We start from the raw sequence: 111411 nt of genomic DNA, 5'->3' as shown, positions 1-111411 counted from the left end.
GACCAGTCCAGCGCGCCGGTCACCTGCGGGATGTCGTCGACGTCCTCGAGCAGGAAGGATGCGGCGGCCGCGCCGCCGAGGACCACCGCGGACTCGAAGCGCCACAGCTCGTCGTTCTCGACCGCCCTGGTCCACCGAGCGATCAGCGAGATCGGGGCGACATGCGTCTCCGAGGCCCGGTCGATCGTCCGCCGGACGTCGTCGCGCACCTGCTCGGGGGTGCGCGAGGGGAGGCCCTCGGTGCGCACGATCGACAGCGGAAGGCTGTGCAGCGCGCCCAGCGCGTCGCCGATCGAGGTCGCGACACCCTCACCCGGCGGCAGGTGTGCGGCGTCGACCCGGTAGCCGGGGAGGTAGTCGACGACGACGGCGCGGGCGCCGTCGAGGCTCGTCTCGCCGAGCACCTCGGGCGCGCGGAACGGCAGCAGGCCGCGCACGCCGGGAGTCAGCGCGCGCAGCGCGCGCGCCTCAGCCGCGAGGTCGGAGGCGGCGTCCGAGGCGGCGTCGGGCGCCGCGGGGACCCGCACGACGACGCGTCGTCCGTCGTCGAGCTGCACCACTGCCGCGTCGTAGCGGCCGGTGGCCGACTCGGTCAGGTTTCCCGCCCCGACGACGCCGACCCGGGGCAGAGCCGAAGTCACCGACGCGGCTAGAGTGAGGGGTGAGCGTGCCATGTGCCCAGGGTAGGCGCGGCACGCCGGTGCGTCCCCGCGCCACGCCCGGCTTGTCGACAGGCCCGTTCGTCGATCCACGCAGGAAGGCCCCCGCGATGCCCGCATCCGCCGATCGGCCGATCCAGATCGGCCTCGACCGCGCCGCCGACGAGCGCGCGACCCCCGGACTCCTCGACACGCTGCGGCTCGACGCAGCCAGCCGTGTCCTCGTGATCGTGGGTGACAGAGCGCCCGTCTCCGGCGAAGGGCTGCGGTGGGTGGAACCGGCGCAGGCGCCCGCCGACGCGCAGTGGGCCTTCCTCGGGCGCGCCGCAGACGGAGAGGCACTGCTGGCCGCGGTGGTCGCCGCAACCGACGACGTCACCTTCCCCGGGGAGTGGGCGAGCCTGCGCGCGATCGGCGGAACGCTGACCGCGGCGGATGCCGGCGCCTTCGTGGCCGCACTCAGCCTCGGGCGCTGGCTGCTGGACGCGCCGTACTGCTCCGCCTGCGGAACGCTCACCGAGACCACCATGGCCGGCTGGGCCCGCCACTGCCCGGCCTGCGGGCGCGACCACTTCCCGCGCACCGACCCCGCCGTCATCGTGGCGATCACGAGCGCGACGGACCCCGACCGTCTGCTGCTCGGCTCGAACGCGCTCTGGGGCGCCGATCGCTATTCCTGCTTCGCGGGCTTCGTCGAAGCGGGCGAGTCGCTCGAGGAGGCGGTGCGGCGCGAGGTGCACGAGGAAGCGGGCGTCGACGCGCTCGACATCGTCTACCGCGGATCGCAGGCGTGGCCGTACCCGCGATCGCTGATGCTCGGCTTCTGGGCCGCCGCTGCCGACGACGCCGCCGCGGAGGCGGACGGCGAGGAGATCGCCGCGGTGCGCTGGTTCACCCGTGACGAGGTCGGGGCGGGCCTTCGCGGCGAGGGCGAGGTCACCCTCCCGGGAACCGCGTCGATCGCGCACCGGCTGATCACCGACTGGTACGAGGGGCGCGCATGATCGGTCGCGCACTGGAAGGGCTGGACGAGCGCCAGCGCGAGGCGGCATCGGCGCTGCGCGGTCCGGTCGCCGTGCTCGCAGGTGCCGGCACGGGCAAGACCCGCGTGATCACCCACCGGATCGCCCACGGCGTCGACACCGGCGCCTACTCGCCGGGGCGTGTCATGGCGGTGACGTTCACCTCGAAGGCTGCGGGCGAGATGCGCGGTCGCCTCCGCGCGCTCGGTGTCGAGGGTGTCGCCGCGCGCACGTTCCACGCCGCCGCCCTCGCGCAGCTGAACTTCTTCTGGCCCACGCTCGCGGGCGACACCGCACCGTCCATCGTCGACAACAAGGTGCGGCTGCTCGCCCATGCCGCCGACGGCATCGGGCTCGAGCCCGACACGGCCACGCTGCGGGACATCGCGTCGGGCATCGAATGGCGCAAGGTCACGATGCGCAGCATCGAGGACTACGTGGCCGCCCGCCCCGGCGGTGTCGGCCGGTACGACGCGAACCGGGTGGCAGATCTCCACCGTGCCTACGAGAAGCTCAAGGACGAGCGCCGTCAGCTCGACTTCGAGGACGTGCTGCTGGCGTGCGCGGGGATGCTGGAGGCCGAGCCCCACGTCGCGAAGGCGGTCCACGAGCAGTACCGCCACTTCACCGTCGACGAGTTCCAGGACGTCTCTCCGCTGCAGAACCGCCTGCTCGAACTGTGGCTCGGCGACCGCCGCGATCTGTGCGTCGTGGGTGACGCCAGTCAGACCGTGTACTCGTTCGCGGGCGCCGACGCGCGCTTCCTGCTCGAGTTCCCGCACCGGCACGCCGACGCCACCGTGGTGCGGCTGGAGACGAACTACCGGTCGGATGCGTCGATCCTCGCCGTCGCGAACGCGCTCATGCGCAACCGGCCGGGTGCCCTCGAGCTGACCGCGGCGCCCGCGCCGTCCGCGAACACGCACCGCTCAGGCGACGGCGAGCTGCCGACGGTCAGCGCCTACGACGACGACCTGGACGAGGCGCGCGGCGTCGCCGCGCACATCGCGGCGCGCATCGCGGCCGGCACCGATCCGCAGCGGATCGCCGTGCTCTACCGCGCGCACGCGCAGTCGGCCGAGCTGACCACGGCGCTGGCGGGCAAGGGCGTGGCGACCACCGTGCTCGGCGGCCGACGGTTCTTCGATGTGCCGGAGGTGCGCCAGGCGGTGCTCGCGCTGCGCGGCGCCGCGGTCGCCCCGACCGAGCGCGGTTTCCTCGACGCGGTCCGCGATGTCCTGCGCTCCCTCGGCTACACGGACGAGGCGCCGCAGGCGGGCGGCGCGCTGCGCGACGCCTGGGAGGCCCGCGCGGCCCTGCTGCGGCTGGCCGAGGAGGCGCCGGACGGCACCACGCTGCGCACCTTCGCCGACGAGCTGCTCACGCGCGCCAAGTCGCAGGACGAGCCGACGCTGCGCACCGTGACGCTGGCGACGCTCCACGCCGCAAAGGGCCTGGAGTGGGATCACGTCTACCTCGTGGGGGTCGCGGAGGGCCAGCTGCCGATCGGCTACGCGACGACGTTCGAGCACGTCGACGAGGAGCGCCGGCTCGCCTACGTCGGCATCACGCGGGCGGGCCGGACGCTGCACCTGTCGTGGGCGCGCGGCCACCGTGATCGGCAGCGCTCCCGCTTCCTCCAGGAGATCGGCACAGACACCCTTCGTGCGGCTGGTGGCGCAGGTGCGTCCGCTGCAGGGAGCCGGCGTGCAGCACCACCGAGATCGAGTCAGCGCCCGCCCGCACCGCGCTGAGCAGCCTGCCCGCGGTGAGGCCCGCATCCCAGAGCGTCGCGTCGTCGACGTCGAGCGGCGCGCGCCCGACCAGCTGGGCGGCGACGAGGGGCCATGCCGGGTCGCGGTCGCGCTGAGCGGCGGCCTGGCACGCCAGACACGCCGTCCGGCCAGGGACGACGAGCGGGCCGACCACCGTGCGGGCTCCCTCGAACACGACGGGAAGATGCGCGATGTCACGCGCCATCAGATCGGCGGCGGCCCGCGGCACCACGAGGTGGTGCGCGAGCAGCACGACAGTCCGGTGCGGGACGGCCGTGGCCGGACGGCCGGCGCGCCGCACCCGCACCTCGCAGTGCGTCGCCGACAGGGCGCGCTCGAACACCGAGGCCTGTGCGCGCGGGAATCCGTCGGGCACCCGGAGCTCGGCGACCGGCGGGCGGGGGACCGGCCCGACGAGGGCCGGTCTCAGCATCCGCACCAGCTCCGCCGCGGCACCGGTCGGGGCGCCGAGCAGCTCGGCGATCTGGTCGAGGGCGCCCTCGGGCACGCCGCGCGCGAGTTCGTGGACGAGCCGCTCCTGCCAGGGCTCCGGAGCCTCGACGACGGCGACGGGGTCGAGTCCGAACTGCAGCGAGGTCGCCGTCCGCCACAGCGGAGGGTGACCTGGATCGAGTCGGAGCATGCCCCGATCATCGTCCGGGAGCGCACGCCCCGCCGAGCCTGTCCACAGAACCGCGGCCGGCGCATCGCCCACGCGGGCTGGGGAGGAGCGGATTACACCGGGCGCGGCTGGTCGGTGCCCTCGTCGCCGCTCTCGTCGCCGGCCTCGTCTCCGGTCTCGTCTCCGGTCACGTCTGCCGCACCGGTCTCTTCGCCGGCCCGGGGCTCCTCGCCCGCGAGCAGACGCGCGAGCGCGTCGTCCATCTCGTCGGGGGCCGGCTCCTCGCCGCGCGCCCTGGCCTCCAGCCGCGCGACGAGCGCGGCGGGATCGTCGATGTCCTCGGCGGTCGGCATGAGGTCGGGGTAGTCCCACAGCGCGTCGCGCGCGCCGACGCCGACCGCGTCCGTCACCGCCTGCCACATCGCGGCAGCCTCCCGCATCCGCCGCGGTCGCAGGGTGAGGCCGACGAGCGAGGCCAGCGCCTGCTCGGCGGGACCGCCGACCGCACGGCGTCGGCGGACGGCCTCCGCGATCCGGTCGGCCATCGGCAGCCGGCCGGTGGCCTGCGCGGTGACCACGTCGACCCAGCCCTCGATGGTCGCGAGCAGGTTCTCCAGCCGGACGAGCGCGGTCTCCTGCTCATCGGTGCGGGCGGGCAGCAGAGCGCCGCTCTCCAGCGCCCGGCGCAGCTCCTCCGGCTCGCTGGGGTCGAACCTGCTGGCGAGCTCCTCGAGGGCGCTCGTGTCGACGCGGATGCCGCGCGCGAAGTCCGTCACCTGCGAGATGACGTGCAGGCGCAGCCAGCGAGCGTGCCGGAACAGGCGGGCGTGCGCCAGCTCGCGCGTCGCGATGTACAGCGCCAGCTGATCGTCGGGGATCTCGAGGTCGCGTCCGAAGTCGGCGAAGTTCTGCGGCAGGATGGCCGCCTCGCCGTCGGGCATCAGCGGGATGCCGACGTCGCCGCCGGAGACGACCTCCTTCGACAGGTTGCCCACGACGTGACCGAGCTGGGTGGCGAACAGGGACCCGCCGACGGTGCGCATGAAGCGCCGCGCGCCCTGGACGAGCCCCTGCATCTCCTCGGGCGCCTGCTCGCTGAGGGCACCCGTGAGGGCGTCGGCGATGCTCGTGGCCACGGGTTCGGCGAGCTGCTGCCAGACCGGCAGCGTCGCCTCGACCCAGGCGCCGCGGGTCATGGCGCGCGGGGCGGTCGCCAGCTCCGAGATCGTCGTGGCCTCGCTGAGCCACAGCGTCGCGAGCGAGAACGCCTGCTCGAGGTCGGTGCGCTGGCCGTCGGTGATGCCGAGGCCGTCCTGGTTCGCGATGTGCAGCGCCTGGCGCTGCGCCAGGTCCCAGGAGATGCCGCCCTCGTCGCCGCCCGACGCGAAGGCGCCCTGCAGCTGCCGCATGAGCGCCTGCATCATCGCGGGATCGATGTTCATGCCCGCCAGCTGTGAGAGCTGCTCGGGGTCGAGCTGTCCGCCCTCACCGCCGAAAAGCTGCCGGATGAGCTCCTGGAATTCGTCTTCGGGGCTCCGGTCGTCGTCTGCCACTTCAGTCGCCTCTCAGCCGGGTCGGGACCAGTGGTCCTACGCTAGTCGCACGGATCATCGCACCTCCCCGGCCCGGCCCCGATAGCCTTACGCCGGTCGCGAACGACCAGGCTCAGAAAGGCTCCCGTGGCGCTGTTCGACGACAACGTGACCATCGCGCCCGCCCCCCGGCGGCGTCCCTCCCGCAGCACGACTGTCGGCATCTGGGCCCTGGTGGTCGCCCTGGTGGTGCTCCTGGTGCTCACGTTCCTGCCGACGTCCTACGTGATCCAGCAGCCCGGGCCGGTGTACAACACCCTCGGTTCGGTCGAGAACGCGGACGGCGAGGACGTCCCGCTGATCTCGGTCGAGGGCGCGGACACGTACGAGACGGCGGGCGCACTGGACCTGCTCACCGTGCAGGTCGTCGGCAACCGCGAGCGCACCCCCTCGTGGTTCGAGCTCGCCCTCGCCTGGTTCGACCAGAGTAAGGCCGTGCTGCCGATCGATTCCGTGTTCCCGGAGGGGCAGACCACGGAGGAGCGCAACGAGGAGAGCGCGGCGCTGATGGTCGACTCGCAGAAGGAGGCGACCGCGGCCGCCCTCAGCGAGCTCGGCTACGACGTGAACGCGATGCTGACGGTCTACTCGGTCGTCGAGGACTCCGCCGCGGAGGGTCAGCTCGAAGAGGGCGACATCATCCTGGCGGCGAACGGGACTCCGGCGACGGATGCCGGTGCGCTCCGCGACATCGTCAACGAGGGCGACGGCGCGGCGGTCGAGCTCAGCATCGTGCGCGACGGTGAGGACCAGACGATCTCGATCGTGCCGAAGGAGACCGAGGTCGACGGCGAGAAGACGTGGCTGCTCGGAGTCACGCTGATGAGCGACTTCGACTTCCCGATCGACGTGACGATCCAGTTGAACAACGTCGGCGGACCGAGCGCCGGGATGATGTTCGCCCTCGGCATCATCGACGTGCTCACCCCCGGCGAGCTCAATGCGGGGGAGACCGTCGCCGGCACCGGCACGATCACCGCGGACGGCACCGTCGGCCCGATCGGCGGCATCCAGCAGAAGCTGTGGGGCGCGAAGGACGCCGGCGCGAGCTGGTTCCTCGCGCCGGAGTCGAACTGCGACGAGGTCGTCGGGCACGTGCCGGACGGACTGCGCGTGTTCTCGGTCGAGACCCTCGACGATTCGCTGGCCGCACTGGAGGCCATCCGGGAGGACGGCGATCTCGACGCGCTGCCGACCTGCGGCTCGTGAGCGGGCCGGGCGGCTGATCGGCCGCCTAGGATGAGAACGTGACCACGACCTCTGCGCCGACACAGGCCACACCGCCTCGCTCCCGCCGCGTCATCGCCATCTCCCTGGCGATCATCGCCGCCCTCGTCGTGGCGTTCTTCGCCTTCGTGGGCCTCTACGCCGACTGGCTGTGGTTCGAGCAGCTCGGGTTCGACTCGGTGCTGCTGACCCAATGGACGGCGCGCGTCGTCATGTTCGTGGTCGGCTTCCTCGGCATGGCGGTGCCGGTGTGGCTGACCATCCAGCTCGCGTACCGCCTGCGACCCGTCTATGCACGGCTGAGCTCGCAGCTCGACCGGTACCAGGAGGTCGTCGAGCCGCTCCGCCGTCTGGCGATGTGGGGCATCCCCGTCTTCTTCGGGTTCTTCGCCGGCTTCGCCGCGTCCGCGCAGTGGCAGACCACCTGGCTGTGGTTCAACGGCGTCGCGACCGACACCGTCGATCCCGAGTTCGGGCTCGACACCGGCTTCTATCTCTTCGCGCTGCCGTTCTACAGCACCCTGCTCGGCTTCGTCTCGGCCGTGCTGCTCATCTGCATCCTGGTGACCGCCGTCGTGTCGTACCTGTACGGATCGGTGCGGGTCGGTGAGCGCGAGCTGCGGATCTCCAAGTCCGCCCGGATCCAGCTCGCCGTCCTCGCCGGCCTCTACCTCGCCGTTCAGGGTGTGAGCCTCTGGCTCGACCGCTACAAGACGCTGAACCAGCCGGAGGACCGCATCACCGGCGCCGGCTACACGACCGTCCACGCCGTGATCCCCGGCCTGACGATCCTCGCGATCGCCGCCGCCATCGTGGCCGTCCTGTTCTTCGTCACCGCCATCATCGGCCGGTGGCGGTACCCGCTCATCGCCACGGCGGTGCTGGTGGTCTCCTCGATCGTGCTCGGCGTCGGCTACCCGTGGGTGGTGAACACCTTCCAGGTGCAGCCGAACCGCTTCTCCCTGGAGGAGGAGTACTACCAGCGCAACGTCGACATGACCCAGGTCGCGTACGGCATCGACGGGCTCGAGAAGAGCAACTTCGCCGCCGAGACCGCTGCGGAGGCCGGTCAGCTGCGCTCTGACGCCGACACCACCGCGCAGATCCGCATCATGGACCCGGCGATCATCTCGCCGACCGTGCGTCAGCTCGAGCAGTACCGCTCGTACTACCAGTTCCAGGACCCGCTCGACGTCGACCGGTACCAGATCGACGGCGAATCGCAGGACACCCTCGTCTCGGTGCGCGAGCTCAACCTCGAGCAGCTCGGGCAGGCCGCCGACTGGCAGAACTCGGCGCTCGTCTACACCCACGGCTACGGCATCGTCGCGGCGAAGGGCAACGATCGCACGAGCGACGGCGACCCCGTCTTCCTCGAGCAGGGCATCCCCGCATCCGGCTTCCTCTCCGATCGCGAGAACTTCGAGCCGCGGGTGTACTTCGGCGAGTACTCGCCGCCGTATTCCATCGTCGGCGCACCCGAGGGCGCGAGCGACATCGAGCTGGACTACCCGACCGGACCGGACGGCGCGAACGAGACGAAGACCACCTTCACGGGTGACGGCGGGCCGAGCGTCGGCGGCGTCTTCAACCGTCTCGTCTACGCCCTGAAGTTCCAGTCGGAGCAGATCCTGTTCTCGGACTACCTCAACGAGGACTCGCAGATCCTCTACGACCGCAACCCCAAGGACCGTGTCCAGAAGGTCGCGCCGTACCTGACGCTGGACAGCGACCCGTACCCGAGCGTGGTGGACGGACGGATCGTCTGGATCGTCGACGGCTACACCCTGAGCGCGAACTACCCGTACTCGAGCACGGTCAGCCTGCAGACGGCGATCTCGGACTCGAGCACGACGCCGCAGCGGTTCGCGCTGGATGACATCAACTACATCCGCAACTCGGTCAAGGCCACCGTCGACGCGTACGACGGCTCCGTCACGCTCTACGCCTGGGACGAGGAGGACCCGATCCTCCAGGCCTGGCAGAAGGTCTACCCGTCCACGGTCGAGCCGATCAGCGAGATGTCCGGCGACCTGATCAGCCACGTGCGCTACCCGACAGACCTGTTCAAGGTGCAGCGCGCGATGCTCGGCGTGTACCACGTCGACGATGCGCAGTCGTTCTACCAGCGCGACAACGCGTGGACGACCCCGAACGACCCGCAGGACGAGTCGAACCTGCAGCCGCCCTACTACCTGACGATGAAGATGCCCGGACAGGACGAAGCGTCGTACTCGATGTTCACGTCCTTCATCCCGTCGTCGCTCGGCGCCAATGCGCGCAACGTGCTGATGGGCTACCTGGCTGTCGACTCGGATGCGGGGGCCGCGAGCGGCAAGAAGGCCGCGGACTACGGCAAGCTCCGGATGCTGGTGATCGACGCCGACACGACGGTGCCCGGTCCCGGGCAGGTGCAGAACACCTTCGACGCCGACCCGCAGGTCTCCGCGTTCATCAACATCCTCAAGCAGGGGCAATCGGATGTGCTCAACGGCAACCTCCTGACGCTGCCCGTCGGCGGTGGACTGCTCTACGTGCAGCCGGTCTTCGTGCAGTCCTCGGGCGCCACCAAGCTCCCGACCCTGCAGAAGGTGCTGGTCTCGTTCGGAAACGACGTCGCCTTCGAGGACACGCTGAGCGAGGCGCTCGACACGCTGTTCGGCGGCGACGCCGGTGCCACCGGCGGCGACGCGGATGTGACACCGTCGCCCGTGCCGACCGCGCCCACGCCGGCTCCCTCCGAGACGACCGAGCCGACGCCGGCGCCGAACGACGACGACTACCAGGAGGCGCTGGCCGAGGCGCAGGACGCCATGCTGGACCGCGAGGCGGCGCTGCAGGACGGCGACTGGGCAGCGTACGGCGAGGCCGACAAGAGGCTGACCGCGGCGGTCAACCGGCTGATCGAGCTGGACGGCCAGTAGGCCCGACAGCCCCCGGGCTGATCAGCCGGGGGCTGTTCAGTCCGATGGCTGTTCAGCCCGGTGGCTGTTCAGCCGGGGATGCGGATCACGCCGTCGCGATCGCGTACCAGATCAGCAGCACCGTCACGGCAAAGCCGGCGATCTGGTTGATCCAGAGGAAGCGACCCCAGCCTGCTGTCGCTCGCGTCGCCGTCGCGTCGTCGACATCCCGGTACGGCCACACGTTGCCGATGTACAGCAGGGCGACGAGGGCCGCGAGCGGGCCAGGCCAGGTCGTGAAGAGCATCGCGAGCCCGGCCGCGGCGTAGCAGCCGAGGGCGAACCACACCGTCCAGCGCGCGCCGCGCGCCGTCGCGATGGAGGCGATGCCGGCCGCACGGTCGGCAGCCACGTCCTGCACCGCCCCGAAGGCGTGCGAGGCGATGCCCCAGAGCGCGAACGCGCCGACGATCGCCGCGAGCTGCCAGGTCCATGTCGCGCCCGCCAGCACGAGGCCGTAGACGGCCGGCGAGAAGAAGTGGATGCTGCTGGTCGCCGAATCGGCGAACGGCACCTCCTTGAGCCGCAGGGGCGGCGCCGAGTAGGCGACGACGAAGAAGAGGCTGAGGGCAAGGACGAGCCAGGAGACCGGCGTCCCCACCAGCACCAGGTACGCGACGAACGGCAGGCTCAGCAGCCCTGCCGCCCAGAAAGTGGTGGGGTGCAGGGCGGGCTCGAGGACGGCGCCGTGCGCACCGCCCTTGCGGGGGTTGCGGATGTCGGACTCGTAGTCGAACACGTCGTTGATGCCGTACATCGCGAGGTTGTAGGGGACCAGGAAGAAGAGGGTGCCGACGATCAGGGTCAGGTCGACCTGGCGGGTGGTGAGGAGGTAGGCGGCGGCGAACGGGTAGGCGGTGTTGATCCAGCTCACCGGCCGCGAGGCGATGAGGAGGGAGCGTGCGACGCGCTGGACGCGGGCGGCCCTCAGGGCGCGGGGGGTCATGCGCGCTTCCGCTCGGTCAGCGTCCAGACGGCCGGCACGAGGAAGGCCGCGCAGAGGGGGTACGCGAAGTCCTCGAGCGGAGCCGCTCCCACGCGGAGCCCGGACAGGTGCTCCGCAGGGTACGAGTACAGGTCGGCGGCGATCATCAGGTTGTCGAACACGGCGGTGAGGAGCATCAGTGCGATGGCCGCGAGCGCGGACGAGATCATCCGCTGCCCGAACCGGGGACGCCGTGCCGTGGCGACCGTGGCCGCCAGCGTCAGCGCGAGGAAGGGGAGGACGAGCAGGGGATAGCTCACGGCGCAGTCTCCTCTCGGACGGCGACCTGCTTCTCCCGGCGGGCGCGGAGGCGCTCCGCCCCCGCCCACAGCACCAGCGCCAGGTAGCAGAGGAACGCCAGGAACACCGGCTCCTCCAGCGGAAGGTGCGGGGCGAGGTCCACGCCGACGAACAGCGGGCTGTCGCCGCGCACGAAGATGCCCGCGGCGATGCCGGTCAGGTCCCACACGAGCAGGACGAGCGTGCCGACGGCGACGGCGACGGCGGTGCGGGCGGGGGAGCGGCGGGCGATGAGGTCGAGCCGAAGGTCGAGCACCAGCATCCCCGCGAAGGAGAGCAGGATCGCGATGAGGTAGGCGCCCGCCATGTCAGGCGCTCACCGCCGCGGGTGCGGGCAGCGGCCCGGGCGTGCGGTCGCCGCGGAGACGCTTGAGCACGAGCTCGGCGGAGATCAGGCACATCGGCAGGCCGATGCCGGGCAGTGCGGACCCGCCGGCATAGAGCAGGGAACGGACCCGCCGGGAAGCGTTGCGCGGACGGAACATGGCGCTCTGCCCAAGGGTGTGCGCGAGGCCGAGCGAGCTGCCGCGCCAGGAATGGAGATCGGCTTCGAAGTCGGCGGGCGCGATCGTGCGGCGCACCACGATGCGGTCGGCGAGGTCGGGGATGCCGCACCAGTCCGCGATCTGCGTGATCGCGCGGTCGGCCGCGGCCTCGATGCGCGGGTCGCCGGCGCCGTCTGTGCCGCCGTGCCCGAGCTGCGGGTCGGCCGGGATCGGCACGAGCACGAACAGGTTCTGGTGCCCGGGCGGGGCGACCGTGGCGTCGGTCGCGCTCGGGCGGCAGACGTACAGCGACGCCGGATCGGGGATCCGGGAGTCGCGGCCGAAGATGTCGTCGAAGTTGCGCTTCCAGTCCGTGGAGAACACGAGCGTGTGGTGGGAGAGCGCGGGCAGCTCGCCCTCGACGCCGAGCAGGAGGAGCAGCGCGCCCGGCGAGGGCGTGCGCCGACGCCACCAGCGCTCGGGGAGGCTGCGGTGCTGCTTCGGGAGCAGAGCGGTCTCGGTGTGGTGCAGGTCGGCGGTGGAGACCACCACATCGGCGGAGAGGACCTCTCCCGAGGCCAGCCGCACGCCGGTCGCCGTCGCGGGGCTGCCCGCGACGAGGATCTCCGCCACCGGGGCGTCGGTGCGCACGACCGCGCCGGTGCGCTCGGCCAGGCGGGCGATCGCCTGGATCAGCGCGGTGAAGCCTCCGCGCGGGTAGAGCACGCCCTGCTCCAGGTCGAGGTGGCTCATCAGGTGATAGAGCGCGGGCACCCGATCGGGCGATCCGCCGAGGAAGACCGCGGGGTAGCCGAGCAGCTGCCGCAGCACCGGATCGCGGAACCGGGCCGACACATGCCGCTCGAGCGATCGCGTGAGCAGCGGTGCGAGGGTCGGCAGGTGTCGCAGCAGCGCGGGATCGCGCAGTCCGGCGCTGGTCTCGTAGGTGTCGTAGAGGAACCGGTTCACAGCCAGTGTGTACGCCTCCCGAGCCGAGTCGAGATAGCGGGCGAGGCGGGTGCCCGCGCCTGCCTCCCTGCTCTCGAAGAGGGCGGTGGCGGCATCCCTCGACGCGTGGACGTCGACGGGATCGGCGGTGCCTTCCGCGTACACCCGGTAGGCCGGGTCGAGTGGTGCGAGGTCGAGCTCGGCGGCCGCGGTGGTGCCGAACATCGCGAAGAAGTGGTCGAACACCTCGGGCATCAGGTACCAGCTGGGGCCGGTGTCGAAGCGGAAGCCGTCCCGCTCCCAGCTGCCCGCGCGCCCGCCGATGCTCTCGCGCGCTTCCAGCACCGTCACCGACCAGCCGTCGCGGGCGAGGAGCGCCGCGGTCGCGAGTCCGGAGATGCCCGCGCCGATGACGAGGGCCGTGCGCTGCTCGCTCATGCCCTGGCGCTCCGCGGCGCGAACCCCAGCCAGGCGCGCACCGCGAGCCGGACCTTCACCGCGTCGGGGACCCGCACACGCCCCGACGGCGCGTTCTGGCGGCGCAGCCGACCGGACAGCTCGGCGAACAGGTCGTGCGCGGCCGTCACGGCGCGGCGGCAGTCGTCCGGCAGATCCGCGACGGTCGCGGCGGCGGCGGCGAGGTCGGCGTCGATGCGGTCGAGGACGGCCTCGCGCGACGCGGCGCCCTCGCCCACCCGCAGGTAGTCGCGGCCGAGCTCGGTGCTGTCGTGGTCGAGGTCGCGGAGGAAGTTGACGTCCTGGAACGCCCGCCCGAGACGCCGCGCGCCGTCGACGAGGTGCGGCGCCGGCTCGACCGGATGCTGCGCCCCCGCGTTGGTGAACGCCTGCAGGCACATGAGGCCGACGACCTCGGCCGAGCCGTACACGTACGCGTCGTGCGAGGTCGCGTCGTGCGCGGTGACGGTGAGATCGGTGCGCATGGCCGCGAAGAACGGCGCGACCAGCTCGCGGCCGATGCCGCACTCGCGTGCGGTGAGGGCGAAGGCATGGACGATGAGGTTCGCGCTGAAGCCGCGGCGGACCGCTGCGAGGGTCTCCGCCTCGAGCTCGTCGAGCACGATGCGCTCGGCGTCGGGGCTGAGGCCGGCCGCGAGCGCGGGCCCGTCGACGATCTCGTCGGCGACCCGCACGAGCGCATAGATCGCCCGCACGTGCGGGCGCACGCGCGGCCCGAGCAGGCGGCAGGCGAGCGCGAACGACGTCGAGTACGCCTCGATGACGACGGCGGCGGCGTCGCGCGCGGTGCGGTCGTAGAGGGCCAGTCCGTGCGCGGAGCCGGTCTGCTGATCGGTCACGGCATGCGCTCCTCGATGCCGGCGGCGAGTCGGCGGATCAGGTCGCCTGCGGCAGGGGGCAGGGCGGCATCCCCCACAGCATCGTCCACAGTGCTCTGGATGCGGTCGAGCGCCGCGCGCACGAGGCTGACGACCCCGGAGCGGGCGCCGCTGCTCTCGAGGGTGCGCTGCGCTTCGCGAACCGCGACGGGTCCGGTGCTCGCGAGGCCGATGGCCGCGGTCACGCGCGGCCACTCCGCGGAGTCGCGGGCCAGAGCGACGAGCGGTGTGCGCTTGGCCTCACGGAGGTCGCCGCCCGGCTCGCGTCCGGTGTGCTCGGCCGCGCCGAATGCCCCGAGCAGGTCGTCGACGAGCTGGAACGCGAGGCCGAGGTCGGCGCCGATGCCGCCCAGCACAGCCAGGGCGGAGGCGTCCGCGCCGGCGAGCAGGGCGCCGGCGCACAGGGGAGCGGTGAACGAGTACACGGCCGTCTTGTCGTGCGCGACCGTGAGGGTGCGGTCGGTGTCGGGGACGTCCGCGCCGACGGCGTTCTCGACATCGCCGAGCTCGCCGGCGGCGGAGAACAGCACGGCATCGTCGATCAGATCGTGGAGCGCCGCCCGCACGGCGGGCCGGACGTCGATGAGCGCGACGGTGCGCAGTGCCTCGTGGATGAGGAGGTCGCCGGCCAGGATCGCCGCGGCGTCGCCGAGGAGCGCGGCGCCGGCGCTGTCCGCACCGTGCACGACCGCGCGCTGCCGGAACGTCCCCGCGACGTTCGGCTGCCCGCGACGCACCACGTCGTGGTCGATCACGTCGTCGTGCACGACGAAGGCGGTGTGCAGCAGCTCGAACGCCGCCGCCACCGCGATGCAGGAGTCGAGCTGGTCGGCGGGGCCGTCGAAGGCGCGGAAGGCGCCGAGCACGATCGCAGGTCGCAGCCGCTTGCCTCCGTCCGCAGCGCGGCCGGCGGCGGCGACGAGCGCGGGCAGCGAGCCGCCCACGTGCACGGCCCGATCACCGAGCCTGCGCAGCGCGTGGTCGATGGCCTCGTCGATCGCTGCTGTGTCGGAGGTGCGGGTGAGGGTCTGCGTCATGGCGCGGTCGTCCCGCCGTCCGTTCCGGTGTCGGCACCGGTGTCCACCCCGTTGTCCACCCCGGTGTCCGCTGCGCCGAAGAGTCGGAGCTGGTTGGCCTGCAGCACCAGCCACGGACTGAACGCCCACGGCGTCGCCTGAAGTGATGCGGCCAGGTCCTCCGGGGCGACCCAGCGGGACTCGGCCACCTCGAGCGGGTTGAGCACGGGCTGCGCGCGCGTGCGCGCGATGTACACGGGGCAGATCTCGTGCTCCACGATCCCGCTGGCGTCGGTGGCCCGGTACCGGAAGAGGGGGAGGGCGAGCTCGATGTCGTCGAGCTCGAGCCCGAGCTCGTATTCGGCCCGTCGGCGCACCGCCTGGATCAGGGGCTCGGCCGGACGCGGGTGCCCGCAGAACGAGTTGCTCCACACGCCCGGCCATGTCGTCTTGCCGAGCGCGCGGCGGGTCACGAGCACACGGCCCTGATCGTCGAGGACGTGGCAGGAGAACGCGAGATGCAGGGCCGTCTCGGTGCCGTGGATGCTCGCCTTCGGCGCTGAGCCGATCTCACGGCCCTCGTCGTCGAGCAGAACGACCTGGTCGGTGTCGAGCAGGGGGGTGGTCATGATCCTCCAATATCGCTAGTTTATCTAGCAATCTGATTATCGGCGATGATACAGAGGACTGAAGGGAGTGTCTACGTGGCGGAACGCTGGTCACCGCAGACGCCGCACGAGGTCGCGGTGATGGATGTGCTGCGGGCCGTGCGCGCCTTCAGCGACGCCATGGAGCGCATGCACAGCGGCATGAAGGGCGACATGGACATGAATGCGACGGATGTCGCGGCGCTGCGGATGCTGATCATGCGCGAGAACAGGGGCGAGTCCGTCAGTCCCCACGAGGTGGCCCGCCACCTGCGGATCTCGACGGCGTCGACGACGAAGCTGCTCGACCGGCTGACCCAATCCGGGCATCTCGAGCGCCGCCCGCATCCCATCGACCGGCGGGCGCGGATCGTCGTGCTGACCGACACGTCCAGGGAGGCGTTCTATCGCCATTTCGGCGAGCGCCTGAAGGGGATGCGCGCGATGACGATGCCCTACAGCGAGGACGAGCTGCGGGTGATCTCACGCTTCCTCGGCGAGATGAGCGAGGTCATGGACGAGGACTGAGCCGCGGAGAACGGGTCACGCGACAACAGAAGAAGGCGCCCCCCGGAGGGGACGCCTTCTTCGTTTCTGTTGCGGGGACAGGATTTGAACCTGCGACCTCTGGGTTATGAGCCCAGCGAGCTACCGAGCTGCTCCACCCCGCGGCACAAGAGTCAACTCTAGCATGGCTTCGGAGCAGGTCGGACCACCGGGGCGCGCTTGCCGTGAGCGCGCCGCTGACGCGAGGATGAGGGCATGGCCCCCGCTCCCGACACGCACCCGCTGGACGACTTCGCGGATGGCCGGGACGAGACCCCCGCGGAGCGCGCAGACCGCAACTGGAACGAGGTGCTGCAAGAGCTGCGGGTCCTGCAGACCGGCACGCAGATCCTCACCGGCTTCCTCCTCGCCCTGGCATTCCAGCCGGCGTTCGCAGACCTGAACGGGGGCCAGCGCACGTTGTACCTGACCCTCGTGACTATCGCCGCCCTCAGCACGATCGTCGCCCTGGCGCCGGTGGCCCTGCACCGGGCGCTGTTCCGGCAGCGCCTGAAGCCCCGCGTCGTCTCCTATGGGCACGCGGCACTCGTGACCGCGCTCGCGACCGTCGCCGCGCTGGTGGTGGGCGTCGTCGCCTTCGTGTTCGACGTGGTGCTCGATGCGGGCGCCGCGTGGATCGTGGTCATCGCACTCGCCCTCGTGCTGGTGACGCTCTGGCTGATCGTGCCGCTCGTGATCCGCTCCCAGCGGGAGGAGGGAGGCCGATGAGCACCGCACTGGCCGTCGCCCAGTTCGCACCAGCCGCCGACACGGCGGCGAACCTCGCCGTCATCGGCGACCTGGTGGCCACCGCATCCGATCGTGGCGCGAAGGTCGTGGTCCTGCCCGAATACGCGAGCTACTTCATCGACCCCTTCGACGCCAGCCTGGCGGAGCACGCCCAGCCGCTGGACGGCGCGTTCACCGCGGCGCTCACCGGCCTCGCGGCCGCGCACGGCGTCGTGATCGTCGCGGGCCTCCTGGAGGGAGGCGAGGGTCGCCGCGTGCGCAACACGGTCGTCGCGGTGAGCGCGGACGGCATCGTCGCCTCGTACCGCAAGCTGCACCTGTACGACGCCTTCGGCCAGCGGGAGTCGGACTGGGTGGAGCCGGGCGAGATCGGTCCGCCGGAGACGTTCACGGTGGACGGCATCAGGTTCGCGGTGATGACCTGCTACGACCTGCGCTTCCCCGAGGTGGCCCGCGTCCTCGCGGACGCCGGCGCCGATGTCATCCTCGTCCCGGCCGAGTGGGTGCGCGGACCCCTGAAGGAGGGGCAGTGGCGCACGCTGCTGCATGCGCGCGCCATCGAGAACACGGTCTACGTGGCCGCCGCCGACCATCCGCCGCCGCTGGGGGTGGGCGCTTCGATGATCGTCGACCCGCAGGGCGTCGAGATCGCCGGAGTCGGCACCGCCACCGATGTGGCGGTCGCGCACGTCGACCGCGCCACCGTCGAGCGCGTCCGGCGGGTGAACCCGTCTCTGCTGCTGCGCCGGTTCCGCGTCGTGCCGCGCGAGGACCTTCAGGCCGAATAGCCCGCGAGGCGCCTGGCGGCCTCCTCGAGCACCTCGGTGCGCTTGCACGCGGCGAAGCGCACCAGGCCGGCGTACTCGCTGCGACGGCCGGCCGTGGTGAAGGCCGTGAGCGGGATGCCGACGACCCCGGCGCGATGGGGCAGCTCGCGGCAGAAGGCCGCGGCATCCTCGGCGCCGAGCGGTGCCGCATCCGCCACCGTGAAGTACGACCCTCCGGCGACCGACACGGGCATGCCCGCCCCGGTGAGCCCGGCGATGAGCAGATCGCGCTTGTCGCGAAGGGTGGTGGCGATCCTGTGGAAGAAGGAGTCTGGGAGGCCGAGTCCCACGGCGATCGCCGGCTGGAACGGCGCACCGTTGACGTAGGTGAGGAACTGCTTGACCACCAGGACGGCCTCCACGAGCGCCGAGGGTCCGGTGATCCACCCGATCTTCCAACCGGTGGTCGAGAACGTCTTGCCCCCGGACGAGATCGTGAGGGTGCGCTCCGCAGCGCCGGGGAGCGTGGCGATCGGCACGTGCGGCGCGTCGAAGACCAGATGCTCGTAGACCTCGTCCGTCACGATCACGGCGCCGTGCTGTTCGGCGAGTCGCACGATCTCCGCGCGGGTCTCTTCCGTGAACACCGCGCCGGTCGGGTTGTGCGGGTCGTTGACGAGGATGACCCTCGTGCGATCGGTGACCGCAGCGCGGAGGTCGTCGAGATCCGGCTGGAAATCCGGCCACCGCAGCGGCACCGGCACGAGCCGGGCGCCGGAGAGCGCGATCACGGCGGCATAGGCGTCGTAGAACGGTTCGAAGACGACGACCTCGTCGTCGGGTCCGTCGGTCAGGGCGAGGAGCGCGGCGGCCAATGCCTCGGTCGCCCCGGCGGTGACGAGCACCTCCCGCGCGGGATCGAGCTCGATCCCGTAGAAGCGGCGCTGATGGACGGCGATCGCGTCGAGCAGGACGGGGAGGCCCCGGCCGGGCGGGTACTGGTTCACCCCGGCGGAGATCGCCTGTCGCGCCGCCTCGAGCACCTCGGCGGGGCCGTCCTCATCCGGGAACCCCTGGCCGAGATTCAGTGCGCCGGTCTGCGCCGCGAGGGCGGACATCTCCGCGAAGATGGTGGGGCGGGTGTCGCCGTCGACGCCGAGCAGGCCGGCTCCTGCCGCGGTGCGGCGCCACGCGCCGGGAATCTCGTGCACGGGCCTCACGCTACTGGACGCGCACCGAGCACTCGCATAGACGTATCCCACCCGCACCATAAGAAACACACAGCATCGCCGGGCAATGTGGGTCTTGCTTTTGGAAGAAGGAGCAGCGATGAGCGACAACCAGGACGAGCGTCCCGCAGACCCCACCCCCGCGCCCCCGGCGCACACCCCGCCGGCTGCGGCCGAGGCGGCCCCCGCCGCCGCGCAGCCCGTTCCTCCGCGTCCGCCGCTGCCCGCCCAGCCGGCACAGCCCGCCCAGCCCGCCCAGCCGTACGGTGCGCAGCCGACCGCCCCCTACGGCGCGCAGCCGACGTCGCCCTACGGTGCGCAGCCCACCGCCCCGTACGGCGCGGCCCGCCCGCAGGGCTACGCCGGCCAGCCGCCGTACCCGGCCGCCCACCAGACGCAGCCCACCCTTCCGCTCGGCGCCTTCGGGCAGCCCGCGGCCGGCGCGGGCGCCACGGCGACGAGCTCGGCTCCGACCGCTGCGGCGAGCACGACCAAGAAGTCGGGCGCGGGCAGGGTCGTCGGCCTCCTCGTCGCCGCGGCCCTCGTCGGCGGCGCCGCGGGCATCGGCGGCGCCTACGCCGGCGTCAGCATGTTCGCGCAGCCCGCCGCCTCGACCGCGACGAGCCCCACGACCGTCACCGTCAACGACACCGACTCGGTCAACCAGACCACGGCGATCGCCGCCAAGGTGGTCCCGAGCGTCGTGACCATCTCGGCCTCGTCCGGCAGCAGCGGGGGCACCGGCTCCGGCGTCGTGCTCTCCGAGGACGGCTACGTCCTCACCAACACCCACGTCGTCACCCTCGACGGCGCCACCGGCGACGCGAAGATCTCGGTCACCACGTCCGACGGCAAGGTGTACGACGCGACCGTCGTCGGCACCGACCCGACCTACGACCTCGCGGTCATCAAGCTCGAGGACGCCAGCGGTCTCACGCCGATCGAGTTCGGCGACTCGTCCGACCTCAACGTCGGCGACACCACTGTGGCCGTCGGCGCTCCGCTCGGGCTCGCGAACACCGTCACCACCGGCATCGTCAGCGCGCTGAACCGCTCGATCGAGATCGCCTCGTCCGCCGCCCCCGACTCGGGCGACGCCGACGAGGACGGCGGTCAGGGCCAGGAGGGCGACTCGCCGTTCTTCTTCGATTTCGGCCAGGGGCAGACTCAGCAGTCCGCCGCCGAGACGATCAAGATCGCGGTCATCCAGACCGACGCCGCCATCAACCCGGGCAACTCCGGCGGCGCGCTGGTCGACAACGCGGGCAAGCTGATCGGCATCAACGTCGCGATCGCGTCGGCGAGCGATTCGTCCGGCCAGAGCGGCTCGATCGGCGTCGGCTTCTCGATCCCGTCCGACATCGCCAAGCGTGTGAGCGACGAGATCATCGAGAACGGCGAGGCGACCCACGGTCTGCTCGGCGCGAACGTCCTCTCGGCAGCATCCGTCGAGGGTTCCGACATCACGGGCGCGTACATCCAGGAGGCTGTCGCGGGCGGGGCAGCCGCCGAGGCCGGCCTCACCGAGGGCGACATCATCACCGGGTTCAACGGCGTGCCGATCACCGACTCGGTCGACCTGACCGCGCAGGTGCGCGCTGCCGCTGCCGGCAGCGAGGCGACCGTCACGTACGTCCGCGACGGCGAGACGCACACCACCGACGTGACGCTCGGCACGCTCGAGCAGTAGGCCCCGAGACGGCAGTCAGGACGCCACCCCGCGATAGGCTCGCGGGGTGGCGTCCTTCTCGTTCGGCGCGGGCAACGCGAGGAAGCTCGCCAGCATCCCGCTCTACGCCCTCGGCCGCCTCGCCACCCTGCTGATCCCTCGCTCGCGAGACACGTGGGTGTTCGGCTGCGGTGCCGGCATCGGCGACGGCGCGCTGGCGCTGTGGCGTCAGGCGGCACCGGCCGGGCACGAGATGGTCTGGCTGACGGGCTCCGCCCGGGACGCGCGGGATGCTGCCGCCCTCGGCATCGCCACGATCCCCAAGTCCTCGCTCCGCGGCTTCTGGCGCACCGCCCGGGCAGAGGTCGTCGTCGTGACCCACGGCTTCGGCGACGTGAACCGCTACGCCGTGTCGGGTGCATTCGTCGCCCAGCTGTGGCACGGCATCCCGCTCAAGCGCATCGGGCTCGACTCTCCCGAGACGGTGCGCAGCCGCATCCTGCCGCGCTCGCTCGCCCTCCGGCGCCTGCTGGCCGCCCTGTACCGAGGAGCCGCACAGCGCATCAGGGTGCTGCCCGCCGCGTCGCACCCGGTGCGCGCGCGTCTCGAATCCGCCTTCGGACTCACCGACGACCGGGTGCCGGTGACGGGCGAACCCCGCGTCGACGTGCTCTCGCAGGGCACGGAGCTGGAGCGGCGGCTGCACGCCCGCTCCGCGATCGACATCGCGAGCGGGCCCATCGACCCTGCGGCGCGGCTGGTGCTGTACGCGCCCACGTGGCGAGACGGCGACCCGGACCCCGCCGTTCCCACCGCGGCCCAGTGGGAGCGCATCGAGGGCGTGCTGCGCCGACGGGGCGCGGTCCTGCTGGTGCGATCGCATCCGCTCGGCGCGGGGGAGTACTCGCCGCCGTTCCCGACAGAGCGGGTGCGCTCGCTCGGCAGCGATCGGGTCAGCGACGTCACGCCGCTGCTCCCCGGCCTGGACGTGCTCCTCACGGACTACTCGTCGCTCGCCTTCGATGCGGCGCTCGTGCCGTTGCCGGTCGTGTACCTCGCCCCCGACGTCGAGGCCTACGGAGCACGGCGGGGCTTCTACGGCGCCTACGCGGATGTCGCCGGCGACGACTGGGCGCGGGACTGGGATCAGGCCGCCGACCGGCTCGACAGCGTGCTCGGCGACCCGGCCGCCTGGGAGGCCGGCGTGGATCGCTCCCGACAGCTCAGCGAGCGGGTGCACGCCTTCGATGACGGGCGCAACACCGAGCGGGTGTACCGTGCGATCCTGCGTGGAATCGACCGGTCGACGAAGGGAGTGCGATGACGCACGCGCGCTTCAGCACGGACGGCGCAGCGCTGGTCCTCGTCGGCACAGGAGCCGTGCCGCGCAGGGTGGCGCTCATCGGCCCGCGCGCGCAGGTCGATGCGGCCGCCGTCGCCGGCGACGACGGCTGGACCGCCACCCTTCCGCTCCGGGCGTCGCGATGGGGCGGACCCGAGCTGCCCCTCTCCTCCGGCGTCTACGCCGTGCAGGCGGACGGCGCAGACGTCGAAGACCTCCCCGAGCTCCCGCTCGTGCAGTTCGGGATGCTGCGCGCCGCCCTCGTCGCGGACGCCCTCCACATCGGGGCACCCGTCGACCCTGCGTACGACTCGGGTGAGGCGCAGGAGGCACTCGAGCGCCGCTATGCCACGGGCACGGGCGGACCCGAGAACGCCGTGTTCTTCGAGAGCTTCTACGGCCGCAACGCGAGCTGCAATCCGCTCGCGATCGACCGCGAACTTGCCCTGCGGGCGCCCGGAGTCACCCGCTACTGGAGTGTCGTCGACCTCTCGGTGGTCGTGCCGGAGGGCGCCGTCCCGGTCGTCGAAGGCAGCCCGGAGTGGTGGCGTGCCCGTGGCGCGGCCCGTCTCCTCGTGGTGAACGACTGGCTGCGCCGTCGGTTCGTGCGTCGCCCCGGGCAGGTCGTCCTGCAGACGTGGCACGGCACCCCGCTGAAGCGTCTCGCCCTGCACCGGCCGGGCTTCGCCCCCCGGCGCGCCGGGGCCGTGCTGAAGGAGTCGCGCCGCTGGAACATCCTCCTCGCGCAGAACCCGTACGCCGCCCGCATCCTCGGCAAGGCCTACGCGTTCCTGCGCCGGCCGATCTGGGTCGAGGGCTACCCGCGCAACGACGTGCTCGTCGGCGGCGACGGCGCACCGGCCAGGGCGGCGCTGGGGATCGCCGCGGACGAGCGGGTGCTGCTCTACGCGCCCACGTGGCGCGACGACCGCCGCGAGATCGTCGACTTCGTCGACCCCGTCGCGCTCGCGGCCGCCGCCGACGCGACCGTGCTGGTGCGCGGGCACTCCCGCACCATCGGGCCGGGCCACGACGCGCAGGGGTCGCGGGTCATCGACGTCACCGGCTACCCCGACACCGCTCAGCTGCTGCTCGTCGCTGACGCGCTCATCACGGACTACTCCTCGGTGATGTTCGACTTCAGCGTCACCGGCAAGCCGATGTTCTTCCTGGTGCCGGACCTCGAGCACTACCGGGGCGAGCTGCGCGGGTTCTACTTCGACCTGGAGCAGCACGCGCCGGGCCCCGTCGTGCGCTCGCAGGACGACCTGGTGGCGGCGATCGCCGCGCACGAACCCGCCGTCCACGCCGCGCGGTACGCGCAGTGGCGCGAGAAGTTCAACGCGCGAGACGACGGCCGTGCCGCGGAGCGGGTGGTCAGCCGCATCCTCGATCAGCGACTCGTCGATCGCGACTGAGCGGAACCCTCAGGGCAGCGGCGTGTTCCGCGCCAGCCGCGAGGTGTCGACCGTGTCCCGCGCACCGCGCAGCGTGCCGCGGATGAACCCCGACCCCCAGGCAAGATGCATCGTGGGCAGCACGGCCAGCGTCCACAGGCGGTCGCGCCAGCCGCTGCCGCCGCCGCGCCCGAGGGCGACCGCGATGATCAGCGCCACGTAGGCGATCACCGGCAGGAAGACGACGGATGCGGCGACCGCCCACCCGCCGCGCAGCACACCCGTCGCGCGGAGCAGCCAGACCACGAGACTCAGCGCGAGCGACAGCACCAGCGCGGGCGGGGCGAAGAAGCGGACCGAGTTGCGGCGCCCGAAACGTCGCACCAGCTCGCCCCGCCACTGGCCGGTCGCGACGAACTGCCTGGCCAGCTGAGGCCAGCTCTCGCGGGGCCAGTACGTGACGGCGAGCGAGGGGTCGAACCAGACGCGGTAGCCGGCCGCGCGGATGCGCAGGTTCAGCTCCCAGTCCTCGCCGCGGCGGATCGTCTCGTCGAACAGACCGACCTCGTCCAGCACGGCGCGCCGGAACACCCCGAGGTAGGCGGACTCCGCCTCGCCCGCGTGGGTGGCGCCGTGATAGGCGCCGCCGCCGAGACCGATGCGGGAGTTGTACGCTCGCGCGACGGCTCGCTGGAACGGCGTGCGACCGTCGGCGCGCATCACTCCGCCGACGTTGGCCGCGCGCTCGCGGGCGAGGGTCGCGAGCGCGGTGCGCGTGTACTCGGGGTCGAGCTCGCTGTGGGCGTCGACGCGGACGATGGTCGGGAAGGACGACGCGCGGATGGCGAGGTTGAGCCCGATCGGGATGTCCGCGGCCGGGTTGTCGACGAGCCGGATCCGGTCGTCGCCGTCGGCGAGCGTTCGCGCGAGCTCGGTGGTGCCGTCGGTGGACGGGCCGAGGGCGAGGATGAGCTCCCGCGGACCGTCGAAGCGCTGCGCGAGCACGGTCTCCACCGCCCGCTGGAGGTATGCGCGCTCGTTCAGCACCGGCATGACGAAGCTCACGCCCGCGGTGTCGGAGACGACCGGCGCGTCTCGGCTCCCGGGCTCGACCTGCACCCGTCGATCATGCCATGGCGCACCCTCGGTAGGCTGAGGTGGTGGATGCGATAGGTGACGCGAAGAAGGCAGCGGCTCTGCTGCGCAAGGCGCTCGCCACTCGGTCGGCGGTCGCCGGCGTGCGTCGCACGGTCGCCTCGACGCCCCCGCATCCGGCCGGGCACTTCCGGGTCGCGGTGTACTTCGCCGACGGCGAGGTGAACATGTACCAGATGCGCCAGTGGTACAAGCCGCTCGCCGAGCTCGCGAAGACCTGGCCCGTCGTGATCCTCAGCCGTGCCGCCACCGGCGCACGGTCGCTGCTGCGCGAGTCCGGTCTGCCCGTCGCCTTCGTCCCCACCGTCCGGGACCTCGAGGACTACATCGCCACGCAGGACATCCGGGTCGTCCTGTACGTGAATCAGAACACGCGCAACTTCCAGATGTTCCGCTACGGACGCCGCTGGCACGTGTTCATCAACCACGGCGAGTCCGACAAGATGTACATGACCACCAACCAGTACAAGGCGTACGACTACGCGTTCATCGCCGGCGACGCCGCCCGCGAGCGCCTGCAGCGGGTGCTGTGGGACTACGACCTCGACCGTCGCACGCTCCAGATCGGCCGCCCCCAGGCCGACCACTACTCGGGCACGCTTCCCTACACTCCCGACGCCCGCACCGTCGTCCTGTACGCGCCGACCTGGGAGGGCGACCGGCCTTCCGCGCACTACGGCTCGATCCTCACCCACGGCGAGGCGCTGGTCGCGGCGCTGCTCGCCACCGGGGAGCACCGGGTGATCTACCGGCCGCACCCGCGATCCGGGGTCGTCAACGCCGAGTACGGGGCCGCCAACGCCCGCATCATCGCGGCGCTCGCCGCCGCGAACACGGCCGATCCCGCCGCCCACCACGTGTTCGACGACGGCCCGGAGCTCGGCTGGCAGCTCGCGGCGGCTGACCTCGCGGTCGTCGACATCTCCGCGATGGTCTACGACCGCCTGGCCGCCGACAAGCCGCTTCTCGTGACCCGCCCCGCCGATCCCGAGGCGATCGTCGACACGCACGGCTACCTGTCCGCCTGCGAGTGGCTGGACGCCGCGGCGGCCGGACAGATCGTGGCGGAGGGGCATCGAGTGCTCGACGACCCCGACGCCGTCGCGCGTCTCGAGCAGTGGGTCCAGCACTACTTCGGCGACACCGCACCCGGTGCGGCGACGGCGCGCTTCCACGCCGCGATCGGCGAGCTCATGACGCGCTGGGAGCACTGGCATGCCGAGTCGGCCGACGACGACCTCGACATCCCCGAGCCGGAAGAGGCGGAGCTCGACGACTGAGGCCGGCCGCGGTCACGCCGGGTGGGTGGCCGCGAGGCGTCCGATCGCCCGCAGCGGGATCGTGACCCACGTGGGCCGGTTGCGCGCTTCGTAGATCGCCTCGTACACGGCCTTGTCGAGCTCCAGAGCCGCCAGCAGCGGGTCGTCGGCATCGAGCGGGTCGCCGGTGGCTTCGGCATAGCCCGCGAGGAAGGCGGCCCGCGCCGCGTCGACCCAGGCACGCACTGCGGCGGCCGGTCTCGCGGGGTCGTCGAGCCGGATCGAGCCGGCGACGTAATCGAACGAGCGCAGCATCCCGGCGACGTCGCGGAGCGCGGCATCGGGGCGCACCCGCTCGCGGATCGGCCGCATCGGCTCGCCCTCGAAGTCGAGGAGCACCCAGCCGTTCTCGGTGTGCAGCACCTGGCCGAGGTGGTAGTCGCCGTGGATGCGCTGCAGCGTCGGCCGGGCGGAGGATGCGCGCGCGTACACCGCCTCGATCGCGGTGCGCCGCTCGGCGATCGCGGGGACCTCGGCGAGGGCGATGGAGAGCCGGCGGCGCCAGGTCTCGGCGAACCCGTCGACGTCGCGGGGCTCGGCGGGCCGGGTGGGGAACAGGTGCGCGAGCGAGAGATGCACGTCCGCGGTTGCGCGTCCCAGGGCGTGGGCCTCCCGGTCGAACGGCGTCCCGTCCGCCGCAGCGCGGAGGGCTACCCGCCACGCATCCTCGACTCCCGAGAAGAACCGCTGCGCGAACGCCAGTGACCCGCCGACCGTCTGCTGCGCGGCACCGGGGTCGAGCCACGTCCCCTCGACCCAGCCGACCGCCGGCGCGATGTGCGGAGAACCCGCACCCGCGAGTGCCGTCTGCAGCTCGATGTCCGGGTTGCGGCCCTGATTCACCTGGCGGAAGATCTTGCAGATCACGGCGGGGCGCGACGCGGTGGCCGGTGCGATGAGCGAGGTGTTCGACTGCTCGCCGTTCAGGACGTGGGCCGAGACCGGCCCCTCGTCGTCGTCGGCGGCGACGAGGGGATGCCCGGTTGCGGTGGCATGCGGGCCGGACACCGTCCCTCCTCCGAGGACGAGGCCCATCAGGGCGCCCACATAGGCCGGGTCGTGCGGGCCGTCGATGAAGGTGGTGCCCGGCTCCGGGCTGCCGATGACGTGGGCGCCGGATGCGGTGACGGTCGTGGTCGGACGTGCCACCACGGGAACCTGGTACAGCACGACCGGGAGTGCGCCCTCATCGGCGACGAGATACGTGCGCACGCGGGCGTCCTGGTCGTCGGCGGGGAAGTCCCACCAGGAGATCAGCCGCAGGCTGGGCGGACGCCCCTTGGCCGCGTACCACCGTTGCCGGGGCATCCATGCCGCCAGGCACGCGAGCGTGCTGTCCATGCTCCGAGCGTAGGGCTCCCGGGGTGCGGCGTGCTATTCGCCGGGCGCGCCGCCGTCACCCTCGCCGGCATCACCGTCGGAGGCCTCTGCAGAGGGTGGGTTCGCCGGCGCGGGCAGCGGGATCGAGATCGACTGGACGGCATCGCCGGTGACGAGCCCCAGGGCATCGTCATCGGGTGCCTCCGGCAGCTGATCGGCGAGCGATCTCGGCCGCAGCGGCTCCGAGGGCAGGCCGGCCCATTCGGTCGGCTCCTCCGGCCGCTGTGTGAACAGTCCCATCCCTATCGGCCTCCGACCTTCTTCGCGGCGCCGCCGATCGCGGCAGTGCCGCGGGTGACGCCGCCCGCGATCGCCCCTCCGATGCGCCGCACGCGCCAGAGCGCGACGCGCTCCACGGGTGCGGCTCCCGGACGAGGCTCGAGATCGACCGGCAGGGCGAGCGGCGGCACCCCGAACGCGCGACGGGAGTTGACGAGCACACGACGGCCGAGGATGTTGTTGCCGGCACCGCCGACGGCCGCTCCCACACCGAACGGCAGTGCCTTGCCGAGGAAGGACGCACCGCCCTTGGCCGCGAACTGCCGAACGAACGACGACTTGAGCTGGTCGACGAGCGGACCGACGGCAGCGCGGGGGAGTGTCTTGGTGACCAGCTCGCCCCAGTACCTGTCGCGCCCCGGTCCCGTTCCGCTGGCCTGCCGGCCGAGCTGGGCGACGAGGTCGACGCCCTCCCTGCCCAGCATCAGCGTCATCACGAGCGCACGCGCGCGATCGGGGTCGCCGACCGCGATCCCGTGCACCTCCGCGACCGACTGCGCGAACAGCGTGGTGGACTCGAGGAACGCGAGCGTCTCGACACCGCTGAGCGCCAGCGTCACGCCGGTGCCGATCCCCGGCACGACGGCGGTGGCACCCACGGCCGCGCCACCCGTCGTCACGGCGGTCAGGTAGCGACGCTCGAGGATGCGGATGATCTCCGCGCTGGAGGCCTGCGGATGGCGCAGACGGATGCTGCGCAGGTGCGCCACGACGACCGGACGCTGGATGGCCAGCACCCTGTCGAGCGCGCGCACGGTGAGGGGATGCTCGTCGGACCCGACCGGCGGCAGCCCGCCCGCCCAGGGCGAGTCGCCCGGGAGGGAGTGGATGCTGTGCACCTTCTCGCTCATCACGCCGATCCTATGCGTGAGAACCCGGAGACCAGCTGGGGGTTGACTCGGATCAGACGAAGAGGTTCGCGCGCTCGAGATCCTCGGCGAAGTCGACCTCGACGGCGTACAGGTCCGAGATGTCGAGGGGCTCGAGCACGATGCCGTCCTCGGCGATCGCCAGCTCCAGCCCGCGCTCGAAGTAGTCCTGGTCGTCGACGCGGCTGAGCTGGCGCACGAACGCGCGCTTGTCGGCCGAAGAGATGTAGTTGATGCCGACGGCCTCGCCGATGCCGCCCTTCACGGTCTTCGAGAGGGCGTTGATGAAGCCCTCGGCGTCGACGGTGTACTTGACCTCTTCGTCGCTGACCTTCGAGGTGTTGACGGTGACGAACGACTGGTCGCGCTCGATCAGCTCGATCGCCCGACCGAGCACGCGCGGGTCGAAGACGACGTCGCCGTTCATCCACAGGACGCCGGACTTGCCGGTCTTCGTCAGCGCGCGGAGCAGGCTCTTGGACGTGTTGGTCTGGTCGTACCGGTCGTTGTAGACGTACTGGACGGCGGGGAAGGCTTCCACGATCGTCTCTGCGCGGTAGCCGACGACCGTCGTGATCTTCGCCTCCGTGCCGAAGGCCGCCCGGATGTTGTCGTGCTGCTGCTGCATGATGCTGCGGCCGTCGCCGAGTTCGGTCAGGGGCTTCGGCAGGCTGCGTCCGAGACGTGAGCCCATGCCTGCGGCGAGGATGACGGTCTGAATGGTCAAGTATCTGCTCCTGGAGTGTGAGAAAGTCGCGGTGCGTTCACCGGCAGGACACTCCCTTGTGCCGGGTCCATGCTAGCGAGCGCACCTGGGAACGCCCAGAATCGCCCTCCGACGTTGCCTTTTCGTGACAAAAGTCTCACGTCTACGCCGACGCACCCCTCAGTCTGGCCTGGTTCGCGAGCGGCTTGATACTTTGGATCGATGACTTCTCTCCCGGTGCCGAACGAGCCCGTCCAGGACGACCCGGACGGTCTGGTGGAGCGCGTCGGGGAGAACCGCGGGGAGGACCGGGGGGAGACTCTGGGCGAGGCGCCGATCGTGACGCTCCCGCCCGCGCCGAAGGCGCCCGCCGCGAAGCGGCGCGCCCCGAGGAAACCAGCCGCCAAGACGACGCCCAAGCCCGCAGTCACGGGCAAGCCCACGCCCAAGCCGGCAGCCAAGCCGGCAGCGAAGCCGCCGGCGGCCAAGCGTCCCCCCGCCGCATCTGCACCGGCCTCCGGCATCGCACAGCCGCTGCCGTCGGTCTCCACCGCCGATATCGCCATCCCGCCGATGCCGCCGCCTCCGATCCCGCCACGCCCTCCGCTGCCGGAGTCACCCGCGCTGCCTGAGCCCGAGCCGGAGCCCGAGCAGACTCCTGAGCCCGCGCCTGAGCCGGAGCCCGAGCCCGAGCCTGAGCCCGACTCGGAGCCGGAGCCCGAGCTGTCGACGGAGCACGAGCCGGACGCCCCGGACACGCTCGCCGACGTCCTCAGCGCGCCGGCGCCCGAGCACGGCGAACCTGCGCTGACGCTCCGCGGCATCACGAAGGTGTTCGGGGAGACACGGGCGGTCGACGGCATCGACCTCACGGTGCCCGCCGGCACCTTCTACGGTCTGGTCGGGCCGAACGGCGCAGGCAAGACCACGACGCTGTCGATGATCGCGGGACTGCTCCGCCCCGATCGCGGGACGATCACCGTCAACGGTGTCGACGCAGCATCCGGATCCGCGCGGGCGAAGCGCATGATGGGCGTGCTGCCCGATCGGCTGCGCACCTTCGACCGGCTCACCGGCCGCCAGCTGCTCTACTACTACGGCGTGCTGCGCGGGCTGCGTCCTGCCGTGGTCGAGAGCCGCACGACCGACCTGGCGCGGGCGTTCGACTTCGCCGATGCGCTGGGCCGCGTCGTGTCGGACTACTCGGCGGGCATGCTGAAGAAGATCATGCTGGCCGGGGCGCTGATCCACTCGCCGCGCGTGCTCGTGCTCGACGAGCCCTTCGAGGCGGTCGACCCGGTGTCGAGCCAGATCATCCTCGACATCCTCTCCACGTACGTCGCGCACGGCGGGACCGTGATCCTCTCCAGCCACGGCATGGACCTGGTCGAGCGGGTGTGCAGCCGGGTCGCCGTGATCGTCGCGGGCCAGGTGCTCGCCGAGGGCACGATCGAGGAGGTCCGCGGCGAGCTGACCCTCGAGCAGCGCTTCGTCGAACTGGCCGGCGGGCTCAGCGACGTGGAGGGCCTCGAGTGGCTGCACACGTTCTCCGGCTGAGACTCGCGCTGCTGGTCGGCGCGCTGCGCGGCGACCGCAGGCACGTCGTCCGCACCGTCGTCGGGCTGCTCCTGCTGATCGCGGCAACCGCGGCAGGCTGCTGGGCGGTCGTCACGCTCGGTGACTCGGACGCCGATGTCATGCAGGCGGTGACCGTGCTCGGCGGCTCCGCGCTCACGCTCGGCTTCGCGCTCGCCCCCCTGGTCGCCGGCGTCGAGGATCCGCTCGATCCCCGCAGATTCGCGGTGCTCGGCGCCTCCCCGACGCCGCTCGCCGGCATCCTCGCCCTCGCCGGCTTCGTGAGCGTGCCTGTGCTCGCCGTCGCCGCACTCGGGATCACGGTCGCCGTGGTGTGGGGAGAGCACGGCGTCGCCGGCGCTGTCGGCGGCATCAGCATCCTGCTCGCCCTGGCGACCTGCGTGCTGCTGGCCAGGGTCTGCATGGCCCTCACCTCGCTGTTCCTGCGCGAGCGCCGCTCCCGCGAGCTGTCCGGACTGTTCGCCCTGACGATCCTGGTCGTGGTGGTGCCGGTGGGCGTGTTCCTCGCCTCGCTCGATTGGCGGGGCTCGGTCCCGACGCAGCTCTCCGCCGCGGTGGACGTGCTCGCCCTGACCCCCGTGGGCGCCGCCTGGGCGATCCCGGGTGCCGTCGCCACGGCGGGTGATGTGGCTCTGCCCGTCCTGGTCGCGATCGCCTCGCTGATCGGGCTCGGGATGCTGTGGCTCCTCCTCGTCCGCGTCCTGCTCACCACGACCGAGCGGCCCCGCACCAGCCGCGAGCGCGGCGGGCTCGGCTGGTTCACGGTCGCACCGGGCACGCCGGGCGGCGCCATCGCCGCTCGCAGCCTGATGTACTGGCTGCGCGACCGCCGGTACCTCGTGAACGTCGTGGTCGTGCCGATCACCGCGGCGCTGACGATCGTGCCCCTGCTCATCGTCGGCGTCCCCGTGCAGACGGTCGCGCTCATCCCGGTGCCGTTCATGGCGCTGTTCCTCGGCTGGCTGCCCCACAACGACCTCGCCTACGACTCCACGGCCGTCTGGATGCACGTGTCGGCCGGCGTGCGCGGCTTCGCCGATCGGATCGGCCGGCTGGTCCCGATCCTGCTGATCGGGGTGCCGGTCCTCGCGATCGCCATCCCGGTGGCGATGTCGATCCACGGGCGCTGGGCGCTGCTCCCCGCCATGGTCGGCGTGTGCGCCGCGCTGTTCGGGACGGCGCTCGGGCTCTCGTCGATCTCGTCGGTCGTGGCGCCGTACGCCGTCTCACCTCCGGGGGAGAGCCCGTTCCAGCAGCCGCAGCGCTACGGCTCGTCCGGCGCGTCTGCGCAGGCGCTCGTGATGCTCGGCTCGGTCGTCCTGTGCGCGCCCGTCCTGTGGTGGGCGTGGCTCGGGCTCGGCGGCGACGCGGAGGCCGCCGATCTGGCGTTCTGGGCGGGCATCGGCACCGGCGCCGGCGTGCTGATCGTGGGCATCACGATCGGCGCGCTGGTGTTCTCCCGCAGCGGCGGTCGCATCATGGAGTTCGCCGAATCGGTGTGACCTCGGGCTGTGGAGACCGCCCCGCCGTCCAGGGCGGCGGCTACACTGGCTGACCATGAGCACCCCCCTCGACAGCCCCGACCAGGGCGGCATCGCGACCCTCGACCGCGAGCTCGAAGAGCTCCTGCAGGAAGAGAACATCGAGCCGGGTGACCATGAGCGATTCGCTCATTACGTGAAGAAGGAGAAGATCCTCGAGTCCGCGATCACCGGCAAGCCGGTGCGGGCGCTGTGCGGCAAGAAGTGGACCCCCGGGCGCGACCCGGAGAAGTTCCCCGTCTGCCCCACCTGCAAGGAGATCTACGACTCGATGGTCGGCTGAGCTCACCGCTCCGGCCACCGCTTCGCGAGGACTTCCGGCGTTCCGAGGACTCTCCGCGAGCGGATTCTCCTCCGTTCGCCGATCGTCCTCTCGAGCGGATGCTGCGCGTCACTGCTCCACGTAGACCGTGGGGATGGCGGGGTCCGACCGGCTGAGCGCGAGCGCCGTGACCGGGAGCTCCTCGCGCACGCGGGCGTGGTGGGCCCGCGCGGCGTCGACTCCGACGGTGCCGACGAAAGCCGGGTCCACCTCGCCGTCGACCACGAGCGGCACGTGCAGCGCCCGCGCATCGGGGTGCGAGAGCGCTGTCTCGAGCTGCTCGAACCCGTCGGCGACGGAGATCAGCTCGCTCGTGGCAGTGCCCGCGTCGAGGGTGCGGAACGCCGCCTTGCGTCCGCCCTTCGAGTTCTTGTCCACTGACGCCTTCGCCACGCCGACCCAGCCGCCCGCAGCATCCTGTCGTGCGACGAGCTTGTAGACCATGCCCGCGGTGGGTGTGCCGGAGCCGGTGACGACCGACGTGCCGACGCCGTACGCGTCGACGGGGGATGCGGCCAATGCCGCGATCGCGAACTCGTCCAGGTCGCTGGTGACGGTGATCTTCGTCCCGGTCGCGCCCAGTGCGTCCAGCTGCTCGCGCACCTGAGCCGCGACGGTGGGCAGGTCGCCCGAGTCGATCCGTACGCCGCCGAGTCCGGTGCCGGCGACCCGGATCGCGGTCTCGACGCCCTGCGCGATGTCGTACGTGTCCACCAGGAGGGTCGTGCCGACGCCGAGCGCCTCGACCTGCGAGCGGAACGCGTCCTCCTCGGTGTCGTGCAGGAGCGTCCAGGCGTGCGCCGCGGTGCCCATCGTCGGCACGCCCCAGCGCCGGCCGGCCTCGAGGTTGCTGGTCGCCCCGAATCCGGCGATGTAGCAGGCACGCGCCGCGGCCACCGCGGAGTCCTCGCCCGCGCGGCGCGACCCCATCTCAGCGAGCGGTCGGTCGCCGGCGGCGATGCTCATCCGGGCGGCGGCGGTCGCGACGGCGGAGTCGTGGTTCAGGATGCTGAGGGCGATCGTCTCCAGGATCACCGCCTCGGCGAACGTCCCCTCGACGGTGAGGATCGGCGAGCCGGGGAAGTACAGCTCGCCCTCGCGGTAGCCGGTCATCGAGCCGGTGAAGCGGTACCCCTCCAGGAAGGCCAGGGTCGCCGCGTCCACGACCTTCTCGTCGCGGAGGTAGCGCAGCTCGGCATCGCCGAACCGGAAGTCGGCCAGCAGTCCGAGGAGCCGGCCCGTCCCGGCGACCACCCCGAACCGGCGGGCGCCGGGCAGACGCCGCCCGAACAGCTCGAAGACGCAGCGGCGCTCGGCGGTCCCGTCGCGCAGGGCGGCGTCGAGCATGGTGAGCTCGTAGCGGTCGGTCAGCAGGGCGGTGCTGCGCGCAGTCATGGCGTCAGCCTAGCCAGGGCGCTGCGCCGGGTAGGCTGGCTGATCGTGGACGACGCGCCGATCGGCATCTTCGACTCCGGGGTCGGTGGGCTCACCGTCGCCCGGGCGATCTCTGCGCAGCTGCCGCGCGAGTCGATGCTCTACATCGGCGACACCGCCCACTCGCCGTACGGGCCCAAGCCCATCGCCGATGTGCGCCGGTACGCTCTCGAGGTGCTCGACACCCTGGTCGACCAGGGTGTGAAGATGCTCGTCATCGCGTGCAACACCGCGTCGGCGGCGATGCTGCGCGACGCGCGTGAGCGCTACGACGTCCCGGTGGTCGAAGTGATCGGCCCCGCCGTCCGCACCGCGATGTCGACGACCCGCAACGGGCGCATCGGCGTCATCGGCACCGCCGGCACGATCGGCTCGCGCGCCTACCAGGACATGCTCGAAGTCAACGAGCGGCTGACCGTCTTCGCACAGGCGTGCCCGCGCTTCGTCGAGTTCGTCGAGGCGGGCATCACCGATTCGGCCGAAGTCCTCGCGGTGGCCGAGGAGTACCTCGCGCCACTGCGCGACGCCCGGGTCGACACCCTCGTCCTCGGCTGCACCCACTACCCGTTCCTCGAGGGCGCGATCAGCTACGTGATGGGGCCGGACGTCTCGCTCGTCTCGAGCGACACCGAGACCGCGAAGGACGTGTACCGTCAGCTCGTCTCGCGTGACCTGCTCGCCGGGCCCGATGCGTCCGCCACGCACGTCTACGAGGCCACCGGCGACTCCGCCGACGAGTTCCTGCGCCTCGCGCATCGCCTGATGGGCCGCGAGGTCAGCACCGTCCGACTCGTCCAGACCGGCGCGATCGACCTGCCCCACCGCTGACACGAACACTGCCCACCACGCTGACCACCACCGCCAGGAGAGACATGTCAGACACCACCCGCGCCGACGGCCGCACGCCCGACCAGCTGCGAGAGATCACGATCGAGCGCGGCTGGAGTGCGCATGCCGAGGGATCCGCGCTGATCTCGTTCGGCGGCACCAAGGTGCTGTGCACCGCGTCCTTCACGAACGGCGTGCCTCGCTGGCTGACCGGCAAGGGCAAGGGGTGGGTCACCGCCGAGTACGCGATGCTGCCGCGCGCCACGAACAGCCGCAACGACCGTGAGGCCGTGAAGGGCAAGATCGGTGGACGCACGCACGAGATCTCGCGTCTGATCGGCCGCGCCCTGCGCGCGGTCGTCGACACCAAGGCGCTCGGCGAGAACACGATCGTCATCGACTGCGACGTGCTGCAGGCCGACGGCGGCACCCGCACAGCGGCCATCACGGGCGCGTACGTGGCTCTGGCCGACGCGATCGAGTGGGGCAGGCAGAAGAAGTTCATCGGTCAGAAGGCGACACCGCTCGTCGACTCGGTCGCCGCTGTGTCGGTCGGCATCATCGACGGCGAGCCCATGCTCGACCTGGCCTACGTCGAGGACGTCCGCGCCGAGACCGACATGAACGTGGTCGTCACCGGTCGTGGCCTGTTCGTCGAGGTGCAGGGCACCGCCGAGGGCGCGCCGTTCGACAAGCGCGAGCTCGACGCGCTGCTCGACCTCGGCGTCGCCGGCTGCGCCGACCTGCGCACGCACCAGCTCGCCGCCCTGGCCGCGGAGTGACGGCCGTGCCCGGCCGCATCGTCCTCGCCACCCACAACCCGCACAAGGTCGAGGAGTTCGCCGCGATCGTCGCGGCCTACCGGCCCGACGTCGAGGTCGTCGGCTACGACGGGCCCGAGCCGGTCGAGAGCGGCACCACGTTCGCCGACAACGCGCTGATCAAGGCTCGCATGGCGTGCGCGCACACCGGTCTGCCGGCCCTCGCCGACGACAGCGGCATCTGCGTGGACGTGCTCGGCGGGGCGCCCGGGGTGTTCTCGGCCTACTGGGCAGGGCATAAGAAGGATGCGGTGGCCAACCTCGAGCTGCTGCTCGACCAGCTCAGCGACATCGACGACTCGCACCGGACCGCGAAGTTCGTCTCCACCATCGCCCTCGTGCTCCCGAGCGGCAAGGGCCACGTGGTCGAGGGGCACTGGCCCGGTCGCCTCGCGACCCAGCCGGGCGGCGACGGCGGGTTCGGGTACGACCCGATCTTCATCCCCGACGGCCAGCCGGCCGGCGAAGAGCGCACGGTGGCGGAGTACTCCGCGGAGGAGAAGAACGCGCAGTCGCACAGGGCTCGCGCGTTCGCAGCGCTCGCCCCGCTGCTCGCCGAGCTCTGAGACGCGACTGAGACTCATTCCCGACAGGGCGGCAACCGCTCTCCGGGGGCCGGCGCGCCGTAGCCTGGAGCCATGCACGATCACGCGCCCGCGGGCATCCGCGGCGCCGGCAGCCGGCGTCTGCTGACGATCTCACTGGCCCTCACCGGGGCGGTGATGGTCGTGCAGATCGTCGGGTCGGCGCTGTCCGGTTCGCTCGCGCTTCTCGCCGACGCGGCGCACATGTTCACGGACGCCGCCGCGCTCGTCATCGCGCTGATCGCGAGCATCGTGGCCGCCCGGCCTGCGGACGACCGCTCCACCTTCGGCTATCAGCGTGCCGAGGTGCTCGGAGCCCTCGTGAACGGGATCATCCTGCTCGTCCTGGCCGCGTGGATCGCGGTCGAGGCGGTGCTGCGTCTCCTCGCCCCGTCCGGCACCGAGGTCGCGGGCGGACTGATGCTCGTGGTCGCGATCGTCGGACTCGTCGCGAACGCGGCGTCGATGTGGCTGCTCAGCTCCGCGCAGCGTCACAGCATCAACGTGCGCGGGGCATACCTCGAAGTCCTGGGCGATCTGCTCGGCTCGGCGGCGGTCATCGTCGCCGCGATCGTCATCGTGCTCGCCGGGTGGGTGCAGGCTGACGCCGTGGTGTCGCTCGTGATCGCCGCGATGATCGTGCCGCGGGCTATCAGCCTGCTGCGCGAGGTCGCCTCCGTGCTGTCGGAGGGAGTGCCGAAGGGCATGCAGGTCGCGCAGATCCGCGCCCACATCCTCGAGGCGCCCGGAGTCGTCGACGTGCACGACGTCCACGTCTGGCAGCTCACCCGCGGTGCGCCCGTGTTCATGGCGCACGTCGTGGTGGACGACGGCCACTTCGACGGCGGCGGCGCACAGGCGCTGCTCACCCGCCTGCAGGGGTGCCTGGCCGATCACTTCGACGTCGAGCACTCGACCTTCCAGCTGGAGCACGTCGGCCACGTCGACCACGACGCGCACGCGTGACGGGTCTCAGACCTCGGGAACCACGTCGCCGGGTGCCTTGTCGGGGCGGAGGCCGCGCCAGCGCGAGTGGCGCAGGATGCCCGCGGGGGTGAGCTCGCCGTACTCGACCTCGCCGACGAGCTCGGGCCGCACCCACAGGGCGTCCGAGGCGTCGGCCTTCGGGACCCCCACGAACGGGTTCTCGTCCGTGCGGAGAGGCGTCAGCATCCCCTCCAGTCGGCTCAGCGCCGCCTCGCTGAACCCCGTGCCGACCCGACCGGCGTAGCGCAGTCCGTCCGGCCCGGGGATGCCGACGAGCAGCGATCCGATCGCGCCCGTCCGGCCGCCCTTGCCTGGTCGGATGGCGCCGATCACCACCTCCTGCGTGTGGGTCAGCTTCACCTTCAGCCAGTCGTCCGACCGTGAGCCGCGCCGATACCGCGAGTCGGGATTCTTCACGACGATGCCCTCCAGGCCGAACGTCCGGCTCGCCGCGAGCGCGTCGTCGACGTCGTCGAACACGGGCGGCACGACGATCGGCGCGATCGCAGCGGCGGAGAGGGATTCGAGGATGCTGCGGCGCTCCCGGAGGGGGAGGGGGGCGGCATCCGTCCCGCCGTGTGCGAGCAGGTCGAAGAGCGCGTACCGGATCGGCGTGCGCACGGTCTCCCGCTCGATCTCGCGCGGCTTGGTCAGGTGCATGCGGTTCTGCAGCCGCGTGAAGCTCGGCATGCCCTGGCCGTCGAAGGCCACGATCTCGCCGTCGATGACCGCCCGCTCCGGGCCGAGGCCGGCGTCGACGCGCGTCAGCTCGGGGTACCGGGCGGTGATGTCGGTGCCGCTGCGGGCGAACAGGCGCAGCCGCTCGCCGTCCCAGACGCCGAGCGCTCGGATGCCGTCCCACTTCACCTCGGCCCACTCGCCCCAGCGCTGTGCGGCGTCGCGGGCGAGAGCGGGGGTCGCGGTGGTGGCGAGCATGGGAGCGACATCGGCGCGGGCGATGGAGGCCGCGGGGGCCGCAGGCGGGGCTTCGATGGTCACCGCGGGAGCCGCGGGCGCCGCCGGCGGGGTCGCGGGGAGGTGCGGGTCGGCCGCGACCACGGGGGCGCCCGGCTTCTGGGGGCGACCGTCCGCATCGGTCTTCATGCGGTGCAGCAGCCACTGCGACTTCTCACCCTCGCCGCCGGTGCGGATGAGGGCGAGCCGCACTGATCCGAGCGGGCCGCCCGGTGCGCTGTGCACGGTGATGATGACCTCGTCGTCGCGCCACTTCTCCAGGTCGTAGGTCCCGGAGTCCCAGACGGTGACCGTGCCGGCGCCGTACTCGCCCCTCGGGATCGTCCCCTCGAAGGTGCCGTAGTCCAGGGGATGGTCCTCGGTCATGACCGCGAGGTGGTTGCGGCCGGTGTCGGCGGGGACGCCCTTCGGCACCGCCCAGCTCACTAGGACGCCGTCGCGCTCGAGACGGAAGTCCCAGTGCAGCCGCGACGCGTGGTGCTCCTGGATGACGAATCGTGCCGGCTCGCCCGGCGCCGTCGGCTCGACGTGCGGGCTCTCGGGCACCGGCTCCGGGGTCTTCGACGCGGAGCGCTTGGCGATGTAGGTGGACAGCGGTGCGGGGGAGGCGGATGCTGCCGGCCGCAGCATCTGCACGAGATCGCCGAACTCCTCGGCCCGCGCGAGCACCTCGTCGATGAGGAGGTGCCGCAGGTCGGGGTCGTCGAGCTCGTCCCACGTGCGAGGTGCGGCGACGGTCGGCCGTTCGCGTCCGCGGAGGGAGTACGGCGAGATCGTGGTCTTCGACCCGTTGTTCTGGCTCCAGTCGATGAACACCTTGCCCGCGCGCTGCACCTTCGCCATCTGGCTCACGGCCAGGTCGGGGTGATCGGCCTCGATGGCCCGCGCGAGCGCGTGCGCGACCGCGGTGACCTGCTCGCTCGTCTGGGTGCCCGGCAGCGTGGCGTACAGGTGGATGCCCTTGCTGCCGCTGGTCACCGGCACCGGATCGAGCCCCATGCCGGTGAGGATGTCGCGGGCCCACCGTGCCACCTGGGCGCACTCGGCGAGCCCGGTCCCCGGCCCGGGGTCGAGGTCGAGGACGATGCGGTCCGGGTTGCCCCGCTCGCGCCGCTGGTCGAAGCGCCACTGCGGCACGTGCAGCTCGAGGCTCGCGACCTGCGCGAGGTAGACCAGGGTGGGCAGGCCCGTCACGAGCGGGTAGTCCTTAGCGCCGCTCGAGTGGTCGATGGGCACGCGGGGCACCCAGTCCGGCGCGCCGCGCTCCAGGTCCTTCGCGAAGAACGACGGATGGTCCACGCCCTCCGGCCAGCGGATCCGGGTCACGGGGCGGTCGGCGAGGTGGGGCAGCAGCATCCCCGCGATCCGGGAGTAATAGTCGATGACCTCGCCCTTGGTGGTGCCGGTGGCGGGGTAGAGCACCTTCTCGAGGTTGGTCAGCCGCACGCGGCGCCCCTCGATGCGCACCACCTGCTCGCCGGCCATGAGCCCATCCTGCCGCGCGGACGCGGGAAACGCCGTCAGAGGTCGACCGGCACTCCGTCGGGCAGCCAGCGGACGCGCTCGCGCACAGCCTGGGGCGCCGCGCGAACGGCGGCGCGCACGCCCTCCTCGCCATCGCGGAAGTGCGACCAGCCGTCGTAGTGCGCGGCGACAGCGACGCGCGGCGCGAGCACGTCGAGGAGCGACACCGCCTCGGCGCCCGTCATCGTGAAGCGCACCGGACCGGTGAGGCCGAATCGGACCCCGCCGGCGTTCACGATCGCGACATCGACGTCCATCTCGGCCGCCGCCGTCCTCAGCGCGGGGTGGGGCACGGTGTCGCCGGACACCCAGAGAGCGACCCGGCTCTCGCCGGCCCGGCGTACGGCGAAGCCGATCACGTCGCCCACGATCGGCTTGAGGAGGGTCGGGCCATGCCGGGCAGGCGTCGCCGTGATCTCGAGCGCCGGCCGGTCATCCGCCTCCAGCCGCACGGTCTGCCCGATGTCGAGGCCGTGCGTGTGGGGCAGTGCGAGACGGCGCGCGCCGCTCGTCGTGGTCACGACGTGCCCGGCGGACGGCAGCATCGCACGGCCCGCGTCGTCGAGGTTGTCGGCATGGTGGTCGTGGCTCACGAGCATCACGTCGATCGGCCCGAGCTCGTCCGCGGGAATCGCAGGGCCGAGGGTCTTGACGCTCGACGTGCTGGCCGCGAACGCGTACCGGCGGCCGGGCGGGTCGAAGGTCGGATCGATCAGCACGCGCCAGCCGTCGAACTCGGCGAGCACGGTCGGGCCGCCGATCCTCGTCAGGCGCATGCTCGTCCCGTTCCGGAGAGGGTCATGTCCAGACTCTAGCCGTGGCGGGTGTGACTGGTGTGTACTGATGGGATGAGGTCGATCTGGAAGGGCGCGCTCACCTTCGGTCTGGTGAATGTGCCGGTCAAGGTGTACTCGGCGACCGAGGATCACGACGTGCCGCTGCACCAGGTGCACAACGAGGACGGCGGCCGTATCCGCTACCAGCGCAAGTGCGAGGTGTGCGGCAAGGTCGTCGCCTATCAGGACATCGACAAGGCCTACGACGACGGGGACCGCACCGTGGTGCTGACGCCGGAGGATCTCGCGTCGCTGCCCGCCGAGCGCAGCCGCGAGATCGAGGTCGTCGAGTTCGTGCCGAGCGATCAGGTGGATCTGCTGACGCTCGACAAGGCCTACTACCTCGAGCCCGACTCCTCCTCGCCGAAGGCGTACGTGCTGCTGCGCAGGACGCTCGAGCAGACCGACCGCACCGCGATCGTGCGGTTCTCGCTGCGGCAGAAGACGCGCCTGGCCGCCCTGCGCGTGCGCGACGACGTGCTCGTGCTGCAGACGCTGCTGTGGGCCGACGAGGTGCGGGAGGCGGCGTTCGCGTCGCTCGACGAGCCGGTCAAGATCTCGGCGAAGGAGCTGGAGCTGTCCGCCTCGCTCGTGGACAGCTTCTCGGGCGACTTCGATCCGTCCCAGTTCGGCGACGCGTATCAGCAGGAGCTGCGCACCCTCATCGAGGCGAAGCTCGAGAAGGGCGATGCGCTCGACACCGCCGAGACTTTCGGCGAGAAGGAGGAGGCCGAGTCGGGCGGCGAGGTCATCGACCTGATGGAGGCTCTGCGCGCGAGTGTGGAGCGCTCCCGCGCCGCACGCGGCGGCTCGACGGACAAGGCCGACGCGTCAGCATCCTCCGGCAAGAAGAAGGCCGCGGCGAAGAAGCCCGCAGCCAAGAAGAAGTCGGCCTAGCGCCGAGGGGCGTCGCCGTCGCCGAGCTCGGGTCCGCGGTCGAACACCTCGGGGTCGAGCACGAGCGCCTCTGCCTCCGCCTCGTCGGTCACGACGTCTTCGCCCGCAGCGGCGGCCTTCTTGGCCGTGTGGCGCTCGGAGAAGTAGTGCCACAGCGTCACGAGGGCGGTGCCGCCGACGGCGGCGAGCAGGATGAGGTCGATGTAGTTCTCGACGAAATCGGCGACCGGCGGGATGAAGCCGATGAGGTAGCCGAACATCGTGAGCCCGAAGCCCCAGAGGATCGCGCCGATGAGGTTGTAGAGCGTGTACATCCACTTGTTCATGTGGCCGACGCCCGCGGCGACGGGCGCGAAGGTGCGCACGATCGGCACGAAGCGCGCCATGATCACGGTGAGCCCGCCGTACCGCTCGAAGAAGGCGTTTGTGCGCTCGACGTTCTTGACGCTGAAGAGGCCGGATTCCTTGCGCTCGAACACGGCGGGGCCGCCCTTGTGGCCGATGTAGTACCCGACTTCTCCGCCGATGAAGGCGGAGAGCCCGATGAACAGGGCCACCCACCACACGCTCATGCCGAACACGCCGTTGGGCGCGTAGTCCTGGGGGTGCGACAGCAGCCCGGAGATCACCAGGAGCGTGTCGCCGGGGAGCAGGAAGCCGATCAGCAGACCCGTCTCGGCGAACACGATGAAGCAGACCACGACGAGCGCCCACGGGCCGGCCCATTCGATGATGGCGGCCGGATCCAGCCAGGGGATCAGAGCGGAGGGAACTGCGTGCACGATGGGTTTCCCGTCGTCAGTCGGCGGAGGGTGCGAGAGATCGCGTGCGGAAGGGGGGACTTGAACCCCCACGCCCGAAGGCACAGGAACCTAAATCCTGCGTGTCTGCCAATTCCACCACTCCCGCGGGTGGATCAAGTCTACTGAGCGCGCTGGACATCACCTGTGGGGGACAGCCCCCGTTTCGCACGTGGGTTTCCTGTGGATAACTTCGGCGGCCCGCGCAGGTCCTTGTCAGGATGGCGCGGTGAGCTTCGCCCCCTCCGTGTCATCTGCCGCAGGCGCTGTCGCGCCCGCCGCGGCAGTGGCCGAGCGCGTGCGCGACCGGCTCCGCGACGAGCGCATCGACCCAGCCCGCGAGCCGGAGCGCGCGGCGCAGCTGGCACGGGCCGAGGTGCGCCGCCACAACGATTTCGCCCTCGCTCGCGGGCTCGCCGTCGTCGAGGACGAGGCGGCGTGCGTGCGCGACGTGCTGGCCACCGTGTCGGGGTACGGGCCGCTGCAGCGGTACATCGACGACCCGACCGTCGAAGAACTGTGGATCAACGCGCCCGATCGCATCTTCATCGCCCGCGACGGCATCGCCGAGCGCCTGCCGCTGAGCCTCAGCGAGTCGGCGGTGCGTGACCTCGTCGAGCGGATGCTGCACGCCACCGGCCGGCGGGTCGACCTCAGCCAGCCGTTCGTGGACGCGTCGCTGCCCGACGGCTCCCGGCTCCACGTGGTCATCCCGGACATCACCCGCCGGCACTGGTCCGTGAACCTCCGGAAGTTCCTCCCCGCCTACCGCGACCTCGACCGACTCGTCGCAGCCGAGGCGATCACGCCGTCGGGCGCGCGGATGCTGCGCGGGGCGATGGCGCGGGGCAGCAGCATCCTCGTGTCCGGAGCGACGCACGCGGGCAAGACGACGCTGCTCGGCGCGCTGATCGCGGCCTGCCCGCCGGAGCATCGCATCGTGACCGTGGAGGAGACCTTCGAGCTCTCCGTCGACCGTCCCGACATCGCCGCGCTGCAGGGGCGTCAGCCGAGCCTCGAGGGCACGGGGGAGGTGTCGCTGCGGCGCCTGGTGAAGGAGGCGCTGCGCATGCGGCCCGACCGGCTGGTGATCGGCGAGGTGCGCGACGCCGAGGCGCTCGACCTCCTGCTGGCGCTCAACACCGGTGTGCCCGGTGCGGCGACGATCCACGCGAACTCCGCCCGCGAGGCGCTGGCGAAGCTCGCCGCGCTGCCGCTGCTGGCGGGGCGCAACATCGACGGCGCCTTCGTGCTGCCGACGGTGGCATCGTGCGTCGACCTCGTCGTGCACTGCGAGAAGGACGAGTCGGGACGGCGGAGGGTGGCGGAGATCGTCGAGCCGACCGGCGTGGAGGGCGGGGCCGTCGTCGCGCGGACGGTGTACCGGTCGGAACCCCGATGACGTTCCTCTGGGGTGCGATGCTGGCGGCCGGTGTGCTGCTGACCATCTCGCCCTGGGTCTGGCCGAAGCGACGGCGTGCTCGCACGGTGACGGTCGGGCGGACCGCTCGACTGCTTGACGGTGCGGGCTTCGCGCGCACGTCGCCGTTCGTCGTCGTGGCGGCGTGCGCGGGCTGCGCGGTCCTCTCGGCGGCCGTGGCATGGATCGTCGCACCGGTGCCGATCCTCGCGGCACTGGCGGCGCTCGCGGGCGGCTCGTCGCCGGTCGTCTGGCTGCGTGCCCGCCGTGCCCGCCTGCGTCGCACCCGGCGCGGGCTGTGGCCCGATGTGTGCGACCTCCTCATCGCGTCGGTGCGGGCGGGGCTCGCGCTTCCCGACGCCGTCGCGAGCCTGTCGACCTCGGCACCTGAGCCGCTGCGGCCGGCCTTCGCCGCGTTCGCGCGCGATCTGGCGGCGTCCGGGCACTTCGACTCCAGCGTGTTGCGTCTGAAGGCGGCTCTCTCCGACCCCGTCGGCGACCGGATCATCGAGACCCTGCGGATGGCGCGTCAGGTCGGCGGCACCGAGCTCACGCCCGTGCTGCGCGCACTCGCGGCGTCGGTGCGGGCGGATGCGACCCTGCGGGCGGAGGTCGAGTCGCGGCAGTCCTGGATCAGGGGCGCGGCAGTGCTCGGTGTCGCGGCGCCGTGGGGGATCCTCGCTCTGCTCGCACTCCGTCCGGAAGGCGCTCGTGCGTACGGAAGTCCGGAGGGCGTCGTCCTCATCGTGGCGAGCGCGCTCGTGTCGGTCCTCGCATACCGGCTGATGATCCGGATCGGACGCCTCTCCGAACCGCGGAGGTGGTTCGGGTGACGCCGCTGGCGCTGGCGATCGTGCTGGGCGGCGCGCTCGGGCTCGGCACGTGCCTGCTCGTCTCGCTCGCGCCGCGCTGGGGCGCCGTCTCGCTCGCCCGGCGGATAGCGCCGTACATCCGCGATGTCACCGACCCGCGCGGCACGACGCTCGAGGTCGCCGTTCCCGCCGTCGACGTCGGCTCGCTCTGGCATGATGCGCAGCGTCGCCTCGCCGGGTCTGGTTCCGACGGTGTGCAGCGCCGGCTCCGCCAGGCAGGTTGGCGGATGGATGCTGCCGCCTTCCGCGGCCGTCAGCTCGCGTGGGCGTTGATCGGCGTGGCCGCAGGGGGAGTCCTGATGGTGGTGCTCGCCCTCGCCGGCACGCTGAGTCCCGCCGGCGCGGTGATCCCTGTGGTGCTCGGGGCGATCGGGGCGCTCGGCTGCGACGTCCGGCTGACCGCGGCCGCGCGGGGACGCGTGACACGGGTTTCGGAGGAGCTGCCGACCGTGCTCGAGTTCCTCTCGCTCTGCCTGGCGGCCGGCGAGGGCATCCTCGACTCGCTGCGTCGGGTAGGCGAGGTCGGTGCGGGGGAGCTGACGGCCGGGATCCGGGTGCTGGTCCTGTCGGTCGGCACCGGCTCGTCGCTTCCGGATGCGCTGGGCGAGCTGTCCGGGCGCCTGCAGATCCCTGCGCTGACCCGCAGCGTCGACCAACTCGTCGCCGCGATCGACCGGGGCGCGCCGCTCGCGCAGGTGCTGCAGGCCCAGGCGCAGGACGCCCGAGAGGACGCGAAGCGCACCCTCATCGAGCAGGCGGGACGCAAGGAGATCTACATGCTGTTCCCGCTCGTCTTCCTCATCCTCCCGCTCAGCGTGCTCATCGCGGTGTTCCCGGGAGTCTTCATGCTGCGTCTCGGGATCGGCTGACCGATCCGGTCGGAAGGAGAATCACCATGTTCCACATGCATCTGGAGCGGCTGCGCCACCGCGCCCGCTTCGCTCTGCGCGACGCCGTCGAGGATGAACGCGGCGACGTCCCCGGCTGGGTGCTGATCACCCTCATGACCGCAGGGCTCGTCGTGCTGATCTGGGCGCTCGCCGGACCCGCGCTGGCGGGGCTGTTCGAGCAGGCGATCGAGCGGGTCTCGGGGCTGTAGCGCGTGGCCGCGCGGCGATCGGTCGCGGCGCCCGCCGACGATCGCGGTTCCAGCCCCGTCGAGTTCGTGCTCGTCGGAGCACTCCTGACCGTGCTGACCCTCGCCGTGCTGCAGTTCGGGCTCGCCGTCTACATCCGCAACGTGGTGCACGACGCCGCGGTCGAGGGCGCGTACCACGCCGCCCTCGCCGATACGAGCCTCGCGGAGGGCGCTGCCCGCACCACCCGGATCATCGCGCGCACGGTCGGCGACGAGTACGCGACGGCGGTGTCCGTGCGGGAGCGCGACCTCGGCGGGCCCGCGGTGGAGGTCACCGTCCGGGCCACGCTCCCGCTGGTCGGCCTGCTCGGCGCCGCCGGGATGCTGGAGGTGAGCGCGCATGCACCGCTCGAGTCGCTGGACTGAACCGCCGGCCGCCGCTGCGGGCGATGCCGGGTCCGCCGCGCTCGAGTTCATCCTCGTCGGCCTGGTGCTGCTGGTGCCACTGGTCTACCTGGTCGTGGCACTCGGCCAGATCCAGGGCCAGTCGATGGGCGCCGGTGCCGCCGCGCGCCACATCGCTCGGGCGGTCGCGACCTCCGCCGATGAGGGCGAGGCAGCGGAACGCGCCGACCGCGTGCTCGGCGCGATCGTCGACGGCTACGGCATCGACCCCGACGAGGTGGAGGTCTCCCTGCGCTGTCGACCGGCAGCCGGCGGGTGCCCGCAGGCGGGCGCGACGCTCATCGTGACGGTGGCGACCCGGGTGCGCCTGCCGCTCGCGCCCGAGTTCCTCGGCCTGGAGCGGCTCGCCAGCATCCCGATCGAGGCGACCTCGGCGCAGAAGATCTCACGCCTGTGGGGCACCGCACCATGAGACGCGACGACGACGGCAGCATCCTGCCCCTGACGCTCGCGTACGGCATCCTGGCGCTGGTGACGGTGCTGATCTGCGTCGACGCGACGAGCCTCTACCTCGCGCAGAAGCGACTGGACGGACTCGCGGATGCGGCCGCCCTCGCGGGTGCGGACGGCTTCACCCTCGTCGTGGAGGACGGCGAGGCGCGGGCGGCGCTCACCGACGCGGACGTCGCGGACGAGGCCGCCGCGCTGCTGGGCGCGGTGGCGGTCGATGTCGCGGTGGTCGCCGCATCCGCTCCGGACGGCCTGTCGGCACGGGTGACGGTCGCGACGCGCTGGACGCCGCCGATCCTCACACTGTTCGTGCCGGACGGCGTCGCGCTGGAGGCGACCGCCACCAGTCGCACGGCCCTGCGGTGACCTGGGTGGCGGGTGGCGCTCAGCGCGGAGCGCGCGGTGCGGCGTAGCGCGGCACGTAGCGGATGAACGCGCCGGCGCCGAGCAGGCCGATCACGCCCATCAGCCCGGTCGCGATCGACAGGGAGAACGCGGCGGCGATGCCCGCGACCAGCAGCGGGGCCACCGCGCCGCCGGCGTCGGTGAGGGTGCGCCAGGACCCGAGGAACGCCGCGGGCTCCGACTTCGGTGCGACATCCGCGCCGAGGGTGAGCAGGATGCCGCTCGAGAGCCCGTTGCCGACGCCGAGCACAGCGGCGAACATCGCGAACCAGAGCTCGTTGGTGGCGAGATCGTGCGTGAAGGCGAGAGCTATAAAGCCACCGCCCATCAGCAGCATCGCCGGGAGGGCGGCCCACAGGCGCCCGAACCGGTCCATGACCTGGCCGCTGGCGTAGAAGAGGGCGAAGTCGATGGCGCCCGAGATGCCCACGACGAGGGCGATGGTCTGGGCGTCGAGGCCGATCGACACGCCCCACAGGGGCAGCACCGCCTGGCGCGCCGAGCGGACGGCCGACAGGGTCGCGGCGGCGAGGCCGAGCCGTGCGAGCACGCTCCGGTAGCGCCACATCGTCACGAACACCCCGACGCGCTCCGACGTCGGGATCGACCCCGTGACCGCCTCGCCGGTGTCCTCCGCGATGGACGAGTCGCCCCGAGATCGCGTGATCTCGGCACCGGCCAGTTCGACTTCCGGGTCGGGGCCGAGGAGCACCAGCAGCACGGTGGCCACCAGGCAGACGCCGAAGAACCAGATGGCGGCGTGCTCGTCGCCGAAGATCGCGAGCAGCGCCGCCGCCACGAACGGGCCGACGAACATGCCGAGGCGGAAGCTGCCGCCCAGCAGCGACAGCGCCCGCGCGCGGAACGCCAGCGGCATCCGCGTGGTCATGAAGGAGTGCCGGGCGAGTCCGAACGCCGCGGCGCAGAACCCGATCAGGAACACGGACGCGGCGAACACCCCCAGCACGGGGGCCAGCGCCATCGCGACCACACCCACCAGGGACAGGCCACCCGCGAACGTCATCGTGAGCCGCTCGCCGATCCGCGCGACGGCCCAGCCGGCGGGGATGTTGCCGCACAGCTGCCCGACCACGAGAGCGGCGGCGACGAGCGCCGCGGCAGGCACATCGGCGCCCAGCTCGGCGGCGATCACCGGGATCAGCGGCACGATCGCGCCCTCGCCGAGCGCGAAGAGCACGGTCGGCCCGTAGATCATCGGCCCGAAGCGCACCAGCACCGTGCGGACGCTGAGCGGCTCCTCACGGTTGGTCACCGCATCCACGTTAGTCTGGAGTGTCATGCTCGAACTCGATCTCTCCGCCGACATCCAGGCCCTGCGCTCCACCTTCGCCGATATCCAGGCCGTGGTCGACGTCAGTGCACTCCAGAGCGAGATCGCGCGCCTGTCCGAAGAGGCCGGCGCCCCCGACCTGTGGGACGACGTCGAGAAGGCGCAGAAGGTGACGAGCGCGCTCAGCCACCGCCAGGCCGACCTCAAGCGCGTCACCGACATCGAGCGCCGCCTCGACGATCTCGAGGTGCTCGTCGAGCTCGCGAACGAGATGGAGGACGACGACTCGGCCGAAGAGGCCAAGCGCGAACTCGCCGCCCTCGAGACCGCGATCGGCCAGCTCGAGGTGCAGACGCTGCTCGACGGCGAGTACGACGAGCGCGCCGCCGTCGTCACGATCCGCTCCGGTGCGGGCGGCGACGACGCCACCGACTTCGCCGAGATGCTCATGCGCATGTACCTGCGCTGGGCAGAGCGTCACAAGTACCCCGTCAAGGTCATGGACACGTCCTACGCCGAGGGCGCGGGCATCAAGTCGGCGACCTTCGAGATCGACGCGCCGTACGCCTACGGCACGCTGTCCGTCGAGGCCGGCACCCACCGCCTGGCCCGCATCAGCCCGTTCGGCTCCGCCGACAAGCGCCAGACCAGCTTCGCTGCCGTCGAGGTCATCCCGGTGATGGAGGAGGCGCAGGAGGTCGAGGTGCCCGAGGGCGACATCCGCGTCGACGTCTTCCGCTCGTCCGGCCCCGGCGGCCAGTCGGTCAACACCACCGATTCCGCCGTGCGCATCACGCACCTCCCCACCGGCATCGTCGTGTCGATGCAGAACGAGAAGTCGCAGATCCAGAACCGCGCCGCCGCCATGCGCGTGCTGCAGACGCGCCTGATGCTGCTCCAGAAGGAGCAGGAGGCGGCCACCAAGAAAGAGCTCGCCGGCGTCATCACGGCGAGCTGGGGCGACCAGATGCGCTCCTACTTCCTGTACGGCCAGCAGCTCGTCAAGGATCTGCGCACCGGCTACGAGGTCGGCAACCCCTCCTCGGTGTTCGACGGCGACCTCGACGGCCTCATCTCGGCGGGCATCCGCTGGCGCAAGCGCAAGATCGAGGACTGACCCGCGACCGGATGCTGTCGCACCGGGGGTGTCGCACCGCACCGTGAGCGCGGTCGCGCTTAGGCTCGTCAGGCCATGATCCGCTTCGAGAACGTCACGAAGAACTTCCGCGGCACCGCCAAACCCGCCCTCGACAAGGTGGATTTCGAAGTGCTCCGCGGCGAATTCGTCTTCCTGGTCGGCGCGTCCGGGTCCGGCAAGTCGTCCTGTCTGCGCCTGATCCTGCGTGAGGAGCGGCCGACCGACGGCCGCGTCGTCGTGCTCGGCCGCGACCTGCGGACGCTCTCGAACCGCAAGGTGCCGTACTTCCGCCGCCACGTCGGCGCGGTGTTCCAGGACTTCCGGCTCCTGCCGGGCAAGACCGTCTTCCAGAACGTCGCCTTCACGCTCCAGGTGATCGGCTCGTCCCGCGCCTTCATCCAGCAGGCGGTGCCGGAGGTGCTGGCCCTCGTCGGCCTCGACGGCAAGGGCAAGCGCTTCCCGCACGAACTGTCCGGCGGCGAGCAGCAGCGGGTCGCGATCGCCCGCGCGCTGGTCAACCGTCCGCAGGTCCTGCTGGCCGATGAGCCCACCGGAAACCTCGACCCGGCGACCTCGGTCGACATCATGCAGCTGCTGGCGCGCATCAACGCCGGCGGCACGACGGTCGTGATGGCCACGCACGAAGCCGGATTCGTCGACCAGATGCAGCGCCGCGTCATCGAGCTGCGCGACGGCCAGATGGTGCGCGACGAGCGGCACGGCGGGTACGGCGACATCTCCGCGATCCCGTCGCTCGCCCCCGAGCCGGTCCGCGGCGCCGCAGCCGTCGCCGCGCTCACCGCGGTGCTCGAGGTGCAGCGCGAGGTCGCCCTCGCCGATGCCGCCCCGCTCGCCGAGGCGCCGGATGCGGCTCCGGCCGCGCCGGCGGCTCCCTCCGGCCCGGCAGTGGGCCCCGCCCCCGCGGTGATCCCGGCCAAGCCCGACATCCCCGCCGAAGAGGCGGCGGCAGCATCCGCTCCCCGGCAGACCTCGCCCATCCCGATCATCGACATCGCGGAGGTGGACGTCGACGAGCTGGGGCTCGCAGATCGGCTGGGCCTCGGCGAAGAGGATCCGGACGACCGCGTGGGGCCCACCTCATGAGGGCCGGGCTCGTCCTCTCGGAGGCCTTCACCGGACTGCGCCGCAACGCGTCCATGGTGATCTCGGTGGTGCTCGTCACCTTCGTCTCGCTGACGTTCGTCGGCGCCGCCATCCTGATGCAGATGCAGATCGGGCAGATGCGCGACTTCTGGACCGATCGCGCCCAGGTCGAGGTGTACATGTGCACCTCGGTGTCGCAGGTCGACACGTGCACGGGCGGCGTGGCCACGGACGAGCAGGTCGCGCAGGTGCAGGCGGAGCTCGACGGACCGGCGCTCGCGCCGCTCATCCGCGACTACGAGTTCCTGACGAACGAGCAGGCCTACGACGAGGCGCTCGAGCTGCTCGGCGAGGACTACAAGGACTTCATCACCCCCGACCAGATCAGCGCGACGTTCCGGATCAACCTGGTCGACCAGACGCAGTCCGACGTGTTCCGCGAGGCGTTCGGCGGCATGGAGGGCGTCGAGGAGGTGCAGGACCAGCTCGCCTACCTCGAGCCGATGTTCAACGCGCTGACCATCGCGACGTACGTCGCCGTCGGGATCGCCGGTCTCATGCTCATCGCCGCCGTCCTGCTCATCGCGACGACGATCCGCCTGTCGGCGTACGCGCGGCGTCGCGAGCTCGGCATCATGCGCCTGGTCGGGGCGTCCAACCGGTTCATCCAGACCCCGTTCATCCTCGAGGGCGTGTTCGCCGCGCTCATCGGGTCTGCCCTGGCGAGCGTCGCGATGTGGGCGCTGGTCGAATTCGGCGTCAACGGCTACCTGCGCGAGAGCGTCGGATTCATCGCGACGTGGGTGGGCACGGACGATCTGGTGATCGTGATCCCGGTCATCGTGGGCATCGGCGTGGTGCTCGCCGCCCTGTCGGCGAGCTTCGCGATCCGGCGGTGGCTGCGCGCCTGAGCCGGGCGCGCGTGAAGTAGGCTGGTGGGCTGTACATCAGCCAGGAGGAGTTCGTCATGCCCAGGGAACGCGGGGAGAAGGTCGTCGCGACCAATCGTCGCGCGCGCCATGAGTACAACATCGAGAAGACGTACGAGGCGGGCATCGTGCTCACCGGCACGGAGGTGAAGTCGCTGCGGGAAGGCCGCGCGAACATCTCCGACGGCTACGCGTACGTCAAGGGCGGCGAGGCGTTCCTCGACGCCGTGCACATCCCGGAGTACTCGCAGGGCACCTGGAACAACCACTCGTCCAAGCGCATCCGCAAGCTGCTGCTGCACAAGGACGAGATCGTGAAGCTCTCGCACGCCGTCTCGGCGGGCGGCTACACCCTCGTCCCGCTGAAGCTGTACTTCTCCGACGGGCGGGCCAAGGTCGAGATCGCGGTCGCCAAGGGCAAGCACGAGTGGGACAAGCGCCAGACGCTGCGCGAGCGGCAGGACAAGCGCGAGGCCGAGCGGGCCATGCGCAGCCGCAACCGCCTCGGCGACTAGAAGCGGTCAGCGCGCGCGGAAGCGCGCCTCGACAGCCGCGGTGACCTCGATGTCCTCCGGCTGGAACTCCATCACCGGTGCTCCGCCCGCCATCGCGTCAGCGGCGAACGCCTTCGCCATCCGCATCTCCGGAGCGGCCGCATCCGCGCGGGAGAGCAGACCCAGGTCGGCGATCTCGGTCGGCTCGACAGCCGCCAGGCCGATCGCCCCGGCGAAGGCGGTCGCCCGCGCGACGGCCACCTGCACGGCCTGCGCGGCGACCTCCGCCTCGATCCGCGCGGCGGTGTCGGGCGTGAGCCGCCAGAGCACGCCGTCGATCTGCACGCCCTCGCGCTCGGCCACATCGCTCAGCCACCACGACAGGGCGGCGAAGTCCGTGAAGGTCGCCGACACCTCGACGGAGGCGTAGTGGACCGGTGCCAGCCGCTTCCCGTCCTGGTTCCACGGGCGGTCGGCCCAGACCGAGACCCGCTGGCTCGACCAGTCCGCGAGCGCGCCCGCCTCCTCGCGGGCGGTGAGGTCTTCGCGCAGCGGCAGCGCGAGCACGGCGATCCGCTCCACGACGTCGCCGCGGTCGGGTCCCTCCGCGCGCACCGACAGGTGTGCGACGGCCTCCTCGGGGGCGACGAAGGCGCGGTGCTCGCCGCGGACGGTGATGGTCACTTCGCTCATCGGCACTCCCTCGCGTTCGACTGCGTCCCCGCCGCGACTCTAGCGAACAGGCTCGGCGGTGACGACGGCGCGGTCGGTGAACGCCTGCTTCGGCACGAACAGCAGCAGCACGGCGGCGACGAGCGCCGTCACCCCGCAGACCACCCAGACCGTGAGATAGCCGGTGAACGATCCGGCGGTGCCCCCTTCGGCCACGCCGACGCCCGTGGCGCCGTGGAAGAGCGCGATTCCGAACACGCACGAGGCGATCGCGCCGCCGACGGTCTTCACCGAGTTGGTGAGGCCCGTCGCGACGCCGGTCTGCGAGGGCGGGGCGGCGGATGCTGCGGCCGCCGGCAGGGCGGCGACCAGGGCGCCGGAGCCCAGCCCCACGATCACCATGTTGGAGATCACCTGGCCGTATGCGGCATGGAACGGGAGGAACAGCAGGAAGCCCACGCCGACGAGGACCGCGGCGCCGATGAGCGTGATCCGCGGCGTGAGCAGCCGGGCCAGCAGGGGGAACAGCAGCGCGCCCGCGATCATCGCGATGAGGTACACCCCGATGATCAGCGACGTCGCGAACCCGCTCGTGCCGAGGCCGTAGCCGTAGACCTCCGGATCGGTTCGGGCGAAGGTCGACAGGGGCGCCTGGGCGCCGAGGACGCTGACGCCGAAGAGGCCGGCGGTGAGGAAGACCGGGCCGAGGGCGGGGGAGCGGAACATCCGCACGTCGATGAGGGGGTCGTCGTGGCGCAGCTCCCAGAGCGCGAACGGCACGAGCAGGCCGACGCCGAGGGCGACGACCGCCCACGCCCATACGTCGCCGGGGCCGCTCAGGCGCAGCAGGCTCAGCCCGCCGGTGAAGGCGATCAGCGCGACCGAGAGGATGCTGAGGCCGACCAGGTCGAGCCGGCCGCCGGTGGATTCCGGCGACTCGGTCACGCCGAACAGGATGACGAAGAAGCACACGACCACCAGGAGCGCGGGCACGAGCAGCACAATCGTGAGCGGAAGGGTGTCGACCAGTGCGCCGCCGACGAGGGCGCCGGTGATCGCACCGGCCTCGAGCGCGGCGACGAGGAAGCCCGCTGCGCGTGCGGTGATCGTGGCGCGGCCGTCCATCCGCCGGGCGCGCGACCAGATCAGTGCGATCTCCAGCGGGAGCCAGACGACGTAGAACCCCTGGATCGCCCACGCGACCAGGAACAGCGCGAACGAGTCGGTGAAGGGCAGCGCGAGGGAGGCCAGGGCGGTCACGGCCGTCGAGATCACCAGCATCCGCTTGTGCCCGAACATGTCGCCGAGCTTGGCGAACGCGGGCACGACCAGTGCCGACAGCATGAGCTGCGTGCCCTCGAGCCAGTTGACGTCCGCGTCGTGGATGCCCAGATGCCGGGCGATGTCGGTGAGCATGGGCGTGTAGTAGCCCTGGATGACGCCGCTGGTGAACTCGACGAAAGCCAGGAACCCTACGACGCCTGCGAGCGTGCCGATGGAGACGCGCTGCGTCATCCGTGCTCCTTCGGGGGATGGGGGTCGGGTGCGATCACTGTAGCCGCTGCAGCAGCGACCGGTGGAACCGCTCGCCGCGCTCGAGCGCGGCGACCTCGACGCGCTCGTCGACGCCGTGGATCGACGCCCGCTGCGCCGCGCTCATCTCGAGCGGTGCGAAGCGGTAGACCGCCGGCGCGAAGCGGTGGAAGTGACGCGAATCGGTGGCCGCCATCATGACGTAGGGGATCGCGGCGGCGTCGGGGTGCGAGTCGGCGAGGGCCGCGGCCAGCAGGGCGAACTGCGGCGCGTCGACGGGCGACTCGGGGGAGGGCTCGTCACCCTCGAGCACCTCCACCTGGACGAGCGGATCGCCGATGCGGCGCGTCACCCTGCGGACCGTCCCAGCGATCGTCTCGCCGAGCGCGATCCGCAGGTTGATGGTGGCCGAGGCCTGCGACGGCAGCACGTTCGCGGCCGTGCCCCCCGACAGCATCGTGGCCGCCACCGTGGTCCTGACCAGTGCCGCGGGCTCGCCGCCCATGATCGCGAAGACCCGCCCGGTCAGGAACGGTGTGGCCGCCAGGATCCGGTACAGGAGTCTCGGTGCGCCGGAGGAGCGGCCGGCCAGCAGGCCGAGCATGCGTGAGATCGCCGCCGGCACGCGGGGACCGAAGGTCGTGGGGGTCAGGCGGTCGACGGCGCGCGCGACGCGTCCGACCGCGGTGGTCGCCGGCGGAGCCGACGCGTGGCCCCCGTCGCCTCGGGCGCTGAGCCGGAGGGTCAGGATGCCCTTCTCGCCCACGCCGATCATCGCCGCAGGACCGGTCACGAACGGGAGCGGAGCGTCGACCACCGCGCCGCCCTCGTCCACCACGACCCACGGCACGACCCCGCGGTCCCGCAGTGCGGTCGCGGTCGCCTGTGCGCTCGATCCGAACACCTCCTCGTCGCCGCCGAAGGACAGGTAGACGTCCTGGGCGGGAGCGAAGCCGGCGGCCAGCAGGTTCTCGACGGCCTCGAGCACGACGACCAGCGGTCCCTTGTCGTCGAGGGCGCCGCGGCCGTAGACCCAGCCGCCCGCGATCGTGCCGGCGAACGGCGGGTGCGTCCACGCGTCGCTCTCGTCGACCGGAACCACGTCGAAGTGCGCCATCAGCACCACCGGACGATCGGATGCTGCGCCCCGCCAGTGGTACAGCAGCCCGGCGGAGCCGTGCGTCTCGCGCGTCAGCTGCGCGTGGACCAGCGGGTACAGCTCGGGGAGCAGCGCCAGAAGCGCGTCGAACGGCTCGTCGCCGCGGATGTCGCGCTCAGCGGAGACCGTGGGCTGCTGGATGAGGCGCGAGAGCCTGTCCGCGATCCCGGGGCGTGCATCGGGCGCGGCAGCGGAAGGGAGGTCGGAGGGAACGGTCATGCGGCCATCTACTCGGCGGACGGCGACTGGATGTACGCGAGCAGCTCCTCGCTCGGCGCCCAGCGCACGTCGTACTGGGTGAACAGGTAGGCATCGCCGTCGGGGCCTGCGCTGGAGTCGTCGGAATAGACGTAGAGCACGCCCGCGCCTCCGTCGATGTGCTGATACCCGGCGTCCGCGAGCTCGGCGGCGGCCGCGTCGATCTGGTCGGTCGTGAACGGAGCCCAGGCGAGGTCGATGATGTTGTCGGTGGCCGCGTCGGGGTCGGCGCCCCACCGGCACGCGATCCAGCCATCGGGGGAGCCGCCGGGGAAGATCGCGAAGGGCTTCGGCCCGGATTCCTCGCCGGCGGTGTCCTTCACCGACCAGTCCTGATCGGCCATCATCGCGAGGAACTCGTCGGTCACGGTGTTCTGGCAGGTGCCCGCGATCTGCGGTTCCGGGCTCTCGGACTCCGAGGGGCTCGGCGACGCCGCCGGGGTGTCGCTCGGCGTGGGGCTCGGCGACGCGCTCTGAGAGCCGCTCGGCGATGGCGCGGCATCGGGTGTATCGGGGGCGGTGGCGACCACCGCGATCACGATGGCGATGACGAGTGCAGCGGCGGCACCGGCGATGATCCAGAGGGTCTTCGTACTCACTCCTCGACCCTAGTCATCCGGGGGCGCTCTGCCCGGCGAGGAATGGCCGGTGTCGGCAATCCGTTGTACTCTGGAATGCTCCGGAGGCGACAGCATCCGGATTTGGAAACTCCACAGTGTGACAACGGCCCTCTGCGAAGAGGACTCACGGGGATGATCGGTTTCGACATCGCCTGCGAATCTGCGAGAAGCGGGCCGAGGATGCAGGGTTATCTCGTAAACGACCTCTGCAAAAACATAATTGCCGATGCAAATCGCAATGAGTTCGCCCTCGCTGCATAAGCGAGCCTGAACTCCGTGAGACCGTAGGCGTTCCCGCTACGGACCCTCGCGTCATCTAGGGGACTTGCTGTGTGACGGCGTCTGGACGTCACATGGGACTCTTCCCAGGCTGGGCTCGTCGACTTAGGTGTCTGTGACAAAGGTCGGAGCCGAGTAGAACGTCTGCACAGACTGCGCCCGGAGAAGACGCAGTATCTCAGCGATGGACGGGGGTTCGATTCCCCCCATCTCCACAGCCGTTGTCACAGATGGAGAGCCCGGCTCCCGCGTCATCGCGCGGAAGCCGGGCTTTTTCCGTTAATGCCCGGATCAGGTCCAGAGCCGGTCGATCGCGATGGCGCGGCCGCGCACCCGCTCGGCCGCACGGTGACCCGACAGCATCGCCGCGGGCACGGTCGCCGGGTCGTCCGTCCAGGTCGCCTCGCCCGCGAGGTGCAGCACGCCGCCGAGGGGCGTGGCGAGGACGTCGTGGTCGTCGGTCGTCGAGCCCACGGTCATGTACGCGTACGAGCCATGGGCGTACGGGTCGTCCTGCCAGTGCGTGATCGTGACGTGCGTCGGCTGCTCGACCCGGTCGCCGTAGAGCCGGCGCAGCTGCCCGAGGACGGAGTCGACGACCGCCGCATCGTCCCAGTCCCTGATCGCCCTCGCCGCAGGCCCCGCCGCGAACGTGAGGAGCGTGGGCGTGCCGTGCAGGGCGGTGAGGTCGTACCAGGAGTGCCACCACACGCCTTCGGGGCCCAGCTGACGGATCGCGTAGACCCCGTCGTCCCAGAACTTCGTCGCGAACCGCAGGAACACCTTCTCGAACGCGTTCATGGTCAATCGACCGAGCGCCGTCGCCACAGGATCGGGCAGCGGCGGATCGATGACGAACGCGTCGGACTGGAGCACGCCGACGGGCACGGTGACGATGGCGTGATCGCCCGTGAACGCGCCGCGGTCGGTGGTGACCGTCACCCCGGCCGCGCCCCATGCGACGCGCGCGACCACGTGCTCGAGCCGGACGTCGAGGCCGTCGGACAGTCGTGCCGGCAGGCAGTCGTACCCCTCGGGGAAGACGACCTCATCGCCGTCGATCGAGTCGTCGTCGAGTCCGTGCGCGGCGAGGTCATCGATCCACGCGCCGTACTGCTCCTCCGAGCGATGCTGCATGTACTCGCGGACGCGCTCGGCCCGCGCCGCGTCCCACCCCTGCCGGTCGACGGCGTCGTCTGTGACATCGCGGTACGACGCGTCCGGAGCGGACTCCGCGACCACCCCGAGCAGGGTCGCGTCGACCGCGTGGATGTCGGCCACGAACGCCTGGGCATCAGCGTCGGAGAGGCGCCCGCCATCGAGCCCGTAGTAGGCGATCGGGCGGCTGTCGGGCTGGTAGCCGCCCACGGTGAACTCGACCGTGGGCATGCCGAAGGCCTGTGCGGCCGCGAAGACGGGGGAGTCGGTGATGCCGTGGATCCACGAGGCGCCCAGGTCGGTCACGAGCCCGTCTGCACGGTCGCTCCAGACGCGACCGCCCACGCGGTCGCGGGCTTCGAGCACGACGACCGTACGCCCCTCGCGCGCGAGGAGGCGCGCTGCCGTGAGCCCCGCCACCCCTGCGCCGACGACGATCGTGTCGAAGTCGCCCATCGCCGATCCTTTCCCGCGGGACGTGCCGCCCCATCCCTGATCCGACGCTATCGATCCTGTCGGCGCGCCGCGAGAGGATGGTCTTCCACGCCCGCGCCGTGTGGGCCGGCCGATGAGGGAGTCATCGCATGACGAAGTACCTGATCTCATTCCCGAGTGAAGCGATGGTGCTCGCGCCGGAGGACTTCGACGACGTCGTGCGCGAGTCGCACGCGGTGATCGAGGAGGCGAAGGCCGCGGGCGTCTATGTGTTCGGCGGCGGGATCAACGAGGACGTCCTCCCTGTCGTCGTCGCTGCCGACGGCACGGTCGCCGACGGCACCACCTACCCCGATGTGGCTGTGCCGAACGGCGGCTACACCGTCCTCGACCTGCCCTCGCGCGACGCGGCCGTGGAGTGGGCGGCGAAGATCGCCTCCGCCTGCCGGTGCGCCCAGGAGCTGCGGGAGTTCCAGTACGACCCGGAGTCCTGAGAACGAGCCCTGGGCGGGTCGGCGAACCTCCCCGACTCGCGATGAACTGAACACGTTCAAAAACGACTAGGCTCGGTCCCATGATCACGGATCGCCGACCTGTCGTCGTCCTCGCCGGCGCGAGCGGCTTCATCGGGGCGCACGTCGCCGAGGCGTTCGCCTCCGACGGCTGGGAGGTCGTGCGGATCGGACGCGAAGGGGCGGTCAGCTGGGGCGATCCCGCAGCGATCGCCGCCGTGGTCGACGGCGCCGACATCGTCGTCAACCTCGCGGGCAGATCGGTGAACTGCCGCTACACGGACCTCAACCGCGCTGAGATCCTCCGGTCGCGCGTCGCGACGACGCGCGCGCTGCACGAGGCGGTGGCGCGCGCTGCGCATCCGCCGCGCCTCTGGCTGAACGCCTCGACGGCGACGATCTACCGGCACGCGATGGACGGGCCGAACACCGAGACGGCCGGCGTGATCGGCGAGGGCTTCTCCGTCGATGTCGCGAAGGCCTGGGAGCGCGGGTTCTTCGCCGGTCACCTGCCCCGCACCCGGCGTGTGGCGCTGCGGATGGCGATCGTGCTCGGCGACGGACCGGCCACGCGACTGCTGTTCACCCTCGCCCGGACGGGGCTCGGCGGCCCGCAGATCGACGGGTGGGCGCCCGCGCACCGCCGCTACCGGGGCATCGGTCCCGACGCGTCGGGCAGCGAGCGCAGCCGCTGGTACCCGACGCGCGGCCGTCAGCGGTTCAGCTGGGTGCACATCGACGATGTCATCGGAGCGATCCGGTTCATCCGCGATCACCCCGAGATCTCCGGCCCGGTCAACGTCGCGAGCCCCCATCCGAGCGACAACCGCACGCTCATGCGCACGCTCCGCGACGTGGTCGGCGTGCCCATCGGCCTGTCGTCGTTCCGGTGGATGCTGGAGCCCGCCATGTGGGCGCTGCGCACCGAGCCCGAGCTCGTCCTGAAGAGCCGGTGGGTGCTCCCCGGCGTGCTGTCGGAGGCGGGCTTCGCGTTCGAGCGTCCCGACCTCCGGGAGGCTCTGGAAGACCTCACGCGGCGCGATCGCCGCGAGTCGGTCGCCCGCTGAGCCGCTTCGGGCCCACTCAGGCCTGTGGCCACTCCACGAGCAGGATGCTCTGCTTGGTGTCCGCGAACTTCACCCAGCCGTCGCCGAACAGGTACGTCCAGCCATAGCCCTCGTCGTCGGTGTAGATCGCCGTGTCGGCGCTCTCGGTGACGTAGATGCCCTCAGGGCTCTCCTCGCGCATCCAGCCGTCTGCGACGAGCTGCTCCTCGGCGGCGATCGCCTGATCCGGGGTGACCGGCGCCCATCCGAACATCTGGATGTGGTCGGTCGCGGCCTCGAGTTCGCCCCACTTGCACTGGATCCCGCCCTCGAGCTCGGTTCCGCCGAGGATGAACGGCTCGACCTGCGAGGTCCAGCCGAGCTCCTCGAAGTCTGCGACGGTCTCCGCGGGGATGATCGTCTCGCAGGTGGCGTCGTCGGCGGGCGGTGCCGCCTCCGACGAGGTCGGCGTCGGCGAGGGGGCGGGCGAGGTCGCGTTGCCCGATGGGACCGTCGACTCGGTCGGCGCGGCTTCGGTGGGCGATGCGGGGCTGCAGGCCGTTGTGGCGAGCGCTGCCGTCGCGGCGAGGACGAGTGCGATGCCGAGACGGGAGAGAGGGCGGGTCATTCAGCGTGCTCCGGGGGAGTCGTGGTCGAGGGGGGAGGGTGGAGCAGGTCGAGGAAGTCCTGGTGCAGCAGCCCATTCGTCGCCAGCGACGAGCGGTCCGAGATCGAGTCCTCGCCGTCGAACGACGTGAACCGGCCACCGGCTTCATGCAGGATCGGCACGAGCGCCGCGATGTCGTACTCCTTGACGCCGAACTCGGCGACGAACTCGAGACGCCCTTCGGCCAGCAGCATGTACGGCCAGGTGTCGCCATAGCCGCGGTCGCGCCAGACGGCATCGGTCAGGCGCAGCAGATGGTCGGTGTGGCCCGTCTCGCGCCACTGGCTCACGCTCTGGAAGCTCGCGCTGGCGTCGGCGACAGCATCCACCGTCGACACCTGCAGGCGACGCGGCGGGCCGGTCGGCGTGTTCGTCCATGAGCCGAGCGCGGACGCGCCCCACCAGCGCCGTCCGATGGCGGGCTGGCTCGCGACGCCGACGCGCGGCACGCCGTCGATCGCGAGGGCGATCAGGGTCGTCCACATCGGGATGCCCTTGAGATAGTTCGCGGTGCCGTCGATCGGATCGATGATCCACTGCCGGTGCGTCGAGCCCTGGGCGCCGAACTCCTCGCCGAACACGCCGTCGTCCGGGCGCTCGGTCTCGAGGATCGCCCTGATCGCGCGCTCCGTGGCCAGGTCGGCCTCGGTGACGTGCGTGGCATCCGCTTTCAGCTGGACGTCGAGGTCGGCGGCGTCGAACCGCGTCATCGACACCTCGTCGGCGGCGTCCGCCAGTCGGAGGGCCAGTTCGAGGTCGTCGGTGAGGTCTCCGTCGAACGGCGCATCGAAGCGTCGGGGCGGCGGGGGGAGGCTCACGAGACCAATCTAGATGGCGGAACTCGACCTCGATTTCCGAGTGACGCAATCGTGATGGTAATGTTGACCCTCGGTTCGCCTCGGCGGATCGGAACGCACCTCTAGCTCAATCGGCAGAGCAACTGACTCTTAATCAGTGGGTTCTGGGTTCAAGTCCCAGGGGGTGCACGGACAGCCCCGTGATCTCTCGCCAGATCGCGGGGCTTTCTGCTTTTCCGCGAGCGAGAGCGCGCTGCAGCGAGCGGGCAGAGGTTGGCCCGTCCAGTGCGTGATCCCCCCGGAATGCGCTGGACGGGCCCTGGGTCGACACCAGGTGTCCCGTGCAATCCCCCTGCACGGGCAAGAAGCTGGCGAGCGGACTCGCCTGTCACCCCCAAGTGGCGAGGTGTCCGTATCCGGTTGCCGGGCGGTGCACCTGCCGGGGTCAGGATACGCCGCTCACCGCCGGCTTGTCACCAATGGTTGCAATCGCATACATCTGCGCGGGATCGCGTCAGGCCGCGTCGCCGACCAGTACGGCGGCGGCCTCGTCCGCCGGCTGAAGCTCACGCGCGTCGACCGGTGCCAGCACCCTGCGGCCGAGCGCGATGATCACCGTGGCGATCAGCACGGATGCGGCGGCGCACAAATACGGGACGGCTGCACCGTACAGGTGCCAGAGGAGCGCGGCGAGCGGGGGAGCGGCGGCGCCGCCGAGGAACCGCACGGCCGAGTAAGACGACGACGCGACCGAGCGCGGCAGGTCGGTGGCCTCCATGACAGATTCGGTCAGCACCGTGTTGACGATGCCGAGCAGCATCCCGCCGATGACGATGCAGACGACGAGCCCGGCGGGACTGTCGACCATGAGCGCAGCGGCGAGCAGGTCGACGGCGAGCAGCGGCAGGATGAGCATCAGGACCGCGGTGCGGGGCATCCTGCGCGTCAGGATCGGCGCCACCCACACGCTGGTGATCGCCAGTGCGACGCCCCAGCCGAAGAACGTGAAGCCGATCCCCATCGCCCCGAAGCCCAGCGGGAAGGGCGAGAACGCGAGCAGCACGAAGAAGCCGATGTTGTAGAAGAGCGCGGCGGCGGCGAGCACGGCGAGCGCCGGACGTCCGAGTGCGCGGAAGGGCGCGGACAGGCGCACGGGCTCGCGCTTCTCGCCGGGGGTGCGCAAGAGCACCGCGATGGCGATGAAGGCGACCGCCATCAGGACCGCGACGCCGAAGAACGGACCCCGCCAGCTCACTTCGCCCAGCAGTCCGCCCAGGAGCGGTCCCACCGCGATGCCGATGCCGAGCGCCGCCTCGTAGAGGATGATCGCCGCTCCGCTGCCGCCCGACGCTGCGCCGACGATGGTCGCGAGGGCGGTGGAGATGAACAGGGCGTTGCCGAGGCCCCAGCCTGCCCGGAAGCCGATGACCGCGTCGACGCTGCCGCTGAGCGCGCAGGCCAGGGAGAACGCGATGATCAGGGTGAGGCCGATCAGAAGGGTCGCCTTCGCGCCGATGCGGCTGGAGATGTAGCTCGTGATGAGCATCGCGAGTCCGGTGACCAGCAGGTAGCTGGTGAACAGCAGCTCGGTCTCGACGGGGCTCGCCTGGAGCGACTCGGCGATGGCCGGGAGGATCGGGTCGACGAGCCCGATGCCCATGAAGGCGACGACGCAGGCGAACGCGACAGCCCACACCTGCATCGGCTGGCGCCAGATCGATGCGGTCGCAGCCCCGCTCATCGGGCCGCGCCCACGGGAACGGCCGTGCGTGCGGCGAGAAGCTCGGCGACGCGGGCGATGGCCGTCCAGTCGGACTCGTCGATGTCGGCGAGTCGTGCGCTCACCGTCTGGCCCAGCTGTGTGCGCCACTGCGTCAAGGCATCCGCGCCCTGGTCGGTGATCGAGACCACGGTAGCCCGGGAGTCCGCAGGATCGCCGGTGCGCTCGACCAGGCCGTTCTCGGTCAGACGCGTCACCAGCCTCGTCATGCCCGGCTGGGTCACGCGGCTCGCCGCAGCCAGCTCGCCCACGCGCAGCGGACCGTCGTGGCGGAGCAGGCTGAGCACCCGCCACTGGGCGGCGGGGGCGTCATTCCCGGTCTCGTGTGCCGCGATGCGGGTGAGCGCGTGCGCGGCGACGATGAGCTCCTCGATGCTTTCCGATCGATTCATGCCCCAAGCATATACCCGAGGCATGCATACCGGGTCAGCGGCTCGATGCGATGCGGGTCGTGAGCTGGTGGGCGTGAGCGAGCAGGATGCGTCCGAGCTCGGCGATGCGGTCGGGACCGAACCGGAACTGGACGCCGGTCAGGCTGAGCGCCCACTGCGGATGTCCCTCGCGCGTGAACACCGCGGCGCCGAGTCCGAAGCTGCCCTCGACGATCAGCCCGGGGTTGAGCGCGTAGCCGCGGCTCTGCGTGTCGCGCAGTCGCGACCTGAGCCTCTTCTCGCCGTGGGCGGGGCCCCAGGCGTCCGCGAGGTCGGGATGCCGCTCGAAGTAGGCGTCCACATCGTGAGGGGGCAGGAACGCGAGGATGGCGAGCCCGGCCGAGGCGACGCCGAGGGGGAAGCGCACGCCCTCCGAGAGCACGAACGAACGGATCGGGAAGCTGCCCTCTTCGCGCAGCAGGCAGACGGTCTCGTCGCCCCGGCGCACCGAGAGGAACGCGCTCTCCTCGGTGCGCACGGCCAGCGAGCGGACGATGTCGCGGGCGATGCCGGTGATGTCGTAACGGGATGCGGCAACCGTTCCCATGAGGTAGAGCTCGGGGCCGGGCATCCAGCGGCCGGTCTGCTCATCCTGGTCCACGAGTCCCTCGTGCCGGAGCGCGCTGAGGAGCCGATGCGCCGTGGGTCGGGTGAGCTCGGCGCGTCGGGCGAGATCGGCGACCGCGAGCCCTTCCGCGCCCGCCGAGGTGACCAGGCGGAGGAGCTGGGCGGCGCGCGCGACCGACTGCGTGCCGGGGATGTTCGACCGGGTGTCCACAATATGGACACTAGGGCTCTCGGTATCCACATGGCAATCGCCGGCATGCGGGCGTCCCGTCCGAGCCACGAGCATGGGATGACCGAGCGAAGGAGCACGTGTGATCGACAAGACCTGGGCATCGGCGGCCGAGGCCGTCGCCGACATCCCCGATGGCGCCTCCCTCGCGGTCGGGGGATTCGGACTCTCCGGAAACCCGATCGCGCTGATCGAGGCGCTGCTGGCGCAGGGCACGACGGATCTCAGCGTCGTGAGCAACAACTGCGGGGTGGATGACTGGGGCCTCGGCGTCCTGCTGAACGCGCACCGCATCCGCAAGATGACGTCCTCCTACGTAGGCGAGAACAAGGAGTTCGAACGCCAGTTCCTCTCCGGCGAGCTCGAGCTCGAGCTGACGCCGCAGGGGACCCTCGCCGAGAAGCTCCGCGCCGGCGGCTCGGGCATCGCCGCGTTCTACACGCAGACCGGTGTGGGCACCCAGGTCGCCGAAGGCGGGCTGCCCCGACGCTACGACGGCACCGGTGCGATCGCCGTCGCCTCGCCCGCCAAGGACGTCCGCACCTTCGACGTCGCCGGCGCCGCGCGCGAGTACGTGCTGGAGGAGGCGATCGTGACCGACTTCGCGCTCGTGCACGCGCTGCGCGCCGATCGCCACGGCAACCTCGTGTTCAACAAGGCGGCCCGCAACTTCAACCCGCTCGCGGCGATGGCCGGCCGGGTGTGCATCGTCCAGGTCGAGGAGCTGGTGGAGCCCGGCGAGCTCGACCCCGACACCATCCACCTGCCGGGCATCTACGTGCACCGGATCGTCGAGGTCGGCACCGCGATAGAGAAGCGGATCGAACGGCGCACCCTTCGACAGGCTCAGGGTGCGGACGTCGCCGACGCCGCGAGCCGCGACATCCCCGAAGGAGCATGACCATGACCCTGACCCGCAGCGAGATGGCCGCGCGCGCGGCGCTCGAACTCGCCGACGGCGCGTACGTGAACCTCGGCATCGGTCTGCCCACGCTCGTGCCGAACCACGTCCCCGACGGTGTGACGGTCGTGCTGCAGTCGGAGAACGGCATCCTCGGCGTCGGGCCGTACCCCACCGAGGAGAACGTCGATCCCGATCTCATCAACGCCGGGAAGGAGACCGTCACCGTGCTGCCGGGCGCGGCGTACTTCGATTCGGCCACCAGCTTCGGGATGATCCGCGGCGGCAAGATCGACGCGGCGATCCTCGGTGCCATGCAGGTGTCGGCGACCGGCGACCTGGCGAACTGGATGATCCCCGGGAAGATGGTCAAGGGACCGGGCGGAGCCATGGACCTCGTCCACGGCGCGGCGAAGGTCATCGTGCTGATGGAGCACGTAGCCCGCGACGGCTCGGCCAAGATCGTGAACGACTGCTCGCTGCCCCTGACCGGACGGGGCGTGGTCGACCGGATCATCACCGACCTGGCCGTCATCGACGTCACCGAGGACGGGCTCGTCCTCGTCGAGACGGCGCCAGGGGTGACCGTCGAGGAGGTCGTCGCGGCGACGGAGCCCCCGCTGCGCGTGGAGACAGGGAGAATCGGATCATGAACCACGACGACGTCGTCATCGTCGCTGCCGCGCGCACGCCGCAGGGGCGACTCAAGGGACAGCTCGCCGCTCTGCCGGCAACGGCACTCGGCTCGATCGCGATCCGCGGAGCGCTGGAGAAGGCCGGGATCCCCGCATCCGCCGTCGATGCAGTGCTCGTCGGGCAGGTGCTTCCGGCCGGCGCTGGTCAGAACCCCGCTCGCCAGGCCGCGATCGGCGCGGGAATCGGCTGGGACGTGCACGCCGGCTCGGTCAACAAGGTGTGCCTGTCCGGCCTCACCGCCATCATCGACGGGGCGAGGATGCTGCGCCTCGGCGACGCGACGGTGGTCGTGGCAGCGGGCATGGAGTCGATGACCCGGTCGCCGCACCTGCTGACGGGTTCGCGCGACGGATGGGCCTACGGCTCAGTCGAGGTGCTCGATCACATGGCCTACGACGGCCTCACCGATGCATTCGACCGCGAGAGCATGGGCGCGTCGACAGAGCGCCTCAACGCGAGCTACGAGGTGACGAGGGAGGCGCAGGATGCTGTCGCCGCCCGCTCTCACCAGCGGGCCGCCGCGGCGCAGGCGGACGGCGTCTTCGACGCCGAGATCGTGCCCGTCGAGATCCCCCAGCGGAAGGGCCCCGCGGTCGTCGTGACCGCAGACGAGGGGATCCGCCCCGGCACCACCGCGGAGACGCTCGCCGGGCTCCGGCCCGCGTTCGCCGAGGGCGGCACGATCACGGCGGGCAACTCGTCACAGATCTCCGACGGCGCCTCGGCGGTGGTGCTGACCACGCGCGCGCATGCCGACGAGGCGGGCTGGCCCGTGCTCGCTGTCGTGGGCGCCTCCGGCCAGGTCGCCGGGCCGGACAACTCGCTGCACGCGCAGCCGGCGCGCGCGATCGAGAAGGCTCTCGGGAAGCAGGGCATCACCGCATCCGATCTCGATCTCGTCGAGATCAACGAGGCGTTCGGCGCGGTCGTGGCGCGCTCTCAGGCCGAGCTCGGACTGGGCGACGACGTCGTCAACATCCACGGCGGCGGCATCGCGATCGGCCACCCGATCGGCGCCTCCGGCAACCGGCTCGTCGTGCACGCCGTGCACGAACTGGTGCGCCGGGGCGGGGGGACCGCCGCAGTGGCGCTGTGCGGCGGAGGCGGTCAAGGCGACGCCCTCATCCTGACCCGCTGAGGGGTAGCGTGAGCGCGTGACGACCATCGACGCTCTCGCCGCAGCCGACCGGGACGAGTGGCTGCCCCTCTGGCACGCGTACATCCGGTTCTACGAATCGACCGTGGCCGACGAGGTCACCGACTCCACATTCCGGCGCCTCGTGGCGGGCGACGGGCTGCACGGCGCGATCGCCCGCGACGAGACGGGTGCGGCGATCGGATTCGTGAACTGGCTCACCCACACGGCCACGTGGACGACGACGACGTACTGCTACCTCGAGGACCTCTTCGTCGCCCCGGAGGCCCGCGGGTCGGGGACGGGCCGCGCGCTCATCTCGCACGTGGAGCGGTGGGCGCGCGAGCAGGGCTGCGCGAAGGTGTACTGGCTGACCGCCGAGACCAACACCACGGCCCGCGCGCTCTACGACCGGGTGGCTGAGCGCACCGGCTTCATCCACTACGAGATCGGGCTCTAGCGGCGCAGGCGCTTCTTCAGCAGCTTCTGCTCCCTGCCGGAGACGGGGGAGTCGCCCGACACGATCCGGCCGCGCTTCGCATCGCGCGTGTCGATGACCGCGCCGACGACGAGCGCGACCGTGATGCCCCAGCTCACCCACGCGAGAACCGTCCGCCAGGTGAACGGCTCCTGCGCGCGCAGGGAGCGCAACAGGGTCATGCCGCTGGTGGCCGCGCCGATCAGGCCGGTGCCGAAGACGTATTCGCGCATAAGACAACGCTATCGGCTCAGGGATAGCCTGGGAGGTCACATCCGAAACCGGGAGCATCGTGTCCACAGCTGAGTTCGTCGTCGTCGCCAACCGCCTCCCCGTGGATCGCGGTGCGGACGGGGAGTGGAACCGTTCGCCCGGTGGACTCGTGGCCGCGCTCGAGCCCGTCATGCAACGTGCCGACGGCGCATGGGTCGGCTGGGCGGGCCAGCCCGACCTCGACATCGAGCCGTTCGAGTTCGACGGGATGCTGCTGGTCCCCGTCCCGCTGAGCGCCGAGGACATCGAGCTCTACTACGAGGGCATGTCCAACGACACGTTCTGGCCGCTGTACCACGACGTGATCTCGCCGCCGCGGTATCGGCGAGTGTGGTGGGAGGCGTACGTCGCCGTCAACCGCCGTTTCGCCGAGGCCGCGGCCACCGCCGTCTCCGACGGGGGGACGGTCTGGGTGCAGGACTACCAGCTGCAGCTCGTCCCGCAGATGCTCCGAGAGCTGCGTCCCGATCTCACGATCGGATACTTCCACCACATTCCCTTCCCGGCATACGGGCTGTACTCGCAGCTCCCGTGGCGCCGGCAGGTGCTGGAGGGCCTGATGGGCGCCGACGTCATCGGCTTCCAGCGCGTCGCCGACGCCGGCAACTTCACGCGGTCGATCCGGCGCCTGTTCCACTACGAGACCAGAGCCTCCGGCATCTCGGTGCCGCAGGCCGACGGCACCACCCGCGTCGCCCTCGCCAAGGCCTTCCCGATCTCGATCGACGCCGACGCGTACATCGAGCTGGCGCAGCGTCCCGATGTGCAGGCGAGGGCGCTCGAGATCCGCGAGAGCCTCGGCAACCCGAAGAAGATCCTGCTCGGCGTCGACCGGCTCGACTACACGAAGGGCATCCGCCATCGTATGAAGGCGTTCGGCGAGCTTCTGCAGGACGGTCGCATCAACGTCGAGGACGTCACCCTCGTGCAGGTCGCGAGCCCGAGCCGTGAGCGGGTCGACGCGTACATGCAGCTGCGCGACGAGATCGAGCTGACGGTGGGCCGCATCAACGGCGACTACGACACCATGGGGCACACCGCGATCCGCTACCTGCACCAGGGGTACCCCCGCGAGGAGATGGTGGCGCTGTACCTCGCTGCCGACGTCATGCTCGTCACCGCCCTGCGCGACGGCATGAACCTCGTCGCCAAGGAGTACGTCGCCGCGCGCATCGACAACCGCGGGACCCTGGTGCTGAGCGAGTTCGCCGGCGCGGCCGACGAACTCGGCATGGCGCTGCGCATCAACCCGCACGACATCGGCGCGCTCAAGAACACGATCATGCGGGCGATCGAGATGCCGGGCGCCGAGCAGGGTCGCCGGATGCGGGCGCTGCGCAGGAAGGTCATCGAGAACGACGTCGACGCGTGGTCGCGGTCGTTCCTGTCCGCCCTCGCCTCCGTGCGCAGCAGGCGGACCGACGCGAAGGGCACGACGAAGGGATCCGCATGACGATCGACGCCGCGCAGCAGCCCGACGAGGCCGAGGCCGAGCTCCGCCGGATCGCCGCGGCAGAACGGCTGCTGGTGGCCCTCGACTTCGACGGCACGCTGTCACCCCTCGTGGACGATCCGATGCAGGCGCGCATGGCGCCGGAGGCGCGGGCCGCCCTGGACGCGCTCATCGCGGCGCCCGCGACGACCGTCGCGCTCGTCTCCGGCCGGAGCCTGCACGACCTGCGTGAGATCGCGGAGCACGCCGACGACTCCCCGCTGCTGCTCGCCGGCTCCCATGGGGCGGAGTACTGGACCCCGGGCGCGGGCGCCATCGAGCCGGATGACGACGCCGACGAGCGCGAGCTGCGCGACACCCTTCGCGCCCATGCCGAACAGACGGCGGCGGCGTTCGACGGTGTGTGGATCGAGCCGAAGACCTTCGGGTTCGGCGTGCACACGCGACTGTCGAGCCCCGAGGACGCCGCGGCGGCGCGGGAGGCGATCGACGGGCTCGTCGCCGCGGAGGCCGCGGGCTGGCGGCGGCGCACCGGGCACAACATCGTCGAGTACGCCTTCCGCCAAGAGGGCAAGGACACCGCCGTCGCCGCGCTGCGCGAACGCACAGAGGCGACCGCCGTGCTGTTCGCCGGCGACGACGTCACCGACGAGGACGCGATCGCCGGGCTCGACGCCGACGACCTCGGGGTGCGGGTCGGGGCCGGCGACACGTCGGCCGCCATCCGCGTCACCGACATCTCCGCATTCGCGGCGCTGCTCGAGCGGCTCGCGGAACTGCGGGGTGCCGCGCGGGAATAGACTGCGAGAATGCCTGAAGCCGCAGCATCCACCCCGTCTTCGATCGACATCAAGCCCCGCAGCCGCGTCGTCACGGACGGCATCGAGGCCACCACGTCACGCGGAATGCTCCGCGCGGTCGGTATGGGCGACGAGGATTGGGACAAGCCCCAGATCGGCATCGCGTCGAGCTGGAACGAGATCACGCCGTGCAACCTGAGCCTCGACCGGCTCGCCCAGGGAGCCAAGGAGGGCGTCCACGCCGGCGGCGGCTACCCGCTGCAGTTCGGCACCATCTCGGTGTCGGACGGCATCTCGATGGGCCACGAGGGCATGCACTTCTCACTGGTCTCGCGCGAGGTCATCGCCGACTCGGTCGAGACGGTCATGATGGCCGAGCGCCTCGACGGCTCGGTACTGCTCGCGGGCTGCGACAAGTCGATCCCCGGGATGCTGATGGCCTCGGCCCGACTCGACCTCTCGAGCGTGTTCCTGTACGCGGGCTCCATCGCGCCCGGCTGGGTCAAGCTCAGCGACGGCACGGAGAAGGACGTCACGATCATCGACTCGTTCGAGGCCGTCGGCGCATGCCTCGCGGGCAAGATGAGCGAAGCCGACCTCAAGCGCATCGAGTGCGCCATCGCGCCCGGTGAGGGCGCCTGCGGCGGCATGTACACCGCCAACACGATGGCCTCGGTGGCCGAGGCGCTCGGGCTCAGCCTGCCCGGCTCCGCCGCGCCGCCCTCGGCGGACCGGCGCCGCGACTACTACGCGCACCGGTCGGGCGAAGCCGTCGTCAACCTTCTGAAGCAGGGCATCACCACGCGCGACATCCTCACGCCCGAGGCGTTCGAGAACGCGATCGCCCTCGCGATGGCCCTCGGCGGCTCGACCAACGTCGTCCTGCACCTGCTGGCGATCGCGAACGAGGCCGAAGTCGAGCTCAACCTGCACGACTTCAACCGCATCGGCGACAAGGTGCCGCACGTGGCCGACATGAAGCCGTTCGGCAAGTACGTCATGAACGACGTCGACCGCCACGGCGGCATCCCCGTCATCATGAAGGCCATGCTCGACGAGGGCCTGCTGCACGGCGACGCGCTCACCGTGACCGGCAAGACGCTCGCCGAGAACCTGCGCGACCTGAACCCCGACCCGGTCGACGGCGACGTCATCCACCGCTTCGACGACCCGATCCACGCGACCGGCGGCATCACGATCCTGCACGGTTCGATCGCCCCGGAGGGCGCGGTCGTGAAGTCGGCGGGCTTCGACGGGAACGTGTTCGAGGGTCCCGCCCGTGTCTTCGAGCGCGAGCGTGGCGCGATGGACGCCCTCGAGGCCGGGCAGATCAACGCCGGCGACGTCGTGGTGATCCGCTACGAAGGCCCCAAGGGCGGCCCCGGAATGCGTGAGATGCTCGCGATCACCGCCGCCATCAAGGGCGCGGGCCTCGGAAAAGATGTACTACTCTTGACGGACGGCAGATTCTCAGGCGGCACAACCGGCCTGTGCATCGGCCACATAGCACCCGAAGCAGCGGACGCAGGTCCGATTGCATTCGTGCGCGATGGTGATCTCATACGGGTCGATATCGCGGCTCGCACTCTCGACCTACTCGTCGACGACGCTGAGCTTGTCTCCCGCCGTGAAGGCTGGGAGCCGCTTCCCCCGCGCTATACCCGTGGCGTCCTGGCCAAATACTCGAAGCTCGTGCGCTCCGCTGCGGAGGGCGCGGTCACCGGGTAGAAGGCTCGACATCTTCTCGACTGATCTGTGAGGAGCATCACCATGCCCGCCGAATCCGCGACGGCCGTTCCACGGCCTCCCGCCCGCACCGCCGCAGCGCCCGTGCTCACGGGTGCGCAGGCGGTCGTCCGCTCGCTCGAGCTGCTCGGCGTCACCGACGTCTTCGGGCTGCCGGGCGGCGCCATCCTGCCGGTGTACGACCCGCTGATGGACAGCACCGACCTGCGTCACATCCTGGTGCGCCACGAACAGGGCGCCGGCCACGCCGCGGAGGGCTACGCGTCCGCGTCGAACAAGATCGGGGTCGCCATCGCGACCTCCGGCCCCGGGGCGACCAACCTCGTGACCGCGATCGCCGACGCCTACATGGACTCGGTGCCGATCGTCTGCATCACCGGCCAGGTGTTCTCGAACCTGATGGGCACCGACGCGTTCCAGGAGGCCGACATCGTCGGCATCACGATGCCGATCACGAAGCACTCGTTCCTGGTGAAGCGCGCCGAGGACATCCCCGGCGCCATCGCCGCGGCCTTCGAGATCGCGGGCACCGGCCGACCGGGCCCCGTGCTCGTGGACATCACGAAGGACGCCCAGCAGGCCGAGGCCGCGTTCGTCTGGCCGCCCAAGATCGACCTGCCCGGCTACCGCCCCGTCACGAAGGCGCACGGCAAGCAGATCCAGGCGGCGGCCCAGCTGCTCGCCGAGTCGGCGAAGCCGGTGCTGTACGTCGGCGGCGGCGTGATCCGCGCGCAGGCGTCGGCCGAGCTTCTCGCGCTGGCCGAGGCGACCGGCGCACCGGTCGTCACGACGCTGATGGCCCGCGGCGCGTTCCCCGACTCGCACCAGCAGCACCTCGGCATGCCGGGCATGCACGGCACCGTCCCCGCGGTGCTCGCGCTGCAGGAGGCCGACCTGCTGATCTCGCTCGGCGCCCGTTTCGACGACCGCGTCACGGGCAAGGCCGCGTTGTTCGCGCCGAACGCCAAGGTCGTGCACGTCGACATCGACCCGGCCGAGATCTCCAAGATCCGCACGGCCGACGTGCCCATCGTGGGCGACCTGAAGGACGTCCTCGTCGACCTCGCCGGCGCCTACCACTCTGCGGTCGAGTCGGTGAAGCCCGACATCGCCGAGTGGTGGTCGTTCCTCGACGGACTCCGCGACGAGTTCCCGCTCGGCTACACCCAGCCCACAGACGGGCTGATGTCGCCGCAGTACGTGATCCAGCGCATCGGCGAGCTCACCGGTCCCGAGGGCATCTACGCCGCGGGTGTCGGCCAGCACCAGATGTGGGCCGCGCAGTTCATCAAGTACGAGCGTCCCAACGCCTGGCTGAACTCCGGCGGCGCCGGAACCATGGGGTACTCGGTGCCCGCCGCGATGGGCGCGAAGGTGGCGGAGCCTGACCGGCACGTGTGGGCGATCGACGGCGACGGCTGCTTCCAGATGACCAATCAGGAGCTCGCCACCTGCGCGATCAACAACATCCCGATCAAGGTCGCGATCATCAACAACTCGTCGCTGGGCATGGTGCGGCAGTGGCAGACGCTGTTCTACGACGGCCGCTACTCGCACACCAACCTCAACACCGGTCACGGCACCGTCCGCATCCCCGACTTCGTGAAGCTCGCCGAGGCGTACGGCTGCCTCGCGATCCGCGTGGAGAAGGAGGAGGACGTGGATGCGGCGATCCAGACCGCACTCGAGACCAACGACCGGCCCGTGGTGATCGACTTCGTCGTGAGCGCCGACGCGATGGTGTGGCCGATGGTGCCGCAGGGCGTCAGCAACAGCTATGTCCAGTACGCGCGCGATCACGCGCCGACGTTCGACGAGGAGGCCTGACCATGTCCACTCACGTGCTGAGCCTCCTCGTGGAGGACAAGCCCGGTCTGCTCACCCGCGTCGCGGGGCTGTTCGCCCGCCGCGGCTTCAACATCAACTCCCTCGCCGTGGGCGTGACCGAGGTGCCGGGGCTCTCGCGCATCACTGTCGTCGTCGACGTCGAGGAGCTGCCGCTCGAGCAGGTGACGAAGCAGCTGAACAAGCTCGTCAACGTCATCAAGATCGTCGAGCTCGACCCGGTCGCCTCGGTGCAGCGCGAGCACATGCTCGTGAAGGTGCGCGCCGACAACGCCACCCGCTCGAACGTGCTGGAGGTCGTGAACCTCTTCCGCGGTTCGATCGTCGACTACGCGCCTGACGCGCTCGTCGTCGAGGTGACCGGAGACCAGGGCAAGGCCGAGGCGTTCCTGCGGGCGCTCGAGCCGTTCGGCATCAAGGAGCTCGCCCAGTCGGGCCTGCTCGCCATCGGCCGCGGCGGCAAGTCCATCACCGAGCGCGTCCTGCGCGGCTGACCCAAGAACCACAAACAAGGAGAAACACGAAGTGGCTGAAATCTTCTACGACAGCGACGCTGACCTGTCGATCGTCCAGGGCAAGAAGGTCGCGATCGTCGGCTACGGCTCGCAGGGGCACGCGCACGCGCAGAACCTCCGCGACTCGGGTGTCGAGGTCGTCATCGCGCTGAAGGACGGCTCGAAGTCCGCGCCCAAGGCCGAGGAGGAGGGCTTCGCGGTCAAGTCGGTCGCCGACGCGACCGCCTGGGCCGACCTCATCATGATCCTCGCGCCCGACCAGCACCAGCGCTCGATCTACAGCGAGTCGATCCTGCCGAACCTGTCGGCCGGCAAGACCCTGGCGTTCGCGCACGGCTTCAACATCCGCTTCGGCTACATCGACGCCCCCGAAGGCGTCGACGTGATCCTGATCGCCCCGAAGGCGCCCGGTCACACGGTGCGCCGCGAGTTCGTCGCCGGCCGCGGCATCCCCGACATCATCGCCGTCGAGCGCGACGCCTCCGGCAGCGCATGGGCGACGGCGCTGTCGTACGCGAAGGCGATCGGCGGCACCCGCGCCGGCGTCATCAAGACGACGTTCACCGAGGAGACCGAGACCGACCTGTTCGGCGAGCAGGCCGTGCTCTGCGGTGGTGTCTCGCAGCTCGTCCAGTACGGCTTCGAGACGCTGACCGAGGCCGGCTACCAGCCGCAGATCGCGTACTTCGAGGTGCTGCACGAGCTCAAGCTCATCGTCGACCTGATGTGGGAGGGCGGCATCGCCAAGCAGCGCTGGTCGGTCTCCGACACGGCGGAGTACGGCGACTACGTCTCCGGTCCCCGGGTCATCGACCCGCGCGTCAAGGAGAACATGCAGGCCGTCCTCGGCGACATCCAGTCGGGTGCCTTCGCCGAGCGCTTCATCGGCGACCAGGACGCCGGTGCGCCGGAGTTCTACGCCCTGCGTGAGAAGGCCGCACAGCACCCGATCGAAGAGGTCGGCCGCGAGCTGCGTGCCCTGTTCGCCTGGAAGCAGCAGGACGCCGACTACACCGAGGGTTCGGCAGCGCGCTGACCTGACAAGCCGCCGTCCGATCCGGCACGGCTCCCGCCCGCCCGTCGTCGCCCCCACCCGGGGTGCCGGCGGGCGGGTCTGTCATGTGCCGGGACAGATCGGATGCTGCGGCCCGAGGTCGCTGAGGTAGGTCTGCCACTCGTCGGCGGTGAGGTCGCGACCGGCGAGCCGGCAGGCCGCCTCTGCGTGCTCCTGCGGGTCGAGCGTCCACAGCACGACCCCGGAGGGTCCTGGTACCGCGAACACCGAGCCGTCTGCCGCGAGCACGGCTCGCCCCGGTCCCGCGTTGGGGAGCGGGTCGCCGAGCGGCAGGTTGTCGTCGAGGTCGACGAGCGCGACGTTCGTGTCGGACTGTCCCTGCGCGAGCAGGATGTCGGCGTCCGCGCTCACGTCCATCTGCCAGATCCATGCCAGCTCGACGGGCAGCGTGGAGATGCGGCTGAGGTCGTCGCCGCTGTAGCGGGCGATCGACGACTCGTCGGCGCCGAGGATCTGACCGTCCGGGAGCACACGGGTGACGTCCACCGTCGGCAGACCGCTCGCCAGCACCTCACCGGTCTCGGTGTCGAGGATGTCCGTCTGCCAGCGATCAGGCCCGGAGTCATAGATCGTGCGGACGAGGCGGGTGCCGTCAGCGGTGTCGCTGATGTGATCGTCCCTCGTGGTGATCGGCACGGAGGTCCCGGCAACGGCCAGGGTGGCGGAGTCGATCGCCTCGGCGCGCAGCGTGTCCTCGGTCGCCACCAGAACGCGGTCGGGCACGTTCGAGTCGAAGACCTCCCACGTGTCGTCGGGGATCGCCGAGTCGATGAACCGACCGGTGGTCAGGTCGATCACGCGGGCCGAGTACTGCTCCGTCCCATCGTCGTCGACGGTGACCTCCCACGTGAGGAGCGTCTGCTCGTCCAGCCAGCGTCCGCCGCCGAGGAAGCCGTCATAGCTGTCCGTGACGTCCTCGGGGACGCGGAAGGTCGGCCGGTCGGATGCGACGTCCCACACCGCGAACGTCGGCGCGTCGGCTGCCTCGCTGTAGTTGCCCATGTTCTCGACGAAGATCTGGCTCCCGTCGGGGGAGAAGCCGCCGTCGGGCGTCCAGCCCGCGGCTATCCGTTCGCTGGCAGGGCCGGCCCCGTCGACCCTGACGACGCCCACCGCCGGTGCGGTGGCGCTCATCAGGAGGACCTGACGGCCGTCCTCGGTCATGGCGAGATCGCCCCCGGCGCCGAGCTGGTAATTCATGTCGGGGATGAGTGTCTCGCCCGAGGTGAGGCTGCGCACGCGCACCGCCCCGGTCTCGTCTCCGCAGACCGCGACCTGCGATGCGGACGACGCCGTGATGCGGCTGCATTCGCCGTCCCGTTCGAACACGTGCCGCCAGAGCTCGCGACCGTCGCGGTCGAACGCGAGGATGCCGAGATCCCCGAGTGCGAAGACCGTGCCGTCGGCCGTCGCGACCAGCGCCCACTGCACATAGCCCGCGGGGAGCTTCACGTGTGCGTCCGCGCGCAGCGTGACCGGGTCCAGTGTCCACACGTCACCGTCGGCGTTGCCGAAGAGCAGGGAATCATCTGCCGTGAAGGTCGATGTGGCGTGCGCCCCGAGCGCGCTGCGCTCCGGGGCGAACGCATCCGTCGAGCGGACGATCCCGGTGTCACGTTCCACGACCACCACGGTGCCGGGGAACGCCCACGTGGCGAACCGGCCGTCGCTGCTCAGCGCGAACGTCTCGGCGCCGACGGCGACATCGACGGGGGAGCCGATGAGCCCGCCACTGGACGCGTCGAAGAAGTAGACCTTCTCACGGTCGTCCTCGATCGCCGTGCCTTCGCCCCAGAAGTGCTGGAGAACGGCGATCGTGCTCCCGTCGGCGCTCACGCGCACCCATGGGCGGAAGAGCTGGTCGCTCGGCGCCATGCTCGTCTCGAGGACGCGCAGCACCTCCCCGGTGCGCAGATCGTTGATGCGCACCGTGGTCCCCCTCGCGGCGACGACCTCGTCCGTGCCGGGAATCGGGTACATGCCGCTGCGCCACTCCGCATCGTCGAGATACGTCACGGCTTCGACGCCTCCGGCGGCGGTCATCGTGGACATCAGTGCCGCCTGGGTGCGCGGGTCGTCCGGCCAGCGGCGATACGCCTCCGCCGCGAGCAGCGCTCCGACGTCGCGTGCGGTGTCCTGCAGCGCCCGCGATTTCGCGGTCACCGCTTCGATGAGGGAGTCTTCGGCCGCCGCAGCGGCCACGCGACCCTGGACGGCTGCCACGCCCCCGGAGACGAGTGCCACGACGAGCAGGACCGCGGCCACCGCGAGCGCCCAGCGCAGTCGGCGGTTCTGTGTGCGCTGCGCGGCCGCCCGCAGTTCCAGCTCACGCACGTCATCCTGCTCCCGCGTGGCTGAGGCGGCGAGGTACGCGGTCTCAGCCTCGGTGAGGTCGGGGGAGGCGGCGTCCCGCCACTCCATCGTCGCGTGCAGCCGCGCGCCGCGCAGCAGCCCGTCATCCGGTCGCCCGTCCGCCTCCCATGTCTGGACTGCGGACTCGAGCGCGCGCAGGAGGCGTCCTCCCTCTGCGTCGTCGGCGAGCCAGCCGTCCAGCCGCGGCCACGCCGTGGCGACCGCCTCATGTGCGATGACGATGGCATCTCCGTCTGCCGCGATGAGCCGTGCATCCACGAGTCGCTCGATGATCCGCCGTCGGTCCGGATCCGCCACGAGCGGAGCCGCGGCCACGCGTCGGCGCAGGGCCGCCCCGCCGGGCTCTCGTTCGACCAGCCTCATCATGAGGGCTCGGCACAGTTCCTGATCTGCGGCATCGAGGGAGCGGTAGAGGGTGTCGGCGGACTGGGCGATCGCCCCTGCGATGCCGCCGGCGGTCTCGTATCCGTCGACGGTGAGTGTCGAGCCCTCGCGCCGCGACCACGTCTCCCGCAGCGCGTGGGAGACGTGCGGGAGGGTGGTGGCGCGATCAGCCGCGTCGCGCAGCACCAGCTCGACCAGGCCGGGCTCCAGACGCAGTCTCGCGCGCCTGGCCGGTCCCTCTACGGCCTCGCGCAGGGCGTCGGCGGTGAGGGGCGCGAGGGCGTAGACGCCTCGGCCGAGCGCCACACCGACACCGGGGAGTCCGGTCGCGCGATCCAGGAAGTCGGAGCGCACGGTGACGATCACCGCGCCCCCCTCCTCGAGGAACGCTGCCACGCGTGCGCAGAATTCGGCGATCTCGTCCGCGGGAGCGTGCACCAGCTCCTCCGCCTGGTCGATGACGAGCACCGTCGCACCGTGCGCGGCCGCGTCGCGGACCGCCGCGGCGCCGCCACCGCTCGGATGGATGATCCGGATGGTGCGCTGCGGCGCCTCGAGCCGCGGGACGACCCCGGCGAGCACGAGCGACGACTTGCCGGACCCCGACGGTCCGGAGACGGTGACGATCGCGCCGGGGCGCACACGCTCGATGATCGCCTCGATGTCGGGCTCGCGTCCGAAGAAGAGGTCGGCGTCGTCGGGGCCGAACGCGGCGAGGCCCGGGTAAGGGCAGTCCGGGCTCGTCGACAGCAGCTCCTGCGCGGGCAGCAGCGCGGGGTCCTGCCGCAGCATCCCCGTCTCGAGGTCGCGCAGGCGCGCACCCGGCTCGATGCCGAGCTCGTCGAGCAGACGCTCCCGCGCCGCACGCACCGTCGCGAGAGCCTCGGCCTGGCGGCCGGCGCGGTAGTTGGCCAGGGCGAGGATCGCCCAGCGGTCCTCACGAAGCGGGTTCTCGCGGACGAGGCGCTCCGCGGTCGGAATGACGGCGCGCTGCTCGCCGGAGCGCAGCCGGGCGTCGAGGAGCTCCTCTTCGACGCTGTCGCGGATGTCGGCCAGTCGCAGCGCCTCGACGACGCCCGGTTCCCATGACGCCACATCCGGATAGGGCGACCCGCGCCACAGGCCGAGCGCGCGCTGATAGGCATCGACGGCACGATCGACGTCGCCGTGCAGCGCGTGCTGCCGAGCCGTGGACACGAGGCGCTCGAACCGCACGGCGTCGATGGCCTCCGGGTCGATCCCGGCGGCGTACTCCGATCCTCTGGTCTGCACGGCCTCGTGGCCGAGCCGTGCGCGAATCGTCGAGATCGACTTCTTGACCTGCTGCGGCCAGGTCGCCGGCACGTCCGCGCCCCAGCAGGCGTCAGCGAGCTCATCGGGTGCGACGGACGAGCCGAGCCGGACGAGGAGGGCGCTGAGGATCGTGCGCTCGCGCGGGCTGAGCTGCGGTGCGCCGGTGTCGAGCGGCCCCAGGACCCTGACGGTCATGGGGTCAGTGTGGAGCCGCCGTCCGCGCGCGTCAACGCATGGCGGGTGCGATGGGTACCGGATGGGTACCGGTCGGGCAGGGGACGGGTACCGCCGAGCGGGACCGTGGACTCAGCGTCATCATCGACGACCACACGTCAGGAGACAGGACATGGATTCATACATGAGCTCCGTCGCGTACGCGCAGGCGGAGCGCCGCACACTCGACCTCGTCCGTGATCGAGCGCGGCAGCGCAGCCAGGCGGAGCGAGGGGTCACGATCGCGCCTGACCCGCCGCGGGTGTCTGCGCGGGTGCGCTTCGGCACCTGGCTGCGCGTGCACGCGCACCGGCGGGCGACGCCGGTTCCCGTGCTCCCGCGGGGCTGACCGATGGGCACGCGTTCATCGCTGCGGCGAGTGGCGCTCGGCCTCGTGCTGGCGCTGCCCGCCGTGGCGGGCGTGGCGGTGCCGGCATCGCTGTCGGATGGGCAGCCGGGGCCCGCGCCGCACCCCGCCGCCACGCGAGCGCCGGTGTGGCGCTCCGCGCCGAACTGGCCGCAGCTGCGGCTGTGCGCAGAGGATCGCGTCGCGCGAGCGGAGGCGGACTCCTTCGAGCGGGCGTGGGCCCGGTGCGTCGCGCTGATGTCGATCGCCGAGCGGGCCGGCGGCCGCTGAACGCACAGTCCTCGGGGCGGGCTAGCCTGGGTGGATGGCCCGCCCCGATGACGACGCTCTCAGCTGGGACGGCGACGACGATCCGACGCTCGACGTCGGAGCAGCGCCCGCCGCGCCCCGCAGCGACCTGCCGAGCGGCTACACCGCGGTCGGCAAGGGGGCTGAGTCGGTCGCAGCGGCGGGTGCGGCCTCCTCATCCGGCGTCGGCGCGGCACCCGTCGTCGCCCCGGCGGCCGGCCCCATGGGCAACGCCACGCTGATCACGATCGGCGTGCTCGGCGGCGTCTACGCGCTCTTCACGATCGGGTGGCTGCTCGGTGCGGGCCGGCTGCAGCTGATCGCCGACCTCTTCCTCGATCCGGTGGCATTCCAGGTGACGCGGTGGCTGGCCGTGCTGGCCGCGCCGCTGTGGTTCGGCACGGTGCTGCTCCTCACCCGCGAGAAGCCCGCGTGGATGCGCCTCGTGCTGCTCGCCGCAGGAGCCGTGCTGCTCGTGCCGTGGCCGTTCGTCCTCGCGGGGGCGGCGCTGTGAGCGGCATGAGCGGCGCTGCGAACGGCACTGCCGGCACCCACGGGCCCTCCGCCGGTGCCCGGCCCGCTCCCGCGCTGCCGGTGTGGCTGATCGCCGCGATCGCCGGGGTGTTCGCCCTCCTGTACGCGTTCGTGGTGTGGACCGCCCTCGGGTTCCTCCTCCAGCAGGCCGGCGGTGCGCAGGGACTCACCGGCTACGGATGGTTCGTGCTCGCCCTCCCGATCGCCTTCCCGGTCGTCGTGTTCGCGCTGGCCTTCGCCATCGCCTGGCGCCGCAGCATCCTGCCGTTCACGCTCGTGATGCTCACGGGACTCGCGCTGATCGCGGCGTTCTGGCTCGACGTCCTCGCCTACGCCGCGGCCTCGCCCTCGCTGTATCTGAGCTGACCGCGCGCCGTCACACGCGCAGGTGACCGGCGTCCGAGCGGCTAGAGTGTGACCTGAAAGCGCCCCGATGGCGTGCGGCGCACTCTCCAGTTCTCCCGGCCGCTGCGCGCGCGCCCTCGCTTCAAAGGATCCGCCTTCGTGCCAAAGCCTGTCGTCCTGATCGCCGAAGAGCTCTCTCCCGCCACGATCGACGCACTCGGTCCCGACTTCGAGATCCGCCACGTCGACGGCGCCGACCGGTCCGTGCTGCTCCCGGCTCTCGCCGAGGCGCACGCCGTGCTGATCCGCTCCGCCACCAGGATGGACGCCGAGGCGATCGCCGCCGCGCCCGTGCTGAAGGTGATCGCGCGCGCCGGTGTCGGGCTCGACAACGTCGACATCAAGGCCGCGACCACCGCGGGCGTCATGGTCGTCAACGCGCCGACGTCCAACATCATCTCGGCTGCCGAGCTGACCATCGGCCACATCCTGAGCCTGGCCCGCCGCATCCCGGCCGCGCACGCCTCGCTCGCCGACGGCCAGTGGAAGCGCAGCGCCTACACCGGCACCGAGCTGTTCGAGAAGACCGTGGGCATCATCGGCCTCGGCCGTATCGGTGCGCTCATCGCGGCCCGCCTGCAGGCGTTCGACATGCGCGTCGTCGCGTACGACCCCTACGTCACGAGCGCCAGGGCGCAGCAGCTCGGCGTGCAGCTGCTGACCCTCGACGAGCTGCTCGAGCAGAGCGACTTCGTCACGATCCACATGCCGAAGACGCCCGAGACCACCGGGATGATCAGCACCGAGCAGTTCTCGCTGATGAAGCCCACCGCGTTCGTCGTGAACGTGGCACGGGGCGGGCTCATCGACGAGGAGGCGCTGCACGCCGCCCTCACATCGGGCGAGATCGCCGGCGCCGGCCTCGACGTGTTCACGAGCGAGCCCCCGAAGGCCGACGGCACCGCGTTCGCGCTGCTCGGACTGCCCAACGTGGTCGTCACGCCCCACCTCGGCGCCTCGACGGATGAGGCGCAGGAGAAGGCGGGCGTCTCGGTCGCGAACTCGGTGCGGCTCGCCCTCGGCGGCGACCTCGTCCCCGACGCGGTCAACGTCGCCGGCGGCGTCATCGACCCGTACGTGCGGCCGGGCATCCCGCTCGTCGAGAAGCTCGGGCAGATCTTCGCGTCGCTCGCGCACTCGCCGCTCACCTCCCTCGACGTCGAGGTGCACGGCGAGCTCAACGACTACGACGTGAGTGTGCTCAAGCTCGCCGCGCTCAAGGGGCTGTTCACCAACATCGTGAGCGAGACCGTCTCGTACGTGAACGCGCCCCTGCTGGCCGAGCAGCGCGGCGTCGAGGTGCGCCTGATCACCGACGACGTCAGCGACGAGTACCGCAACGTCATCACGCTGCGCGGCGCCCTCTCGGACGGCTCGCAGCTGGCTGTCTCGGGCACGCTCACCGGCACCAAGCAGATCGAGAAGCTCGTCGGCATCAACGACTACGCGGTCGAGCTGCCGATCGAGCGCAACCACATCGTGATGCTCTACACCGACCGCCCGGGCATCGTCGCCGTCTACGGCCAGAAGTTCGGCGAGGCGGGCATCAACATCGCCGGGATGCAGATCGCCCGCCGCGCCGCCGGCGGTCAGGCCCTCTCGGTGCTGACGGTCGACTCGCCGGTCTCGGATGAACTGCTCGACGAGGTGCGCTCGGCCATCCAGGCCGATCTGTTCCGCCAGATCGAGATCACCGAGCCGTAGGTGGCAGATGCCCCGATGCCCGCGATCGAGCTGACCGGGCTGACCAAGCGCTTCGGCGAGAAGGTGGCCGTCGACGACCTGCACCTCACGGTGCCGGCCGGCTCGTTCTACGGTCTCGTCGGCCCGAACGGCGCGGGCAAGACCACCACGCTCTCGATGGCGACGGGGCTGCTGCGGCCCGATGCCGGCAGGGCGACGATCCTCGGCGTCGACATGTGGGCCGACCCGCTGCGCGCGAAGGGCCTCATCGGGAACCTCGCCGACGGCGTGAAGCTCTTCGACCGGCTCACCGGCGAGCAGCTGATCACCTACAACGGGATGCTGTTCGGTCTCGACCGTGAGATGGTCGCGCAGCGCACGGCCGACCTCCTGCGGCTGCTGGACCTCGAGAGCGCCGCGGGCACGCTGGTGGTCGACTACTCCGCGGGCATGACCAAGAAGGTCGCGCTCGCGTGCGCGCTCGTGCACGCGCCCCGCATCCTCGTCCTCGACGAGCCGTTCGAATCGGTGGATCCGGTGTCGGCGGCGAACATCCGGGACATCCTCACCGGCTTCGTGCGCGGCGGCGGAACCGTCGTGGTCTCCAGCCATGTGATGGATCTGGTGCAGCGCATGTGCGACCACGTCGCCGTCGTCTCGGCGGGGCGGGTCCTCGCGGCCGGAACCGTCGACGAGGTGCGCGGCGGGGGCTCCCTGGAGGACCGCTTCGTCGAGCTCGTCGGAGGACGCCACCACGCCGAAGGGCCGGAATGGTTGCGACGCTCGTAAGGCTGCGGCTGCTCGTCCTGGCGAATTCGCTGCGACGCAGCACCTGGCAGCTGGTCGCCACGGTCGTCGGGGGCCTCTACGCGCTCGGGCTCCTCGCCCTGGCCGTGGTCGGCCTGATCGCGCTGGGCGCGTTCGGGTCGCGCGCGCTGACCTCGACGATCATCGTGCTGGCGGGAACCGCTGTGACGGCCGGATGGGTGGTCTTCCCTCTCCTGCTGTCGGGCATCGACCAGACTCTCGAACCGGCGCGGCTCGCGCAGTTCCCGCTGCGGATGCGGACGCTGCTGATCGCCCTCACCCTCGCCGGACTGGTCGGCATCCCCGGCATCGTGACCTCGCTCGCGGGTCTGTCGACCGCGCTGGCCTGGGTGCGCATGCCCGCAGCGGCCGCGGCGGCCGTGGTGTGCGCAGCGATCGGGGTGGTCACGGCGGTGGTGGCCTCGCGCACCGTGACCGCGGCGACGGCGGGACTGCAGTCGAGTCGTCGTGTCCGCGAGCTCGGCGGTGTGCTCATCCTCATCCCGCTGTTCCTGCTCGGGCCGATCCTGATCGGGCTGATCGAGGGGATCGAGAACTCGGCGGAGGCCCTGCCCGCGGTCGCCACCGCGCTGGGCTGGACGCCCGTCGGCGCGGCCTGGGCGGTGCCTGGTGCGATCGCCGCCGGAGACGTCGGGGGAGCGGTCCTGCGCCTGCTGATCGCCGTCGCGACGCTCGTCGTGCTCGTCGCGGTCTGGCGGGCGGGACTGGCCAGGGCGATGGTGTCGCGCAGCGACGCGAGCGCGCGCCCGGTCTCGCGCGGCGCCCTGGGCGTCTTCGGCCGCGTGCCGCAGACGCCGGCCGGCGCGGTGATGGCCCGCTGCCTCACGTACTGGCGTCGCGACCCGCGCTACGCCCGTCAGCTGATCGTGGTGCCGCTGGTGCCGCTGCTGCTGTGGTTCTACGCGGTGCTCACCGAGACCGCCGACCTCGTGATGTGGAGCGGGCCGCTGATCGGCTTCACGCTCGCACTCACGCTCGCGACCGACATCTCGTACGACGGCACCGCCTTCGCGACCCACGTGATCGACGGTGTGCGCGGGCGCGACGATCGCGCAGGGCGGGTGGCCGCCCTCGCGGTCTTCGCGATCCCCTTCACGATCGTGCTCGCGGTGGTCGGCGTCGCCCTCGGCGGGGCGTGGGCGCATCTTCCGGCCCTGATGGGACTCTCGCTGGGATCGCTGCTGACCGGCTTCGGGGTCGTCAGCGTCTCGTCCGCCCGATTCGTCATGGCGGTGCCCGAGGCCGGCGGCAACCCGTTCCGCTCCGCGCCTGGCGCGAGCCTGACGACGGGACTGCAGATCTTCGTCGTGTGGGGCATCGTGCTCGCGCTGCTCGTCCCCACCATCGCGCTCGTCGTCGCCGACCTCTTCATCGGCGGGGCGCTGTACGGCTGGGCGGCGCTGGGCTGCGGCGTGGTGACGGGTGCGCTCGTGATGGTCGGCGGCATCCGCGCCGGCGGCGCGCTGCTCGATCGCACGGCGCCGAGCCTCCTTGTGCAGCTGCGGCGACTGCGCGGCGCCTGATCGCGTCAGTCGCGCGCAGCCCGCTCGACGAGGGCGATCAGGTCGTCCATCCCCGCGCCCGTGGGCACGGGCCCGGGGATGGCGCCGCCCTGCAGCGCATTGTTGAAGTAGAGCCCGTCGCTGACCAGCATCACGAGGTCGAGGGCCGCCGCATCCTTCGCGTGGGGTCGGAGCGCGTCCTCCCAGCGCCGGCGGATGTCGCGGAGCGTCTCGCCCGCAGCGGCGCTGCCGCCCTGCGCGAGCCGCGACACCGCGATGATCGCGCGATCGAGGGCGTCGTCCTCCATCGCCGACGACCGCAGGAAGTACGCGATCGGCCCCTCGTCGGCAGCCGAGATCTCCTCGATGTCCTCGTCGACGAGTGCGCGGAGTCGGTCGATCAGTGCCGTCTCGAGCGCGTCCTTGGAGCCGAAGTGATAGAGCAGGCCGCCCTTGGAGACGCCGGCCGCGCGCGCGGTGGCGTCCATGGTCGCGGCGCGCTCGCCCTCATCGACGAGGAGCGCCTCGAACGCATCGAGGACGCTCTCGCGGGCACGCGGCGGTCTGCTCATCTCGACACCATCCTGGCAGGGGACATCCTGGGCTGTTACTATACCGGCTGGACGGTACATAAACATGATGACTCTCACGCAGGAACTCACGATCGCCGACGCGCAGGGCCGACGCGTCGGCTGGCGCGGCTGGGCGGCGCTCGTGGTGCTCATGCTGCCCGTGCTGCTGGTGTCGGTCGACAACACCGTGCTCAGCTTCGCGCTGCCCGACATCGCGCTGGACCTGCAGCCGACCAGCGCTCAGCAGCTGTGGATCATCGACGCCTATCCGCTCGTGCTCGCCGGTCTCCTCGTCACGATGGGGACGCTCGGCGACCGCTTCGGACGACGACGGATGCTGCTCATCGGTGCGACCGGCTTCGCCGCCGTCTCGGTGCTCGCCGCGTTCGCGCCGACCGCTGCGCTGCTCATCGCCGCCCGCGCAGCAATGGGCGTCTTCGGCGCCATGCTGATGCCCTCGACGCTGTCGCTGCTCAGGAGCATCTTCACCGATCGGGATCAGCGACGTCTGGCCATCGCCGTGTGGGCGGCGATGTTCTCGGCCGGTGCGGCGCTCGGTCCGATCGTGGGGGGACTGCTGCTCGAGCACTTCTCCTGGGGATCGGTGTTCCTGATGTCGGTGCCGGTCCTCGTGCCGCTGCTCGTGCTGGCGCCGATCCTCGTGCCGGAGAGTCGCGATCCGCACCCTGGTCGCATCGACCCGATCAGCATCGCGCTGTCGCTGGCGACCATGATCCCGATCGTCTATGCGATCAAGGAGGTCGCCGTCCACGGCCTGGCGAGCCCTGCGCCGCTGCTGTTCCTGGTGGGTGCGGGCTTCGGGGTGCTCTTCGTGCGTCGTCAGCTGCGCGCCGAGACGCCGATGCTCGACATGCGGCTGTTCCGCCGCGGCAGCTTCAGCGGCGCGCTGCTGGTCAACCTGCTCAGCGTGGTCGCACTGGTCGGCTTCCTGTTCTACGTCGCCCAGCACCTGCAGCTGGTCATCGGACTGAACCCGATGAACGCCGGCTTCGCCCTCGTACCCGGCCTCGTGGCCATGATCGTCTCCGGGCTGATCGTCGTGCCGATCGCCCAGCGGGTCTCCGCACGGGTCGTCGTCCCCGTCGCCCTGGCCTTCTCGGTGCTGGGCTACGTGCTGGTCGCGCGGTCGACCGACCCGGGCGACGTCGGCCTGCTCATCGTCGCCTTCGTCGCGCTCGGGATCGGCATCGGCGCCGCCGAGACCGTCTCGAACGAGCTCATCCTCGCCAGCGCGCCACCGGACAAGGCCGGCGCCGCCAGCGCCGTCTCCGAGACCGCGTACGAACTCGGCGCCGTCCTCGGCACCGCCGTGCTGGGCGGCATCCTCACCGCTCTGTACCGTGCGAACGTCGTGGTGCCCGCCGGCATCCCCTCCGACGCCGCCGACGCCGCGCGCGAGACCCTCGCCGGCGCGATGGCCATCTCGCACGGCCTGGACACCGCGCTCGGGCAGACGCTGCGCGACGCCGCGGCCCACGCGTTCGACGCGGGGGCCTCGGTGACCGCGTACATCGGCGCGGGTCTCATCGTGCTCGCCGCGGTGATCGCGGCCATTACCCTGGGAGGAACCCGTCGGATCGAGCCCTCCCAGGAGTAGTTGAGCAATGTCGCGTGTCGTGAAGCTGGCCGTCATCCCGGGTGACGGCATCGGACCAGAGGTCGTCGCAGAGGCCGAGAAGGTGCTCGACGCCGCGACCGCGGGATCCGCAGTCCAGTTCGACAAGACCCGCTTCTCGCTCGGCGCGGCGCGCTACCTCGAGACCGGCGACACGCTCACCGACGACGACCTGGCAGCCATCGGAGGGCACGACGCGATCCTGCTCGGCGCGGTCGGCGGCGTGCCGGGCGACCCGCGCCTGAAGGACGCGAACATCGAGCGCGGTCTGCTGTTGAAGCTCCGCTTCGAGCTCGACCACTACGTCAACCTGCGCCCGTCGAAGCTGTACCCCGGGGTGCCCGGACCCCTCGCCGAGCCGGGCGACATCGACTTCGTCGTCGTTCGCGAGGGCACCGAGGGGCCGTACGTGGGCAACGGCGGCGCGATCCGCAAGGGCACGCCTCAGGAGGTCGCGAACGAGACGAGCGTGAACACCGCCTTCGGCGTCGAGCGGGTCGTCCGCTACGCGTTCGACCTCGCCGAGCGACGTCGGCAGAAGGTCACGCTGGTGCACAAGACGAACGTCCTCGTGCACGCCGGCGGCATCTGGCAGCGCCTCGTGACCGAGGTGGCGCAGGAGCACCCCGGCGTGGCCGTAGACTATCTGCACGTCGACGCGGCGACGATCTTCCTGGTCACGAACCCGGGCCGCTTCGATGTGATCGTCACCGACAACCTCTTCGGAGACATCCTCACGGACCTGGCCGGCGCCGTCACCGGTGGCATCGGCCTCGCCGCCTCGGGCAACATCAACCCCGACGGCGCGTTCCCCTCGATGTTCGAGCCCGTGCACGGTTCGGCGCCCGACATCGCGGGACAGCAGAAGGCCGACCCCACGGCCGCGATCCTCTCCACCGCCCTGCTGCTCGATCACCTCGGGCTCACGGACGAAGCACAGCGCGTCACCCGCGCCGTCGAGGACGACATCGCGGCGCGGGGCGACAGCATCCGAACCACATCGCAGATCGGCGACGCCATCGCCGCACTGCTGCAGCGATAGGCCGCACCCGCCCAGGCGTACCCTGAGGGGGACGCCGTCGCTCGCTCGAGACATCCAGGACGTGACATGACCCTCATCGACCCCGCACTCGCTCCGCTCGAGTTCGCCGTGACCCGCAACCTCGCCGCGAAGAGCCCCGCTCAGCGCGACGAGATCCTGCAGAACCCCGGCTTCGGCACCAGCTTCACCGACCACATGGTCGACATCTGCTGGTCGGTCCGGGGCGGCTGGCACCGCCCGCGCGTGCAGCCCTACGGTCCGATCACGCTCGACCCGGCGGCCGCGGTGCTGCACTACGGGCAGGAGATCTTCGAGGGCATCAAGGCCTACCGTCACGCCGACGGCTCGGTGCACACCTTCCGCCCGGATCAGAACGCCCGTCGTCTGCAGCGCAGCGCGCGCCGTCTGGCCCTGCCCGAGCTGCCGGAGGAGTACTTCCTGCAGTCGCTGCGGGAGCTGATCGCCGTCGACGGCGAGTGGGTGCCCTCCGGCGACGACCAGAGCCTCTACCTGCGCCCGTTCATGTTCGCCAAGGAGGCCTTCCTCGGTGTGCGGCCCGCTCAGAAGGTCGCGTACTACCTGATCGCGTCTCCGGCGGGCGCCTACTTCAAGGGCGGCGTGCAGCCGGTGTCGATCTGGCTCTCCGAGGACTACGCCCGCGCGGGCAAGGGCGGCACAGGCGCGGCGAAGACGGGCGGCAACTACGCGGCCAGCCTGCTTCCCCAGGCCGAGGCCTACGAGCAGGGCTGCGACCAGGTCGTCTTCCTCGACCAGGACGGCAACGTCGAGGAGCTCGGCGGCATGAACGTCATCTTCGTGTACAAGGACGGCACGCTGGTCACCCCGCAGTCGCCCTCGATCCTCGAGGGCATCACGCGCGAGTCGATCCTCCAGCTCGCACGCGACCGCGGCCACAAGGTCGAGGGTCGCCACGTGTCGCTCGCGGAGTGGCGCGACGGAGTCGCCTCCGGTGACATCGTCGAGGTGTTCGCGTGCGGCACGGCGGCGGTGGTCACTCCGATCGGCACGCTCAAGGGCAAGGACTTCATCGACGAGCAGCCGTCCGGCACGCTTGCGCTGTCGCTGCGCGAGGAGCTCACCGACATCCAGTACGGCCGTCGCGACGACCGGCACGGCTGGCTGGTGCGGCTCGACGCCTGACCGGCCCCTCCCCGGGCGCCGTTGCGGGCGATAGCATCGCCGCAGGCATCGAGCACCAGGGGAGTGGTCGCATGGGGGGAACGGATGCGGTCGCGCGGCGTCGGCGCAGCATGGTGCCGGCCGTGGTGGCCGGCGTCGTGGTGACGACGCTCCTGGTGCTGCCTCAGGTGGTGCCGCTGACGGCGTCCGCTGCGGAGAGGCCGGTGTTCCCGCGGACGGTAGCCGCATACTCGTGGTGGACGACGCCGCTCGCACCGGGGGATCTCGAGCGCGCGACCCTGATCTACCAGAACGGAGTAGGGGTCGAGTTCCTCGACGCCCCGCAGGCGATCGTGCTGGGCGACGACGGCAGCACCTATCGCCGGCTCACCGTCGCCGAGACCCGTTCCACTCCCACGGATCAGGGCGACCCCGCGCGCTCCGTGCTCGCGCCCGATGGGACGTTCGCCGTGGTGGCGAGCGGCACCGCGACCGGCGTGGTCACCGTCGTCGACGTCGGCGACGGGACGACGCGCGACCTCTCGATCGGGGCGGGGCGCACCGCCGTTCCCCAGAGCATCACGGCCGACGGCGGCACCGTGCTGCTGCTCGTCAGCGATGCGGAGCTGAGCCGGTACGCCAGCTTCGACTTCCGACTGTCGGCGTCGGTCGCGACCCTCGACCTCGCGAGCGGGGCGGTGCGTGAGCATCCGTCCGTCGACGGCGTGAACGCCGCATCCATCTCACCGGACGGCCGTCTCATCCTCGCCGACACGTCAGCCGGCTTCTTCCTGATCGACGTCGCGACCGGCGACGCTCGGCCCGTCGATGACCTCGGCTCCGGCTCGTCCGTCGGCGGTGCCGCCTTCTCGCCCTCCGGCGCGCGCATCGCCACGACGAGCATCACGGGGCTGCAGGTCGACGACCTCGCCCAGGGAGATTCCCGCTCGTGGCAGCTCGACGGACTCGACGTCGCCGTGGTGCTCGGCTGGCGTGACGACGACACCGTGCTCGTGCAGGGCCTGACCGGCGGCGACGCGAACACATCCGCGCTGGCCTGGATCGACGCGACGACCGGAGAAGCGGAGGTGTTCAGCACCTACACGCCCGACCTCACCGGCGCCGCCATGTGGATCTCGTCGGCGGCCACCGGACTCATCCCGGAGTGGACCGTCGCCGACACCCGGAACGACCGCGGCATCCTGCCGATCGTGCTCGCCCTCGGTGCGGGGCTCGTCGCCGGGCTGTTCGCGTGGCTGCTCACCCCGCGCCGGCGTGCGGCCGTGACCACCGAGGCGCCGCAGGCGGCCGAGAGTGTGCAGCGACAGGCGGAGCGGGCTTCCGCCGGCTGACCCCGCCCGGTCGCGGCCGCCTGAGTAGGCTGAGCGGGTGAGAATCGCGCGCTTCAGCCACAATGACGCCATCAAGTTCGGGATCGTCGACGAGGGCGAGTTGGTCGTCCTGGCGGGCGACCCCATGTTCGCCGGATTCGACACGACGGGCGAGCGCGTGCCGCTGGCCGACGTCGCCCTGCTCGCGCCGGTGATCCCCCGCTCGAAGGTGGTGTGCGTGGGCCGCAACTACCGCGACCACGCCGCCGAGCTCGGCAACGACGTGCCGGCGGCCCCGATGCTGTTCTTCAAGCCGAACACCTCGGTCGTCGGCCCCGGCGACGCCGTCGTCCTGCCGGCCGGCTCGGACTTCGTCAGTTTCGAAGGGGAGCTCGCCGCGGTCATCGGGCGGATCGCGAAGAACGTGCCGGCCGAGAACGCGCTCGACTACGTGTTCGGCTATGCGATCGCGAACGACCTGACCGCGCGCGACTGGCAGAAGTCCGACGGGCAGTGGGCCAGGGCGAAGGGATTCGACACCTCCTGCCCGCTGGGCCCGGCGATCGAGACCGAGTTCGACGTGGACGGACCCGCCGTCATCACGACCCGACTGAACGGCGAGGTCCGCCAGCAGGGTCCCATCAGCGACATGATCTTCTCGCTCGCCGACGTCATCGCCCACGCCTCGGCGGCCTTCACGCTGCTGCCGGGCGACGTGATCCTCACCGGAACGCCCGCCGGGGTCGGTCAGATCGTCGCGGGCGACACGGTCGAGGTCGAGATCACCGGTCTCGGCATCCTCCGCAACACCGCCCGTGGCGCCTAGCGACGCAGGTCGCGACGCACGCGCCGACAGCCTCACGCCGGTGGCGGTGGCCGGCGTGCAGCGTCGCACCGTCGCCGTCCTCTCGGTGGGACAGATCCTCGGCGGTCTCGCCTTCGGGGCGACGATCTCGCTGGGCGCCGTGCTGGCCGCGGAGATCTCGGGCGATGAGGCGTACTCCGGACTCGCCGCCGCGGCCGTGACGCTCGGCACCGCCGCCGTGGCGGTGCCGCTGGCGACACTCGCGCGCCGGCGCGGTCGACGTCTCTCGCTCGCCGTCGGCATGACGGTCGCACTCGTCGGCGTCGTGCTCGTCGTCCTGGCTGCCGGCCTCGCCTCGTTCCCCCTGCTGCTGGCGGCCTTCGGCCTCGTCGGCGCCGGCCAGGCGGCGAACCTGCAGTCGCGGTTCGCCGCCGCCGATCTCGCGACCGACGCGACCCGCGGGCGAGACCTGTCGATCGTCGTCTGGGCGACGACGATCGGCGCCGTGCTCGGGCCGAACCTCACCGGCCCCGGCGAGGCGCTGGGCGACGCCGTCGGCATGCCCCCGCTGACGGGTCCGTATCTGTTCACCGTGATCGCGCAGGTCTTCGCCATCGCCGTCTACCTGCTCGCGCTCCGCCCCGATCCGCTGCTGCTCGCGCACGAGGTCGTCGCGGCGTCCGACGCGTCGGCCCGCACGGCGATCGCGAAGCCCGACCAGCCGGCCGTCGCCCGCTACGCGATCTTCGCGGTGGCAGCCGCGCACGGTGTGATGGTGTCCGTGATGGCGATGACCCCGGTGCACCTCCTGCATCACGGCGCATCGCTGTCGATCATCGGACTGACGATCAGCCTGCACATCGCCGGCATGTACGCGCTGGCGCCGGTGTTCGGCCTCCTGGCGGACCGACTGGGACGCATCCCGACCATCGTCGTGGGGCAGGTCATCCTGGCCGCCGCGCTCGTGACGGCATCGTTCGGGCAGGAGTCCACCGGCGCCGTGACGATCGCGCTGGTGCTGCTCGGCCTGGGCTGGAGCGCGACCACGGTGGCCGGTGCAGCGCTCCTCACCGAGGCATCGTCCGAGGCGCGGCGGACACGCCGCCAAGGCCTGAGCGACCTCACGATGAGCCTCGTCGGCGCGATCGGAGCGATCGCCGCGGGCCTCGTGCTCGCGTGGATCGGATACGGCGGTCTCGCGCTCGTCGTCGGCGTCGCCGTGATCGCCACGGTGCTGCTCGCACCGTTGGGGCGCACTCAGCGGGTTGCCGCCGACGCGCGACGCGTGTGACGCAGGTCAGCGTCCGATCGCCGCCGCCGCCCGTGCGACGTCCGCGAGGTCATTGAACACGTGGAACGCGACACGGGCTCGGCCCGCGCGCCCCGACGCCGTGATCCCCGCTGCGGTGAGGCGCGCGAGGTCGTCGCCCGTCGGATCCGGCCAGGTGACGATCGCGCTCTTCCGCATCGGCGCGGCCACGCCGATGCGGTCGAGGAACGCCCCGGCGAGGCCGGTCGTGTGACGGTGGAGCGCGTCCTGGTCGGCCGCGGCGAACAGGGCGAGCGCCGGCTCAGCCCCGACGAAGGCCTGCCAGGCCGGCGACACGTCGAAGCGGGTGGCATCGGGGGCCAGCTCGACGCCGCCCCCGTAGCATGAGGCCCACGGGTCGCTGCCGGCATACCAGCCGGCGAACAGTGCGGGCATGTCCCGCTCGAGCTCCGGCGAGACGGTGAGGAACGAGACACCGCGCGGTGCGCAGAGCCACTTGTACGCGTGGCAGATGACCGCGTCGAACCGTGCGGCGCTCACCGGCAGCCAGCCGATCGCCTGCGTCGCATCGCACAGCGTCCGCGCTCCATGGGTGGCGGCCGCGGCGATGATCGCGTCGGCGTCGGCGACCTCGCCGGTCGCCGACTGGACGAGCGAGAACACCACGAGCGCTGTGCCTGGGCGGATCTCGTCGGCGAGCGCGGTGAGGGGTGCGGTGCGCACCCGCAGGCTTCGGTCGGCGTGCACGAACGGGAGGACGATCGACGAGAAGTCCCCTGCGGCGATCAGCACCTCGGCACCGGGGGCGAGCGAGGCGGCCACGAGCGCGGCGGCGACGGAGCTCTGCGATCCGATCGCGACGCGGTCAGGCCCGACGCCCGTGAGTGCGGCGAAATGACCCCGCGACCGCTCGACCGCGGCGGTGTAGGCAAGGGGATCGGGGCGGCCGTGGGCCGCCGCATCCAGATCAGCGATGACGGCCGCCCTCGTCGCGCGGGTCGGCAGACCCACCGTGCAGGCAGCCAGGTAGCCGCTGCCGCCGTCGAACGCGGCGCGTGCCGCGTCGATCGTCAGAGGAGCGGGGGACTGCATGCTCCCAGCCTCACCCGATGCCACACATTCGTCTACCCGAGGTATTGCATCACATTCATAGGCATGCGTTATGGCAGCGGATAGGATACGGCCATGCCCGATCTCAGCGATCCCGACATCGATCCGCGCGCGCTCCGCGTCATCAAGGCGGTCGCCGATCAGGGCTCGATCACGGGAGCCGCCGCCCTGCTCGGGTACAGTCAGCCGGCCGTCAGCCAGCAGCTCAAGCGCATCGAGCAGCAGCTCCAGGTCCCGATCATCGAGCGGGTGGGTCGCGGTGTCCGCCTGACGGAGGCGGGACGCGTGCTCGCGCGGCATGCGGGGGCGGTGACCAGCGCGCTGGAGGCTGCAGCGGGCGAGCTCGCCGAGCTCCGCGGGCTGCGGGCAGGGCGGGTCAGGCTCGCCGGCTTCCCGTCCGCCTCGGCGACGATCATTCCGCGACTGCTCGCCCGGCTCGAGGCCGAGCACCGTGGCGTCGCGGTCACCTATCTCGAGGCGGAGCCGCCCGAGGCCGTCGAGGCGGTGCGTGAGGACCGCGCCGACATCGCCCTCACCTTCAGCTATCCGGGGGATCGCGACGATCCGCACGGTCCGAGCGCGCGGGGCCTGTCCGTGCGGGCGGTCGGACGCGACGACCTGCTCGCGGTCCTGCCGTCGGGGCATCCGGCGGCCGACGGCGAGGCGGTCGACGTCGCCGCGCTGGCCGGTGAGAGCTGGATCGCCGGGTGCCCGCGCTGTCGGGGGCATCTTCTCGAGTCCTGCGCGCGGGCGGGGTTCGTGCCGCGGATCGCGTTCGAGACCGACAACTTCGTCGCCGTGGAGGGTCTGGTGGCCCAGGGCATCGGCGTCGCGACGCTGCCGCGCATGGCCGTCGAGTCGTTCCCGCAGCTACCAGGCGTCGTCACGCTTCCGCTGCCGCCGGAGGAGGCCCGCACGATCCATGTCGTGACGGCGCACGGCGCAGATCGAGTGCCGGCGATCCGCACCACCCTCGCCGCGATCGAACGGCTGGTCGCGCGCCACTGAGGGCAGCGCTGAGGGCACCCGGAGCGCAGCGCGTCGCCCAACTAGACTGGGCGGCGATGTCTTCTTCACCGGATCCCCGCACCACCACCGCGACCGGCGCCGATGTGCGCGTGCGCTTCTGCCCCTCGCCGACCGGCCTGCCGCACGTCGGCATGATCCGCACCGCCCTGTACAACTGGGCGTACGCGCGGCACACCGGGGGCAAGCTCATCTTCCGCGTGGAGGACACCGACGCGGCTCGCGACAGCGAGGAGAGCTACCGCCAGCTCGTCGACGCGCTGACCTGGCTCAAGATCGACTGGGACGAGGGCGTGGAGGTCGGCGGACCGCACGCGCCGTACCGCCAGTCCGAGCGCCGGGAGATCTACGCCGGTGTGCTCGAGCAGCTGATCGCCGCCGGCGCGGTCTACGAGTCGTACTCGACGGCGGAGGAGATCGACGCCCGCAACGAGGCAGCCGGACGCGCGAAGCAGCTCGGCTACGACAACTACGACCGCACGCTCACCGATGAGCAGCGTGCCGCCTTCCGCGCGGACGGTCGTGAACCGGCGTGGCGGCTGCGGGTGCCCGATCACGATCTGACCTACGTCGACCTCATCCGCGGGTCGGTGACCTTCCCGGCCGGATCGTTCCCCGATTTCGTCGTGGTGCGCGCCGGTGGACAGCCGCTCTACACGTTCACGAACCCCGTCGACGACGCTCTCATGGGCATCACCCACGTGATCCGCGGCGAAGACCTCATGCCCTCGACCGCGCGCCAGCTCGCGCTGTACTCCGCGCTGATCGACGCCGGTGTCACCCCCTTCGTGCCCCGGTTCGGCCATATGCCGCTCGTGCTCGGTGAGACGGGCACGAAGAAGCTCTCCAAGCGCGACCCGCAGGCCGATCTCTTCCTCCACCGGGAGCGCGGCTTCATCCACGAGGGTCTGCTCAACTACCTCGCCCTGCTCGGCTGGTCGATCGGCCCCGACCGCGACGTATTCAGCCTCGACGAGTTCACCGCGGCGTTCGACATCGCCGACGTGAATCCCAACCCGGCCCGCTTCGATCAGAAGAAGGCGGAGTCGATCAACGGCGATCACATCAGGATGCTGGCGCCCGAGGACTTCGCGGCGCGGATCGTCCCGTACCTCGCCGCCGCTGGCGTCGTGGGGGAGGAGCCCACCCCGCAGGAGTCGGCGATGATCGCCGCCGCGGCTCCGCTCGTGCAGGAGCGCGTGCAGGTCCTCGGCGAGGTCCCCGGCCTGCTCGGATTCCTCTTCACGAACGACGTCGACTACGCGGACGACGCCCTCGGCAGCCTGCCCGCGAATGCGGCAGAGGTGCTGGTCGCCTCGGTCGCCGCGCTCGAGCTGGTGCCGGCGGATGAGTTCACGGCCGCGGCCGTGCAGGAGGCGCTCAGTGGAGCGCTGATCGACGGCCTCGGACTGAAGCCGCGGGTCGCGTACGGCCCGCTGCGCGTCGCGCTCAGCGGCCGGCGCATCTCGCCGCCGCTGTTCGAGTCGATGGAGCTGCTTGGCAAGTCCGAATCGATCCGGCGCCTCGGCGCACTCGTCGAGGCGCGACCCGCCGAAGGGTGAGTCTCAGTTTGGCCGAGGCCGTCTGATCGCGTAGACTCGATCTTCGGCACGACCTCGGTCGAACGCCTTGGGGTATGGTGTAATTGGCAACACGGCGGTTTCTGGTACCGTTGTTCTTGGTTCGAGTCCAGGTACCCCAGCCACAGAAAAACCCCCGCTCAGGCGGGGGTTTTCTGTTTGGCTGCCCGGCTTCCCGGGCCCGGCCGTGCGGCCGGACCCGAGACCGCGGTCAGGCCGTGGCGAGCTCGCCGCGAGTGCGGAACCGCACGCGGTGCACCGCCCAGAGGGCGATTGCGATCGCACCGGCAGCGGCGATGATCAGCATCCAGGGCAGGATCATCGGCACAGCGCCCGAGGCGCCCGCCGACAGCTGGTCCGAGCCGTCTGCGATCTGGCCGTTGCCATCGCTCAGCGTGGCTGCGCCGGCCGACAGCTCGGCCGAGCCGTCGGCGAGCTGCACGGAGCCGTCCGCCAGGGTGACGGTGCCGGCGGCGAGGGTCGCGAGACCCGCGTCGAGGTCGCTGGCGCCGTCCGACAGCTTCGCGGTGCCCTCGGCGAGCGAGCCGGCACCCGTCGACAGCGAACCAGCGCCGGTGGCGAGGTTCTGGGCGCCCGACATGAGCCGGAGCGAGCCGTCGCTGAGGCGGAGCGTGCCGCCCGCGATCGTGCCGACGCCTGCAGCGAGCTCGCCCGACTTCGTCGAGAGGCGGTCGCCGCCGGCGACCAGTTCGCCCGCCTTGAGCCTCAGCGTGGAGAGGCCGCCGCTGACGGTGGCCGCACCGGCATCCAGCTTCACCAGACCGTCGGCGAGGGACTCGCTGCCGACGGCGAGGCCGGCCGTGCCGGCGGCGAGGTCGGTCGACCCGGTCTTCAGCTGGCCCGACGCGGCGGCGAGCTGGTTCGTGCCGCTCGCGAGGGTGGCCGCACCCGTGACGAGCTGGGCGAGCCCCCCATCGATGGACGCCGCGCCCGTGGCGAGCTGAGTGAGACCACCCTCGAGCTCGCCTGTCTTGGTCGCGATCTGCGCGGCACCGCCGGAGACCGACTGCAGGCCCGCGTGCAGGGTGGCGACGCCATCGCGTGCGGCCGCGGCGCCGTCGCTGACGTCGACCGCCCCCGTGTGCAAGGTGCCCGCGCTCGTGGCGAGTGCGCGCAGCTGGGCAGCGGTGACGGCAGGGCCGCCGTTCTCGAGGCTGGTCGCGAGAGCGGCGAGGGTGGACTGCAGGTTGCCGAGCCCGCCCGAGACCTGTGCCGCGCCTCCTGCGAGCGTCGCCGTGCCGGTCTTGAGCGTGGCGGCGCCGGCCAGTGCGTCAGCGGCTCCGCTGCTGAGCTGGCTTGTGCCGGCCTTGAGCTGGGTTGCGCCGTCGCGTGCCGAGGCCAGCCCCGCGTTCAGCGATCCTGCACCGGCACTCACGGTGGTGAGTCCGTTGCGCACCGAGATGGCGCCGTTGTTCGCCGAGACCAGGCCGGCGTCCAGCTGTGTCATGCCGTTCTTGAGCTTCGTGGCGCCGGTGTCGATCTGGCTCGCGCCGTCGAGGAGCTTGGTGGCACCATCGGCTGCGTCGTCGAGACCGCCGGCAACCTGTGCCGCGCCGTCGTCGAGGCGGCTGATGCCGTCGTCGGCCAGGTGGATGCCGTCGGCGAGGCGGCCTGCGCCGTCAGCGAGCAGGTTCGCACCGGCCGAGGCCTTGGCCGCGCCGTCGCGCAGCTGGATCGCGCCGTCGCGGTTTGCGACGGTGCCGTCGGCGAGCGCCTGCGCGCCCGCGCCGAGCGTGACCGCACCGGTGGCGAGGGCGCCTGCGCCGGCGGCGGCGCTGCTGGCGCCGTCAGCCACCTTCGTCGAGCCGGCGTGGGCCGAGTCGGCACCCGCCTGCAGCTGGGCGGCGCCGTCGGACAGATCGCCCGCGCCGTCGGCCAGAGTCGTCGCGCCTGCGGCCAGCTCGTGCGAGCCGTCGTCGGCCTGCGTCGCGCCGGACGCCAGCTGCGCCGCGCCGTCGGCGATCTTCGCCGTGGTGGCGATGTAGAGGAAGACCATCGCTGCCAGCAGGACGCTGAGCACGATGACCGTGACGCGCATGCCGGTTCCGTGCGCGTGGGTATCAGTTCTCGTCATTGAGACTCCAGGGGGTCGCGCCTGCGTGCAGGCGTGCGGGTGTGCTCCCAGGGGGAGAGTGAGCCGACGCTAACAGGAGAGGGGTGCTCGAACCCGCATCGGCGACGCAGTCCTTCGGAGAGACCCAGTGTCAGGTCGAGTGAAACCGCGGATTGTTGTAGCCGATCTACAAAGCGCGTCGGCGCACCCGCGCGGTTGTGCCGTCGATAATGAGGGAATGGATGCACCGCTGCCCCTGGACGCCCGCGCTGAGCTCGCCGATCTGCGCCGGCGCGCGTACGGTCCGGACGCGGACATCCATGCGGATCCCGCCGCACTGGCGCGACTCCGCGAGCTGGAGGAGAAGGAGCGAGTCGCCGCGGAGGCGACGGCCACGGCGCCCGCTTCCGCAGCTGCGGCAGCCGACGATGCCGGCGCGGCAGCGGCAGACGCCACCGCAGCTCCGGCCGCTGCGTCCACTCCGGCATCCGGTGCGCCTGCATCGGCCGCGTCCGGCACCGCGACCATGCCTGCGTCGGACCCCGGCATCGCGTCGGGTGCGTGGGAGAGGGCCGCCACAGGACAGAAGACGCCCGATGACGCACCGCCGGCGGCGCGTTCCTGGTGGCGCCGCCTTCCGCTCTGGGTGCTGCTCGTCGCCGCCGGCCTCGTGGGTATCGCGATCGGCGCGGGCCTGCCCCGCCTGTTCACCGCGCCGCCCGCCGCCACCCTCTCGCCGGTCGACATCGACGAGGTCGGAGGAGAGTTCCTCGGTGCCGACGGTCTGGAGTTCTTCGGCCTCGACGAGGACAGCCTGGTTCCCTACGAGGAATACGGCGACTCGCGACCGTGGGCCGGCGTGAACTCGAGCGGTGCCCGCTGCATCTTCATCGCGGTCAACGGCCAGTGGATGGACGGCGGCTGCACCCCCGCGGGACTCCCGCCGACCGCGGAGTACGTCGCTTACGATGAGGCTGCCGCGGTGCGCTCGGGACTTCCGATCGGCAGCGTGGTGAGGTACGTGCAGCGTCAGGACGGCCAGATCGAGGTCTGGGAGGCCCCGGCCGCCCCGTCTGATTCCTGAGCCGCTCAGGCGTCCGAGGCGAGCTCGGTCAGCGCCTCGGCCCCGATCGCCGCATAGTCCGGGTTGTCGTCGCTGTGATCGAGCAGGATCGCTCCGATGGCCGCCGCCCACCCTCGTGCGCGCGTCCAGGTTGCCGCGTCGTACGCGTCGCGCAGCGCGCCGGTGAAGATCGCCCGACCCGCCGGATCGAATGCCAGCCAGCCCACCGCCAGGTCGTAGGCGGGGTCGCCCGCCGTCACGTCGCCGAAGTCGATCATCGCGACGAGCCTTCCGCCGTCTGCGATCAGGTTGCCGGGGTGCAGATCACCGTGGATCCACACGGGCGGCCCGCTCCACGGCGTTGCGGCAAGCGCATCCGCCCAGGCCGCGCGAGCGGCGGCGACCTCACCCGGTGGGGCCGCGCCGGCGGCGGCGACCGCCGACAGCCGCGCGCCCACGCTGTCGGCGCGGGTCTGCAGCGGGAGGCCGCGCACCGGATTCACGGGGGCGTCGCCGGGCGCGACCACATGCAGCGCGCGCAGCGCGCCGGCCAGCGCGCCGGCCCACGCCGCCCGGGCGGGGCGAGGCACATCGATCCCGCGCGAACCGGGGAACCAGGGCACGATCGACCAGCTCCAGGGGTACCCGCCGCCGGGCCGGCCGGCGAAGACGGGCGTCGGCACCTCGACACCGGTCGCGGCCACCGCCGGTCCGATGAGGGGCAGGGCGCGCTGCTCGTGCCGCACCAGCGGGGCGGCGAGCGCGCGACGGGGGAGCCGGACGGCGCGGGTGTCACCGAGCCGCCAGACCGAGCAGTCCCAGCCGTCCGCCGCGTGGCGGAGCGGTTCCTCCGCCAGGTGCGGAGCCTGCTCCTCCAGGAGCGTCCGGATCAGCCGCGCGTCGATCGGCAGTTCGGCAGCGGGCTTGTCCGGCATCCCCCGACTCTAGGCGGACGCTTGTGACTATGTGGGAACGTGTTGTATTGTGTGGGAATCCAGAGAGGGATCCGATGTACGCAATGGAGCGCCAGACGCTGATCGAGCAGGAGCTCGTCGATCAGGGCCGTGTCAGCGTCGTATCACTGGCCCGTCGATTCGACGTCACGACGGAGACCGTCCGGCGGGATCTGGCTCAGCTCGAGAGTGCCGGTGCGCTGCGTCGCGTGCACGGGGGAGCGGTCGTCGCGGAGCGCTCGAGCACCGCCGAGACGCCTCTGGCCACCCGGATGCGCCACGCGGGCGCCGCGAAGAGCGCCATCGCCCGGCGCTGCGTCGAGCTGCTGCCGCCCGACTTCCACGGATCCCTCTACCTCGACGCGGGCACGACCACCGCGGCGATCGCGGCCGCCCTCGCGACGCGCCCCTCGGGGGCGCGCCCGATCGACATCGTCACGCACTCGATGGCCCTCGCGCACGCTCTCGCCGGAGCGCCGGGGATCGGGCTCACCGTCATCGGCGGCCGCGTCCGGGGCATCACCGCGGCGGCGGTGGGGGCCGACACGGTCCGGGCCATCGAACAGCTTCGGCCCGACATCGCCTTCGTCGGCGTGAACGGCATCTCCGCCGGCTTCGGGCTCAGCACCCCCGACCCGGACGAGGCCGCGGTGAAGACGGCGATCGTCGCCGCCGCGCGCCGCACCGTCGTCGCCGCCGACGCGGGCAAACACGGCAGGGAGCTGCTCGTGAGCTTCGCGCCGCTCCGGGCCGTCGACGTGCTCGTCACCGACGTGGCGCCCGCCGCCGACCTCGCTGAGGCCCTCGCCGACGCCGACGCGGAGGTGCTCGTCGCATGATCGTGACCCTGACGGCCAACCCGTCCCTCGACCGCACCATCGTCCTCGCCGACGTCCTTCGCCCGGGCGACGTGCAGGCCGCCGCGGGCTCCCGCGAAGACGCCGGCGGCAAGGGCATCAACGTCTCCCGCGTCGTCGCGGCCGCCGGCATCCCGACCCTCGCCGTGCTTCCGCTTGCCGACGACGACCCGTTCGACGCCGCGGTGCGCCACGCGGGCGTTCCCGCCCTGCGCGTGCCGGTCGCCGGACTCACCAGGGCGAACGTCACGATCACCGATCCGGCGGGGACCACCACCAAGCTCAACCTCGCCGGGGCGACGCTCGACGCCGCGGAGGCGACGGCCGTCATCGACGCGGTCGTCGCCGCGTCCGCGGATGCCGATTGGCTCGTGCTCGCCGGTTCCCTTCCGCCCGGGGCCGGCGACGACTTCTACGTCCGTGTCGTCGCGGCCGTCCGTGCGGCGGGGCACACGCCCAGGATCGCTGTCGACGCCTCGGGGCCCGCACTCCGCGCCGTGGTCGAGCACGCGCACGTCGACCTCATCAAGCCGAACGACGAGGAGCTCGCCGAGCTCGCCGGCGTCGATCTGCGGCCGGACGAGGATGCCGCAGCCTCCGTGCTCGCCGTCGCCCGGGGGCTGGTGCCCGACCGCGTCGCGGCCGCCCTGGTCACCCTCGGCGCCGCCGGGGCCGTGCTCGTGACGGCCGAGGGGGCATGGCAGGGCAGCCCACCGCCGATCGAGGTGGCGAGCACCGTGGGCGCCGGCGACAGTTCGCTGGCCGGCTACCTGCTCGCCGAGGTCGCCGGTGCGCCGGCGCCGGACCGGCTCCGCAGCGCCATCCGCTACGGCGCGGCCGCCGCGTCCCTCCCCGGCACGCAGGCGCCCACTCCCTCAGACCTCCCGTCGGGCGACGTGCCCGTGCGGGCGCTCGCCCACCGTCCATGAACACCGTCAGGAGATCATCGTGACCGACACCATCACACCCGCCCTCGTCAGCCTCGACGTGGGTCTCGGCGACGACAAGGCGGCCGTCATCCGCGCCCTCGCGGAACGCGTCGTCGCGCAGGGCCGCGCGACCGACGCCGACGCCCTCTTCCAAGACGCCTGGGCACGTGAGCAGAAGGACGAGACGGGGCTGCCGGGAGGCATCGCCATCCCGCACGCGAAGAGCAGCGCGGTCGCCGTCCCCTCCCTGGCCTTCGCCCGGCTGCGACCCGGCGTCGATTTCGGCGCCACCGACGGACCTGCCGACCTGGTGTTCCTCATCGCGGCCCCTGCCGACGCCGCCGAGGCGCACCTCGCGGTGCTCTCCAAGCTCGCCCGCAGCCTGATGCAGGAGGACTTCACCGGAGGTCTGCGAAGTGCGCGCGACGCCGACGAGGTCGTCGCGATCGTGCAGACCGCGATCGGCGAGCGGGATGCCGCCGCCCCCGCGACGGCGGAACCAGCGGCCGCCGCCGCTCCCGCCGCGGCCAGTGCCGAGCGGACGCGGATCGTCGCGGTGACCGCGTGCGCCACGGGCATCGCCCACACCTTCATGGCCGCCGACGCGCTCACTGCGGCGGGGGAGAAGGCGGGCGTCGATCTCGTGGTCGAACCGCAGGGCTCCAGCGGTTATCAGGCACTCGCGCCCGATGTGGTCGCCGCCGCGGACGCCGTGATCTTCGCCGTGGACGTCGACGTCCGCGAACCCCAGCGCTTCGCCGGGAAGCCGGTCGTGCGCTCGGGCGTCAAGCGCGGCATCGAGCAGCCCGACCAGCTCATCAGCGAGGCGATCGCCGCCTCGCGCAACCCGAACGCGGCGCGCGTCGCCGGCACCGCGGCCGGTGGGGCAGGCGCCGCTCCCGCCGCCACGCAGTCGATCGGCGCCCGTCTCCAGCGCTGGCTGCTCACCGGTGTCAGCTACATGATCCCGTTCGTCGCCGGCGGCGGCCTGCTCATCGCGCTCGGCTTCTTCCTGGGCGGCTACAACGTCACCGACAACGCAGCGAACGTCGTCGTCGACAACTCGCTCTGGGCACTGCCGACCGACGAGATCACCTCGCCGTTCGGCCCACTGGGCCAGTACCTCGGATCGGTCGCGTTCATCATCGGCGCCACCTCCATGGGCTTCATCGTCGCCGTCCTCGCCGGCTACATCGCGTTCGCCATCGCCGACCGCCCCGGCATCGCTCCCGGCTTCGTCGCCGGTGCGGTCGCCGTCCTGATGAACGCCGGCTTCATCGGCGGCATCATCGGCGGTCTGCTGGCCGGTTTCATCGCGTGGTGGCTGGGACGCCTGCCGGCGCCGCGCTGGCTGCGCGGTCTGATGCCGGTCGTGATCATCCCGCTGCTCGGCTCGATCTTCGCGTCCGGCCTGCTGATCCTGTTCCTCGGGCGCCCGATCGCGACGCTGATGGCCTGGCTCACCGACTGGCTGACCGCCCTGTCGGCCAGCGACACCGGGGCGATCGCCCTCGGCGTCATCCTCGGACTGATGATGTGCTTCGACCTCGGCGGTCCGGTGAACAAGGTCGCGTACCTCTTCGCCACCGCCGGACTGGCCGAGGCCAGCGCTGAGAACACCGCGCCGTACCTCATCATGGCCGCCGTCATGGCGTCCGGCATGGTGCCGCCCCTGGCGATGGCCCTGGCCTCGACGGTCCTGGGACGTCCGCTGTTCACTCCCGTCGAGCGCGAGAACGGCGCCGCCGCGTGGCTGCTCGGCGCCTCGTTCATCAGCGAGGGCGCGATCCCGTTCGCCGCCGCAGACCCGCTCCGCGTCATCCCCGCCTCCATGCTGGGCGGCGCGGTGACCGGCGCGCTCTGCATGTGGCTGGGCGTGCAGTCGCTGGCACCTCACGGCGGCATCTTCGTGTTCTTCGCCATCGACCCGTTCTGGGCTTTCGCGGTCGCCATCGCAGCCGGTACGGTCGTGACAGCGCTTGCCGTGGTGGCACTGAAGAAGTGGGCGCGTAAGGCCCCGGCCGTCGAGGCCGACCTCCCCGTCGCCGCGGTCGCCGCCTGAACCGACGAGAAGGAGACACCATGGCAGAACGTCAGGCCACCATCGCCAGCAGCTCCGGGCTGCACGCCCGCCCCGCGAAGCTGTTCGTGCAGGCGGTGCAGGAGAAGGGCGTCCCCGTGACCATCGCGGTCGAGGGCGGTGCCGACCTCAACGCCGGCAGCATCCTCTCCCTGATGGGACTGGGCGCATCGCAGGGCACGGTCGTCACCCTGAAGGCCGAGGGCGACGGCGCCGAGCAGGCGCTCGATGAGCTCGCCGCTCTCCTGGAGACCGACCTCGACGCGGAGTGATTCCGCTTCACGAGACGACGAAGGCCGGGGACGCATGTCCCCGGCCTTCGTCGTTCGTCAGATGTCCGCCGAGTCGCCCGGCTCGAGTTCCAGGAACTCGCCGCCGCCCTGCTCGGCCGCCCATTTCAGTCGCGCCCTGCCCATCGTGCGCCCGATGACGGACAGAGTCATGTCGTGGGTCGCGAACGCCTGCCGCGGCGCGACGGCCAGCACGAAGTCCATCGCCTCGCCGATCTTCAGCCAGGGCGCCCCGACCGGCGCCGCCAGAAGGATGACTTCGGCGCCGCCCGGCACCGCGTACGAGTCGCCCGGGTAGTAGAAGGTCCCGTTGACGAGGATCCCTACGTTGTCGATCACGGGGATGGACGAGTGGATCTCGTTGTGGGTGCCGCCGAAGAAGCGCAGCGCGAACGGACCCACCTCGACCGTGTCACCGGGGTGCACGACCGTGATGTCGAAGCCGGCCGCCGCCTTCGCCACGCCCTCCGGTCCGAAGATCGGGATGCCGGGGTACTGGCCGAGGATCCGATCGAGGTGATCGGGCGTCCAGTGGTCCGGATGCTCATGGGTGAGCGCGATCGCGACGACGTCGCCCAGATCGAAGAGGGGGTCGGTGAACGAACCGGGGTCGACGATGAGGGTCTTGCCCTGGTCGCGGATGGTGAGGGCGGCGTGCTCGTGCTTCGTGACTCGCATGCTCCGAGTCAAGCGCGCCGGTGCCGCGTGGGCAAGCGAACCGGCCGAGGCGGCCTCGATTTTGCCGGGGCGGGTCGGGCATGGCATAATCGAACGGTTGCGTGAACGGCCCCATCGTATAGCGGCCTAGTACGCCGCCCTCTCACGGCGGTAACGCGGGTTCGAATCCCGCTGGGGTCACCAACGAGAAAACCCCCGGTCTGACCGGGGGTTTTCTGCATTCATTCCTTCGGTTCGACCGGCGGACGAGCGGATGCTGCGGCCCGCCGACGCCGGATGAGCCGCCGGATCGCCCACACCGCGAACAGCGCGACCGCGATCACGACGAGCCACGGCAGCAGGAACCCGAGAGCGATCACGATGCCGTTCAACGTGGCGACCAGACCGTTCCAGCCGGCGATCAGGCCGTCCGTGAATCCGGCGGGATCGGCCTCCACCGCCTCCTGCTCGGACGTGAGCGTCACCGTCAGCGACGACATCGCCACCTGGTCCCTGAGCAGCTTCAGCTCCTGCTGGTACGACTCGAGGGTCGCCTGACGCTCGGCCAGCGCGGACTCCGCCGCGATCAGGTCGCTGAGGTCGCCCGCTTCGCCCATCAGCTCGGTGAGCCGGTCGACCGACGCCTGCGCCGCGTCGATGCGCGCCTCCAGGTCCACGGTCTGCGAGGTGACGTCGTAGCGGTCGATGGTCGACCCGGTGACCTCGCCGATGCTCGAGAGCCAGCCCAGCATCGCGGTCAGCTCGTCCGCGGGCACCCGCACGGTGATCCACGCGCCGTCCGGACTCGGGTAGGTCGAGACGTCCTTGCCCTCGTACACGTCGATCGGCTGGCCGCCGCTGTCGCCGATGCTCATCGATTCGACGTAGCCGCCGCGGTCTGCGGCCTCATCCGCGATGTCTTTCGTGGCCGCGGTCACGTCGTCGGTCACGACCGTCGCGGAGGCGTTCGCGATGATCTCGCGCTCACCCGTCGCGCTCCCGGCCGCCTCGTCGCGTCCGCTGTCCGAAGCGACATCGCCGCTGTCCTCGAGCGCCCCGGCGCTGCTGCCGGCGGCATCGCTGGCGGTGTATCCGGAATCGGCCGGCGCATCGGGCGCGATCTCCGCGTCGGACGACGCCGCGCCACCCGAGCCGACCAGGTACGGCATGCTGGGCGCCAGCACGGCGGCGACGACGATGACGGCGGCCGCTGCGCCCGCGCCCAGCCAGATGCGTCCGCGCCGCTTGCCCGCGGTTCGGCGCTCCTGGCCGATCCGGTGGAACAGCTCGCTCTCGATCTCGGCCATCCTGCGGTCGCTCAGCTCGGGCAGATCCGCGTTCTGCGTGCCCTCGTCGGGCGTGTCGGGGCTCATGTGCTCTCCTTGACGACGGTCCGCAGACGCGTGCGGATACGGGAGAGACGGTTGCGGACGACGCCGTGGGCGATGCCGAGCTCGTCGGCGGCCGCCTGGTAGGCGTAGCCTTCGGCGGCGCACAGCCGGAAGATCTCGCGGTCGAGATCACCCAGGCCTGCCACGGCGCGGGAGATCCGCTCGGCGAGCTCGCCGTCGATCACCTGCTGCTCGACGTCGACCGTGTCGGGCAGGGTCTCGTCGGCCGCCGAGGCCGTGTGATCGCGATCCCGCCGGCGCGCGCGCAGCCGATTCGCCGCCTGGAAGCGGCAGATCGTGGCGAGCCACGGCAGCAGCGAGTCGCCGGCGAGCTCGAAGCCCGGGAGCTTGCGCCACGCGACGAGGAAGGTCTCCTGCATCACGTCCTCCGCATCGCCCTGATCGCCGAGCAGCCCGTGCGCGAGCCAGTACACCGGCCTCGCATACGCGCGATACAGCTGCCGGAACGCATGCTCGCTCCCGGCCGCGGCGCGCGCCACGAGCTCGGCGTCTTCACGCAGTTCTGGTTGCGGCATCCTCGTCCTTCGCTCCGGATGCTGCGCCTCGCGGTCGCTCCATCGCGGAGTGTCATTGTCTCTCACGGTGTGAGTGTCGCCGAGGAGGAGATCGTCTCAACACGCGGGCGGCCCGCCGGTGGCCAGCCTGTAGTCTGGTCACCGCGAGAGGGAGTATCCCGACCTTGCGTGTCCGTCATCACGAGCTCCGTCGGTGGGGTTCCGGGCACGCACCGCAGGGGCCGACAGGTGCTGCGGGGGAGAGACTTTCGATCCTTCGTCTTCCCCGAAAGGGTCCCATGACCTTCGAGATCCCCGTCTGGTTCGAGATCACGGCGCTGGTGGTGCTCACGCTGATCCTCATCGGCGACCTGCTGCTCATCCTGAAGCGACCGCACATCCCGTCGATGAAGGAGGCGACCCTGTGGGTCGTCTTCTACGTCGCGCTCGCGCTCGTGTTCGCGGTGGTCCTCTATCTGGTCACCGACAGCACGGACGCGATGGGGCAGTTCCTCGCGGGCTGGCTCACCGAGTACAGCCTGTCGATCGACAACCTGTTCGTCTTCGTGCTGCTGATGAGCCAGTTCGCGGTGCCACGGCGGTACCAGCAGGAGGTGCTCATGGTGGGCATCATCATCGCGCTCGTGCTGCGCGCGATCTTCATCATGCTCGGCGCCGCACTCATCGAGAACTTCAGCTGGATCTTCTACGTCTTCGGCGCCTTCCTCGTCTTCACCGCATGGCGCCAGGCGTTCCCCGGTGCGCACGAGGAGGACGCGAAGGCGGAATCCGGGATCGTGCGGTTCCTGCGCCGGTTCATCGACATCAGCGACCACTACGACGGCTCGAAGCTGCGCACCGTCGTCAACGGCAAGAAGGTCTGGACCCCGATGCTGCTCGTCTTCGTGGCGATCGGCTTCACCGACCTCATCTTCGCGATCGACTCGATCCCCGCGATCTTCGGCATCACGCAGAGCCCCTTCATCGTGTTCACGGCGAACCTGTTCGCCCTGATGGGACTGCGTCAGTTGTACTTCCTGCTCGGCGGCCTGCTCGACCGCCTCAAGTACCTGCACTACGGGATCGCCTTCATCCTCGCCTTCATCGGCGTGAAGCTCTTCTTCCACGCCCTGCACGAGAACGAGCTCCCGTTCATCAACAACGGCGAGCCCGTTCCGTGGGCGCCGGAGATCTCCACCTGGATGTCGCTCCTCGTGATCGTCCTCGCGATGACCGTGGCGACCGTCGCGAGCCTGGTGTCCTCGCGACGGGAGAAGGCTGCCGCAGCCGCCCTGGGCCCCGCCGATGCCGCGGCCGTCGTCGCAGACGAGAAGGGCACGCCGCCCAGCGTGTCGCAGCCGCCGGCGCCGGGACGCGTCGACGAGGACTGACGCCCGTCCCTGACGTCCGGACCCCTGGCCGCAGGGGGAGCGCGGTGGGACAATCCCGCCATGGTGACCGCATCCGGTCCTCCAGACGACGACGCGGAAGAGCTCGCGCGACTCCGTGCGCGGGCCTTCGGCGTCGGCGCCGACATCGCCGACGATCCGGCGGCCATGGCGCGACTCGCGGAGCTCGAGGGACGCCGGCCGATCGCCGCAGGCGCGCGGCACGCGCCCTCCGGTGAACTCGAGGAGCACGCGGCCGCCCCCGCCGGGATCGCGGCGTCGGCGCCCGCGAGAGGGGCCTGGCGCGCGAGCGTCCTGCTCGGTGCAGTGGTCCTCGCGGTGGGAGGCCTCGTGGTCTGGGTGGCGGTACAGGCGACGGCAGGCCCGCCCCCGGATGCGACGCTCGTGCCCGACCCCGACGCGGAGACCGCGATCGCGGAGGAGGTGTCGCGGTTCGCGGGATACCTCGCGCTGGAGACCGACACCCTCGTCTCGTACGGCGACTTCCGCGGCGCCGAGATCTGGCGCGTGCAGAACGGGCACGGGCACCCGTGCCTGATGGCGGTGCAGCCGGCGACGAGCGACCTGCTCGAGGTCGCGTGCGCCCCTCCGGGCGCCGAGCTGCGCCTGGACCTCCTCGCCGAGGTCTACAACCAGGAGGACTTCTGGCGAGAGGGACTCGTCGACGGTTCGCTCGCCCGCTTCGTCGCGCGCGATGACGCGGTCGACGTGTGGCTCTACCCGTCGACCCCCGAACGGTGAACGGCGTGGTCGCGGGCCGGCGGCCGGCGCGCCGATGCTATTCTGACGACGTGCGGATCGCTCGCCTTCTCCTTAGCGGCCGCGACGAGTCCTAGTTCCCAGGCCTCCCTCGTCGCGGAGTTTCGTCGCGGGCTTGATCCTCTTCCTCAGGAGAACGACAGGGCAATGAGCACTTCATCCATCGCAGCGTCCGCCATTCCGGATCGCCCCCGCACCCTCGCCGAGAAGGTGTGGGACGACCACCTCGTCGTGAAGGGCGAAGACGGTCAGCCCGACCTCATCTACATCGACCTGCACCTCGTGCACGAGGTCACGAGCCCGCAGGCCTTCGACGGCCTGCGCGCAGAGGGGCGTCCGCTGCGGCGCCTCGACCTCACGATCGCGACCGAGGACCACAACACCCCGACGCTCGACATCGACAAGCCGATCGCCGACCTCACCAGCCGCACGCAGATCGAGACGCTGCGCCGCAACGCGGCGGAGTTCGGGGTGCGCATCCACTCGCTGGGCGACAAGGAGCAGGGCATCGTCCACGTGGTGGGTCCGCAGCTCGGGCTCACGATGCCGGGCATCACCGTCGTGTGCGGCGACTCGCACACCTCGACCCACGGTGCGTTCGGCGCCATGGCGTTCGGCATCGGCACCAGCGAGGTCGAGCACGTGATGGCGACGCAGACGCTTCCGCTGAAGCCGTTCAAGACGATGGCGATCACGGTGGAGGGCGAGCTGCGGCCCGGCGTCACCGCGAAGGACATCATCCTGGCGATCATCGCGAAGATCGGCGCGAACGGCGGGCAGGGCTACGTGCTCGAGTTCCGCGGCAGCGCCATCAGGGCCCTGTCGATGGAGGGGCGCATGACGATGTGCAACATGTCCATCGAAGCGGGCGCCCGCGCCGGCATGATCGCCCCGGACGAGACCACCTTCGCCTACGTGAAGGACAAGCCGCACGCGCCGCAGGGGCAGGACTGGGAGGATGCGGTCGCCTACTGGCGCACACTGCCCTCCGACGAGGGCGCGGTCTACGACGCCGAGGTCTTCCTCGACGCGGACGCCCTCGAGCCGTTCGTCACGTGGGGCACCAACCCGGGCCAGGGCGTCTCGCTCTCGGAGACGGTGCCCTCGCCCGACTCGTTCGCCGATCCGAACGAGCGTGCCGCCGCGGAGCGCGCCCTGGAGTACATGGACCTGACGCCGGGGACGCCGCTGAAGGACGTGCCCGTCGACGCGGTGTTCATGGGATCCTGCACCAACAGCCGCATCGAGGATCTGCGGGCGTTCGCGTCCGTCGTCCAGGGACGCACGAAGGCCGACGGGGTGCGCGTCATGGTGGTTCCCGGCTCCGCGCGCGTGCGCCTGGAGGCGGAGGCCGAAGGTCTGGACAAGATCTTCATCGACTTCGGCGCCGAGTGGCGCTTCGCCGGCTGCTCGATGTGCCTGGGGATGAACCCCGACCAGCTCGCGCCCGGCGAGCGCTGCGCGTCGACGTCGAACCGCAACTTCGAAGGCAGGCAGGGCAAGGGCGGACGCACGCATCTCGTGTCGCCGCTCGTCGCGGCGGCGACCGCCGTGCTCGGGCACCTCGCCAGTCCCAGCGACGTGCCCGCTCTCGAGACGGCGGAGGTCTGACCCATGGACAAGTTCACGACGCACACCGGCATCGCCGCACCCCTGAAGCGCTCCGCGGTCGACACCGACCAGATCATCCCGGCGGTGTACCTCAAGCGGGTGACCAAGACGGGCTTCGACGACGCCCTGTTCGCGAGCTGGCGGCAGGATCCCGAGTTCGTCCTCAACCAGCCGGTCTACGCCGGTGCCAGCATCCTGGTCGCCGGGCCCGACTTCGGTACCGGGTCCAGCCGCGAGCACGCCGTCTGGGCGCTCCGCGACTTCGGCTTCAAGGTGGTGCTGAGCCCGCGGTTCGCGGACATCTTCCGCGGGAACGCGGGCAAGCAGGGGCTGCTCGCCGGCGTCATCTCCGAGGAGGACCTCGCGCGGATCTGGGCGGCGCAGGACGCGGAGCCCGGTGCACGGATGACGGTCGATCTCGACGCGCGGGAGGCCGTGATCGGCTCGCTCCGGGTGCCTTTCGAGATCGACGATTACACTAGGTGGCGGCTCCTCGAAGGGCTCGATGACATCGGGCTCACACTGCGCGAGGCAGACAAGATCGCGCAGTTCGAGGCCCGCCGTGAGGCGTGGCGGCCACGGACGC

Annotated in this window: 105 protein-coding genes, 5 tRNA genes and 1 other RNA gene (2 of these 111 only partly in view); 70 read left to right on the top strand and 41 right to left on the bottom strand. The window is 71.4% G+C overall.

All coding sequences use genetic code 11. From position 1 onward, the window contains the following. A protein-coding gene (locus tag Microterr_RS08325; RefSeq protein WP_263798427.1) for a phosphotransferase crosses the window boundary here: on the bottom strand, nucleotides 1-674 show its 5' portion. 661 nt of this gene lie to the left of the window's left edge; the window shows 674 of its 1335 coding nt (coding positions 1-674); it begins with the start codon at nucleotides 672-674; the stop codon falls past the left edge of the window. Between the two features lie 95 nt (nucleotides 675-769). Between Microterr_RS08325 and nudC the strand changes: the two genes are divergently transcribed. After that, the gene (gene nudC / locus Microterr_RS08320) at nucleotides 770-1663 is read left to right on the top strand and encodes an NAD(+) diphosphatase (protein WP_263798428.1); all 894 of its coding nucleotides are present in this window, start codon (nucleotides 770-772) and stop codon (nucleotides 1661-1663) included. After that, nucleotides 1660-3435, top strand: a complete 1776-nt coding sequence (locus tag Microterr_RS08315; protein ID WP_263798430.1) for an ATP-dependent helicase — start codon at nucleotides 1660-1662, stop codon at nucleotides 3433-3435. Before nudC ends, Microterr_RS08315 begins: the two co-directional genes overlap by 4 nt. A gap of 756 nt (nucleotides 3436-4191) precedes the next feature. On the opposite strand, the gene Microterr_RS08310 is transcribed toward Microterr_RS08315, so the two are convergent. Beyond that, nucleotides 4192-5631: a zinc-dependent metalloprotease gene (locus Microterr_RS08310; RefSeq protein WP_263798433.1), complete on the bottom strand. Its 1440-nt coding sequence runs from the start codon at nucleotides 5629-5631 to the stop codon at nucleotides 4192-4194. Nucleotides 5632-5757: 126 nt separating this feature from the next. Here Microterr_RS08310 and Microterr_RS08305 point away from each other — a divergent pair, with 126 nt between their 5' ends. Beyond that, nucleotides 5758-6879: a YlbL family protein gene (locus Microterr_RS08305; RefSeq protein WP_263798434.1), complete on the top strand. Its 1122-nt coding sequence runs from the start codon at nucleotides 5758-5760 to the stop codon at nucleotides 6877-6879. Nucleotides 6880-6917: 38 nt separating this feature from the next. Continuing rightward, a complete protein-coding gene (locus tag Microterr_RS08300) occupies nucleotides 6918-9821 on the top strand; it encodes a UPF0182 family membrane protein (protein ID WP_263798436.1) in 2904 nt (967 codons plus the stop codon). Nucleotides 9822-9906: 85 nt separating this feature from the next. Here the strand turns inward: Microterr_RS08300 and Microterr_RS08295 are convergent, their stop codons facing one another. The 7 genes from Microterr_RS08295 to idi are packed head-to-tail and all read right to left on the bottom strand — an operon-like array spanning nucleotide 9907 to nucleotide 15578. Further along, nucleotides 9907-10806, bottom strand: coding sequence for a prenyltransferase (locus Microterr_RS08295; RefSeq protein ID WP_263798437.1), 900 nt, complete (start codon nucleotides 10804-10806; stop codon nucleotides 9907-9909). After that, nucleotides 10803-11105 carry a lycopene cyclase domain-containing protein gene (locus Microterr_RS08290; protein WP_263798438.1) on the bottom strand — a complete coding sequence of 101 codons (303 nt, stop codon included), beginning with the start codon at nucleotides 11103-11105 and terminating at the stop codon, nucleotides 10803-10805. Before Microterr_RS08290 ends, Microterr_RS08295 begins: the two co-directional genes overlap by 4 nt. Then, entirely contained in the window at nucleotides 11102-11452 is a 351-nt protein-coding gene (locus tag Microterr_RS08285) for a lycopene cyclase domain-containing protein (RefSeq protein WP_263798439.1), read from the bottom strand. Before Microterr_RS08285 ends, Microterr_RS08290 begins: the two co-directional genes overlap by 4 nt. Nucleotide 11453: 1 nt before the next feature. Continuing rightward, a complete protein-coding gene (gene crtI, locus Microterr_RS08280; RefSeq protein ID WP_263798440.1) occupies nucleotides 11454-13016 on the bottom strand; it encodes a phytoene desaturase family protein in 1563 nt (520 codons plus the stop codon). Further along, nucleotides 13013-13894: a phytoene/squalene synthase family protein gene (locus Microterr_RS08275; RefSeq protein WP_263798441.1), complete on the bottom strand. Its 882-nt coding sequence runs from the start codon at nucleotides 13892-13894 to the stop codon at nucleotides 13013-13015. The genes crtI and Microterr_RS08275 overlap by 4 nt, the downstream gene beginning before the upstream one ends. Next, nucleotides 13891-14970, bottom strand: a complete 1080-nt coding sequence (locus Microterr_RS08270) for a polyprenyl synthetase family protein (protein ID WP_263798442.1) — start codon at nucleotides 14968-14970, stop codon at nucleotides 13891-13893. The genes Microterr_RS08275 and Microterr_RS08270 overlap by 4 nt, the downstream gene beginning before the upstream one ends. Beyond that, nucleotides 14967-15578, bottom strand: a complete 612-nt coding sequence (gene idi, locus Microterr_RS08265; RefSeq protein ID WP_263798443.1) for an isopentenyl-diphosphate Delta-isomerase — start codon at nucleotides 15576-15578, stop codon at nucleotides 14967-14969. The genes Microterr_RS08270 and idi overlap by 4 nt, the downstream gene beginning before the upstream one ends. A gap of 75 nt (nucleotides 15579-15653) precedes the next feature. Here idi and Microterr_RS08260 point away from each other — a divergent pair, with 75 nt between their 5' ends. After that, nucleotides 15654-16124, top strand: a complete 471-nt coding sequence (locus Microterr_RS08260; protein WP_263798444.1) for a MarR family winged helix-turn-helix transcriptional regulator — start codon at nucleotides 15654-15656, stop codon at nucleotides 16122-16124. A gap of 69 nt (nucleotides 16125-16193) precedes the next feature. Here the strand turns inward: Microterr_RS08260 and Microterr_RS08255 are convergent. Continuing rightward, nucleotides 16194-16267, bottom strand: a tRNA-Met gene (locus Microterr_RS08255). Nucleotides 16268-16358: 91 nt separating this feature from the next. On the opposite strand from Microterr_RS08255, the gene Microterr_RS08250 reads away from it, so the two are divergent. Both Microterr_RS08250 and Microterr_RS08245 read left to right on the top strand, forming a co-directional pair. Beyond that, nucleotides 16359-16871 (top strand): DUF6328 family protein, encoded by a 513-nt coding sequence (locus Microterr_RS08250; RefSeq protein ID WP_263798445.1) that lies wholly within the window; start codon nucleotides 16359-16361, stop codon nucleotides 16869-16871. Continuing rightward, the gene (locus Microterr_RS08245; RefSeq protein WP_263798446.1) at nucleotides 16868-17680 is read left to right on the top strand and encodes a carbon-nitrogen hydrolase family protein; all 813 of its coding nucleotides are present in this window, start codon (nucleotides 16868-16870) and stop codon (nucleotides 17678-17680) included. Before Microterr_RS08250 ends, Microterr_RS08245 begins: the two co-directional genes overlap by 4 nt. Here Microterr_RS08245 and Microterr_RS08240 read toward each other — a convergent pair. Further along, nucleotides 17668-18870 (bottom strand): aminotransferase class I/II-fold pyridoxal phosphate-dependent enzyme, encoded by a 1203-nt coding sequence (locus tag Microterr_RS08240; protein WP_263798447.1) that lies wholly within the window; start codon nucleotides 18868-18870, stop codon nucleotides 17668-17670. The genes Microterr_RS08245 and Microterr_RS08240 overlap by 13 nt on opposite strands. Nucleotides 18871-18988: 118 nt before the next feature. Here Microterr_RS08240 and Microterr_RS08235 point away from each other — a divergent pair, with 118 nt between their 5' ends. From Microterr_RS08235 to Microterr_RS08225, 3 genes are read left to right on the top strand one after another with little or no spacing between them, the layout of a single operon-like run. After that, nucleotides 18989-20578, top strand: a complete 1590-nt coding sequence (locus tag Microterr_RS08235) for a S1C family serine protease (RefSeq protein ID WP_263798448.1) — start codon at nucleotides 18989-18991, stop codon at nucleotides 20576-20578. A gap of 46 nt (nucleotides 20579-20624) precedes the next feature. Then, on the top strand, nucleotides 20625-21881 hold the full coding sequence (locus tag Microterr_RS08230; RefSeq protein WP_263798449.1) for a CDP-glycerol glycerophosphotransferase family protein: 1257 nt from the start codon (nucleotides 20625-20627) through the stop codon (nucleotides 21879-21881). Beyond that, on the top strand, nucleotides 21878-23317 hold the full coding sequence (locus Microterr_RS08225) for a CDP-glycerol glycerophosphotransferase family protein (protein ID WP_263798451.1): 1440 nt from the start codon (nucleotides 21878-21880) through the stop codon (nucleotides 23315-23317). The genes Microterr_RS08230 and Microterr_RS08225 overlap by 4 nt, the downstream gene beginning before the upstream one ends. Nucleotides 23318-23326: 9 nt before the next feature. On the opposite strand, the gene Microterr_RS08220 is transcribed toward Microterr_RS08225, so the two are convergent. After that, nucleotides 23327-24349, bottom strand: coding sequence for a glycosyltransferase family 2 protein (locus Microterr_RS08220; RefSeq protein ID WP_263798799.1), 1023 nt, complete (start codon nucleotides 24347-24349; stop codon nucleotides 23327-23329). Nucleotides 24350-24456: 107 nt separating this feature from the next. On the opposite strand from Microterr_RS08220, the gene Microterr_RS08215 reads away from it, so the two are divergent. Beyond that, nucleotides 24457-25731, top strand: a complete 1275-nt coding sequence (locus Microterr_RS08215) for a CDP-glycerol glycerophosphotransferase family protein (RefSeq protein WP_263798452.1) — start codon at nucleotides 24457-24459, stop codon at nucleotides 25729-25731. A 12-nt stretch (nucleotides 25732-25743) separates the two neighbouring features. Here Microterr_RS08215 and Microterr_RS08210 read toward each other — a convergent pair whose 3' ends face one another. From Microterr_RS08210 to Microterr_RS08195, 4 genes are read right to left on the bottom strand one after another with little or no spacing between them, the layout of a single operon-like run. Next, on the bottom strand, nucleotides 25744-27111 hold the full coding sequence (locus Microterr_RS08210) for a maltokinase N-terminal cap-like domain-containing protein (RefSeq protein WP_263798453.1): 1368 nt from the start codon (nucleotides 27109-27111) through the stop codon (nucleotides 25744-25746). A 33-nt stretch (nucleotides 27112-27144) separates the two neighbouring features. Further along, the gene (locus tag Microterr_RS08205) at nucleotides 27145-27390 is read right to left on the bottom strand and encodes a hypothetical protein (protein ID WP_263798454.1); all 246 of its coding nucleotides are present in this window, start codon (nucleotides 27388-27390) and stop codon (nucleotides 27145-27147) included. Between the two features lie 2 nt (nucleotides 27391-27392). After that, a complete protein-coding gene (locus tag Microterr_RS08200; RefSeq protein ID WP_263798455.1) occupies nucleotides 27393-28280 on the bottom strand; it encodes a hypothetical protein in 888 nt (295 codons plus the stop codon). A 52-nt stretch (nucleotides 28281-28332) separates the two neighbouring features. Next, nucleotides 28333-29025: a phosphocholine cytidylyltransferase family protein gene (locus Microterr_RS08195; protein WP_263798456.1), complete on the bottom strand. Its 693-nt coding sequence runs from the start codon at nucleotides 29023-29025 to the stop codon at nucleotides 28333-28335. Nucleotides 29026-29226: 201 nt separating this feature from the next. Between Microterr_RS08195 and Microterr_RS15490 the strand changes: the two genes are divergently transcribed. The 3 genes from Microterr_RS15490 to Microterr_RS08180 are packed head-to-tail and all read left to right on the top strand — an operon-like array spanning nucleotide 29227 to nucleotide 32424. Next, nucleotides 29227-30561 (top strand): ABC transporter ATP-binding protein, encoded by a 1335-nt coding sequence (locus Microterr_RS15490; RefSeq protein WP_318528827.1) that lies wholly within the window; start codon nucleotides 29227-29229, stop codon nucleotides 30559-30561. Further along, a complete protein-coding gene (locus Microterr_RS08185) occupies nucleotides 30537-32102 on the top strand; it encodes a hypothetical protein (RefSeq protein WP_263798457.1) in 1566 nt (521 codons plus the stop codon). The genes Microterr_RS15490 and Microterr_RS08185 overlap by 25 nt, the downstream gene beginning before the upstream one ends. 55 nt (nucleotides 32103-32157) lie before the next feature. After that, complete coding sequence (locus Microterr_RS08180; protein ID WP_263798458.1) at nucleotides 32158-32424, top strand: DUF3039 domain-containing protein; 267 nt, start codon at nucleotides 32158-32160, stop codon at nucleotides 32422-32424. 108 nt (nucleotides 32425-32532) lie between these two features. Here Microterr_RS08180 and Microterr_RS08175 read toward each other — a convergent pair whose 3' ends face one another. Beyond that, nucleotides 32533-33858: a nicotinate phosphoribosyltransferase gene (locus Microterr_RS08175; protein WP_263798459.1), complete on the bottom strand. Its 1326-nt coding sequence runs from the start codon at nucleotides 33856-33858 to the stop codon at nucleotides 32533-32535. Nucleotides 33859-33903: 45 nt separating this feature from the next. Between Microterr_RS08175 and murI the strand changes: the two genes are divergently transcribed. The 4 genes from murI (at nucleotide 33904) to Microterr_RS08155 (ending at nucleotide 37096) form a co-directional block, all read left to right on the top strand. Next, complete coding sequence (gene murI / locus Microterr_RS08170; protein ID WP_263798460.1) at nucleotides 33904-34725, top strand: glutamate racemase; 822 nt, start codon at nucleotides 33904-33906, stop codon at nucleotides 34723-34725. 44 nt (nucleotides 34726-34769) lie between these two features. Further along, nucleotides 34770-35507 carry a ribonuclease PH gene (rph, locus tag Microterr_RS08165; protein WP_263798461.1) on the top strand — a complete coding sequence of 246 codons (738 nt, stop codon included), beginning with the start codon at nucleotides 34770-34772 and terminating at the stop codon, nucleotides 35505-35507. 5 nt (nucleotides 35508-35512) lie between these two features. After that, nucleotides 35513-36112 (top strand): RdgB/HAM1 family non-canonical purine NTP pyrophosphatase, encoded by a 600-nt coding sequence (gene rdgB, locus Microterr_RS08160; RefSeq protein WP_263798462.1) that lies wholly within the window; start codon nucleotides 35513-35515, stop codon nucleotides 36110-36112. 72 nt (nucleotides 36113-36184) lie between these two features. After that, nucleotides 36185-37096 carry a cation diffusion facilitator family transporter gene (locus Microterr_RS08155; protein ID WP_263798463.1) on the top strand — a complete coding sequence of 304 codons (912 nt, stop codon included), beginning with the start codon at nucleotides 36185-36187 and terminating at the stop codon, nucleotides 37094-37096. A gap of 6 nt (nucleotides 37097-37102) precedes the next feature. Here the strand turns inward: Microterr_RS08155 and Microterr_RS08150 are convergent, their stop codons facing one another. After that, complete coding sequence (locus Microterr_RS08150) at nucleotides 37103-39577, bottom strand: ATP-dependent DNA ligase (RefSeq protein ID WP_263798464.1); 2475 nt, start codon at nucleotides 39575-39577, stop codon at nucleotides 37103-37105. Between the two features lie 35 nt (nucleotides 39578-39612). Beyond that, nucleotides 39613-40392, bottom strand: a complete 780-nt coding sequence (locus Microterr_RS08145) for an MBL fold metallo-hydrolase (RefSeq protein WP_263798465.1) — start codon at nucleotides 40390-40392, stop codon at nucleotides 39613-39615. A gap of 72 nt (nucleotides 40393-40464) precedes the next feature. Between Microterr_RS08145 and ku the strand changes: the two genes are divergently transcribed. Further along, the gene (ku, locus tag Microterr_RS08140; protein ID WP_263798466.1) at nucleotides 40465-41349 is read left to right on the top strand and encodes a non-homologous end joining protein Ku; all 885 of its coding nucleotides are present in this window, start codon (nucleotides 40465-40467) and stop codon (nucleotides 41347-41349) included. Here ku and Microterr_RS08135 read toward each other — a convergent pair. Together Microterr_RS08135 and Microterr_RS08130 are read right to left on the bottom strand one after the other, a co-directional pair. Then, entirely contained in the window at nucleotides 41346-42131 is a 786-nt protein-coding gene (locus Microterr_RS08135) for a DedA family protein (protein ID WP_263798467.1), read from the bottom strand. The two genes, ku and Microterr_RS08135, sit on opposite strands and share 4 nt — an antisense overlap. Before the next feature lie 45 nt (nucleotides 42132-42176). Further along, nucleotides 42177-42258: transfer RNA gene (locus Microterr_RS08130), tRNA-Leu, on the bottom strand. A gap of 120 nt (nucleotides 42259-42378) precedes the next feature. Here Microterr_RS08130 and Microterr_RS08125 point away from each other — a divergent pair. From Microterr_RS08125 to Microterr_RS08095, 7 genes are read left to right on the top strand one after another with little or no spacing between them, the layout of a single operon-like run. Next, the gene (locus Microterr_RS08125) at nucleotides 42379-43551 is read left to right on the top strand and encodes a TadA family conjugal transfer-associated ATPase (protein ID WP_263798468.1); all 1173 of its coding nucleotides are present in this window, start codon (nucleotides 42379-42381) and stop codon (nucleotides 43549-43551) included. Continuing rightward, nucleotides 43548-44402, top strand: a complete 855-nt coding sequence (locus tag Microterr_RS08120) for a type II secretion system F family protein (RefSeq protein ID WP_263798469.1) — start codon at nucleotides 43548-43550, stop codon at nucleotides 44400-44402. The genes Microterr_RS08125 and Microterr_RS08120 overlap by 4 nt, the downstream gene beginning before the upstream one ends. Beyond that, nucleotides 44399-45310 (top strand): type II secretion system F family protein, encoded by a 912-nt coding sequence (locus Microterr_RS08115; protein ID WP_263798470.1) that lies wholly within the window; start codon nucleotides 44399-44401, stop codon nucleotides 45308-45310. Before Microterr_RS08120 ends, Microterr_RS08115 begins: the two co-directional genes overlap by 4 nt. Nucleotides 45311-45345: 35 nt before the next feature. Beyond that, nucleotides 45346-45540, top strand: coding sequence for a hypothetical protein (locus Microterr_RS08110; RefSeq protein WP_263798801.1), 195 nt, complete (start codon nucleotides 45346-45348; stop codon nucleotides 45538-45540). Between the two features lie 3 nt (nucleotides 45541-45543). Further along, nucleotides 45544-45945, top strand: coding sequence for a TadE/TadG family type IV pilus assembly protein (locus Microterr_RS08105; RefSeq protein ID WP_263798471.1), 402 nt, complete (start codon nucleotides 45544-45546; stop codon nucleotides 45943-45945). Continuing rightward, on the top strand, nucleotides 45920-46396 hold the full coding sequence (locus Microterr_RS08100) for a TadE family protein (protein ID WP_263798472.1): 477 nt from the start codon (nucleotides 45920-45922) through the stop codon (nucleotides 46394-46396). The genes Microterr_RS08105 and Microterr_RS08100 overlap by 26 nt, the downstream gene beginning before the upstream one ends. Further along, complete coding sequence (locus Microterr_RS08095) at nucleotides 46393-46800, top strand: pilus assembly protein TadG-related protein (protein ID WP_263798473.1); 408 nt, start codon at nucleotides 46393-46395, stop codon at nucleotides 46798-46800. The genes Microterr_RS08100 and Microterr_RS08095 overlap by 4 nt, the downstream gene beginning before the upstream one ends. Before the next feature lie 19 nt (nucleotides 46801-46819). Here the strand turns inward: Microterr_RS08095 and Microterr_RS08090 are convergent, their stop codons facing one another. Further along, nucleotides 46820-48055 (bottom strand): MFS transporter, encoded by a 1236-nt coding sequence (locus tag Microterr_RS08090; protein ID WP_263798802.1) that lies wholly within the window; start codon nucleotides 48053-48055, stop codon nucleotides 46820-46822. Between the two features lie 82 nt (nucleotides 48056-48137). Between Microterr_RS08090 and prfB the strand changes: the two genes are divergently transcribed. From prfB to smpB, 4 genes are all read left to right on the top strand, one after another. Continuing rightward, nucleotides 48138-49247, top strand: a complete 1110-nt coding sequence (prfB, locus tag Microterr_RS08085; RefSeq protein ID WP_263798474.1) for a peptide chain release factor 2 — start codon at nucleotides 48138-48140, stop codon at nucleotides 49245-49247. 75 nt (nucleotides 49248-49322) lie between these two features. Further along, nucleotides 49323-50372 carry a cell division ATP-binding protein FtsE gene (gene ftsE / locus Microterr_RS08080; protein WP_263798475.1) on the top strand — a complete coding sequence of 350 codons (1050 nt, stop codon included), beginning with the start codon at nucleotides 49323-49325 and terminating at the stop codon, nucleotides 50370-50372. Further along, on the top strand, nucleotides 50369-51283 hold the full coding sequence (gene ftsX / locus Microterr_RS08075) for a permease-like cell division protein FtsX (protein WP_263798476.1): 915 nt from the start codon (nucleotides 50369-50371) through the stop codon (nucleotides 51281-51283). The genes ftsE and ftsX overlap by 4 nt, the downstream gene beginning before the upstream one ends. Nucleotides 51284-51339: 56 nt before the next feature. Next, complete coding sequence (gene smpB, locus Microterr_RS08070) at nucleotides 51340-51816, top strand: SsrA-binding protein SmpB (protein ID WP_263798477.1); 477 nt, start codon at nucleotides 51340-51342, stop codon at nucleotides 51814-51816. A gap of 6 nt (nucleotides 51817-51822) precedes the next feature. On the opposite strand, the gene Microterr_RS08065 is transcribed toward smpB, so the two are convergent. The 4 genes from Microterr_RS08065 to Microterr_RS08050 are packed head-to-tail and all read right to left on the bottom strand — an operon-like array spanning nucleotide 51823 to nucleotide 56016. Continuing rightward, nucleotides 51823-52488 (bottom strand): SIMPL domain-containing protein, encoded by a 666-nt coding sequence (locus Microterr_RS08065; protein WP_263798478.1) that lies wholly within the window; start codon nucleotides 52486-52488, stop codon nucleotides 51823-51825. 39 nt (nucleotides 52489-52527) lie between these two features. Beyond that, nucleotides 52528-53982 (bottom strand): MFS transporter, encoded by a 1455-nt coding sequence (locus Microterr_RS08060; RefSeq protein ID WP_263798479.1) that lies wholly within the window; start codon nucleotides 53980-53982, stop codon nucleotides 52528-52530. A 34-nt stretch (nucleotides 53983-54016) separates the two neighbouring features. Beyond that, nucleotides 54017-55378 (bottom strand): M20/M25/M40 family metallo-hydrolase, encoded by a 1362-nt coding sequence (locus Microterr_RS08055; RefSeq protein WP_263798480.1) that lies wholly within the window; start codon nucleotides 55376-55378, stop codon nucleotides 54017-54019. 8 nt (nucleotides 55379-55386) lie between these two features. Continuing rightward, nucleotides 55387-56016 carry a hypothetical protein gene (locus Microterr_RS08050; protein ID WP_263798481.1) on the bottom strand — a complete coding sequence of 210 codons (630 nt, stop codon included), beginning with the start codon at nucleotides 56014-56016 and terminating at the stop codon, nucleotides 55387-55389. A gap of 149 nt (nucleotides 56017-56165) precedes the next feature. Between Microterr_RS08050 and ssrA the strand changes: the two genes are divergently transcribed. Then, nucleotides 56166-56534: a transfer-messenger RNA gene (gene ssrA, locus Microterr_RS08045) on the top strand. Nucleotides 56535-56607: 73 nt separating this feature from the next. Here the strand turns inward: ssrA and Microterr_RS08040 are convergent. Continuing rightward, the gene (locus Microterr_RS08040; protein ID WP_263798482.1) at nucleotides 56608-57930 is read right to left on the bottom strand and encodes a flavin monoamine oxidase family protein; all 1323 of its coding nucleotides are present in this window, start codon (nucleotides 57928-57930) and stop codon (nucleotides 56608-56610) included. A gap of 128 nt (nucleotides 57931-58058) precedes the next feature. Between Microterr_RS08040 and Microterr_RS08035 the strand changes: the two genes are divergently transcribed. Beyond that, on the top strand, nucleotides 58059-58403 hold the full coding sequence (locus Microterr_RS08035) for a YciI family protein (RefSeq protein WP_263798483.1): 345 nt from the start codon (nucleotides 58059-58061) through the stop codon (nucleotides 58401-58403). A gap of 80 nt (nucleotides 58404-58483) precedes the next feature. Next, nucleotides 58484-59488 carry an epimerase gene (locus Microterr_RS08030; protein ID WP_263798484.1) on the top strand — a complete coding sequence of 335 codons (1005 nt, stop codon included), beginning with the start codon at nucleotides 58484-58486 and terminating at the stop codon, nucleotides 59486-59488. A gap of 16 nt (nucleotides 59489-59504) precedes the next feature. Here Microterr_RS08030 and Microterr_RS08025 read toward each other — a convergent pair whose 3' ends face one another. Next, nucleotides 59505-60095: a hypothetical protein gene (locus tag Microterr_RS08025; RefSeq protein WP_263798485.1), complete on the bottom strand. Its 591-nt coding sequence runs from the start codon at nucleotides 60093-60095 to the stop codon at nucleotides 59505-59507. Continuing rightward, nucleotides 60092-60952, bottom strand: a complete 861-nt coding sequence (locus Microterr_RS08020) for an inositol monophosphatase family protein (RefSeq protein ID WP_263798486.1) — start codon at nucleotides 60950-60952, stop codon at nucleotides 60092-60094. The genes Microterr_RS08025 and Microterr_RS08020 overlap by 4 nt, the downstream gene beginning before the upstream one ends. Nucleotides 60953-61047: 95 nt before the next feature. Between Microterr_RS08020 and Microterr_RS08015 the strand changes: the two genes are divergently transcribed. Further along, a tRNA-Lys gene (locus Microterr_RS08015) sits at nucleotides 61048-61120 on the top strand. Nucleotides 61121-61445: 325 nt separating this feature from the next. Here Microterr_RS08015 and Microterr_RS08010 read toward each other — a convergent pair. The 3 genes from Microterr_RS08010 to Microterr_RS08000 are packed head-to-tail and all read right to left on the bottom strand — an operon-like array spanning nucleotide 61446 to nucleotide 63923. Continuing rightward, entirely contained in the window at nucleotides 61446-62672 is a 1227-nt protein-coding gene (locus Microterr_RS08010) for an MFS transporter (protein WP_263798487.1), read from the bottom strand. Further along, nucleotides 62669-63103 carry a MarR family winged helix-turn-helix transcriptional regulator gene (locus tag Microterr_RS08005; protein WP_263798488.1) on the bottom strand — a complete coding sequence of 145 codons (435 nt, stop codon included), beginning with the start codon at nucleotides 63101-63103 and terminating at the stop codon, nucleotides 62669-62671. Before Microterr_RS08005 ends, Microterr_RS08010 begins: the two co-directional genes overlap by 4 nt. 34 nt (nucleotides 63104-63137) lie before the next feature. Beyond that, nucleotides 63138-63923 carry an IclR family transcriptional regulator gene (locus Microterr_RS08000; protein WP_404810197.1) on the bottom strand — a complete coding sequence of 262 codons (786 nt, stop codon included), beginning with the start codon at nucleotides 63921-63923 and terminating at the stop codon, nucleotides 63138-63140. 97 nt (nucleotides 63924-64020) lie between these two features. Between Microterr_RS08000 and Microterr_RS07995 the strand changes: the two genes are divergently transcribed. The 4 genes from Microterr_RS07995 to Microterr_RS07980 are packed head-to-tail and all read left to right on the top strand — an operon-like array spanning nucleotide 64021 to nucleotide 67130. Further along, the gene (locus Microterr_RS07995; protein ID WP_263798490.1) at nucleotides 64021-64839 is read left to right on the top strand and encodes a CoA transferase subunit A; all 819 of its coding nucleotides are present in this window, start codon (nucleotides 64021-64023) and stop codon (nucleotides 64837-64839) included. A 2-nt stretch (nucleotides 64840-64841) separates the two neighbouring features. After that, complete coding sequence (locus Microterr_RS07990) at nucleotides 64842-65492, top strand: CoA transferase subunit B (protein ID WP_263798491.1); 651 nt, start codon at nucleotides 64842-64844, stop codon at nucleotides 65490-65492. After that, complete coding sequence (locus Microterr_RS07985; RefSeq protein WP_263798492.1) at nucleotides 65489-66673, top strand: acetyl-CoA C-acetyltransferase; 1185 nt, start codon at nucleotides 65489-65491, stop codon at nucleotides 66671-66673. Before Microterr_RS07990 ends, Microterr_RS07985 begins: the two co-directional genes overlap by 4 nt. A gap of 16 nt (nucleotides 66674-66689) precedes the next feature. Beyond that, a complete protein-coding gene (locus Microterr_RS07980; protein WP_263798493.1) occupies nucleotides 66690-67130 on the top strand; it encodes a GNAT family N-acetyltransferase in 441 nt (146 codons plus the stop codon). Here the strand turns inward: Microterr_RS07980 and Microterr_RS07975 are convergent. After that, nucleotides 67127-67381 (bottom strand): cytochrome c-type biogenesis protein, encoded by a 255-nt coding sequence (locus tag Microterr_RS07975; protein WP_263798494.1) that lies wholly within the window; start codon nucleotides 67379-67381, stop codon nucleotides 67127-67129. The genes Microterr_RS07980 and Microterr_RS07975 overlap by 4 nt on opposite strands. 59 nt (nucleotides 67382-67440) lie before the next feature. On the opposite strand from Microterr_RS07975, the gene Microterr_RS07970 reads away from it, so the two are divergent. Genes Microterr_RS07970 through ilvC form a run of 6 tightly spaced genes read left to right on the top strand, consistent with a single transcriptional unit; the run spans nucleotide 67441 to nucleotide 74816 of the window. After that, nucleotides 67441-68874: an alpha,alpha-trehalose-phosphate synthase (UDP-forming) gene (locus tag Microterr_RS07970; protein ID WP_263798495.1), complete on the top strand. Its 1434-nt coding sequence runs from the start codon at nucleotides 67441-67443 to the stop codon at nucleotides 68872-68874. Then, entirely contained in the window at nucleotides 68871-69674 is an 804-nt protein-coding gene (gene otsB / locus Microterr_RS07965; protein ID WP_263798496.1) for a trehalose-phosphatase, read from the top strand. Before Microterr_RS07970 ends, otsB begins: the two co-directional genes overlap by 4 nt. Before the next feature lie 9 nt (nucleotides 69675-69683). After that, a complete protein-coding gene (gene ilvD / locus Microterr_RS07960; RefSeq protein ID WP_263798497.1) occupies nucleotides 69684-71402 on the top strand; it encodes a dihydroxy-acid dehydratase in 1719 nt (572 codons plus the stop codon). A 42-nt stretch (nucleotides 71403-71444) separates the two neighbouring features. Beyond that, nucleotides 71445-73247, top strand: a complete 1803-nt coding sequence (locus tag Microterr_RS07955) for an acetolactate synthase large subunit (RefSeq protein ID WP_263798498.1) — start codon at nucleotides 71445-71447, stop codon at nucleotides 73245-73247. A 2-nt stretch (nucleotides 73248-73249) separates the two neighbouring features. Continuing rightward, the gene (ilvN, locus tag Microterr_RS07950) at nucleotides 73250-73759 is read left to right on the top strand and encodes an acetolactate synthase small subunit (protein WP_263798499.1); all 510 of its coding nucleotides are present in this window, start codon (nucleotides 73250-73252) and stop codon (nucleotides 73757-73759) included. A gap of 31 nt (nucleotides 73760-73790) precedes the next feature. Next, on the top strand, nucleotides 73791-74816 hold the full coding sequence (gene ilvC / locus Microterr_RS07945) for a ketol-acid reductoisomerase (protein WP_263798500.1): 1026 nt from the start codon (nucleotides 73791-73793) through the stop codon (nucleotides 74814-74816). Nucleotides 74817-74897: 81 nt separating this feature from the next. On the opposite strand, the gene Microterr_RS07940 is transcribed toward ilvC, so the two are convergent. Next, entirely contained in the window at nucleotides 74898-79100 is a 4203-nt protein-coding gene (locus Microterr_RS07940; RefSeq protein WP_263798501.1) for an nSTAND1 domain-containing NTPase, read from the bottom strand. Nucleotides 79101-79251: 151 nt separating this feature from the next. Here Microterr_RS07940 and Microterr_RS07935 point away from each other — a divergent pair, with 151 nt between their 5' ends. From Microterr_RS07935 to Microterr_RS07905, 7 genes are all read left to right on the top strand, one after another. Continuing rightward, nucleotides 79252-79467 (top strand): hypothetical protein, encoded by a 216-nt coding sequence (locus Microterr_RS07935; protein ID WP_263798502.1) that lies wholly within the window; start codon nucleotides 79252-79254, stop codon nucleotides 79465-79467. A gap of 3 nt (nucleotides 79468-79470) precedes the next feature. After that, nucleotides 79471-79755 (top strand): hypothetical protein, encoded by a 285-nt coding sequence (locus Microterr_RS07930; protein ID WP_263798503.1) that lies wholly within the window; start codon nucleotides 79471-79473, stop codon nucleotides 79753-79755. A 34-nt stretch (nucleotides 79756-79789) separates the two neighbouring features. Continuing rightward, a complete protein-coding gene (locus tag Microterr_RS07925) occupies nucleotides 79790-80287 on the top strand; it encodes a DNA polymerase III subunit gamma/tau (protein WP_263798504.1) in 498 nt (165 codons plus the stop codon). 5 nt (nucleotides 80288-80292) lie between these two features. Next, complete coding sequence (locus Microterr_RS07920) at nucleotides 80293-80673, top strand: bacitracin resistance protein (RefSeq protein WP_263798505.1); 381 nt, start codon at nucleotides 80293-80295, stop codon at nucleotides 80671-80673. A gap of 138 nt (nucleotides 80674-80811) precedes the next feature. After that, nucleotides 80812-82416, top strand: a complete 1605-nt coding sequence (gene serA / locus Microterr_RS07915; RefSeq protein ID WP_263798506.1) for a phosphoglycerate dehydrogenase — start codon at nucleotides 80812-80814, stop codon at nucleotides 82414-82416. A gap of 15 nt (nucleotides 82417-82431) precedes the next feature. Beyond that, on the top strand, nucleotides 82432-83184 hold the full coding sequence (locus tag Microterr_RS07910) for an ABC transporter ATP-binding protein (protein WP_263798803.1): 753 nt from the start codon (nucleotides 82432-82434) through the stop codon (nucleotides 83182-83184). After that, a complete protein-coding gene (locus Microterr_RS07905; RefSeq protein WP_263798507.1) occupies nucleotides 83166-84746 on the top strand; it encodes a transporter in 1581 nt (526 codons plus the stop codon). Before Microterr_RS07910 ends, Microterr_RS07905 begins: the two co-directional genes overlap by 19 nt. A 5-nt stretch (nucleotides 84747-84751) precedes the next feature. On the opposite strand, the gene Microterr_RS07900 is transcribed toward Microterr_RS07905, so the two are convergent. Next, nucleotides 84752-85297 (bottom strand): TetR/AcrR family transcriptional regulator, encoded by a 546-nt coding sequence (locus tag Microterr_RS07900; protein WP_263798509.1) that lies wholly within the window; start codon nucleotides 85295-85297, stop codon nucleotides 84752-84754. A 64-nt stretch (nucleotides 85298-85361) separates the two neighbouring features. Between Microterr_RS07900 and Microterr_RS07895 the strand changes: the two genes are divergently transcribed. The 6 genes from Microterr_RS07895 (at nucleotide 85362) to Microterr_RS07870 (ending at nucleotide 92542) form a co-directional block, all read left to right on the top strand. After that, on the top strand, nucleotides 85362-86915 hold the full coding sequence (locus Microterr_RS07895; protein ID WP_263798510.1) for an MFS transporter: 1554 nt from the start codon (nucleotides 85362-85364) through the stop codon (nucleotides 86913-86915). A gap of 7 nt (nucleotides 86916-86922) precedes the next feature. Continuing rightward, on the top strand, nucleotides 86923-87975 hold the full coding sequence (locus Microterr_RS07890) for a 3-isopropylmalate dehydrogenase (RefSeq protein WP_263798511.1): 1053 nt from the start codon (nucleotides 86923-86925) through the stop codon (nucleotides 87973-87975). A 66-nt stretch (nucleotides 87976-88041) separates the two neighbouring features. Further along, nucleotides 88042-89136 (top strand): branched-chain amino acid aminotransferase, encoded by a 1095-nt coding sequence (locus tag Microterr_RS07885; RefSeq protein ID WP_263798512.1) that lies wholly within the window; start codon nucleotides 88042-88044, stop codon nucleotides 89134-89136. 71 nt (nucleotides 89137-89207) lie between these two features. Then, nucleotides 89208-90467, top strand: coding sequence for a WD40 repeat domain-containing protein (locus Microterr_RS07880; RefSeq protein WP_263798513.1), 1260 nt, complete (start codon nucleotides 89208-89210; stop codon nucleotides 90465-90467). Between the two features lie 37 nt (nucleotides 90468-90504). Next, the gene (locus Microterr_RS07875) at nucleotides 90505-91272 is read left to right on the top strand and encodes a fumarylacetoacetate hydrolase family protein (RefSeq protein ID WP_263798514.1); all 768 of its coding nucleotides are present in this window, start codon (nucleotides 90505-90507) and stop codon (nucleotides 91270-91272) included. A 40-nt stretch (nucleotides 91273-91312) separates the two neighbouring features. Continuing rightward, nucleotides 91313-92542 (top strand): MFS transporter, encoded by a 1230-nt coding sequence (locus tag Microterr_RS07870; protein WP_263798515.1) that lies wholly within the window; start codon nucleotides 91313-91315, stop codon nucleotides 92540-92542. Between the two features lie 6 nt (nucleotides 92543-92548). Here Microterr_RS07870 and Microterr_RS07865 read toward each other — a convergent pair whose 3' ends face one another. Further along, nucleotides 92549-93613: an aminotransferase class V-fold PLP-dependent enzyme gene (locus tag Microterr_RS07865; RefSeq protein ID WP_263798516.1), complete on the bottom strand. Its 1065-nt coding sequence runs from the start codon at nucleotides 93611-93613 to the stop codon at nucleotides 92549-92551. A gap of 93 nt (nucleotides 93614-93706) precedes the next feature. On the opposite strand from Microterr_RS07865, the gene Microterr_RS07860 reads away from it, so the two are divergent. From Microterr_RS07860 to Microterr_RS07850, 3 genes are all read left to right on the top strand, one after another. Beyond that, nucleotides 93707-94639, top strand: a complete 933-nt coding sequence (locus tag Microterr_RS07860) for a LysR family transcriptional regulator (RefSeq protein WP_263798518.1) — start codon at nucleotides 93707-93709, stop codon at nucleotides 94637-94639. Between the two features lie 56 nt (nucleotides 94640-94695). Next, nucleotides 94696-96219 carry a glutamate--tRNA ligase gene (gene gltX, locus Microterr_RS07855; RefSeq protein ID WP_263798519.1) on the top strand — a complete coding sequence of 508 codons (1524 nt, stop codon included), beginning with the start codon at nucleotides 94696-94698 and terminating at the stop codon, nucleotides 96217-96219. A gap of 68 nt (nucleotides 96220-96287) precedes the next feature. Next, nucleotides 96288-96362 (top strand) — tRNA-Gln (locus tag Microterr_RS07850). Nucleotides 96363-96448: 86 nt separating this feature from the next. On the opposite strand, the gene Microterr_RS07845 is transcribed toward Microterr_RS07850, so the two are convergent. Next, a complete protein-coding gene (locus tag Microterr_RS07845) occupies nucleotides 96449-98332 on the bottom strand; it encodes a YhgE/Pip domain-containing protein (RefSeq protein WP_263798520.1) in 1884 nt (627 codons plus the stop codon). Nucleotides 98333-98549: 217 nt separating this feature from the next. Between Microterr_RS07845 and Microterr_RS07840 the strand changes: the two genes are divergently transcribed. Continuing rightward, on the top strand, nucleotides 98550-99395 hold the full coding sequence (locus Microterr_RS07840; protein ID WP_263798521.1) for a hypothetical protein: 846 nt from the start codon (nucleotides 98550-98552) through the stop codon (nucleotides 99393-99395). A gap of 5 nt (nucleotides 99396-99400) precedes the next feature. On the opposite strand, the gene Microterr_RS07835 is transcribed toward Microterr_RS07840, so the two are convergent. Next, nucleotides 99401-100309 carry a phosphotransferase gene (locus Microterr_RS07835; RefSeq protein ID WP_263798522.1) on the bottom strand — a complete coding sequence of 303 codons (909 nt, stop codon included), beginning with the start codon at nucleotides 100307-100309 and terminating at the stop codon, nucleotides 99401-99403. Nucleotides 100310-100383: 74 nt separating this feature from the next. Here Microterr_RS07835 and Microterr_RS07830 point away from each other — a divergent pair, with 74 nt between their 5' ends. Genes Microterr_RS07830 through Microterr_RS07815 form a run of 4 tightly spaced genes read left to right on the top strand, consistent with a single transcriptional unit; the run spans nucleotide 100384 to nucleotide 104465 of the window. Beyond that, a complete protein-coding gene (locus Microterr_RS07830; RefSeq protein WP_263798523.1) occupies nucleotides 100384-101166 on the top strand; it encodes a DeoR/GlpR family DNA-binding transcription regulator in 783 nt (260 codons plus the stop codon). Further along, entirely contained in the window at nucleotides 101163-102113 is a 951-nt protein-coding gene (gene pfkB, locus Microterr_RS07825; RefSeq protein WP_263798525.1) for a 1-phosphofructokinase, read from the top strand. Before Microterr_RS07830 ends, pfkB begins: the two co-directional genes overlap by 4 nt. 19 nt (nucleotides 102114-102132) lie before the next feature. Continuing rightward, nucleotides 102133-104175 (top strand): PTS fructose transporter subunit IIABC, encoded by a 2043-nt coding sequence (locus tag Microterr_RS07820; RefSeq protein WP_263798527.1) that lies wholly within the window; start codon nucleotides 102133-102135, stop codon nucleotides 104173-104175. Between the two features lie 20 nt (nucleotides 104176-104195). Then, nucleotides 104196-104465 (top strand): HPr family phosphocarrier protein, encoded by a 270-nt coding sequence (locus tag Microterr_RS07815; RefSeq protein ID WP_263798528.1) that lies wholly within the window; start codon nucleotides 104196-104198, stop codon nucleotides 104463-104465. 57 nt (nucleotides 104466-104522) lie between these two features. Here the strand turns inward: Microterr_RS07815 and Microterr_RS07810 are convergent, their stop codons facing one another. Further along, complete coding sequence (locus Microterr_RS07810; protein WP_263798529.1) at nucleotides 104523-105161, bottom strand: MBL fold metallo-hydrolase; 639 nt, start codon at nucleotides 105159-105161, stop codon at nucleotides 104523-104525. Between the two features lie 107 nt (nucleotides 105162-105268). On the opposite strand from Microterr_RS07810, the gene Microterr_RS07805 reads away from it, so the two are divergent. Continuing rightward, nucleotides 105269-105344 (top strand) — tRNA-Glu (locus tag Microterr_RS07805). 38 nt (nucleotides 105345-105382) lie between these two features. Here Microterr_RS07805 and Microterr_RS07800 read toward each other — a convergent pair. Together Microterr_RS07800 and Microterr_RS07795 are read right to left on the bottom strand one after the other, a co-directional pair. Then, on the bottom strand, nucleotides 105383-106513 hold the full coding sequence (locus Microterr_RS07800; RefSeq protein ID WP_263798530.1) for a DUF4349 domain-containing protein: 1131 nt from the start codon (nucleotides 106511-106513) through the stop codon (nucleotides 105383-105385). Beyond that, on the bottom strand, nucleotides 106510-107067 hold the full coding sequence (locus Microterr_RS07795; RefSeq protein ID WP_263798531.1) for an RNA polymerase sigma factor: 558 nt from the start codon (nucleotides 107065-107067) through the stop codon (nucleotides 106510-106512). The genes Microterr_RS07800 and Microterr_RS07795 overlap by 4 nt, the downstream gene beginning before the upstream one ends. Before the next feature lie 278 nt (nucleotides 107068-107345). On the opposite strand from Microterr_RS07795, the gene Microterr_RS07790 reads away from it, so the two are divergent. From Microterr_RS07790 to leuD, 4 genes are all read left to right on the top strand, one after another. Further along, nucleotides 107346-108437, top strand: a complete 1092-nt coding sequence (locus tag Microterr_RS07790) for a TerC family protein (RefSeq protein ID WP_263798533.1) — start codon at nucleotides 107346-107348, stop codon at nucleotides 108435-108437. Between the two features lie 60 nt (nucleotides 108438-108497). Then, nucleotides 108498-109196, top strand: coding sequence for a hypothetical protein (locus tag Microterr_RS07785; protein WP_263798534.1), 699 nt, complete (start codon nucleotides 108498-108500; stop codon nucleotides 109194-109196). Nucleotides 109197-109361: 165 nt separating this feature from the next. Beyond that, nucleotides 109362-110825 (top strand): 3-isopropylmalate dehydratase large subunit, encoded by a 1464-nt coding sequence (leuC, locus tag Microterr_RS07780; RefSeq protein WP_263798535.1) that lies wholly within the window; start codon nucleotides 109362-109364, stop codon nucleotides 110823-110825. A gap of 3 nt (nucleotides 110826-110828) precedes the next feature. Then, nucleotides 110829-111411, top strand: the 5' portion of a protein-coding gene (leuD, locus tag Microterr_RS07775) for a 3-isopropylmalate dehydratase small subunit (RefSeq protein WP_263798536.1). It continues 14 nt past the right edge of the window; the window shows 583 of its 597 coding nt (coding positions 1-583); its start codon is at nucleotides 110829-110831; its stop codon lies beyond the right edge, outside the window.

Source organism: Microbacterium terricola (genome assembly GCF_027943945.1).
GTDB lineage: Bacteria > Actinomycetota > Actinomycetes > Actinomycetales > Microbacteriaceae > Microbacterium > Microbacterium terricola.
The sequence above is the reverse complement of the archived record's forward strand: the minus strand, read 5'-3'. Positions and strand labels throughout refer to the sequence as shown.

What these genes read in the sequence shown, in the direction of transcription:
- Microterr_RS08060 (WP_263798479.1), bottom strand. Translation starts at nt 53,982, where the DNA reads ATGACGCAGCGCGTCTCCATCGGCACGCTCGCAGGCGTCGTAGGGTTC.
- Microterr_RS07790 (WP_263798533.1), top strand. Translation starts at nt 107,346, where the DNA reads ATGACCTTCGAGATCCCCGTCTGGTTCGAGATCACGGCGCTGGTGGTG.
- pfkB (WP_263798525.1), top strand. Translation starts at nt 101,163, where the DNA reads ATGATCGTGACCCTGACGGCCAACCCGTCCCTCGACCGCACCATCGTC.
- ilvD (WP_263798497.1), top strand. Translation starts at nt 69,684, where the DNA reads ATGCCTGAAGCCGCAGCATCCACCCCGTCTTCGATCGACATCAAGCCC.
- Microterr_RS08100 (WP_263798472.1), top strand. Translation starts at nt 45,920, where the DNA reads ATGCACCGCTCGAGTCGCTGGACTGAACCGCCGGCCGCCGCTGCGGGC.
- prfB (WP_263798474.1), top strand. Translation starts at nt 48,138, where the DNA reads ATGCTCGAACTCGATCTCTCCGCCGACATCCAGGCCCTGCGCTCCACC.
- nudC (WP_263798428.1), top strand. Translation starts at nt 770, where the DNA reads ATGCCCGCATCCGCCGATCGGCCGATCCAGATCGGCCTCGACCGCGCC.
- Microterr_RS07935 (WP_263798502.1), top strand. Translation starts at nt 79,252, where the DNA reads ATGGATTCATACATGAGCTCCGTCGCGTACGCGCAGGCGGAGCGCCGC.
- Microterr_RS08065 (WP_263798478.1), bottom strand. Translation starts at nt 52,488, where the DNA reads ATGAGCGAAGTGACCATCACCGTCCGCGGCGAGCACCGCGCCTTCGTC.
- Microterr_RS08145 (WP_263798465.1), bottom strand. Translation starts at nt 40,392, where the DNA reads ATGCGCCTGACGAGGATCGGCGGCCCGACCGTGCTCGCCGAGTTCGAC.
- Microterr_RS08010 (WP_263798487.1), bottom strand. Translation starts at nt 62,672, where the DNA reads ATGAGCGGGGCTGCGACCGCATCGATCTGGCGCCAGCCGATGCAGGTG.
- otsB (WP_263798496.1), top strand. Translation starts at nt 68,871, where the DNA reads ATGACGATCGACGCCGCGCAGCAGCCCGACGAGGCCGAGGCCGAGCTC.
- Microterr_RS08250 (WP_263798445.1), top strand. Translation starts at nt 16,359, where the DNA reads ATGGCCCCCGCTCCCGACACGCACCCGCTGGACGACTTCGCGGATGGC.
- Microterr_RS08155 (WP_263798463.1), top strand. Translation starts at nt 36,185, where the DNA reads ATGCACGATCACGCGCCCGCGGGCATCCGCGGCGCCGGCAGCCGGCGT.
- Microterr_RS07835 (WP_263798522.1), bottom strand. Translation starts at nt 100,309, where the DNA reads ATGCCGGACAAGCCCGCTGCCGAACTGCCGATCGACGCGCGGCTGATC.
- Microterr_RS08220 (WP_263798799.1), bottom strand. Translation starts at nt 24,349, where the DNA reads ATGCCGGTGCTGAACGAGCGCGCATACCTCCAGCGGGCGGTGGAGACC.
- Microterr_RS07975 (WP_263798494.1), bottom strand. Translation starts at nt 67,381, where the DNA reads ATGCGCGAATACGTCTTCGGCACCGGCCTGATCGGCGCGGCCACCAGC.
- Microterr_RS07815 (WP_263798528.1), top strand. Translation starts at nt 104,196, where the DNA reads ATGGCAGAACGTCAGGCCACCATCGCCAGCAGCTCCGGGCTGCACGCC.
- Microterr_RS07800 (WP_263798530.1), bottom strand. Translation starts at nt 106,513, where the DNA reads ATGAGCCCCGACACGCCCGACGAGGGCACGCAGAACGCGGATCTGCCC.
- Microterr_RS08225 (WP_263798451.1), top strand. Translation starts at nt 21,878, where the DNA reads ATGACGCACGCGCGCTTCAGCACGGACGGCGCAGCGCTGGTCCTCGTC.
- Microterr_RS07890 (WP_263798511.1), top strand. Translation starts at nt 86,923, where the DNA reads ATGTCGCGTGTCGTGAAGCTGGCCGTCATCCCGGGTGACGGCATCGGA.
- gltX (WP_263798519.1), top strand. Translation starts at nt 94,696, where the DNA reads ATGTCTTCTTCACCGGATCCCCGCACCACCACCGCGACCGGCGCCGAT.
- ftsX (WP_263798476.1), top strand. Translation starts at nt 50,369, where the DNA reads ATGAGGGCCGGGCTCGTCCTCTCGGAGGCCTTCACCGGACTGCGCCGC.
- Microterr_RS07955 (WP_263798498.1), top strand. Translation starts at nt 71,445, where the DNA reads ATGCCCGCCGAATCCGCGACGGCCGTTCCACGGCCTCCCGCCCGCACC.
- Microterr_RS08040 (WP_263798482.1), bottom strand. Translation starts at nt 57,930, where the DNA reads ATGGGCGACTTCGACACGATCGTCGTCGGCGCAGGGGTGGCGGGGCTC.
- Microterr_RS08150 (WP_263798464.1), bottom strand. Translation starts at nt 39,577, where the DNA reads ATGGCCGGCGAGCAGGTGGTGCGCATCGAGGGGCGCCGCGTGCGGCTG.
- Microterr_RS08090 (WP_263798802.1), bottom strand. Translation starts at nt 48,055, where the DNA reads ATGATCTACGGGCCGACCGTGCTCTTCGCGCTCGGCGAGGGCGCGATC.
- Microterr_RS07860 (WP_263798518.1), top strand. Translation starts at nt 93,707, where the DNA reads ATGCCCGATCTCAGCGATCCCGACATCGATCCGCGCGCGCTCCGCGTC.
- Microterr_RS08025 (WP_263798485.1), bottom strand. Translation starts at nt 60,095, where the DNA reads ATGACCCGCCCTCTCTCCCGTCTCGGCATCGCACTCGTCCTCGCCGCG.
- Microterr_RS08205 (WP_263798454.1), bottom strand. Translation starts at nt 27,390, where the DNA reads ATGGGACTGTTCACACAGCGGCCGGAGGAGCCGACCGAATGGGCCGGC.
- Microterr_RS08180 (WP_263798458.1), top strand. Translation starts at nt 32,158, where the DNA reads ATGAGCACCCCCCTCGACAGCCCCGACCAGGGCGGCATCGCGACCCTC.
- Microterr_RS08270 (WP_263798442.1), bottom strand. Translation starts at nt 14,970, where the DNA reads ATGACGCAGACCCTCACCCGCACCTCCGACACAGCAGCGATCGACGAG.
- Microterr_RS08095 (WP_263798473.1), top strand. Translation starts at nt 46,393, where the DNA reads ATGAGACGCGACGACGACGGCAGCATCCTGCCCCTGACGCTCGCGTAC.
- Microterr_RS08035 (WP_263798483.1), top strand. Translation starts at nt 58,059, where the DNA reads ATGACGAAGTACCTGATCTCATTCCCGAGTGAAGCGATGGTGCTCGCG.
- Microterr_RS08120 (WP_263798469.1), top strand. Translation starts at nt 43,548, where the DNA reads ATGACGTTCCTCTGGGGTGCGATGCTGGCGGCCGGTGTGCTGCTGACC.
- Microterr_RS07795 (WP_263798531.1), bottom strand. Translation starts at nt 107,067, where the DNA reads ATGCCGCAACCAGAACTGCGTGAAGACGCCGAGCTCGTGGCGCGCGCC.
- Microterr_RS08175 (WP_263798459.1), bottom strand. Translation starts at nt 33,858, where the DNA reads ATGACTGCGCGCAGCACCGCCCTGCTGACCGACCGCTACGAGCTCACC.
- Microterr_RS07840 (WP_263798521.1), top strand. Translation starts at nt 98,550, where the DNA reads ATGGATGCACCGCTGCCCCTGGACGCCCGCGCTGAGCTCGCCGATCTG.
- ilvN (WP_263798499.1), top strand. Translation starts at nt 73,250, where the DNA reads ATGTCCACTCACGTGCTGAGCCTCCTCGTGGAGGACAAGCCCGGTCTG.
- Microterr_RS08005 (WP_263798488.1), bottom strand. Translation starts at nt 63,103, where the DNA reads ATGAATCGATCGGAAAGCATCGAGGAGCTCATCGTCGCCGCGCACGCG.
- Microterr_RS07985 (WP_263798492.1), top strand. Translation starts at nt 65,489, where the DNA reads ATGAACCACGACGACGTCGTCATCGTCGCTGCCGCGCGCACGCCGCAG.
- smpB (WP_263798477.1), top strand. Translation starts at nt 51,340, where the DNA reads ATGCCCAGGGAACGCGGGGAGAAGGTCGTCGCGACCAATCGTCGCGCG.
- Microterr_RS08110 (WP_263798801.1), top strand. Translation starts at nt 45,346, where the DNA reads ATGCATCTGGAGCGGCTGCGCCACCGCGCCCGCTTCGCTCTGCGCGAC.
- rph (WP_263798461.1), top strand. Translation starts at nt 34,770, where the DNA reads ATGTCAGACACCACCCGCGCCGACGGCCGCACGCCCGACCAGCTGCGA.
- Microterr_RS08235 (WP_263798448.1), top strand. Translation starts at nt 18,989, where the DNA reads ATGAGCGACAACCAGGACGAGCGTCCCGCAGACCCCACCCCCGCGCCC.
- Microterr_RS07990 (WP_263798491.1), top strand. Translation starts at nt 64,842, where the DNA reads ATGACCCTGACCCGCAGCGAGATGGCCGCGCGCGCGGCGCTCGAACTC.
- Microterr_RS07930 (WP_263798503.1), top strand. Translation starts at nt 79,471, where the DNA reads ATGGGCACGCGTTCATCGCTGCGGCGAGTGGCGCTCGGCCTCGTGCTG.
- Microterr_RS08200 (WP_263798455.1), bottom strand. Translation starts at nt 28,280, where the DNA reads ATGAGCGAGAAGGTGCACAGCATCCACTCCCTCCCGGGCGACTCGCCC.
- Microterr_RS08285 (WP_263798439.1), bottom strand. Translation starts at nt 11,452, where the DNA reads ATGGCGGGCGCCTACCTCATCGCGATCCTGCTCTCCTTCGCGGGGATG.
- Microterr_RS08055 (WP_263798480.1), bottom strand. Translation starts at nt 55,378, where the DNA reads ATGACCGTTCCCTCCGACCTCCCTTCCGCTGCCGCGCCCGATGCACGC.
- Microterr_RS07830 (WP_263798523.1), top strand. Translation starts at nt 100,384, where the DNA reads ATGTACGCAATGGAGCGCCAGACGCTGATCGAGCAGGAGCTCGTCGAT.
- Microterr_RS07785 (WP_263798534.1), top strand. Translation starts at nt 108,498, where the DNA reads ATGGTGACCGCATCCGGTCCTCCAGACGACGACGCGGAAGAGCTCGCG.
- Microterr_RS07845 (WP_263798520.1), bottom strand. Translation starts at nt 98,332, where the DNA reads ATGACGAGAACTGATACCCACGCGCACGGAACCGGCATGCGCGTCACG.
- Microterr_RS07940 (WP_263798501.1), bottom strand. Translation starts at nt 79,100, where the DNA reads ATGACCGTCAGGGTCCTGGGGCCGCTCGACACCGGCGCACCGCAGCTC.
- Microterr_RS08210 (WP_263798453.1), bottom strand. Translation starts at nt 27,111, where the DNA reads ATGGACAGCACGCTCGCGTGCCTGGCGGCATGGATGCCCCGGCAACGG.
- ftsE (WP_263798475.1), top strand. Translation starts at nt 49,323, where the DNA reads ATGATCCGCTTCGAGAACGTCACGAAGAACTTCCGCGGCACCGCCAAA.
- crtI (WP_263798440.1), bottom strand. Translation starts at nt 13,016, where the DNA reads ATGAGCGAGCAGCGCACGGCCCTCGTCATCGGCGCGGGCATCTCCGGA.
- Microterr_RS07865 (WP_263798516.1), bottom strand. Translation starts at nt 93,613, where the DNA reads ATGCAGTCCCCCGCTCCTCTGACGATCGACGCGGCACGCGCCGCGTTC.
- Microterr_RS07880 (WP_263798513.1), top strand. Translation starts at nt 89,208, where the DNA reads ATGGGGGGAACGGATGCGGTCGCGCGGCGTCGGCGCAGCATGGTGCCG.
- Microterr_RS07920 (WP_263798505.1), top strand. Translation starts at nt 80,293, where the DNA reads ATGAGCGGCGCTGCGAACGGCACTGCCGGCACCCACGGGCCCTCCGCC.
- Microterr_RS07900 (WP_263798509.1), bottom strand. Translation starts at nt 85,297, where the DNA reads ATGAGCAGACCGCCGCGTGCCCGCGAGAGCGTCCTCGATGCGTTCGAG.
- Microterr_RS07910 (WP_263798803.1), top strand. Translation starts at nt 82,432, where the DNA reads ATGCCCGCGATCGAGCTGACCGGGCTGACCAAGCGCTTCGGCGAGAAG.
- Microterr_RS07905 (WP_263798507.1), top strand. Translation starts at nt 83,166, where the DNA reads ATGGTTGCGACGCTCGTAAGGCTGCGGCTGCTCGTCCTGGCGAATTCG.
- Microterr_RS08030 (WP_263798484.1), top strand. Translation starts at nt 58,484, where the DNA reads ATGATCACGGATCGCCGACCTGTCGTCGTCCTCGCCGGCGCGAGCGGC.
- Microterr_RS08295 (WP_263798437.1), bottom strand. Translation starts at nt 10,806, where the DNA reads ATGACCCCCCGCGCCCTGAGGGCCGCCCGCGTCCAGCGCGTCGCACGC.
- Microterr_RS07895 (WP_263798510.1), top strand. Translation starts at nt 85,362, where the DNA reads ATGATGACTCTCACGCAGGAACTCACGATCGCCGACGCGCAGGGCCGA.
- Microterr_RS08245 (WP_263798446.1), top strand. Translation starts at nt 16,868, where the DNA reads ATGAGCACCGCACTGGCCGTCGCCCAGTTCGCACCAGCCGCCGACACG.
- Microterr_RS08315 (WP_263798430.1), top strand. Translation starts at nt 1,660, where the DNA reads ATGATCGGTCGCGCACTGGAAGGGCTGGACGAGCGCCAGCGCGAGGCG.
- leuC (WP_263798535.1), top strand. Translation starts at nt 109,362, where the DNA reads ATGAGCACTTCATCCATCGCAGCGTCCGCCATTCCGGATCGCCCCCGC.
- Microterr_RS15490 (WP_318528827.1), top strand. Translation starts at nt 29,227, where the DNA reads ATGACTTCTCTCCCGGTGCCGAACGAGCCCGTCCAGGACGACCCGGAC.
- Microterr_RS07885 (WP_263798512.1), top strand. Translation starts at nt 88,042, where the DNA reads ATGACCCTCATCGACCCCGCACTCGCTCCGCTCGAGTTCGCCGTGACC.
- ku (WP_263798466.1), top strand. Translation starts at nt 40,465, where the DNA reads ATGAGGTCGATCTGGAAGGGCGCGCTCACCTTCGGTCTGGTGAATGTG.
- idi (WP_263798443.1), bottom strand. Translation starts at nt 15,578, where the DNA reads ATGACCACCCCCCTGCTCGACACCGACCAGGTCGTTCTGCTCGACGAC.
- Microterr_RS07925 (WP_263798504.1), top strand. Translation starts at nt 79,790, where the DNA reads ATGGCCCGCCCCGATGACGACGCTCTCAGCTGGGACGGCGACGACGAT.
- Microterr_RS07810 (WP_263798529.1), bottom strand. Translation starts at nt 105,161, where the DNA reads ATGCGAGTCACGAAGCACGAGCACGCCGCCCTCACCATCCGCGACCAG.